Source organism: Cohaesibacter celericrescens (assembly GCF_002866925.1).
Taxonomy (GTDB): domain Bacteria; phylum Pseudomonadota; class Alphaproteobacteria; order Rhizobiales; family Cohaesibacteraceae; genus Cohaesibacter; species Cohaesibacter celericrescens.
On sequence record NZ_PKUQ01000022.1, the window covers coordinates 1 to 115,343 of the forward strand.

A 115,343-nucleotide genomic window follows, 5' to 3' on the forward strand; every position below is an offset into this window, starting at 1 on the left:
CGATAACCGAAATCTTCATACGTCTATTTTCCAAACCAAAAAAATATTAAATATACATCAACAACAACTTCTAAGTTACCGCAAGCATTGCCACTTTTTCATCAGGCTCATTTTGACCAAGCAATTGATCAAAATAAGAAATGGTTTTTGCCAGCCCTTCTTTTAATTCAACCTTTGGCTCCCAATTCAGATGTTTTTTGGCCAAATCAATAATTGGCTGACGCTGCATCGGATCGTCCTGAGGCAATGTTTCAAACACGATTTTGGAACTTGAACCTGTCAATTCGATTACATATTCTGCCAATTGTAATATTGTGAACTCATTTGGGTTCCCAATATTAATTGGCATGGTTGTTTCATCAGGAGCATTCATCAAGCGGATCATGCCTTCCACGAGATCATCTCTAAAACAGAAAGAGCGGGTTTGTCCCCCATCGCCATAGACTGTAATGTCTTGCCCTTGCAAAGCTTGCATAATGAAATTTGATACAACTCGACCATCATTGGGATGCATCCGTGGGCCATAGGTGTTGAATATGCGCATAACGCGTATATTGACATTGTTTTGACGCTGGTAATCATAAAACAACGTCTCAGCACACCGCTTGCCTTCGTCATAACATGAACGAATGCCTGTGGTGTTTACATTGCCCCAATAACTTTCTGGCTGCGGGTGTATCTCCGGATCGCCATACACTTCGGACGTTGAAGCCTGAAGGATTTTGGCCCCGACGCGCTTTGCGAGGCCCAACATGTTGATCGCTCCAATAACACTTGTTTTGGTCGTTTGCACCGGATCTTTTTGATAGTGAACGGGAGAAGCTGGGCAAGCTAGATTGTATATCTCATCCACTTCCACATACAGCGGGAAGCAAATGTCATGGCGCTTCAATTCAAACCGCGGATGACCAAGAAGATGCTCAATATTAGCCTTCTGACCGGTGTAAAAATTATCCAGACAAAGCACTTCATGCCCTTGATCCAAAAGACGTTCGCATAAATAAGAACCAAGGAAACCGGCACCGCCAGTTACCAGTATACTTTTTCTCTCAATCATGACTCACTCCGGAATACATCGCGTGAAAAAAATGAGGATGCTCGCAAATTGGAGCAAATAACTTGATATGCAAAAAAATCGCAAAGAACAGCTAATTAAAACCCGTTGCCGCCACGAAGTTCGACAGCAACCGTTTTGAAGACGAGGCCAATATCCATCCAAACACTGAAGTTACGAATATATTCAATGTCGTGATCAATTCGTCCAAAAGCTTGCTCGAATGTAGTGGTGGGACCGCGATAACCATTCACCTGAGCGAGACCTGTGATGCCTGGCTTCATGAGATGGCGGGTATGATAGTAGGGCACAAAATCTTCGTACCGCTCACCGTGCGCTAGCATTCCAATTGGATGGCATCGAGGACCAACCAGCGACATGTCACCTTTGAGTACGTTAAGAAGCTGAGGCAACTCGTCGATATTGGTTTTACGCAGGATCGCGCCGACTTTGGTTATGCGACTGTCATTTTCTTTGGTTTGAGCAACACCAGATTTGTCACACTTGCCTGCATACATACTGCGAAACTTGAAGACTTTAATCCGGCTTTTATCTTTACCCCAGCGTTCCTGAACAAAGAACACACTGCCCGGTGTCTCCCACCGAATAGCAATTATTACAAACAACAAAAATGGAGACAAAACCAACAACGCAAAAGCTGAACCCAAAACATCCAACATGCGCTTTAAAAACAAATGCACTTTACGCTTCAGACTGATTGTCCGAGCAACCTGTCTTGCTTGTTTGGCTCTTTCCTCGAGCCGCTCTTTGAGCACCTCTTCCGACGAAGAGCCACCAAATGAAATAGAGATATCTTCAACGTACGGGTTATATGCATTGCCTAAAAACATAGCAATTTTCCTAGTACTGAACTAATATACATCAATTCCTGAAATCAGGATAAACGGCAAACATGAAATTTAAAAACGAGTTTATTCAATATATTCTACTACTTATTACAACTTTTACTACTTTAAAATCAACGTTTGGTTAACTCTCCCTGTGGAAATTAGGAGCTACACTTTACAAAAATGTGACAAATTCTCAGCAAAAATCACAACTTGCATTGAAACCACTGTTTGAAATCTATTCAAACATTCCAACCTGAAATGCATGCTGATCTTAGATATAGACAGCACTTGTCAAAACTCTCTTTTCTCTTAACGCCCAAAAGGTCAGAAGTTCGAATTATTTCTCTTTAGCTATTGTATTTATTATCTTTTTACCTGCCTACTGCAAAAAATCGGACATAGAGTGTTGAAAAAAGGGGGGCCAATCACGCCTCCCAATCTGACGAGCGCCATTGCAAAACTGAACCAACACACCTAATTTTTAAGTCAAGATCGGTTGAGAATTTATCAATCTAGCTTTTCAAAAAAATAAATATTTGATTAACTGCTTTTCAAATCTGGAAAATTGCAAACACACCCCAAACTTGCAACCTATTGGTTTATTTTTCAATCCACTACCCTTCTAGAAATACCTCATTTAAGCGGCTCAAGAATTGAAAATCCTTCAACACGGACAAATGATTAATAAGACAAATCTAAATACCGCCAAATTTACGCCTAATATTTGGGCGATTTTTATTTGCTAAAAATTTTGATGGTTTGCGAGAAAAATAGGTCAACTTACACTGCCAACTAGCCGCTCCAGACACATCTTTTCATAGCCCCCCCCTATTCTGAGCGCTCTGAAGATCATTCATGCTAGGATAAGTCCTGCCCCCTCCAAAAAAAACCTTCTTCACCCGGTCATTGGCGAAGAAGGAACGATTTAGGAGCTGAAGAAAGTCGCCACTGTTGGCACATCAAACACTATATTACAGGTCCTTGGGAAAAGACGGTTTGATCAAGTCGTCAGGCTTTACTCTAGCAAACTGATTTCTTTGGCGACATACCGCCCAAGATCCAGATAGCCCTGTGGCGTAAAATGGACTTTGTCTTGCGCTCGCAGCATCTTCTTCTTTCCATCCGCGCCTTTGCCACTCATTTGGAAAGTCCCGCTTTCAGACGCGAACCAATCCCAGCTGCTGATGTAGGTTATGCCATTAGCATTTGCGCGTTTTTTGAAAATATCATTGAGATACTTGTAGCCAGTAGCAAAATTGCTTTTTCCAACAATCGGCAACCCGACCCAGTAGATTTTACGGTCAGGTTTCTTGACCGCTTTTATAATACCATCAAGGCGTTCATTGTAACGCTTGACCCAACCTTCTGATTGAAAATGGTGACGTTTGGATTTTTCCCGAATAGACTGCAGATCATTGGCCCCAAACATCATAATATATATATTTGAATTGTCTTTCTTCGAGATTTTTTGCGCAGCAGCAGTCCAGTTGTAACGGTCATATCTTACCAGACCAGTATTGACGCGCGAATACTTTTTTACCTTGATATTTTCAGTATCTCTCGCCACCTGAACAATGCCCGAATGCAAGCCAACGGCGAGAGAGTCCCCCAAGATAGCAACTGTTACGGGTTGATGAGGTTTCGTCTCTTCTTTAACATCTCCATTTTGCAACGTTTTTTCTGCCCAAACGGGCGTTGAAATCAATAAAAAAGAAACAACACAAACAGCAACATTTATGACACTGCGCGACTTCAAAGTGTGTGAGTTAAACATCATAAAATATCTCGGTGTGAAAACATGAAATAACTGTTCGAATACTATTCGACGAGGTTGCATTCCTCAAGATACACAATTTAATTTTTATTGTAACGGTTAATTAGGCAACACTAACGATTGCAGCAGCAAATAGACCTGGTTAGATTATAACATTATTTGGATCAGCTAAAATGATAGCTCCTGAAGCCATTGCATCCAATCAGCTATTGTTTCGGATATCGCCAGAAGACCAGTCTCCTCCATCCAACCCGCCCACTTTTCAATAATGATGACCAATGCTTCGGTTAAGCGGTTGATCGGCAAGTCATATGACCAACTGACAAGGTCAGACGCGTCAAACAGAGCAAGCAGGAAAGCGGCAAAGAGGAATGCTGCCAAGGTAGCAGCAACCCTATCCATGGTCTTGTCTTTCATCATAGTCATGTCCGACATGATCACTCCTAAAACTGAAAATAGATAAAGGGAGCGGTGCCCGATGGTGAAATCCATTGTATGAGCACAAGCCCGAACGAAAAGATCAGTGCCATGCCCAAATGGCCTGAACGAGACATAAAGTGACTGATACGTTCATAACTAGCTCTTGGCATAAACTGCCCGATTGCACAGATTATGACAAGCGCTGCGACAAAGGGGGTAAGCGTGGTAATGGTCGTTGTCGCTTCCCCGATTGCACGCAAATAGTCAAGCGCCAGTGTCAGAGAAGAAGCGCGGAAGAAAATCCACGCGAGACAAACAATGTGAAATGTTACCATGATACCTACGAAGCGCCCTAGCCCATCCTTTGTCCAACGGGCGAAACCGCTCATACGCTCTAGGATCAGAGCAAGGCCATGGATCCCCCCCCAAAGAACAAATGTCATAGCGGCTCCATGCCATATGCCACCTAAAAACATTGTAAGGAACAGGTTGCGATAGGTCATTTTGGTGCCATTGCGGCTGCCGCCCAACGGAATATAGAGATAATCCCGCAACCATTGAGACAGCGATATGTGCCATCTCTGCCAAAATTCTTGTAAGGATGCGGCTCGATAGGGCTGATTGAAATTGCGCTTAAAGTGATATCCCATCAGTGCGGCCAAGCCGATCGCAATGTCGCTGTAACCGGAAAAATCACAGTAGATCTGGCCCGCATAGGCATAGACAGCCACCACCAATTCCAGACTTGATGCAAATTCGGGGGCCATAAAAATTTCGTCAACATAAAGTGTGGCGAGATAGTTGGCCAAAACCATCTTTTTAAAGAGGCCGATCAAAATGAGAAACAGGCCTTTTGCCATGAAACGACGGGTTAAAACTGGGCGTTTGTCTAGTTGAGGCATGAAGTGCGCCGCACGCACGATGGGTCCTGCCACCAATTGCGGAAAGAAGGAAATGTACAACGCGAGATCAACAAAAGAGCGGCTCGCTGGAATCTCTTTGCGATACACATCCACGACATAGGAAATGCTCTGGAATGTGAAAAAGGAAATCCCGACAGGAAGAATGACCTCCATTAGCGGCAGCTCGCGCTCCAAACCAAGTCGCTCGAGAAGCGCTCGCAAACTGTCGACAAAAAAGCCAGCGTATTTAAAATAACCCAGCAGGGCCAAATCGATTGCAACAACAAGGGTGAGTATCTGCTTTTTCTTGCGCTGCCTGTCGCTACCATCTATCAGCACACCACCGATATAGCTCACGATGGCATTAAAAAGAAGCAAGGAACAGAATTTCCAGTCCCAATAGCCATAGAAAAAATAACTAGCAACCAGCAAAAGCTGTTTACGGCTAGAGCTGAATCGCCTTAGTGACCACGACGCAAAAAAAACGACGAGAAAAAACAGTCCAAAATCGATAGTTGGAAACAGCATTGTTATCAACCACTAACCAGTAAAAGAGCGACTAAACGTATACTCCCGTTGCGATAGTGATGATCAATTTGACACAACTTTCAAGCTATTTTTGACTTGACCATCCAAAAAGGCAACAAAGGCTGCTGCACTTTTGTCATAGCCCTTTGGGGTCAGATGAACCCGATCCTTAGCAACCAGTCTTGGGCTTTGTGTCGACCATTTGGCAGCACCACAGCGCCCACCCATAGCAGATGCCCAATCCCAAAACAGTCCAGCATTTTCGTTAGCCATCGATTGGAGTGTACTACGTACTGCGCCCAGTTTTTTAGGTGTGTACCAGCCACCCCCGCAAGAAATAGTGCTAGAACGGCGACGTGCTCCGTCTGCTGGGCCGATGAACATAACGGCAGCAGCTGGGGCTGCTGCACGCAGCTTACCGACAAAACCACTTGCCAACTTGCGATAGGAAGCCATATTCAAATTGTCGTTATAGCCCTCATTGGTACCATAACCATAAATGATCAAATCCGGATCTAGTCGTTTGATATCATTGGCCAACAACGTATCAGACCAGCGCTTTGTGACCGACGCCGTTGCGCCAGACAAACCGAAGTTGACATATTGAATGCCAGGCTTGTTTCTTCCAGAAGCCCAATTAAGGACGGTGGTCGCACCGCCGCCGCCATGGGTTACAGTCAAGGTTTTTGAACGTCCTTCTATGCGAACAGTTTTAGAACCAACTTTGGTTGCCCGAGCGGATATTTTTTTGCTGCCACCTTGCGTGGCGATGGTTACATTGCCCTGTTTGGGGCCGACATAGAGTGTTACTTCAGCCCAATCAAACATTCCGCTTTTTGAGGTCAATGTCATTTTTGCACCGGTTGATGACGTACTGACCCGAACACCAGAGAGCCCATAGGGACCGCTTTTCACGCGCAATGAATTAGCCGAAGACCAGCCGCGACTGGCCGTTAAAGACACACCGTCTGCATGTGCATATTTATAAGCATTGGCGGGAATAACGGCGCCTCGGCCTGCATCTCCATAAAGCGATTGCAGACGACGACGAATCCCTCGTGTAAATGAATCAGAAGCAATATGGCTATCACCAATGTGCAAAATAGTGATGGTCTCATTGAGCTGACCGGATTTCAGCGCCTTCATTTTGGCCAAGAACCGAGCAGTGTTACCGGTCAAAGGGCCTGTTGGTTGTTGCGGCGCTTGATCTGGTTCAAAACCAGCAAGCGGAGAAATAGAAGCCAGTTTCATCGGCTGCTGAGCTTGCAGATTTTCCAGTACGGCAGGCTTTGAAAGCGGCAAGCGCAGAATATCACCTTCTGTCGCGTCCGATCCTAAGCCCATGGGAACAGCAACAGTCGCAACATTTACTTCCTGCCCAGCAGTCTCGGGAGCCAAGTTTGCAACGGCTCCTTGAATACTATTGCCTGTAGGTGCCGCAACCTCTGGCAAATTGGTTAGCTTGGCCAGAACCATGTCGCTTGATTTATTGACTATAGATTGATCGCGTTCTTTGAACGACAACGCATTCTCAACCCCACCTGCCAAAATCGAGAGCTGAATTTCTGATAGCACTTCTTCTTCGGACAGCAAAGGGAAATCGGAATATAGTATGGGATCAAAGGGCTTCTGCGTATCTTGCATTGGCATTGCACTGGCGAGGTCCTTTTTGACCAGCACCCAACTGTTGTCGATACGCAGAGCAGAATAGAGCGTCTTGATTTCGGACAATGCGGATGTCATGTCAGCATTTTTCTTGCGCAACATCATCAATTCAAGTTGCATGCGTCGATTTTGTTCTTCCAGGGCAATGATTTTTTGCACGCTGCGGCGGGTCGCAGTTTGGTCTTGCGACGTGAGTGCCGACGTCAACCCATTGTCGGATAAATGTAAAGCCTGATCCGGTCGCGAAAGCCCCTTGTTGGTTTCGTTATTGAGCAAGAACAACCCCATGATCGAGACTACCACCAACAGACCAAGAACAACGAAACCAATCAAAAGAGCTCCGGTCAGAACAGTTTCTTGACGATGTTTGTTTGAGGTAGCGGTTGTGGAGGCTGCGGATGCCCGATTAGGTATCTGCCCTTGTACCGGTGGCGACGCATGATGAACATGAGGCGCATGAGCCCTCTGTGGGGGTGCAGACTGTGGGATAGGAGAGTCTTGCCCAGAACTATATACGGGAGCAGTTTGCGCTGGTATCGCCTGGGTATTGTGCAGCAAATGAATATTCGTGTTTTGCGCCGATGGTTGTATTTTCTGACTGGCTGCGGATGACGGCTCGGGTCGAGTGCTTTGGCGCATCGCCTGTGCACGTATGTATCGAGTGTCCATGAGTTCAAGTTCTTCCGCCTCAGAATATGGCGTAATTTTCATCTGATTTGAAGACATAGGACTGGCTCTCTACTCATGCAGTGCGGCCAAATCGGCGCCGTTGCAGATTTTCCTTACTCAAGAACAACGACAAAGAAACTATTGGCGATGCCCGTCTAAATTTAGAATGCCTTTTTATGCTTAATATTCCCTAAAGACCCAAACAAACCAGCGACAAATCCATGTAATCCAAGCAATTTAATGCAGATGCATTGTCTAACCAACAAATGATTTCACACCAGCTTACTGCTTTACTGGGACGATATTTGGGCGACTATTCAATGATCCAGCGCGAACACCCCGCTCAAACGCTAGGCTGAACAGCAAAAAACTTTGCAGCCAGACGCAAACCAGCTCAAATAAAATTGTGATCGAAACAGAAAACCCAATCATTCAATACTGCGCGATATTGAATATAAACCGTCCATATTTACCATTATTCAACAAACCACTGCTATACAATTCATTTTGTAGTATTTTGAATTCGTATTATTTTACATAACAAACCTGACCATAATATTGCGGGGTTTTATGAGTATATCTTGTCATTGGGATAGAAATTCGTTTCTAGTTAAGCACGTACTTTCAGCAATTTTTGCGTCATCAGTTGGTGTTTCGGTCTCCTCCGCATCTGAGACTATCAGACCCGCGAGTATCCGTTTGGATATGCACGCAGGAAAACCGCACACATACCTTGCGATGACCACAAAAATAGACAAATCCGTCGATTTTTCGGCAAAAACAGAAGGATCCGAGCATTTTACCTTAGTGATGGTTGGGGATACGGGATTTGCGCCCAGCAGAGCAAAACCTTTGCCAGACAAGGTTTATAAATACGGTAGAGCGCTGACATTTGAACAGACCTTGAAGTCTATTAAGTCAGAGATCAATGGTGACATAAATTTTGCCAATATAGAAACCGTGATTTCGGCGTCATCAAAGCTGAAGCCTGTTTCCAAGAAATACAATTTTATGACACACCCAAACGGCGTGCGTCATCTGGTGGATGCAGGGTTCAACCTGTTTTCCATGGCCAACAATCACGCCTTTGATTATGGGCAAGACGGTGTTCGGGACTCTGTGCGCCATGCAAATGCTTTGTTATCCAAAGGGCTGCTCGCGCACGCAGGCATCGGCAATAATCATAAACAGGCCGCCCGCACACCGGTCTTTCAAAGAGACACGCTCCGAGTAGCCTTTGGTGCGGTTGGGATTGGCGCTGGTGGAGGCGGGATTCAACGCGCAACAGACAAACGCCCAGGTCAACTCAATTTGTTCAGTCCTAAAGATCGTCAACTTCTAGCAAATAACCTAAGCCAAGCACCTGCAGATTTGCGGTTATTATCGGTACATCACGGCCCAGAGCGTCATATTCGCCCCTCTGGGCGTGAAGTGCAAATGATACGACAGTTTGTGCGGAATGCCGACGCCAACGTCATGATCGGTCACCACGCGCATGTTTCCAGAGGTATCGAAATAATGAATGGCCGTCTGATCATTTATGGTCTTGGCAACTTCAATCATCAAGGCACGGCTAATATGAACGGCAAAAATGGTTGCCATAACTACAGCCTTCTTGTGCGGGTTCACTTTACGCAAAAAACAGGAGCACGCCCTCAAATTGCAGCTATTGAAGCCGTTCCTATCAATTCAACCCACATGCAGCCTACGCGAATAAAGGGCAGACATGGTGCGCGCCGCATTGCTATTCTCAATGGTTTGGCCAATCAGTTTGATAACAAAAAGTCTGGATCCAGCGGCGTTCGTTTTATGGCTCAAACGGATGGCTCGGGCCTATATTGCACCAAAGCTGCGGCGGAGCATCTTTACACCCGACAGCTTTGTGGAAATTTTCGCCAAGAACACCTAGCAAGCAAGAAAAAATACCAAAGGGCAGCTGCGACTTGTGGCGGCTCAGCGCCCCTTTCTATGATCGCAAAGGCCATAATAGCGCCCGATGCTAAGCGCGTTGCAAAAGCGCGTTTTACGCCGGCAACAGTTTCCAGTTCTTCGGATCAGACAGCAGGCAGCGCTTTAGCCTCTAACGCCAAACAGGCTCTAGATATTGCGGCGATCGGCCAGTTGCCTTTGGTGCACACTCCAGAAGCTTTTAACTCCAAAGCAAAACGCGGCACACTCATAAGCCATAAACTGGACCGCAATCCTGACCATTGGCCTGCGGGGATTCCTCTGGCTTGGGCCGTACCCACAGATGAAAATGCCAAAGACAGACTAAGACGATGGCAACTAAAGCGTTATTCGGTTGCTGAGGTAGAAAAGCTCCTCAAGAAACGCGGGTTGATCAACTAAGCAATGCCCTAGGCAATAGGCTGTCCGCGGTTTTATAGACTGTTGTCGGCGTTTGCCTATTGGCTGTCTTCACCAACGTGCACGGATAAATGGTTCAACACGCTGCGGGATGTCAGCTGCCCAATAATCTCGCCTGATCTCACAACCCCTATTGCCGCCTCTGAAGCAGAAATCACCTCGAGAATATCTGCCAACAGCTTACCTGATTCAACAGTCTCACTGTAGGTATCAGATTGTGTTTCATCCATTACATCGCACGCTCTCAGAACGCCGAGTGGATTCATGTTTGAGACAAAATCAGTCACATAGTCATTGGATGGATGAGCAAAAATCTCCTGGGGTTTCCCGCATTGAACAATGCGCCCTCCTTCCATAATGGCAATACGATTGCCAAGTTTGAACGCTTCATCCAAGTCATGGCTGACAAAAATAATCGTGCGTTTGAGTTTGTCTTGCAGCTCTAAAAGCTCGTCTTGCAATTTGTTTCTGATTAGGGGATCCAGCGCCGAGAATGGCTCATCCATCAATAGAATGGGAGCATTTGTTGCAAAGGCCCGAGCAAGCCCGACGCGTTGCTGCATTCCACCGGACAACTCACTAATTTTGCTATCAGCCCAGTCTTCCAGACCAACAAGAGACAGTTGTTCCATGACAGCTTCGCGCCGCCGTTGTTTGGATATACCTCCCAATTCCAATCCCAGCCCGACATTTTCGATGACCGTGCGCCAGGGCAAAAGACCGAATTGCTGGAAGACCATCGCCACCCGCTCACGGCGCATGCGGCGCAATTCCGTTGAGCTGGCTTGAGTAACGTTGACCAGAGCACCGCCATCATTGACCAACACATCGCCCCGAACGACAGAATTGAGACCATTCACTGCGCGCAAAAGGGTCGACTTGCCAGATCCGGACAGACCCATAAGGACAAAAATTTCGCCTTCTTCTACTTCGACCGAGCAATCATGCACCCCGAGGATTTGATTGGTTTGATCCTGAATTTCGTTGCGATCCAAACCCTGATCCATCAATGGCAAAGCCGTTTCTGGCGCCTCGCCAAAAACGATCGAAACATTGTCTATTTTCACAGCCACGGTCATTGTTCAGTTCCTCGATTAAGCATCCGGTCAAGAACGATAGCGACTACAACGATGACAAAGCCACTTTCAAACCCAAGGCTGGTATTGACTTGATTGAGCGCCCGAACGACAGGCACGCCAAGCCCATCGGCTCCGACCAAAGCCGCAATCACCACCATAGACAGGGCCAGCATGATCGTCTGATTAAGCCCGGCCATAATTTGCGACATGGCATATGGCAATTCAACTTTATACAAAACATCGCGCTCTGACCCGCCAAAGGCGCGCACGGCCTCAATTAAGCTTTCTGGCGTCGAAGACACGCCCAGTTGTGTCAGCCGTATGGGGGCGGGAAGAACAAAAACAACCGTCGCAATGAGCCCAGGCACCATGCCGATACCAAAAAAGACGATGGCTGGTATCAAATAGACGAAGGTCGGCAGGGTCTGCATCAAATCAAGCACAGGGCGCAACGCAGCATAAAGTTTGGGGCGATGCGCCGCAGCAATGCCGATCGGCACACCGATGGCCATACAAACGGCACAAGAAGATAAAACAAGTGTCAAACTCTCGGTTGTTTCTTGCCAGTATCCCTGATTGATGATGAACAGCAAACCCAACGCGACAAGCAAGCATGTTTTCCAACTACGCTGAAGCAACCAGGTCACACCGATAAAAACCGCAATGATAATTAGTGGATGTGGGGTTTGCAGCACCCACAAAATGCCGTCGATCATCCCCTCCAAGGCCCAACTCAGCCCATCAAGACCCCTTTCCGCATGGGTTCGTATCCACTCGAAGATGATGCTTGCCAAGTCACCAATCGGGATCTTGTTCGTCTGGAGCCAATCCAAAATATCATTCCTTTAGTCTTGCAGTCTCGGACAAAAAGCACAAAGCCCCGCACTTGGCGGGGCCCTGTTAATGAGTAGCAGCTCTAAAGTCCGAGCGCTTGTTTGACAGCTGGCATTGCTTCGCCACCGTCAAGCGTTTTAACACCATCAAGCCATCCATCTAGAACCGAAGGGTTGGCTTTGAGCCAGGCCTGCGCAGCGCTTGGGGCTTTTTCGCCATCATTAAGGATAGCGCCCATGATTTCGTTTTCCATCGCCAACGAAAATTCAAGGTTGGTCAGAAGCTTGCCGACATTGGTGCAATCTTTGGTGTAGCCTGCGCGGGTGTTGGTGTGCACAGTCGCCCCGCCAAAATTAGGACCAAAGACATCATCGCCACCGGCAAGATAGGTCAGTTTAAAATTGGCATTCATTGGGTGTGGTTCCCAACCCAAAAAGACAATCGGCTTGTCTCTTTTGCTTAACCGGTCAACTTGACTCAGCATGCCCTGCTCCGAGCTTTCACGAACAGAAAATTCTTTTAGACCAAAAGCGTCTTTTTCGATCATTTCGAGGATCAAACGGTTGCCATCGTTGCCCGGTTCGATGCCATAAATCTTGCCATCCAATGCGTCAGCATGTTTGGCAATAGATGCGAAATCAGTGATGCCGAGTGCGGCGCCCGCAGCATTGGTCGCCAAGGTGTATTTTGCGCCCTCAAGATTGGTACGAACGGTTTCGACAGTGCCTTTTTCACGATAAGGCGCAATGTCCGCCTCCATGGTTGGCATCCAGTTCCCCAGAAAAACATCCACGTCGCCTTCTGCAAGCGAAATATAAGTGACGGGTACGGACAGAATTTTGGTTTCGGTTTTATATCCGAGCGCTTCCAATACAACAGAAGTCGCGGCCGTGGTTGCGGTGATATCGGTCCACCCAACGTCAGAGAATGTCACTTTTGAGCAGTCAGCAGCAAGCGCTGCGCTCGTGGACAGGGCAAGGATGGAAGCGGCAATAGCCAGTTTCATGATGTCTCTCTCTGTATGATTTTTTAGAAATGTTATATTTATAGGAAAGTTATTGATTGACTAGTCAATAAATAACAAGATAAATGCAATTTGCAACCTATTTTAGAAAAGACCAGAATTTGTCCAGAAAATCTGAACATGAACGGCGCTCAGAACTCATTGCTGCAACGATCCGCGAGATCGCGGCCAATGGCTCTTTGAATGTAACCACAAGCCAGATTGCAAAAAGCGCTGGCGTGTCTTCAGGCCTTGCCTTCCACTATTTTAAAGACAAGGACAGTTTGTTTTTAGCGGCAATGCGGGAAATTCTTTCCAATTATGGCCGTGATGTACGCCTTGCATTGGCGAAATCCTCTGGTTCTCGCAACCGGTTGGAAGCCATTGCCAACGCCAGCTTTGATCATAGCAGTTTTCGGCGAGGGTCTATTTCTGCTTGGTTGAATTTTTACACTCTAGCCTTGAAGTCGCCCCAAGCGAAACGGTTGCTCTATATCTATCAACGCCGTTTGCACAGTAATTTGGTCTATGACTTGCGCACATTGGTGGGGGAGCGCGCACCAGACGTAGCCCGACGCATATCTGGTCTGATTGATGGACTTTATCTTCGCTATGCCCTTGATGACACTTCGACTGAAGGACTGGAGGGCGCGCAGCATATCATGCGCGCCATCGAAGCGGAGTGTACAGAAATTCACGAAAATGACGACATTTCTATCGACGAGGCTTGTCCTAGCCCGATGGACCCCATTGCCAAACCTCAGGAGTAGCCTTGCATGAGCACCGCTTATCAGCCCGCCGCCAGTCACTACGTGAATGGGACCTATATTGACGACCTTGACGGCCGCGAAATACCGGTGATTTATCCAGCCACAGGCCAAGAAATAGCCAAGGTGTATGGTGCAACAGCGTCCATTATTGAGCAAGCAATCCAATCCGCGCAAATAGCACAAAAGCAATGGGCGTTTTTGTCTGGTTCCGAGCGCGGTCGCATAATGGTGCGCGCGGCTCATATTATGCGAGAGCGCAATCGCAGTTTGTCTGAGTTGGAAACCCACGACACTGGCAAACCCATGTCTGAAACGCTAATCGCCGACGCTTTGTCTGGCGCCGATGCCCTTGAATATTTTGGTGGCTTGGCTGGCACATTAACCGGCGAGCACATACCTCTGGCCGGTGGTGACTTTGTTTATACCCGCCGCGAAGCACTTGGTGTTTGCGTTGGCATTGGCGCTTGGAATTATCCCATCCAGATTGCCTCTTGGAAAGCCGCCCCGGCTCTGGCATGTGGCAATGCAATGATTTTCAAACCGTCTGAAATGACACCATTATCAGCCCTTAAACTTGCTGAGATTCTTGTTGAAGCCGGTGCGCCGGCTGGCCTGTTCAACGTGGTTCAGGGGCATGGGGATGTTGGCGCGGCTTTGGTAACCGACCCACGCATTGACAAAGTTTCACTCACTGGCTCGGTGCCAACAGGCCAAAAGGTTTATGCCGCAGCAGCACAAGGCCTCAAGCATGCAACGATGGAGCTGGGTGGCAAATCCCCTATCGTAATCTTTGATGATGCAAATCTGGAAAATGCGGTGTCTGCTGCTATCAATGGTAATTTCTACTCTACCGGTCAGATCTGTTCAAATGGTACACGCGTGTTTGTGCAAGACGAGATTAAGGACGCTTTTATAGCGCGCCTGACTGAACGCATGAAACGCGCAATCATAGGAGATCCTATGGGTGAAACCACGACCATCGGGCCAATGGTTTCAGAGCGTCAACGAGCCATTGTATTAGGGTATATCGAAAAAGGCATCCAAGAAGGCGCAACCCTTGTTGCCGGCGGCAAGTCGATTGACGGAGCAGGATTTTATATTGAACCGACCGTTTTTGCCGATGTAACCGATGACATGACCATCGCGCGCGAAGAAATTTTCGGGCCCGTCATGTCGGTGCTTTCGTTTGCAACAGAAGAAGAAGCGATCCGCCGGGCCAATGATACGGAGTTCGGTCTAGCTGCGGGTGTGTTCACCCAAGATCTGACCCGCGCTCATCGTGTTGCAGCGGCCTTTGAGGCAGGGACTTGCTACATAAACGCCTATAATTTAACGCCAGTCGAAGCACCTTTTGGCGGTGTCAAAATGTCTGGTGTCGGCAGAGAAAATTCAAAAGCAGCTATAGATCACTATAGCCAACTTAAATCCGTCTATGTGTGTTTGGGCGATACGGAGGCAGCATTCTGATGCGTGCAGATTATGTAATTATTGGGTCCGGTTCTGCCGGTGCGGCAATCGCTTATCGTTTGGTCGAAGCCGGCAAATCGGTGATTGTCATCGAACAAGGTGGCACCGACATGGGGCCGTTTATTCAAATGCCGGCCGCCCTGTCCTATCCGATGAATATGCCGATTTATGACTGGGGTTTTAAAAGTGAACCAGAACCCCATTTGGGCGGACGCAGTCTCGTCACCCCGCGCGGCAAAGTGATCGGCGGCACCTCTTCCATCAACGGCATGGTCTATGTGCGCGGTCACGCCTGCGACTTTGATCACTGGCATGATAATGGTGCGACCGGCTGGTCCTATTCCGATGTGCTCCCCTATTTCAAGCGCATGGAAAACTGGCATTCTGGCGGACATGGGGGCGACGCCAGCTGGCGCGGCACCGATGGTCCGCTCTATGTGACACGTGGTCCACGTAAAAACCCATTGATCAAAGCCTTTGAAGAGGCCGGTCGCCAGGCTGGCTACCAAATGACGGACGACTATAATGGGGAGCAGCAAGAAGGGTTTGGCCCACTTGAAGCGACCATTTGGAAAGGCGATCGCTGGTCCACCGTAAAGGCCTATCTCAAGCCTATTCAGGACAAAGAAAACTATACAATGGTGCGCGGTCTGGCGCAAAAAATCGTCATCAAGGACAAACGTGCCTGTGGTGTCGAGATCAAACGCAAAGGTCACATCGAAACAATCCACGCCGATAAGGAAGTGATTGTGGCGGCATCTTCGATCAATTCGCCAAAACTGCTTATGCTGTCAGGTGTTGGTCCTGCCGCGCATCTGGCTGAGCATGGCATCGAAATTGTTGCGGACCGGCCCGGCGTGGGCCAAAACCTGCAAGATCATCTAGAGCTTTATATTCAGCAGGCCTGTATCCAGCCGATCACCCTGTTCAAATACTGGAATCTGATCGGCAAAGGACTGATCGGGGCCCAGTGGTTGTTCACCCGCAAAGGGCTGGGTGCTTCTAACCAGTTTGAAAGCGGAGCCTTTGTGCGCTCGGCAGCAGGCATTGAATATCCAGATATTCAGTTCCACTTTCTTCCCATAGCTGTGCGTTACGACGGGCAAGTGGCAGCAGAAGGGCATGGCTACCAAGCGCATGTTGGACCCATGCGATCTAAATCTCGCGGCGCGGTGACTCTAAACTCATCCAACCCGAATGATGATCCTAGAATCCTCTTCAACTATATGTCACATGAGGATGACTGGCGCGATTTCCGCACCTGCATCGCACTCACGCGTGAGTTGTTCGGTCAAGAAGCTTTTGCCCCCTATCGAGGCAAAGAAATCCAACCTGGCGATAACGTCACCAGCGAGGCAGCGCTAAACGACTTCATCCGAGAGGACGTCGAAAGTGCTTTCCATCCTTGCGGCACATGCAAGATGGGCGCGATTGATGACCCTATGGCTGTGGTAGATCCCGACTGCCGTGTAATCGGTGTTGAGGGCCTGCGTGTCGCGGATAGTTCGATCTTTCCGCGCATTCCAAACGGCAATCTGAATGGCCCTTCCATCATGGTAGGTGAAAAGGCCGCAGATCATATATTGGGGACTTCATTACCAAAGGACAACAGCACGCCCTGGATGAACCCTAACTGGGCCACTAGCCAGCGCTGATATGGAACATACAGGTACGAACGAGCATCAGAGCGTACAATAGTATATCTGGCGTATTGCAACGCTTGTTCGTACCAATCATCAGACTCATTCAACCTTAAACGGCAGTTTACATTTAGTATTATGTCGTTGTTTTTGGTTCTACTCGCCTAATATCTTATAGTTTTCGTTCCTATTTCCTCCTATTAATGATATTCAGTAAAAGTACATATTTCACTGAAGGGTACGGTAACTTTGATGGTGCCGTATAATTATTATTATTTGGGGGCATGTCGTTGTATAATTTGAGGCTCATTCTTTCTTTTATCTTGGCAACTCTATCGTGCCTATTGCTTTCATCCGGCGCTATGGCTCAAAGCTACGGCACCAAAGATGCGCAGTATGTTACCAATTCCCGCAACAGTGCTGTTTTGCGCTATATTGTTTGCCTCGAGCTGGTCGCGGGGACGCTCCCCTCTAGCATGAGCCTTCCGAACCGCATCAAACGTGGTGAAGACGAATGTCGCTCGGCTGCGGCACGATTACCGAATTCATCACGTGAACCTGATGCATCAGACATTCGCGCGATGATCATGGAATGCGGCTTTCGCCCAGGAGAAGAAAGCCCTGGGTTTGACTGTGGTGATGCTCCCGCAGCTTCTGGCAATGGTCAATTCAATCAAATTCCCAATCGTCCCGTTGTTACCAGACCGGCTCCCAATATACCAAGGATCAATAACCCCTTAGGCGCACCGTTCGTGGGCGATGAAGTCGTATTGGCTCCACGCATTATTGAACTGGGAAAATGGGTTGGCAGCTTTGCGCTTGATGGCAATGATTTGTGGGTCCCTGAGAGTGGTCAAAGAACACTTGCAAAGGTGAACTACAGAACGGGGCGCATTGATAACCGCTTTAAAGTCGGAAGGCTTCCTATCAATTCTCTTGTCATTGGTCGTAATGCCTACACTCTGGTTGCAACCGACAAAGTGCTGCTAAAGCACAACAGAAACGGTCGCAAAACAGCGCTGGCCAGGCTGACCGATTGTCCCGAAACAATGACTGCATCGGGCAGAAATATATTTGTACTGGGTATGCCAAATTGCAGTTCGGAAAGCAGCCGCGTTATTAGGATAGACAGCCGCACCGGAAAAATGAAGACATCCCAAAACTTGGGAGAATGGGCACAGTCGATTGCAACTGTCGGATCAGAAATTTGGGTGGGTCATGCACGTCATGAAACTATCTCTATTGTCGACAAGTCGCGCCTGACATTCGAAAAAATGGATTTGGGCGGGATTGAAGCTTGGGCAATGGCCGCAAACAGCCGTTCTGTCTTCGCTGGTGGCCGCTATGAATCAACAGATAGTGACGGAAGCATCGTTATGATCGATGCACGCAGCCGCCAAGAGATCTCCCGCTATAGCGTAACCGAGCTCGTAGCGAAAATGACTGCAAATGAAGACTATGTCGTCGCAGTTGGCCAAAAGGGCACCATTTGGGTGTTTTCCGCCCATGATTTGACATTTATTCGGCAGATTCGTTCGACGACTGGCGACATCGATCCACGTAATGTGGTTATAGACGGCAATGACCTGTTGGTTTCATCTTCTCAACATCGTGGACAAGATGGCGCGATCTTGGTGTTTTCCGACTTCCTGCCAAATGGTGTCGGCAACATAACAACGGGTCAACAGAGTCCGACGGTTCGCCCGACGAGACCAACCACCAATGTGCGTCCAACTCGCCCCACGACACAGACCAGACCCACTAGACAGATCCGACCCACTATTCAAACAAAACCAACTAGACCATCTCGACCAACGGTTGCTTCGCAATCAGGTCTTCCTGTTTTGGCAAGCTCGTATGGTGGCCGCGTGCGTAGCGAACCAAACTTGAACGGCACTCAAGTGGCATCCACGCTGGAAGGCGATGACGTTACATTGTTTAGGCGAACCAACTCCATCTATAGAGGGTATCCTTGGTTTTCTATCGAGCTAGCGAACGGTCAGAGCGGGTACCAATGGGGTGGGATCATATGTTCCTACGATACTTTTGTTTCCGGCACCAAGGAATTGTGTGTTCAAACGCAGCCTAGCCCAGCCAATAACCTACGCAATACGAGACCCAGCAGACCATCAAGGCCCAATCGCCCGTCAAATCCGGCCAACAATAGCAACACCAATCCAACAGGTGCCGATGTATTGGTTGGAGTGCTGGATCTCTTTGGAAAAATTATTGAGAACGAAAACAAACCAAAAAACAATGGTGGCTATCAGGCATCCAACAATGCAGGTGCTTCGAACAGTCAGTTGGTCGTTGGCACATACTCAAGCAACAGCGCGACATCGGGCAACATTCAATTTAATCAGCATTCCAATTCTCTAACCTGGACCGAATTTTGTGGTCCGACCATCACCTTAACACCGAATTGGAACCGTTCGGTTTTGCGCCCGTCGGGTGGCAACTTGCAGCCATTCCGCCTCAAAGTACAAAATGGCGCGGTTGTCGGCTTTAAATCTGGCCGCGACACCTACTCAAAGCAAAATGGTGTCATGATGCCAGGATGCGTGCAACCAACACAGAAGCCGACCAATAATACCAATCCGCAACCCAGTGATCCAAGGGCCAGCAACGACTATTCATTGGTGCTTCCGGCACTCAAAAACAAATGTGACCGGTTCATGCGCAATAAAAAACGCATTACTCGCTATTACGACTGCATGGATCAGGCTTTGATGGATAGCCTTGAAGAGCTTGAAGACGGCGCCTCCAGCCCCGTAAACACTCCTCAAGCCGCACAAGATCCACGGATCAATAATCCAGCATATGGCAACCTCCCAATGGGCTATCTATCTTCTTGTGCCCAGACCCATGGCGAAAACAGTTCTCCATACTTTGACTGTCTCGATGAGGCAATTGTGAGCGAGAGCATTAATCGCCGCGTGGAAAATAAATTTTCCGATTTGACAGAACAAGAAATTCTCGGTTGCTCAAGTTACGGATATGGTTCAAAGGACTTTTTCAATTGCCTTTTGGCTGTTCGCGCCAATAAAGCACAACAAAACAGCACGCCATCCGCAGTTGCCCCACAAACGAACGCTGACAAACAGGTTCTGATTGAACAACTCGGAACAATATGTGTTGCAAATTATGGGCCTGCGGACGTGGAACAATGCAAGGTCGTCATGTCCCAATGCATTAACAACTATTTTGCGGCTGGTGACGCCGCCATGGAGCAATGCATTAAGGGATCTGGCTGGTAAAGCTAATACAGCCAAGAGGGTTCTTTCAACATCGAAGGATTTACACATCAAGTGGTAAATTTTCATCGGCACGGGAATCAATCCAGACAAACTATGGCCAGATCCTTTTCTTGGGTCTGGCCATGATGTGTTTTACCGATGCACATTGGGTTTCTAACGCACAAAACGAACCGTCGACAGAAACGTAAAAACCCAGAAAAACAATCAGAGTGCCAACATTATAGAGGTAAAGTTTTTACGCCATTTATTACTTCTTCTGCGTGTTTCTACTCCGTTTTCAGTCAATGCAGGTAAACAGTTTCCCACAACCAATTTTATTCGACTATTCACGATGAAAACTTCACCGCGGACAGGTGGTTGAATGTCAAACATCAACCAATAGTAAGTTCGGCTTAATGATTTTGTTGCAAACTCACAATGACGAAGCAGAGCTGAAACCGCGCCCTGCATTCTCTGGATAAAATACCGTATAATGATTGATCTGTGGGGGGATTGAGGAAATATGGATCAAAATTTTTACGAAAAAATCCTCGATTCTCTGAGTGATGGCGTCTATTTCGTCAACAGAAAGCGTCAGGTCCTCTATTGGAACAAGGCGGCAGAAAATCTTAGCGGCTACACTTCGGAAGAAGTTATCGGCAAACGATGTGCAGACAACACGCTCAATCATGTTGATGAGTATGGCAATAAACTGTGTTTGAAGGGGTGCCCTTTGGGGGCCTGCATGAGAGACGGGCAATCGCGTGAAATGAATGTCTACATGCACCATAAATCTGGGCACAGAATTCCTGTTCGAGTGCGGTCCTTTCCGATGCGTGATGAGGCAGGAAAGATCATGGGATCCGTTGAGATATTTTCGGACAACAGCCAGCGCCTTGCCATAAGAACGGAAGTCGAGGCGCTTCGCCATGAAGTCCTCACCGACCCGCTATCGGGCATAGGTAATCGCCGGTATGCCGATATCTCATTAGAAAATATGTATGAGTCTTTAAAACGCGACAATGTACCCTTTGGCGTGTTGTTTGTGGATGTCGATAATTTCAAATCAATAAATGACAAATGGGGACATGACATTGGGGATCGGGTGATTGCAACAGTCGCAAAAACGTTGTCCGTCGTATTGCGTCCATTGGATGTCGCCTGCCGTTGGGGCGGCGATGAGTATGTCATACTAATTTCTAACGCCTCGTTAGAAGGACTTGCAGCCATTGGTAAGAGAATAATCCATCTTATAGAAGAATCTTGGTTTGCTCTGGACGATGACGTTGTTTCATTTTCCGCGTCAATTGGCGGGGCTCTGTCAAAGAAGAGCGACACGGCGAAGTCTATATTGGAACGAGCGGACAAACAGCTTTATCTAAGCAAGGAAAATGGACGCAATTGTTTCCACTTGGATGACATCGCAATAGTGACAACCAGCTCGGAAAATTCCTTGGCAGAAGACACCAAATTGACGCCCCCCAGTCCTCAACATAGATCGACATCTTATACCATTTAATCCCGTCTTGATTAGCCCTCTTCCATCCAGCGATGCCTTTGTCTCAAAAGTACCTCTTCACCCTCAATCACCCTTTTTCTGCCTATTCTGTATCAATGCGTTTGGAGCGTTCTCACACCATTTAGAGCTGCTGGCTGAAAAGAGATGTCTGCAGGGCGGGTCGATATTGGGATGCTTTATTTATGAAAAAACTCCAATCAAGCGAATGGCTCGACTGGAGTTTTCATTTTCTAACCATTGCCTTGACCGTTTAGACAGGCCAAATTTTCTGCAATTTTTCACCCGCAAGGATTCGGTCCCTTGCCGTTGCTTCTTCTTTGCCCAACGCATCGGCTTGCTTGGCTACTGCCGCAACATGTTCTTTTGGGATGACGACCAAACCGTCAATATCTCCAAAAATCACATCGCCGGGCTTCACCGTGGCTTTGCCAATTTGCAAAGGAACCTGGCTCTTTACCGGTTCTTTTTTGCCCGTCACCCCGATGGGGCTTGGGGCCGTTCCAAAGAGCGGATAGCCGAGCGTGCGTACTTGAGCCAAATCGCGGACCGTGCCATTGACGACTGTAGCCGCTGCACCGCTGGACTTTGCACCGGTACTCATCAGTTCACCGGAACAAGACCCCGGAGCGCAGGAAGCGTCACAAACCAAAACGCCGCCTTGGGGCACGTTATCGATGGCATTGTGATAAACGTCCTGAGGTTCACCTTTGCGATCGGATGGAGCAAAGAGAACAGTAACGGCAGGGCCACAGATGACAGCTCCCGGCTCAAGAGATCCCAGTAAAGAAATCCCCTCTAAACACCCCCAAAGACCAAGCGCTTCCATGCTGTCATGAATGTCGCCAGAGTACCATTTTTTCAAGCTTTCTATTGCCTGCCAATCGGTATCAGAATAATCGAATTCAGCCATTTTCATCCTCTTTGTTGGCCTGTTTCATATTTGACTTTTCGATGGCCTGACGAAGATAATCAGCGCTGTTGTCAATCTGAGTTCTAATGCGATCCACAGCGCCCGTCATATCACGGTTGCAGATCAACTCATAAATCTCGGCGTGTTCCTGATAGGCATCAGCAAGAGATTTGATTGGTATACGGCTGGTCACATGGATCACATCGTTAATCAGGCCGGAAAAATTATCATAGATCCGCATCAGGATCTGATTGTCTGTGGCATGCACCAGCGCCAAGTGGAATGACGCATCAGCGTTGACAAAACCGGGGAAGTCGCCATCATCCCGTGCTTTTTTCATGCCCTTAACTGCATCATCAACCTTGGACATCTGGACATCTTTTTTGTTTGTCAGAATCTCCAGCGCCTCTGACTCAATCATGCGGCGAACAGCCATCAATTGCAGAAGATAGTCAGAGTTTGAATGAAACTGTTGGCGAACGGTGACGGCCAACGCATCCAAATAACTGTTGATGTCATCCCGGACGACTTCGGTGCGCTCTCCATGACGCCGTTGTACAAGCCCCTTCACTTCAAGCTCTTGTATGGCTTCACGGACAGCACGGGTCGAAACACCAAACTCACGCGCGATGGCGCTTTCTGATTCAAGCCTCTCACCGACCTTCAACTCGCCATTGAGTATTCTGTTTTCCAATACAGAAGAAACAACAGAATGAAGCCTGCCACGAGGACGCAGTGGAATCTGAAGGTTGTTTTTCATTTCAGCCGACTTAGCCATGTAGGATCCTAAGGTTTCTAATTCCATATTGACAATACTTATGTCATGAGTCATAAGTCAAGTGTTATCTGATCGTGCCATAACGGGGTTATCGCCCGTAAGACACGAAACCCTTGGGAGGTTAAAATTATGAAATCACACGTCAAGAAAATCTTTTGTTCTTCGGTTGCCGCTGTTGCCCTTATGTCTGCGGTAGGGGTCGCACAAGCAGCATGGCCAGAACGCGCTGTTACCATTATTGTGCCGTGGTCTGCTGGTGGCGGCACCGATGCAACGGCCCGCATGGTCGCTTCAGGTCTTCAAGAGCGTCTTGGACAGCCATTCAATGTTGTTAACCGCACCGGCGGTGGTGGACTTGTGGGGCACGCTGCGATCGCCAATGCAAAAGCCGATGGGTATACCCTTGGTGTCATAACCATTGAAAGCACAATGTATGAAAGTCAGGGGCTGCCCGGCGTTACACCTGATGATTATGATTATATCGGCCGCTACAATGCTGACGCTATTGCTATTAACGTATCCGCTAAAGCGGAGTTTGATACTGCCGAAAAGCTGATTGAAGCTGTAAAGGCACATCCGGGCAAAATTACCGCTTCAGGCGCGAACCGTGGTGGACTCTCACATCTTGCGTGGGCAGGTCTTTTGAACACGATGGGCATCAGCCCTGAAGCCAGCAACTGGGTTGCCTCTGCCGGTTCTTCTCCAGCTATGCAACAGCTGGCAGCCGGTGCAATTGATGTTGTTTCCACTTCCCCTGCCGAAGCCCGTTCTTTGGTTGAAGCTGGAGAAGTAAAAACCTTGGCTTTGATTTCGGGGGAACGCAATGAACTGTTCCCTGACTTGCCAACAACAGACGAGCTTTTTGATATTAAGTGGTCACCTTTGCCCTTCCGTGGCCTTGCTGCTCCCGACGGGATGCCACAAGAAGCAATCGATGCTCTTTCGGCGGCTCTTAAAGACATCACCGAAAATGAAGAGTTCCGTGGCTTCATGAAATCTCGTGGCTTCTCCGTCGCCTATCAGGATGCTGCAAGCTTTGAAAAAACAGTGATGGCCTCTCGCGACGGTCTGGCAGAAACAATGAAAGCTGTTGGTCTGGCCAAATAAGCCAGTCACGGAGTTTACCTTATGAGAATAAGCGACCGGATTACCGGACCCGCAATCTTACTCTTCGGAGTGGTGGTACTTTGGGGGGCTTCAGGGCTCCCCTCCGTCCCCGGAGTGCGGTTTGGAGCAGATCTTATGCCAACGCTGATTGGCGTAGGTCTTTTGGGCTTAGGACTTTCAATCCTGATTGGCAGTTTTACGTCCAATCTGAAAGAGCCGCTCATTGATATATCAGAATGGAGCGTTCCCAATCTAGATAAATTGGCTGCAATCTGGAGCCTTGGTGGCCTCGTTATTGGCGGCCTGCTGTTTGAGGTGATCGGGTTTCCGATACTCGGCGTGGTCTATATGGCCGTTTTAATGACGCTAATGAAAACCAGTGTCAAAATAACAGCTATTGTTTCGATCAGTGTTGTTGCTGCGCTCTATGTCGGCTTTTCTAAAGCGCTTTTGGTGCCACTTCCTCTTGGCTTGTTGGAAGGTTTGTTTCCATGAGTTTTGAAATCCTCACCCAAAGTTTGGGCCTTCTGCTTGTCCCCTCAGTTCTAATGGCCATCTTATTTGGTTCAATTTATGGGCTGTTCATTGGTGCTTTGCCTGGTTTGACCGCCACAATGTCTACAGCGCTGCTCGTACCAATCACCTTTTATATGGAGCCATTGCCCGCAATTGCCCTGATTGTCTCTAGTACGGCGATGGCCATATCTGCTGGCGACATCCCCGGCACCTTGTTGCGCATTCCTGGCACCCCAGCCTCTGCCGCCTATACCGATGAGTCCTATCAGATGACATTGCATGGTCAGGCTAGCAAGGCCTTGTCCCTTGGCTTTTTCTTCTCTGCTCTGGGCGGATTGTTCGGCGCGACGGTTTTGTTGGTGACGGGCCCTCTCTTGGCACGGGTTTCACTGAATTTTTCGAGTTTTGAATTCTTCTGGCTCGCCTTATTGGGGCTTTTGACCTGCGCTTTGGTTAGCGGCAGCAATGTTGTCCGCGGGTTTGTCTCGTTATTATTAGGCCTGCTCATCGCCACTGTGGGGTTGGATATTACCACCGGCTCACCACGCTTCACCTTCGGTGAGATCGAACTTATGGGAGGCGTATCTTTCATTCCCGTCATGATCGGTATGTTTGCTTTTTCCGAGATTTTGCGCGGGTTCACGACCAACAGACTCGGCCAAGGAGAGATGCCCAAGATCGGCAAGATTGTTCCCTTTCAGGGGGTCTTTGGATTGTTGCGTAAATATCCATTTTCAATGATCCGCGGCGCCTCGCTTGGCACCGCAGTAGGAGCATTGCCCGGTGTTGGCGGAGATTTGGCAGCCTGGATTGCCTATGGCATGAGCCGACGCTTTTCCAAAACACCGGAGAAATATGGCACCGGTCACCCAGAGGGTTTGGTCGAAGCAACATCGTCCAACAATGCAGGCCTGTCGAGCGCATGGATTCCGGCACTGGTTTTCGGCATCCCCGGCGATGCGGTGACGGCCATCGCAGTTGGTGTTCTGTTCATGAAGGGCGTAGCCCCCGGCCCTCGGTTGTTTGTTGAAAACCCAACGATGCCGACGGCTATCATTCTGACCTTCTTTGTTTCGAACCTCTTGCTGTTTCCATTAGGGTATGTGGCAATCAAAGTTGCTCGTCATGTTCTTTCCATCCCTCGCTCTGTGATTGTTCCCATCATCCTGATTTGCTGTTTCCTTGGGTCTTATGCGGTCAACAACACTTTGTTTGGCGTTTGGATCATGCTGATCGCGGGGATTGTCGGGTATTTAATGGAACGCAATGGCTTTCCCATCGCGCCCGTCATTTTGGGGCTGGTTCTGGGGCCTGTGTTGGAACGCAATTTCATTATGTCGATGCAAATCGCCAATGGAAATTTAATGGGCTTTTTCGAGCGTCCCATTGCTTGTGGCTTTGGCATTGTGGTTTGCAGCATCCTGTTGTTTGTCTTCACAAAATCCATCAGGGGCTGGCTAACCGGAGACTCTGCGCGAAGACGAGAGAAACTTCTGGCGCTCGCCAAAGAAAGTGCAAAAGACCGAGCAATCGATGTTTAGAAATAGATCGTCAGCTCGGCATGACCAAACGATTGCAATTTAGAAACGAATGTCCTGACCACGAGACTAGGTTTCTGGTATGGGCCACGCATTAATTGAAAGGATCAAGTCATATGAATAATCTGTTTACTGTGGAAGGACGCGTAGCAGTTGTTACAGGTGGACTGGGACAGTTAGGCACGCAATTTTCCAAGTCTCTCGCCGAGGCCGGTGCAAAAGTTGCTATCTTTTCTCGCCGCCCCTTCAGCGCTGCACAAGTGGCTGAGAAATTCCCTGGCTTGGAAAACAACATCAGAGTTTATGAGGCCAGCGTTACCGATAAAGACGCGTTGGAAGCAGCAACGGCTCAGTTAACCGCCGACTGGGGTGTGCCAGACATTTTGGTCAACAACGCCGGTATTGACTCCAAGCCGGATGGAGACGCTGACCAAAACGCGCCTTTTGAGGAATATCCAAAGAAATATTGGGATGAGATTATCGAAACCAACCTGACCGGCGTCATGCTGACAACTCAGGTGGTCGGTAGCAAAATGGCCGAACAGAAACGCGGCTCGATCATCAATGTCGGGTCTATGTATGGCAGTGTGTCGCCCAATCAGGCGCTTTATGCCTACCGCCTTGAGCGCGATGGCGTGCCTTTTGTTAAAGCAATTTCCTATGCTGCGTCCAAATCCGGTTTGGTCAACATGACCCGGTATTTGGCAACCTACTGGGCCAAACAAGGCGTGCGCGTCAATCTAGTTTCTTTTGGTGGTGTGAAAACCGGATCCTATGACAAAGAATTTATTGATGCTTTTCTTGAACGCGTACCGATGGGGCGTCAGGCCGAAGTCGACGAGTATAACGGGATTATCCAGTTCCTCGCTTCTGATGCATCATCTTACATGACCGGTGCCAATCTTGCCATGGATGGTGGTTTCACCTGCTGGTAAGACGCAGACACATCACCGAGACTAACAACACTCCCAAGACGAAAAGACTATTGGCAGATGCTCTGCCAATAGTCTTTTTAATTGATGGGGGCGTAGAATCTACATCATGCGGCGAGGCAATTCACTTGCCAATCACTTGAGGTAGCCTATTTGGAGCATGCACAAAAAAAGAGGCCCACCCAAACGGAAGGACCTCATTGACAACAAACTTAAATGGCAGGCTCCCCACATACTGCGCCCTAGATTGCTGCCTTAAAACACTCAAGTAATTAAATACCCAACATTAGGAATGATGCCCCAGATTTAAGAAAATCACAATAGATACACCTGTAGCAAAGACCAATTCAGGGAGCCAACCTTTCAATCATTGGTGCAAATTCACGGGCTCCTTTTCCTCCCCTCGGAATGCCTCCGCATTTCAAAAACAGGTCCTGTTAAAAATCTAACGGGGCATTTTCGACAACTTCTTTCAAAACAAAAAAGCTTCTAAGCTGCCGGACATTGGGTAAAGTCAATAGCTGTTGTCTGTGCAACCGATTGAAATCTGCCGTATCTCGAACACGTACCTTAAGCAGGTAATCAAAGTCGCCAGCTACACAGTAGCATTCCAATACAAATGGAAATTTGCAAATGGCCTGTTCGAATGCTTCAAAGCTTTCAGGGGTAGAGCTTTCCAATATAGCGCCGACCGTCACCAATGCACTGCACCCCACGGCTTGCGGGTTCACTTGAGCGCGGACATGCGTGATAATGCCCTCGTCGAAAAGCCGCTGCGTGCGCCTATGGCAGGTGGCGGGACTAACATTTATTTTCTCAGCAAGCTCGGCATTTGACATGCGCCCGTCGCATTGCATGAGTTTCAAAAGTTTTCGGTCAATCTTATCAATTTCAAAATTCATGAAAGAATCTTCCATAATTACACGACATATCTTGCCAATTACCATCTAGACCCTCTCCCATAAAGATAAAATCGGAAAATATTAAAGAAATCAGAAAGCACCTTCCATCAGTGACGTTGTATCCTTTGGTCGGCACACATTTGAGAAGGAAACTCCATGAACCTCAAAAAATTTGAACGTTATCCACTTACCTTTGGCCCGACGGCGATAGAGAAACTGCCTCGACTGAGTAAGGCAATTGACGCCGGCGTAGAATTTTACGCCAAGCGCGACGACTGCAACTCAGGCCTTGCTATGGGTGGCAACAAACTCCGCAAACTCGAATATATTGTCCCCGATGCCATCGCTTCTGGCGCAGACACACTCGTATCGATTGGCGGCGTCCAATCAAACCACACGCGTATGGTTGCTGCGACAGCGGCAAAAATCGGTATGGAATGTGTGGTCATTCAGGAAAGCTGGGTGCCGCATGATGACGCTGTCTACGATCGCGTTGGCAACATTCTCATGACCCGCCTTATGGGTGCCGATTGCCGCTTGGTGGATGAGGGATTTGATATTGGTATTCGCGAAAGCTGGGAAACGGCGCTTCAATCCGTAAGAGACAAAGGCGGCGTCCCTTACGCTATACCCGCTGGCGCATCCGTTCACAAATATGGAGGCCTTGGTTATGTTGGTTTTGCGGAAGAAGTCCGCGCCCAAGAAGCTGAATTGGGTTTCAAGTTTGACTATATCGTGGTCTGTTGTGTCACGGGCTCCACACAAGCAGGTATGATTGTTGGTTTTGCGGCAGATGATCGGGCCGATAAAGTGATTGGCATCGATGGCTCTGGCACGCCTGTTCAATTGCGTCAACAGATGCGAGATATTGTTGACAATACCGCTGAACTGGTCGAGCTTGGACGAGCAGTTCGTGACGATGAAATTGTCATTAATCCCGATTATGCGTATCCGGCTTATGGCGTTCCTAGTCATGAAACCAATGAAGCAATACGTTTGGCTGCACGCACCGAAGCAATGATTACGGATCCTGTTTATGAGGGCAAATCCATGCAAGGCATGATTGATTTGGCGAAGAAGGGCTTTTTCCCAGAAGGCTCCAAAGTGCTTTATGCCCATTTGGGCGGGGCTCCGGCACTTAACGGCTACAGCTACACTTATCGCAACGGCTAGAGGTTTAACATCGTGGATCATCTGAAAATCATTGAACAAAGACTATTGTGGCTTTCCCACTGGATGATCCACAATGCCAACCACATCCGCCCCAAAGAGGACGGCATCAAAGTTGGAGGTCATCAAGCGTCATCTGCCTCGATGGTCTCCATCATGACGGCACTCTATTTTTCTGCCCTCAGACCCCAAGACCGGGTGGCCGTGAAACCCCACGCATCTCCAATTTTCCATGCCATGCAGTATCTTATGGGCAATCAAACCCGTGAAAAGATGGAAAATTTTCGTGGTTACGGCGGTGTTCAATCCTATCCGTCCCGCACCAAGGATATTGATGATGTAGACTTCTCAACCGGTTCGGTTGGTCTTGGTGTTGCAATAACATCTTTTGCGTCTCTCATACAGGATTACATTCTAGCCAAATCTTGGGGACGAGACATCCCATCTGGCCGTATGGTGGCCCTAGTAGGGGATGCCGAGTTAGACGAAGGCAATATATATGAGTGTTTACAAGAAGGCTGGAAACATGACCTTCGGAACACTTGGTGGATTATCGACTACAATCGGCAGTCTCTGGATGGTATCGTTCGCGAAGGGCTGTTTCAGCGCCTGGAAAGCATTTTTGCTGCTTTTGGCTGGGATGTTGTCCGCGTCAAATACGGACAATTGCAACGCTCCGCTTTTGAAGAAGACGGCGGCGATAAGCTCAAAGACTGGATCGACAACTGCCCAAACCAGCTCTACTCTGCCCTCACATTTATGGGGGGAGCCGTCTGGCGCAAACGTCTATTAGATGATCTAGGGGATCAGGGCGATGTTTCAAAGCTGATAGAAAAGCGCAGTGATGATGAACTCTCGGCTCTGATGGAAAACCTTGGCGGCAACTGCGTGTCCACCATGGCCGACGTGTTTGCATCAATCGATCATAACAGGCCGGTATGTTTCCTTGCCTACACGATCAAAGGTTGGGGCACCCCCATTGCGGGGCACAAAGACAACCATGGCGGCCTGATGAACAAATCCCAAATGGCGGCTTGGCAAGACCATATGGGTGTCGCGCAAGGTCAAGAATGGGATAAATTTGCTACGGTAGAAGACACCCCTTCCCTTCAGGCATTTCTAGATCAAACCCCATTTTTTGCCAAAGGTGCGCGGCGATACTCGGATAAAAAAATTCCCGTCAATGCCATTGAGCTTTCTTCCACGCGAGAGATGTCCACTCAAAATGGTTTTGGCAAGATCCTTGATGATATTTCAAAAACAGATAGCGCGCTTGCTGATCGCATTGTTACCACTTCTCCTGATGTTACGGGCACAACCAGCCTTGGACCTTGGGTCAACCGCCGCAAACTATTTGCACGCACAGAACAATCAGACACCTTCATCGATGAGAAAATTCCTTCGACTGCTAAATGGGAGTTCAAACCGGAGGGCCAGCATATCGAACTAGGCATTGCGGAGATGAACTTATTTCTTTTGCTTGGTGCTGCAGGGCTTTCCCATTCCTTGTTCGGGAAACGTTTATTACCCATAGGGACCGTCTACGATCCGTTTGTGGCGCGCGGTCTCGATGCGTTGAATTATGCCTGCTATCAGGATTCGCGCTTTATGATTGTCGGTACTCCCTCCGGTATTACATTGGCACCCGAGGGGGGCGCGCATCAATCCATTGGCTCCCCACTCATTGGTTTGTCTCAAGACGGATTGGCAGCATTTGAGCCAGCATTCGTTGATGAACTTGCGGTCATTGTTCATTGGGCTTTTGAATATATGCAGAAGGATGGGGAGGGCGATCCCAACGAGCGCACTTGGCTGCGAGATGAAACGGGTGGTTCAGTCTATTTAAGACTGTCTACCAATCCTATTGAACAGCCAATTGCCCGTAACGATCAAAAATTCAAACAAGATGTGGTGGATGGGGCTTATTGGATGCGCCAACCAGGCCCCAACTGCGAGCTGGTGATTGCCTATCAGGGCGTTATCGCGAACGAAGCAATTGGTGCTGCAGGTGAACTGGCAGAGATGCATCGCGATATCGGCGTTATGGCGGTGACGTCGGCAGATCGACTGAATGCCGGCTGGACCGCTGCACAACGAGATCGCGCTAGAGGGAATCGAAAGGCAACCTGCCATATTGAACGGTTACTCAGCCAACTGCCAAACCATTGTGTTCTATTGACCGTGATTGATGGCCACCCCGCTACATTGTCATGGTTGGGCGCCGTTAGCGGGCATAAAACCATCCCTCTGGGTGTTGAGCACTTTGGTCAAACCGGATCGATTCAAAGTCTTTATCATCATTTTGGCATCGACAAAGCATCAATAGCCCAGCAAGCCCAAGGAGCTCTTCCTACCATCCAAGAAATCGCGACTTCCGTGAAAGCTGTGACTTGATGACCATATTTTATTTAATGATAGGAGTGGAGATGCGTGCCTCATAGTGCCACTGGCGACTGGAAAAACGTAACGTAACATCATCAATGAGATACACAGACTAAGAAGCAAACTATCCTGAAAAATTTTCATCATCAGGCCCAAGGGCTGTGAGGAATGGTAAATAAGAATTGTTTTATTTCTTATTTTCGTATATTTGTATTTTCTAATATTGTCACTCACCCTTCCGGTGTTTTCAGAACAGGTTGGATGGATGAGGAAAATAATGGAGAAGACAAATGATCCTCAATTGGAAATTGGGTGGACTGCTGCTCGGTGGCGTGTTTTTTCTCGCCGTGTTGTTGGTCAAGCCTATTGGTGTATCGACCCAGTTCGTCATCCTTGATGGTATGCTTTGGGACGCTGTAAGTTCTGACATTGTAACCGTTGATGAAACAGCCAAAAGCGGTTTTTCAAGTCCTAATGCATATCTCAACAAGAGCGGTGGCAAATATGCCGAGAGCGTTGCAAACCCGCTTAATTACAGTTTCGTCTTTGTGCTTGCCATGCTCGGTGGTGCAGCAATTTCAGGATACTTGCGTGGTGGCGTGACCAAAGAAGAAAGCCAAATGCCCGAAGTTTGGCGTGAGAAATTCGGCTCCAGTACAACAAAGCGCTATTTCTGGTCCTTCGTTGGCGGTTTCATCGTTTTGTATGGAGCCCGCATGGCAGGTGGCTGCACGTCTGGGCATATGATGAGCGGTATGATGCAGACTGCTGTATCAGGCTACATTTTTACTCTCGGCGCCTTCGCTGCAGCTTTCCCGCTGGCTTTGGCACTCTATAAAAAGAAGGGCTAAAATCATGACTATCATTTTGGCAATTTTGATTGGTGGCCTGTTTGGCTTTGCTCTTGACCGTGTTGGTGCAACCAATCCCGGCTACATCATTCGAATGCTCAATTTAACAAACCTGCATTTACTTAAGACCATTATGCTAGCCATCGGCGCTGCTTCGTTGCTGATGTTCCTTGGTATCCTCACCGGCCTAGTCGATGTCGGGCATCTCTCGGTGAAAGCCGCCTACGGTGGAGTATTTGTCGGCGGGCTTCTTTTAGGTACTGGCTTTGCTCTTGCTGGCTACTGCCCGGGAACCAGCCTTACCGCAGCCGCCACGGGACGCAAGGATGCGCTGTTTTTCATTCTCGGTGGCCTTATTGGTGCAGCCGCTTACATGGTGACCTATTCCGGCGTCAAAGCGACAGGCTTGTTAAACGATATTGCCGGCGGGAAAAGCACGCTTGGTAGCATCGAGGGAAGCGGCTACCCTGCCCTATTTGACGACCTATCAGGTGAGATGATCGGCATTGTAATTGGTATTCTTTTCATTGCCATCGCAGCGGTCGCTCCATCCAAGTTGCGTTAATCTCATTTACTAGGAACAACAATGCCTGTTGGCCATGAGCCAATCATCAAAAAGTGACCTGATTGTTTCGGGCCACTTTTTTATTGAGCACCTCTCCCTGAGACCCTTGAACAATCAACGACGACGACCAACATTACCTATCAGCCCATAGGCCAGACGAGTTCAATGACCCGCCACTGGAGCGGTTTGCGTGCTCCAATGGCGGATTGTCTGCTTTTCCCATGGCTTTGAAGCCGATTATAGAGCGGCTTCTAGAATGCGACGGGCATCATTGGGTGTGATCGCGCGATGTTCACCAAGGGCGGTCATGCCGTGCTCTTCCAAAGCGGTGACGATGTGATTAATGCCCGCAGCATCGACATTGTAATCACGAAGACGGGTCTTAATGCCCAAATCTTCAAAGAACCCACGTGTCGCTGCGATCGTTTTATCAATCCGCTCGTCATCGGTTCCCTCGTCAATGTTCCAAACGTTTTTCCCATATTGAAGCAATTTTTCACGCTTAGGACCACGCTGATCGTTTAGCAATGATGGCAAGACAACGGCAAGCGTACGCGCATGGTCTGTATCATTCAGCGCTGTAATTTCGTGCCCAATCATATGGCTGGCCCAGTCTTGTGGAACACCAGCCCCTATGAGCCCATTGAGAGCGAGCGTTGCAGTCCACATTAGATTGGCACGAATGTCGTAATCTTCCGGTTTCTCAAGTGCCTCAGGCCCCAGTTCGATCAACGTACGCAGGAGGGTTTCAGCAAAACCATCCTGAACACGAGCACCGGTCGGATAAGTCAGATATTGCTCGATCACATGTACAAAGGCATCGGCCACACCATTCGCAATTTGGCGTTTAGGGAGTGTATATGTAACTTCTGGATCAAGCACGGAAAATACAGGATATGTATACGGGCTCATAAATGGAAGTTTAGCACCCTTTTCAGCATGGGTGATCACAGATCCGGAATTCATTTCAGATGCAGTCGCAGGTAAAGTCAGCACGGATCCAAAAGGCATTGCTTGTGTAACAACTGAACCATGAGACTTTAAAATATCCCATGCATCACCGTCAAATTTGGCGGCCGCGGCGACAAACTTGGTTGCATCGATGACCGATCCTCCGCCAACGGCCAGCAAGAAAGTTATGCCCTTTTCAGCCACGAGATCAACAGCCTTGAGTGCTGTGGCAAAACGCGGATTGGGCTCAATTCCACCAAACTCCACTACCGTACGCCCAGCAAGTGCGTCACGCACTTGCCCCAGCACACCGGTTCGTTCAGCGCTGCCGCCGCCGTAAAGGATCATCACCTTTGCGTCAGCAGGAATCTGATCACCCAGATCAGCGATGCGCCCCTTGCCGAAAAGGATTTTTGTTGGATTCTGAAAAGTAAAGCGGTTCATGACATGAGATCCTTATATAAAGTAGACCAGTCGTCTATTAACCAGTCAAAGCTTAAACATCGGTTCTGAGGGGTATCACCCTCATAGGGCTTCAAAGTAGACTTCAATGAAGCATCGTTATTCGAAGGGTGATTATCCCTACCCCTTCCAAAGGCAATAGATGACAGAAGCTAGCACTGCCTGCCTGATATCGTCTAAGGGAATTCCGCGCCTTTTCTCTTCTCCGCCACTGAAGGCCGGGAACAAGCGGTTGGTGTCTCAAACGATGAGCGTCACAGCACGATTCCAAGCCGCGGCTAACTCTCCTCCAAGACATATTCAAACAAAGAGAAAGCGAGTATATTTTCAGAAGAGATAGCAGTGTAGAAAGACCATTTGGGACGACAACAACACTGATCTACGCATTTAGATCGGCATTAACAACCCCATTGAGTCATCTGTCGCCTCCAGTGTCCGGTATTTGATATTTTGATATTTTGATATTGTTCGTTCATTCATAGATAGTCAAATAAGGACGATCAGACCAGTTGTCTAGGGACATTGAAATTTTTCTTTTGATTAGAAATCGACACTTATCGGCTTTAGCCAAAGCTGCTGCAACGCATCCCAATAATTTTGTAAGCGATGGAAGCATATGCAGCGACTCAGCTAAAAACTAATGACCGTTCACTTGCAAGAATAGGATTAGACAACTGCCTCACCTGTACAGGCTTTGGGCTCATGGAGTTGCTGAAAAGTGTAATTTTGCTTTAGAGGGCTACTTGGGAACGTGACCGAGATGATCTTGTCCCTATCTCAAAACCAAGCCCTATATCCCTGTCGTAGGGTTGTTCATCAATACCGAGCTTTGCAACGAATCGGGAAATAAATTTTCCCGTTTCGGAAAACTTCCTATTTTCAACGATATACGAGGATTGATGGCGGAGAGGAAGGGACAATCGCCACATCCCGATAAAACCAATAATTTCAATACACTAGCATTGTCTGTGTATCACTTTGTATCACACATATGTATCTCAGTGTCAAGATTCCCAATGTCTAGGCCTTGCAGTATCCGGTATCGAACTGGCAGCGGATGCTGAACTCCAGACTCACTCATTGGCACCAATCATGCTCGGATATTGAATCTCAGAGTGGCCTGAGGAGCGCCCCTGAGAGTCGCTAAACGCCATTTCTACACTGTCTAGATAGAAGATCCAAAGGGTAACAGAAGGCACTGAGAGAGCTTCTGAAGGCTTCTGGTGACTATATTCAGCCTTGATCTAATGCTTTGATGTCACTCACACTACACTGTCGAGATTAAAAAGGGACTAGTAATGAGAGGAAGGATAGAGAGGAAGGATAGATAGGGGTTCTAGCTCTAGATATGATACGTTATTATGTAATGAATACCATTGATCATTACTACTCCTCCATACCTTTACCGAGGTACATCTGTAAATAAAATCAGTGGGAGTAAAAGCGTTCCATCCGTTTAATATAGCCATTGGATTTATGTTGGTTGACGGCATTCTCAAGGGAAAGCTTATAATCTAGATAAGCAGTTGGATCAGCCTTGGAATCGAGAAGTTGATGGAAGCCAATGCCAATCCGCTTCAAATGGACATTCTTGACACCGGTCACTTCTTCAAAACCCTTTTGCATGGCATCTCTCAACCTGGCATCATCCCCGAAGCAAACAATATAGCTGTCATGAATGGAAAGGATCGGTCTGCCTGCTTCAACAAAATCATTGATGATTGAGGCAGTAATTTGAGAATCCTTGTACATAAGATCAATCCCACACCCAGCTCCAAGATATTCTGCAATTGGCTGATGTTTGTTTCTCAATGCCTCGAGCAATTCGCCTAATTGCACATTAGAAAAGTGTTGTGCGTCATCGTCTCCCTGCTGAGCATACGAAGAACGAAATGCTGAGAATGCCTTACTGTCGTTATCGGCATTGATTGCCATGAGCATTAATGCTTTAGCGTAGGAGCGGACTAAGCTTGAGCTTTGAATGAAGGATATATTCTCGACTGCATAGGGATCATCATTCGGACCGTCAGATGACCAGTAATCGATCCCTTTCCATGCATACAACATAACAATATGAAGGCCGGAATAGTCATCTTCGATGGTAGGCTGATCGTTCAGATGAATTTTCGAACGCCACTCCTTGGGACAATTTTGCCACCAGCCGCCATAGAATCTCCCACCCTTATCCCAACGCGAACGGTTGAAGATCCTACGGACGAAAGTGTCCGATTGGCTGATGGAAAGTATAGCGTTGTTGCCAAGTGTGATCTGAGGCTTATCCAGCTCAGGAATGTCGATAAAAGTACGGGCCAACAGCCAATTGTATGCCCGCAAGTTGTCTCTCATACGCTGAGTATCAGGTGTATCCTCATATTCGATGTCTTTCTCTTTTTCACTTCGAAGGACAACCGGCTCACTAAATGAGGAATAAGCAACCTTTACAAATGCCTCCGAGAGCTGTTTTAGGTCATTAGACAATATCTCTGTGGGCCAAATACGGGTCGTTCTACCAATCTTGGTGCTGTGATCATAAAAACCAGTCGCCAGTTCTAGCATTCCTGCTTTTTTAAGCGTGTGTACCACTTCGATCATGCCCTTGGTAACACCGGAGGGATTATAACGGCTGCGCTTGCTGTAGGAACTTGGAGACATTGGCACTGCGAGACATAACTCGGGATCGTCGCTCCAACAGGCATAAAGATTCGAAAGCAGGACATTGAGATTCCTTGTTATCGGATCTTTTCTTTTTCCTGGGAAATGCTGCATCCGAAGCTCGGATATTAATTCTGACATGACCCAATGGTCAGACCAGAGAGTGATATCCAATTTACGAGAGTAGCCAGGGTCTTTATCTAAAAAGTATGTCGTCATAGCGAAGGAAAAGGCGTTGATATCAGTTTGCGGACATCTGAATTAATAAGCCAAAAATCGATAAATTGCTAGTATCGTAGGGTACTTAAGCCAACTATGCTTTGGAATTATCTGCGGCTTCAGCAATGAGATGTGAATGGCGAAAGCCTCACGGCAACCGTCCGGTTTTCAATAGACCAACTTTGCAACGCAAAATAGCAGATAGCCAATTCATATCGCCTTGCGGATTGCCTTCGGTGGCGATACCTTCTCTGCAACTCCACTTATTGTATTTGTCTACTGAATCGAAGAAAAATGAATCAAGTCTCCCATAACAATCTGGTTTCCTTCATCTGGCGCATTGCCGACGACTGCTTGCGCGATGTCTATGTGCGCGGCAAATATCGCGACGTCATCCTGCCCATGGTCGTATTGCGCCGTCTTGACTCACTGCTGGAGCCAACCAAGGATGCGGTACTTGAGGAGGTGAAATATCAGAAGGAAGACATGGGAGAGACCGAGCTGGACGATGAGCCGCTGAAGGCTGCATCCGGCTATGTCTTCTTCAATACCAGTAAATGGACGATGAAGAAAATCCACGGTACCGCAACAAACAATCAGCAGATCCTTCTGGCTAACATCGAGGATTATCTCTGCGGCTTTAGTGACAATGTGAAAGAAATCATAGCCCGCTTCAAACTGCTCGACCAAATGCGGCACATGGCGGAAAAGCAGGTTCTGCTTGATGTCATCGAGAAATTTGTCTCGCCAAACATCAACTTGACCCCGCACAACATCGAAGACCCTGATGGCAACATCCTGCCAGGCCTTTCCAACCTCGGCATGGGTTATGTCTTTGAAGAGTTGATCCGAAAGTTCAACGAAGAAAACAACGAGGAAGCGGGGGAGCATTTCACGCCGCGTGAGGTGATCCACCTCATGACCCATCTTGTCTTCGACCCGGTCAAGGACAAGCTACCAGGCGTCATCTCAATTTACGATCCCGCTTGCGGCTCGGGCGGCATGTTGACCGAAGCACAAAATTACATCACCGACCCCGACGGCCAGATTTGTGCAGACGGGGACGTCTATCTCTTTGGCAAGGAGATCAACGACGAAACCTATGCTATTTGCAAGTCGGACATGATGATCAAGGGCAACAACCCTGAGAATATTCGTGTCGGTTCGACCCTTTCCACAGACGAGTTTTCCCACACCCGTTTTGACTTCATGCTGTCTAACCCACCCTATGGCAAAAGCTGGAACAGTGAGGTCAAATATATCAAAGACGGCAAGGAGGTGATTGACTCGCGCTTCCGTGTGACGCTTAAGGATTATTGGGGCAAAGAAGAAGAACTCGACGCCACGCCGCGCACATCAGACGGCCAGTTGCTGTTCCTTATGGAAATGGTCAACAAGATGAAATCGACCGGCACCAGCCCCCTTGGCTCGCGCATTGCCTCGGTTCACAATGGCTCAAGCCTCTTTACCGGCGATGCGGGCAGCGGAGAGAGTAACATCCGCCGCCATATCATCGAGAATGACATGCTGGACACCATTATCCAGTTGCCCAATAACCTGTTCTATAACACCGGCATTACCACCTATATCTGGCTCTTGACCAATGCCAAACCGGAAGGACGACGCGGCAAGGTTCAGTTGATTGACGCCAATCTGCTTTATAAGAAGCTGCGCAAGAATCTTGGCGACAAGAATTGTGAATTCACTGATGAACATATCGAGGAAATCACCAAGGCCTGCTTTGCCTTTAATCCGATTGAACGCGAAATTGATGCGAACAATGATCCGGTCGGCATGGCAGCGCAACTCTTCGACAATAAAGATTTTGGTTATCACAAGGTGTCTATCGAGCGGCCAGATCGACGAAGCGCAGGCTTTTCTATTGAGCATCTTGCTCCCCTGCGGTTTGATAAGAGCCTGCGCGAGCCTATGGAATGGATCTGGGCTGAACATGGCGACAAGGTCTATGAGACCGGCTTCCTTAAAGAGATGACCAAGACGATCATCGCTTGGTGCGAGGAACAGGGCATCAACCTCAACGCCAAGCAGCGGGGCAAATTGCTCGATACCAAATATTGGCTCAAGCTGCGGGATTTGCTAGAAACCGCCACCTTATTAATGGGTGATATCGGCAAGAACGAAACTGCCGACTTCAACATATTCCGCGAAGCTGTGAACAAGGCGATCAAGACTCGCAAACTCAAACTTTCTGCGACTGAGAAGAATGCCATACTCAATGCAGTCAGTTGGTATGACGAGAAGGCCAAGAAGGTCATTGCCAAGAAACACAAATTCTCACGCAGTGATATCGACGCGCTGACCGAACGCCTCGGTTGTGAAGCGAGCGATCTTTCAGATTTCGGCTATTACCGACAGGGCGATGGCAGCTATCTGACCTATGAATCCTCAAGCGATCTACGTGATGCAGAGTCGGTGCCACTCAAAGACAGCATCCACCACTATTTCCTGGCCGAGGTAAAGCCACATGTCGAGGAAGCCTGGATCAATCTCGACAGCGTCAAAATCGGTTATGAGATCAGCTTCAACAAATATTTCTACCGCCACAAGCCCCTGCGCAGTCTTGATGAGGTGACCGAGGATATTCTGGCTCTGGAAGAAAAAGCCGACGGTCTGATCGCCGACATTCTCGGCGTGGAAGTGGCAACGAAGTTGGAGCCGGTGGAATGACTATATCGGCCGGCTCCAAACACGATAGCTATAAAGACAGCGGCTTCGACTGGGTCGGCGATGTTCCGTCCCACTGGGATGTCGAAAGACTCGGCTCGACGCTGTCGGCGGTCTCCGAAAAGAACCATCCGAATTTGCCGCTTCTGTCGATAACCCGCGAGCAAGGCGTTATCGAACGCGACATTGAGGATCAGGACAGCAATCACAACTACATCCCCGACGACCTCAGTGGCTATAAGTTGCTGCGCAAAGGCCAGTTTGGCATGAACAAGATGAAAGCCTGGCAGGGTTCTTACGGTGTCTCGGCACATACGGGGATCGTCAGTCCTGCCTACTTCATCTTCGATTTCACCCGCGAGGTTTATCCGCGATTCTTCAATATCGCGATCCGCAGCATGCTTTATGTGTCCTACTTCGGGTCTGCGTCGGACGGCGTTCGCATCGGTCAATGGGACCTAAACCAATCGCGCATGAAGCAAATCCCCATTCTTTTGCCCCCACTCTCCGAACAACGCGCCATTGCGTCCTTCCTCGACACAAAATGCGGCAAGATTGATGAGGCGGTGCGGATCAAGGAGGAGCAGATCGCGCTTTTAAAGGAGCGCAGGCAGATCCTGATCCAGCAGGCCGTGACAAGAGGCCTCAACCCCGACGCCCCCATGAAAGACAGTGGCATCGACTGGATCGGCGAGATCCCGGTGCATTGGGAAGTTAAGCGACTAAAGCACTTGGGGAAAGCAATCATTGGGCTAACATATGACCCCAAAGATCTTTGCGATGATGGGGAAGGCACTCTCGTGTTGCGCTCTTCAAATCTTAAGGATGGAAAGTTCTCATATGGCGAAGAACTTAATCAATACATAAATATGCGCATACCGAGTCGTTTAATCATTCAAGGCGGAGATATTCTTATCTGTTCTAGAAACGGGAGCCGAGATTTGATTGGCAAATGCGCATTTGCCTCAGCGAAGGATGAAGGCTCAAGTTTCGGTGCATTCACAACTGTATTTAGATCTGAAATAAATAGGTATATTTTTCAAATATTAAATAGCGAAATATTTAAAATTCTCGCCGGATCATTTCTAACCGCAACTATAAACCAGCTAACAACTTCAAATCTCAACTCAATTTACGTTCCAATTCCGCCAGAAGCTGAGCGCGTCGAAATCACAACTTATCTTGAGACCGAACGCAGCAAAATCGACACCGCCATCTCACTAAAGGTATCCCAGATCGCAGCACTGAAAGAATATAAAACAAGCCTGATCAACGCTGCGGTGACGGGCAAGATCAAGGTCAGTTAAGGGGGGCATTATGGTCAGCAATACAAAGGAAATCGCACTGGAACAGGCCATCGAGCGGCACCTGACTGGTGTCACCACCGAAGAGCTTGCCAATGGCGGAACGCCGACCGGCCCTTGGCGAATTGGGCGTTCGGCGGATTTCGACGCCACTCTCGCGCTTGATAAGGCCTTGTTCTGGGAGTTTATTGACAGCAGTCAAGGCCAAGCTCTCGACAAGCTCAAAACCCGCAACCCCGCCGATTGGCAAGCCAAGATACTTGGCCAGTTTGACAAACTGATCAAACGCAAGGGTCTTTTGCATCTGCTGAAAAAGGGCCTCCGGGTTGATGATGCCCATTTCAACCTGATGTACCCTGCCCCGCTAGCAAGCTCGGCTAAGGCTGTGCATGACAATTTCGCCGCCAATATCTGGAGCGTCACCCGGCAGGTGCATCACAATTTAGCCAATCCGCATGAATCCGTCGATATGGTCTTGTTCCTCAACGGCCTGCCGCTGGTTACCCTTGAGCTGAAAAACCACTGGACGCACCAGACTGCCCGCTACCACGGCCAGAAGCAATATAAAGAGCGCGATGCTTCGCAGACCTTGATGCAATTTGGCCGAACATTGGTGCATATGACCGCTGACACTGACGAAGTTTGGATGACCACCAAGCTCGCTGGAGACAAGACCTTCTTTTTGCCCTTCAACAAAGGCCATAACGAAGGTGCAGGCAATCCGCCAAATCCGGACGGCCACAAGACTGCCTATCTCTGGGAAGAGGTGTTCCAGCCTGATAGCCTAGCTGGCATCATCCAGCATTTCGTTCTGCTGGAGGGCAAAACCACCGATCCCCTTAAAAAGAAAACCCTCATCTTTCCACGTTTTCAGCAGCTCGATGTTGTTCGAAAGCTGCTTGCCGATGCTGCTACCCATGGGCTGGGGCAAAGCTATCTCATTCAACATTCGGCAGGGTCTGGTAAATCCAACAGCATCACCTGGACCGCGTATCAGTTGATCGAGGCCTATCCCGAAAGCTTGGACCTGCCCGGAGCGAGAGCGCTGGACACGCCTCTGTTTGACAGTGTGATTGTGGTGACAGATCGCCGCCTGCTTGACAAACAACTGCGAGACAACATCAAGGATTTCTCCGAAGTCAAGAACATCGTCGCCCCCGCGATGCGCTCAGCAGATCTCAAAGCGGCATTGGAGAATGGCAAGAAGATCATCATCACCACAATCCAGAAGTTTCCTTTCATCATAGATGGCATTGCGGACCTCAGCGACAAGCGTTTTGCAGTGATCATAGATGAGGCTCACAGCGGCCAGAGCGGCATTGCCCATGACAAGATGAACGAAGCCATGGGTGGCAGCTCCGATCAAGATGACGAGGACAATCAGGACAAGATCCTCGCAGCCATGCAGGGGCGCAAGATGCGCGGCAATGCCTCCTATTTTGCCTTCACCGCAACACCCAAGAACTCGACCTTGGAGAAATTTGGCACCAAGCAACCTGATGGTAGCTTCAAACCCTTCCATCTCTACAGCATGAAGCAAGCCATACAGGAAGGCTTCATCCTGGACGTGCTGGCCAACTATACGACCTACAAGGGCTATTACGAGATCCAGAAGTCCATTAAGGACAATCCGCTTTTTGACACAGCAAAAGCGCAAAAGATCCTCAAGGCCTATGTCGAGCGGAGCCAGCAAACGATCAATACGAAAGCTGAGATCATGGTCGAGCATTTCATCGACAATGTGGTCAATGGCAAAAAGCTGCATGGCAAAGGCAAGGGGATGATCGTCACCCAGAATATCGAAATGGCGATCCGATATCACAAGGCCGTCAATGCGGAGCTTGAGCGTCGCGGTAATCCGTTCAAGGCTCTTGTTGCCTTCTCGGGCGAGAAAGAGGTCGATGGTTCTCCATATTCCGAAGCCGATATCAATGGCTTCTCGGAAGACAAGACCCGCTTCTATTTCGACGGTCATGATCAGCATGGGCAACCCATGAAGCAAGACGGTAAAAGCGTAGAAAACACATTTCGCTTGCTCGTGGTCGCAAACAAATACCTCACCGGCTTCGATCAGCCCAAGCTCTGCGCCATGTATGTCGACAAGAAGCTTCAGTCGGTCTTGGCTGTTCAGGCACTTTCTCGCCTCAATCGCTCCGCCCCGAAACTTGGCAAACGCACCGAAGATCTGTTCATTCTCGACTTCTTCAACTCGACCGATGACATCAAGGTGGCGTTCGATCCCTTCTATACCATCACAAGCCTGTCCGGCCCCACGGACGTCAATGTCTTGCATGAACTCAAAGACTCGCTCGATGATGCCAGCGTCTATGAATGGGCGGAGGTCGAGGATTTCTGCAAGCGATATTTCGATGGCGAGGACGCCCAGACCCTTAGTCCTTTGATCGATGTCGCAGCAGCGCGTTTTGACCATGAGCTGCAACTTGATGACAAGGACAAGATTGACTTCAAAATCAAGGCCAAACAGTTCGTGAAGATCTATAGCCAGATGGCTTCCATTATGCCGTTTGAGGTGATCGAATGGGAGAAGCTGTTCTGGTTCCTCAAATTCCTTGTTCCGAAGCTGAAGATTGCCGATCCCAATCAGGACGCCCTGGATGAGTTGCTAGAGGCTGTCGACCTGTCTTCTTATGGGTTGGAGCGCACAAAGTTGAACAAAGCTATCGACCTTGATCCTGAAGAATCCGAACTTGAACCGCAAAACCCCAATCCACGAGGTCATCGTGGTGAAGAAGAGCAGAAAGATCCCCTGGAGGACATCATCCGTAGCTTTAATGAGCGGTGGTTCGATGGGTGGGAAGCGACGCCGGAAGAGCAGCGCATCAAGTTTCTCAATATTCTGAAAAGTGTCAGAGCGCATCCCGATCTGGACAAAAAATACTTAGGTAGTCCTGATCCCTATGCGCAGAAGCTCGCTTTTGAGAAAATCATGAAAGACGTCATGCTTCGGCGCAGGAAGGACGAGCTTGAGCTATACAAGCTCTGGGCGCAAGATCCCGCTTTCAAGGCGGCATTCTATGACAATATCAAAGAAGGCTTGAGGCGAGACTCTCCATAGTCTTAGATTTGGGCCTTGGCAACAGATACTTATCTGATGTGTACCTAGGTGAAGGAATAGAGGAGTACTCATGGTCAATGGTACTCATACCCTAATACTGTATTATATCTTTAGTTAGAACCACCACCTCCCCCCTTCTCTCATTACTAGTCCCTTTTGATCAAGGCAGCTTCTAATTCTTTAAATTCAACAGGTTATCGCTATATGTACAGGACGCCTAGAACGACTACAGGGACTCATAGAAAGCAATTCTCCTGCCCTGGTCATTCTCCTTCAGCCATCATACGAATACCCTGTACTGGCCTTTAAATCCCGCCTAGAGCCACTCAAATGGTTTGACATCCATGTCTCAAAACACCTTCGACAAGATCAATTACCAGCAGTGTAATGCAAGAGACTGCTGGAAGGTTGGCCGGGGACGCTTCTGTCCTCACCATAGATCTCTCTATCGTTTTTATGGTGCACCCATCAAAGGACCACAAAAGCCCCTCCTGAAGCTCCATGAGCGATATCTGAAGAAGACCCTTGGTCCAATCTGCAATACAGATCCCACACTCAGCCAAGTTCTCGGTGAGATCAGTTGTATAGCTTTTGATCCCCGTCCGATCCACTTCCAGGATCACAGAGGGAATACCCGTTGGGCTGTCTATCAGTCGGTGTCTGAGCAGGTCTTCAGGATTAAGCAGGGGTATCCTAAAGACAGCCAGGAAGAACTGGCAGAGCGTCTCTGGTGGGCATTCCTAACGGTAATGTATGTTGAGCAGTCGGAGGTCTTTGTCCATCAAGACAGACACCACTTCTGGACTTCCGTCCTACGTCTGCTTCTCAAAGACAGCCACCGTCAGAAGCCCTCTGCACGGTATGTCGACCATTTGCACCAACAGTTAAACAAACGCCTATCCAACATTGCTACCCATTGGTTAGCCCAGGTCGATTAATGCTAGCTCAGTCTAAGCGGGGACAGAAGATGCACTCAGTGCGCTGACTAAGCCCTACAAAGACAGACAGAGAGAACCATAAATACAATCCCCACCTGCTAAAGGGCTAATGCTCGATAAACTGAGGCCTTAGACAGATCTTTTTCCTTCATGATCTGTGGAACAGTCATTCCTGCTTCTCTCTTCTGCTTGATGTCAATGACAACATCCTCAGTAAGCAGCGCCTTACGACCAAACTTAGTCCCCTTGCTTTTCGCTTTGGCTATGCCATCTAATTGTCTCTCACGCCTAATACTGTTCTCAAACTCAGCAAAGACTCCAAGCATCCCCAGGAATGCCTTTCCTGTGGCTTCCTTGGTATCTATGGGCTGATCGATAACCTTTAGCGTTACCCCCTTGTCTTCAAGCCCTCTGACTATCCTGAGCAGATCCTCTGCGCTACGGGCGAGCCTATCAATACGGGAAATAACGAACTGATCTCCCTCTCTCACATAGTCCAACGCTTGCTTGAGGGCAGGCCTTGAACTGTCGATACCGGATCGCTTTTCTTGAAAGGTCTTGTCTACATTGTTTGCCCCTAGTTTCTCTAGCTGGACATCCAAGGATTGTCCTAGGGATGATACCCTAGCATACCCGACGATAGCCATTCTCATAACTCCTCAGAGGTTTGGACAATTCATTTATGAGACATAAAAAGAGACGCGTCAAGAGTCCGTCTCATAAACTATACTTTTTGAGAACTCATGGATCAGGAAATATGTGGTGATCGATCCTGCCCCCGATCTTCTTGTTGGGGCGAGCAGAGACCCATACGGGGGGAAACTGTGAAGGCAACATACAACGATACCTTCTCAGATTTTTTTCCAAAAAACAAAACGATGACATATGGAAAGTGGGAAAACGATCTTATCGAATAGTCATCTTTTGTGACAATTGGGGTTTTCATTTGAATAGAACCGACAAGCCCCCTCATCTTATTTTTCACGTCACCTTTCACATACATTCCATCCTTACGGATATCAGGTATTACATCGCGCTTAACCCAATCTTGGAGTGCTTCGACTTTACTTCTCAGAACAGGTAAATCAAAATGGGAATTTTTTCAGTTGAAAATGATGAAGGAAAACCCAAGCAACTTGCATACACCTTTTTAATGATAGATAATAATTATCACTTTATAAGGAAGAGGAAAGATGAACTATTCAATGAAATTTCTCCTTGCAAGCATTGGATTTTTTCTATCATTATCAATCACTTTTACGTTTTCAAATGCGAAGAGTATTTACGAAGCAACACAAGGTATTAAGATCTGGGAAGGAATCGTGGAAATCAACTATGAGAAGCGTAAAGACAGGTTTTCTTTGGTCGCAGAGGACTTTTTTGAAGGCTGTCAATTAAGCGTTATTGAAATCGCCAAAGGATTTGACAAAGTAACCACCCATCTTTCTACAAAGTATCGTTTTCGACGCTTGAAGGTTTCAGGTTCCTGTGTGTTAAAGGAGATCAAAAACGGCAAATTTGTTACCTTAAGATCTCGCAAAGTGTATTAGCTTAAATTCGGTAACACCAAACCCTCAAATCCGATCTTCTCAATCTGCTCCTTCAGAAACTTAGCGCTCAATTCGGATCCGTAGTTATCCTCGGTGTCGCCGGAAGACCATCCACCTAATGCACGGATGACATCCCGACTTAGCCCGGCATAGGTCATCGCGTCCCTGTAAGTGTGCCTAAAGCTATGAAACACTTTTTCGTGCTTCTTCCAGACGCCAACTTTTCCTAGAAACTTGTTTTCACCATTGAACCATTTTGAGAAATTATCCGACAAGTATCCCTCGGCTGAAGCAGTTAATTCAGAGAACAGCCTAACGTCCTTGGTCTTCTGTCTCTCTAGTACAAAATCAACAAATCCGAGCTTGATCAATTCAGAATGAATAGGGACATAACGCTCACCCGCCGCTGTCTTGATCCGCTTTTTATCAGCCTCATCCATGCCCCCTCCATCTGTGGTTTCACTGATGACAATGCACCAAACTCCATCGATTTCCTTGACGTCGGAACAATGCAGCTGACAGCATTCTCCTAACCGCATCCCAGTCCAAAGGGCAATCAAAGGAACCCAATAGCGCCCCCTCTTAATAATGTTAGGACCGGGAACTGCATATCCCGCCTGATCATTCCGACAGCCAGTGTAAAGCGGTGCAGAAAAGATCCTGTTTAAATCATCGATAGTGAATGCTTTGCGGCGATCTTTGGCTTTCTTGCCTTCGGATACCTTCAGACCCTTGGCCAAATTCTGAACCACATAACCTTCCTGCTCAGCAAACTTAAACAGAGCAGACATAAGTTCCAACCTGACATTCACAGTGGCTGGATCGAGGGTATTCAGTCCCCGCTCTTTAGCCAACTCCACCACTTCCGTGGCAGATTTTCCGGGAAACCTTTGAGCCGCATTTGTGGGTGTTTTTAATAGGATATCGCGTACTCGCCTAAAGTCTTCTCTGGTAATTTCGTCGACATATTTTTCGTTGCCAATCACATCATCCATAATCCTAAACAAGACTTCATAGCTTTTGTTAGTACGCTCGCTTGCTCTTCTGCCGGGATTGCTTTTGTATGCATCGACAAGTTCCCTCAAGGTCATTCCTGAGCGAGTTTTGCCATAAGCGTCGGGTTCACCAGTCTGATGCAAAAAGTCCCGCTCTGGAGTGGATATAGGGGGCATAGAGGAGATGAACTCGTCCAGTTCACCAGCATTCCGTCTTTGCATGATCTCGCAGTATTGGACGGTCGCTTTTAGCAACTCTCTTGCAAGAGCCTTCCACCCGTCCGATCCTCTGGGCAGCTCTAGGTGATGGACTTCAGATAGTTCATCAACCTCGTTTGATACTGCTCCTAAATCCTGCTTAGCTAGCGCTTCCTTATAATAAGGGCGGATACACTCGACATCTTCTCTTAATCGAGAGACATCCCTGTCAGATAATCCAAATTCAGCAACAATTTCTTGCTCAGAATAGCCGACTTTATGAGGAATTTGAGCTTGCTTCAGTTGATCCTTAACCTGATCAAAGACCGAAACAGATTCTAGATCTCCGTCCTGCCGGACTTCCATATCTTCGATAAGCAGATCTCGCAAATAGCTCTGGGCTATTTCGTTAGCTTCCGTTGTAGAGAGAGTTTTTCTCAACTTGACATGATTTGCAGCGAACTCTGCATCGAGTTTAACCTGCTCAGCATGAAGGCGCTTAATCGCCTCTCTTTTATTCTTGGTACGGAGGGATCTTCGAATATGACTTTTCCCCGAATAAGCATCCTCAAGACCTTTTGGGATTCGCTTACACAGGTAATAGGTGCCACTTCTACAATAGAGATCGGGGTATCCAGACACAACTTTCATGCTCTCTCTGTATCACACAATTGTATCACAGCCAATTGCGATAGAGCATTGAAGTAAAAGGATTTACCGGATTTCTGCCGAAAATTGAATGAATGGCGGAGAGGAAGGGATTCGAACCCTCGAGACAGTTACCCGCCTACGCCCTTAGCAGGGGCGCGCCTTCAGCCACTCGGCCACCTCTCCGAGGTCGTGTGTAAAGATCATGCGGAGTTGAATCAACGTCTATTTTGTCATGACAATGACATTTCCACATATGCATTGACGAAAGTGCGATGAAGGCCAGTTATCAATGGCTCTGAAATAGAAATTATATCAATCCGTTACCATTTGTAATGAAGCGCACGCCTAGACCAATCTTATTATTCACGCAGGATGCCATCCAAATGACTTTTAAAAATTTCCTGGCCATCCCATTTCAAATTGAAGTCTCCAAATGGCAATAATGCTCTGTTGATCATGCCCAGTAGCAAACAGCTGCACCCCGATGCCGCCTGTTCAGCACTAATTCCGGGTTTGAGTTGGCCTGCGGCATGGATTCTAATAAAGGCCTCTGACATTGATCCGTGAAACCTTATGTGCTGTTCGCCGAGAAACTCGATTAAGTCATTGTTTTTTTCCGACACTTCCATGTTGTGCAAGATGATGAACATCGCCCGCGCCACACTTTGGTTATCTGAAATAACATCAATCATTTCTCTTACATGGTTGCGATATGCACCAGCCGGATTTTCAAGCGGCAATTTGGCGATTGCCTCGCGGATTGGATTGAAACTGGCATAGGCGTGGTTCTCCCAGATGGCCCGAATCACGTCTGACTTTTTTTCGAAATGCCAATAGAAAGCCCCCCTTGTCATGCCTGCTTTTTTTGCGATCTCATTTAGTGTTGTCCTTGAATAGCCCTGGATTCTGAACAACTCTGCCGCTGCCTCCAATAACGCATGGTAGGTTTTTTCCGTTTCTTCTTTGGTCTTGCGCGCCACGCTCACCTCCCCGCACTCGCATTTAAAACGACAACACTTTCTTCACATTAATCACATTGCGTTTAAACAGCCTAAAAAATAACTAGACAAACATACATACATGAATGTATTTAAAAGGCAATATGTAAACTATACTTACCAGCGAGTGCTCTCGCAGCAACCTCTTCGGATCCCTTCTATGATAAAAAAACTTATGCTGATTGGCTTTTCAGCTCTTTTACTCGCCGGTTGCAACAGCGATATTTTTTCTGCTGTTGCTGAGGAAGCAGTAGTTGAAGACCCCTCTGCCCGGCCAGCAAAAATAGCGACCGCTCGGAAAATTGCTTTCAACGACAATAAAATTTTCCCAGGCGTTACAGAAGCCTCTCGCAACTCGGTTCTCGCTTTTCGCGTTGCCGGACAAATCACCGAATTGAAGGTGCATGCGGGGCAAACTCTCAAAGAAGGCGATGTAATCGCGGAGCTGGATGAGACACCTTATCTCAACGTCGTCGCCGCAAAACAGGCCACATACGATCTTGCCAACACACAATTGGTGCGGACGCAGGCCCTGTTCGATAAAAAGCATGTAGCAAAAGCGGCATTGGATACAGCAAAGTCGACATTTTCAGCGGCTGAAGTCGCTTTGAAAATGGCCAAGGAGGATCTTGGTTATACGAAACTTTACGCGCCATATGACGGTGTCGTCGCCCAAACCAACGTTGAACGCTATCAGAATGTGGCCGCGGGCACGCAGATTGTACAATATCAAGGCCTTGAGAATATCGATGTCGTTTTCAATGTGCCCGAGAAGATCTTCTTGATGTTCAACCCTCAGAAATTTCTGAGTATGCCAAGCTTTGGAGTTCGGTTTGATGCGCTTCCAGGCAAACGTTTCACCGCCTTATACAAAGAGCATGATGAGTTGCCAGACACAGTCACCCGCTCCTTCAAGATAACGGCAACGATGCCCCGGCCAGAACAATATACAATCCTACCCGGGATGAGCATCAGCGTGGTCCTCGACTTGTCCGCCATCGCCGAATACAGCGCGACAAAAGGTGTGTTGGTGCCTCTTGAATCTGTCTTTGACGAAGGAGGAAAACGATGGGTCTGGAAAGTTGATTCCGAAAATCTGGCACGGAAAACAGAAGTCGGCATCTATGGAATCGAAGACGATGGCGTACGCATTCAGTCCGGATTGGACGATGGGGACAAGGTTATTGCTGTTGGCGTCGCTCACGTGACTGAGGGCATGAAAGTCCGGCCATACAAAAAAGAACGTGGCCTTTAAGGACGACTGAAATGAACATCACAAATTACGCCATTGAAAATAAAACTGTCAGCTGGATGGTAACTATCCTTTTGCTGGCAGGTGGTCTTATGGCTTTCCTCGGTCTGGGAAGGTTGGAAAACCCTGAATTTACCATCAAACAAGCCGTGATCGTTACGGCGTACCCCGGAGCATCGGCGCAAGAAGTTGAAGAAGAAATTACGCTCCCAATTGAAACTACGTTGCAGCAATTAGCCTATGTCGACAATGTCACATCGATCTCTTCCTCGGGTTTAAGCCAGGTAACGGTTGAGATGCTCGCGACATATCGCAAAGCAGATCTGGCGCAGATTTGGGATGAAATGCGGCGCAAAATACGCGATATGCAGGCAACGTTGCCTGCTGGTGCCCAGACTCCGATTATCAACGACGATTTTGGTGATGTGTATGGTATCTTTATGGCCATTACCGGCGAGGGATATAGCCATCAAGAGCTTAATGATTATGCAGACTACCTGCGAAGAGAATTGGTATTGATCAAAGGCGTTGGCAAAGTTTCTATTGGCGGAGAGTTGCAAAAGCAGATCATACTTGAAATCAATCGCGCCAAATTCTCCTCACACAATCTGTCCGTCAGCGCCCTTCAAGGCCTGTTGCAAGGACAGAATCTTGTATCCAATGCTGGCAATATCAAGGTTGATAGCGAGTATATTCGCATCAGTTCAACCGGAAATTACGGTAATATCGATAAAATACGCGACATCTTACTCGGGCAAACTGGCGACGAGCTGATCTATCTATCCGATGTCGCCGATGTGCAAGTGGACTATAAACAACCACCAGATCATGTTTATCTGTTCAATGGCAAGCAGGCACTAACACTTGGGATCTCCTTCTCTTCCGGCGTCAATGTAGTGGAAGTGGGCGCTGAGGTGCAAGCGCGCCTGAACCAACTCGAATATTCTCGCCCCGTAGGTGTCGAACTCTCGACCGTTTATGATCAGCCGGCGCTTGTTGATACTTCCATCAACGACTTTCTTATCAGTCTGGCTCAGGCAGTTGGTATCGTTATCATAGTGCTTTTGATCACGATGGGAGCACGGTCCGGTATTTTAATGAGCCTTGTATTGTTGCTAACAATCTGCGGCACATTCATTGTTATGCTATTTGCTGGCCTTGAATTGCACCGCGTTTCTCTAGGGGCTTTGATCATTGCTCTAGGCATGCTGGTAGACAATGCCATCGTGGTGACAGACGGCATCTTGATTGGACTCAAGCGCGGGTTAACGCGGGTCGAGGCCGCCCAACGGATTGTTTCCCAGACTGTTTGGCCGTTGTTTGGAGCAACAGTAATAGCGGTTGTAGCATTCGCACCAATTGGCCTTTCCCCCGATGCTACAGGTGAATTCACAGGTTCCTTGTTCTGGATCTTGCTAATTTCACTGATGATTTCATGGGTTTTTGCCATCACACTGACACCATTTCTTGCATCAATGATGTTCAAGGAAACGCCGAACAGCGAGTCTGAAAAAGCATCAGAACCAGACATTACCGACCCCTACAAAGGCCTGTTGTATCAAGTCTACAAATGGGTATTGCTGCTAACGCTACGTTGGCGTTGGATATCTGTCGCCGTGCTTATTGGTTGTATGTATGCAGCGGTTTACGGCTTCGGATTTGTTAGTCAGGCTTTCTTCCCGCCATCCAATCTGCCTGTCTTCACAGTTGATTACTGGTTGCCTCAAGGGTCTGATATTCGCGCGACCATTAGCGACATGTCCAAGCTAGAAGCGGTCCTGCAAGACAATGATAAAATCAAACAAGTGACATCAACTATCGGCAGTGGAGCAGAACGCTTCATGCTCACTTATAACGCCGAGCGATCTTACCCCAACTATGGTCAATTCATTATTGAAGTGAATCAATATGACGAGCTGCCCGAAGTCAGGAAGTGGGTCGACGCAACTTTTAAGGAACTAGCACCTCAGGCCTTTACAAAATCCAATCGCTTCTCACTCGGCCCTTCAACCAAAGCAAAGATTGAAGCGCGTATTTCCGGTCCGGATGCGGCGGAGCTTCGTCGACTTGCACGCAAAGTGTTGGAAATTTATAGGTCTAACCCTGCAGCAGTCAACATCAGACATGATTGGCGCGAACGCAGCAAAGTGTTGCAGCCCCAATTTGCTGAAGCAGAAGCACGCAGACTCGGCATATCCAAATCGGACATCGACAAAGCTATTTTGATGAATGTCAGCGGCTTGACTATTGCCTCCTTACGGGATGGATCTTCAACCCTGCCAATCATCCTTCGTCCACCTTTAAGTGAGCGATCCAGCGTTGAGCAGCTTGGTAATATCCAAGTTTATAGCCCAGTTCTGAGCCGGTATATCGGCATCGATCAGGTGGTGCATTCAATAGACCTTGCGTGGGAAGATCCGTTGGTTATGCGGCGAGATAGGAAGCGTACCATTCAGGTTTGGGCAGATGCAGATGACAATTCCGATGTTGACAGCTTTGAACTGTTTCAAGAGCTGAGACCTCAAGTTGAAGCGATCGAACTGCCGACAGGGTATGAACTGAGTTGGGGGGGGGAATATGAAAGCCAAAACAAGGCAAACACCGCAGTCTTTGCCTTCGTGCCCCTTGGTGTCTTGGTCATGTTTGCCATAACGGTAATGCTGTTCAACTCAGTTCGGCAAACGCTGGTGGTTTGGCTGACTTTACCGCTGGCTATTATCGGCGTCACGAGCGGGCTTTTGTTGTTCAACCAACCGTTCAGCTTTACAGCAATGCTTGGGTTCCTCTCTCTGTCTGGCATGTTGTTGAAAAACGGTATTGTCCTGATCGAGGAAATCAAACGTCTGAACGAAGAGGAAGGCGTTAAAATGCACGACGCCATCACGCATGCTGCGGTGTCACGCTTGCGTCCTGTATCCATGGCCGCAATCACGACAATCTTGGGGCTGATACCTTTGTTGACCGATGTCTTTTTTGCCCCATTGGCTGTGACCATCATGTTTGGTCTCGCTGCGGCGACGATTTTAACACTGATCGTCGTCCCCGTGCTGTTTGCCCTCTTCTATCGGGTATCATACAGGAGCGGCGAGCATATTTAACCGTCGTGTTTCACATTTCACCTATTGGGCCGGAGGCGTTTATTCACCTCCGGCCCTTTTTGTTTCAAGTTCTTATCTGACTACCCCAAACCTCATCAATATCCTTTGCGCCGTGTTTGGTCCAAAAATTCCGGTAGTCCATCTATTTAGCCAGCATTTTATTCCATTCACAGTTGCGCGCCCGCCCCCTCCACGCTTTCGTTTTTAATTCAATGTGAAAATAAATGAACTTTTCTGTTGAACAAACGAATATTTTGGCGCAAACTCTCTTTGAAACAGGAGAGATCAGTGGAAGCGCTCATTCCTCGACACCAGGACATTTTGGACATTGCAAAACGGGAAGGTCGCGTTGACGTAGACGGTTTGGCGGATACATTTGATGTAACGCCGCAGACAATCCGCAAGGACCTGAACTATCTATGTGACAAAGATCGACTGGAGCGCGTGCACGGCGGCGCGATCTATCCGTCCGGCGTTACCAACTATGCGTACGAATCCCGCCGCATGCATGCCGCCTTGGAAAAAGAAGTCATTGGCAAGGCCGCTGCACAGTTGATCCCGGATAATGCCTCTCTCATCCTGAACATCGGCACCACCACAGAACAGGTCGCACGCGCTTTAGTGCGTCACGACGGCCTGATGGTCATCACCAATAACATAAACGTTGCCAATATATTGCATGAACTCTCTAATGCAGATGTTGTGGTCGCAGGTGGGATGTTGCGCAAGTCTGATGGTGGCCTGGTGGGTGAAGCAACCATCGATTTTATTGAGCAGTTCAAAGTAGATTTTGCTGTCATTGGCGTATCCGCGATCGATGCAGATGGCTCCTTGCTCGACTATGATTATCGCGAAGTGCGCATTTCGCAAACAATCTTACAACACGCACGCAAGACCATCCTTGTGAGTGACTCAATGAAATTTGAACGCAACGCACCGGTGCGAATAGGGCACCTTTCTGACATAGACATTTTTGTCGTTGATAAAACGCCGAGCGAAGAGATCCAGCAGATATGCCGCGATGCAGAAACACAAATTGTCGTCGCCTCTCCCTCTAACAGTGAGCATGCATGATGAAACCAGAAATCAAAGACATCTTTATCATTGGCGGCGGTATCAATGGCTGCGGCATCGCCCGTGATGCCATAGGGCGCGGCTATTCGGTTACGCTGGCTGAAATGAATGATTTGGGCAGCGCTACATCGTCGTCATCCACCAAACTCATTCACGGTGGTCTGCGCTATTTGGAATATTATGAATTTCGACTGGTTCACGAAGCCCTTAAAGAACGTGAAGTGATCTGGGGTAACGCGCCTCACATCGTCTGGCCTCTTCGATTTGTTTTGCCGCATCACAAAGGGTTGCGCCCTGCCTGGTTCCTGCGCCTTGGCTTGTTCATGTATGACTATATGGGCGGCCGCAAAAAGCTGCCCGCCACCACAGATGTCAACATGACCACCAACATTGTTGGCAAGCCTCTCAAGCCGCTATTCACAAAAGGGTTTGAATATTCGGACTGCTGGGTAAACGATGCACGTTTTGTCATTCTCAATGCGATGGATGCAGCAGAAAAAGGGGCCGATATTTTGGTGCGGTCCAAAGTTACATCTGCGACTTATGATAGCGGTGTATGGACAGTTGAGGTTACAAATCAACTCACAGGTGACGTAAAAGAACATCGCGCCAAAATGGTGATCAATGCTTCGGGCCCTTGGGTCGATCATGTCATTGACGATGCGCTGCATGATCCCGATGATAAGAATGTTCGTCTGGTGCAAGGTAGCCACATCATTGTCAAAAAAATGTTTGACCATGATCGGTGTTATATTTTCCAGAACACGGATGGCCGGATCATTTTTGCCATTCCTTATGAAGAAGATTTCACCTTGATCGGCACCACGGATCATGATTTTGAAGGCGACCTCAGAACAGATGCCGTGGAAGCAACGGAAGAAGAGATTGTCTATCTTTGCAAAGCCGCCAGTGAATATTTCACCGAGCCGGTAGCCCGCGACAATGTAGTCTGGAGTTATTCTGGCGTGCGACCTCTTTATGACGATGGAGCATCAGCGGCACAAGAAGCAACACGAGACTATGTGCTGCGCCAAAAACCGGAAGACCACGACTCCTCTATCATTCATATTTTTGGTGGTAAGATTACGACATCACGTAAGTTGGCTGAAGCCGTTGTTGACAAGATCGCGACCAAAATAGGCAAACGCGGCGAAAAATGGACGAAAAAAGCGGCCCTCCCCGGCGGTGATTTCGCCATGGACGGCTTTGATGCCCTCTTGGCCAAACTCAAAAGTGAGCACAGCTACCTGTCTGACCGTCACGCAAACCGCCTGCTTCGTCTCTATGGCACACGCGCCTGGACCCTACTGAACGATGTGGCAAACACGGATGAACTGGGACAGAATTTTGGTTCTGACCTTTATGAAGCTGAAATTCAGTATTTAATCGAGAATGAATGGGCCATAAACGCCGATGACATTCTTTATCGTCGCACCAAGCGCGGCTTACATTTGGGCCAAGATGAAGCGTCCAAATTACAGGCCTACATCGAGAAATATCGCGCAGAATTGGCGGGATAGGTAGTTCCATTTCGAGGTCTGCACATCGGTGAATTCTCACGGTGGGCAATCATTGTGACGCCATTAACAAGCCAGTGGCGTCATCCATCAAGACACTGCATAGCATTCGAGGGAAGAGGCGGATCGCTTATGAAAAATTCATATGTAATGGCTATTGATCAAGGAACAACTTCATCAAGAGCCATATTATTTGACGCAAACTATCGCATATGCTCGGTTGCCCAGCAAGAATTTACGCAGCATTTTCCGCAATCAGGCTGGGTCGAACATGACCCTGAGGAAATCTGGGAAAGCGTGTTATCAACTTGCCGCGATGCCATTGAGAACGCTGGAGCGCACGCTTCAGAAATCGCCGCAATAGGGATAACGAACCAACGTGAAACCACGCTGGTCTGGGATAAACGCACCGGCGAATGTATTTATAATGCGATTGTCTGGCAGGACCGCCGCACATCCGACTATTGCAAGCAATTGAAAGAAGCCGGCAAAGAGCAAGTGGTTATTGAGAAGACCGGTTTGCTGCTAGACCCCTATTTTTCAGGCACTAAAGTTGCTTGGATTATCGACAATGTCGAAGGTGCACGACAAATGGCTGAAGATGGCCACCTCGCCTTTGGCACTATCGACAGCTTTCTGCTCTGGCGACTGACTGGTGGAAAGGTGCATGCAACCGATGCCTCCAACGCCAGTCGTACTATGCTTTACGATATCCATAACAGCCGATGGAGCAGCACTTTACGACAAGTTTTGAATCTTCCGCAAAATCTCAGCCGACCGGAAGTGATGGATTGCGCTGCCGATTTTGGAACCTGTTTGCCAGAGCTATTTGGCGGACCAATTCCAATCACTGGTATTGCAGGTGATCAGCAGGCAGCAACGATTGGGCAAGCTGGTTTTAGACCCGGCACGCTCAAATCAACTTACGGCACAGGTTGCTTTGCATTGCTCAACACGGGTGACAAACCGGTTAAATCAAACAATCGCCTTCTCACCACAATCGCATATCAATTCAACGGCAAACCTACCTATGCATTGGAGGGCTCTATCTTCATTGCCGGAGCCGCTGTGCAATGGCTGCGTGATGGTCTTGGCATCATCGAAAAAGCCAACCAAGCAGGCCCCCTCGCCCGTAAAGCCGACGAAACCCAGCAAGTTTACTTGGTGCCTGCTTTTGTTGGCATGGGTGCCCCATACTGGGATGCCGACTGCCGCGGCGCGATGTTTGGCCTGACACGAGGCACTGGCCCTGAAGAGATTTGTCGCGCTGCCCTCGAAGCGGTGTGCTATCAAACCCGCGATCTGCTTACAGCGATGAACAAAGACTGGGGTACAACAAGCAAGGCCATATTGCGCGTCGATGGCGGCATGGTAGCCTCAAACTGGACAATGCAATTTCTCTCCGACATTCTAGATACAGTTGTGGAGCGTCCTAAAAACTTGGAAACAACGGCCCTTGGCGCAGCTTATCTGGCCGGATACCAAGTCGGTTTTTATCCGGAACCTGAAGAATTTTCCAAGAGTTGGGAGCTGGAAGCCAGATTTAAACCCCATATGGACGCAGCTCAAAGAGAGAAGAAATATGCAGGCTGGCTGGACGCAGTCGCTCGGACGCTCTCCAAACCTTAAGCATACACTCGTAAAAAAAGGGCCGCTCAATGCGGCCCTTTTCAGTTCAAGAATTTTATTGATTAAGCTGCGCGAATTGATTTTACAAAGTTTTGGACCGTTTCACTTAACGAACCTGACTTACTTGAAAGGTCCAGCGCAGCATTCAGCACCTTGCTGGCACTCAGCTCAGTCTCTCTGGCCCCTTCAGTAACCAGAACTGTGCTTTCAGAAACCTCTTGCGTGCCTTTAGCTGCCTCACTTACGTTATGCGCAATCTCTTGTGTCGCACTACCTTGTTGATCGACGGAGGCTGCTATTTCTGCAGAAATTTCGTTGATCTCGATGATCACATCACCTATACCTCGAATTGCATTGGCCGCTTCATGAGAGACCGATTGCATTGCATTGATCTGTGTCGCAATCTCGTCGGTTGCTTTTGAAGTCTGATCTGCGAGTGATTTTACTTCAGAGGCAACAACAGCAAAACCTTTTCCCATTTCCCCAGCACGAGCAGCCTCGATGGTGGCGTTGAGAGCCAACAGATTGGTTTGAGCCGCAATGTCGTTGATCAAGCTAACGATCTGACTGATGCGCTCGGTTGTAACAACAAGACTTTGAACCGTTTGATCCGTCTGCTTGGCCGCGCCACTCGCTCGTTCGGCTATGTCTCGAGATTGGTTGACGCGGCGAGAAATCTCGGTAATCGAGGCAGCCAACTCTTCTGAGGCCGCAGCAACGGACCTTACATTGGTGGAAGCTTCTTCCGAAGCAGCAGCAACCGTGGTTGCGCCCATTGCACTTGATTCTGCGGTGGCGTTGAGGTCCTTGGCTGTCAACTCCAGATCACTGGAGGAATGCGTGATAGTTTCAAGCACGTCCCCTACCATAGCATCGAATTGCTCGATTAGTTGGTCAACACGTTCGACACGACGCTGCTTGGCCTGTTCTTCTTCTTGCTGTTGCGCTCTCATTTTTTCTTGTTCAATTGCATTTTGCTTAAAGACCAGAACAGCTTCAGCCATGGCTCCGACTTCGTCTTTGCGCTCAAGGCCCCGGATTTCAGCAGTGTTGTCACCTTTGGCCAGACGCCCCATAACTATCGTCATGGCTTGAATTGGCCGAGCAATGAGGCGGGTTAGGAAGAAGCCTAGAACAATAATCATCAATATAGCAGCAAGCACACTGGCGATAGCAACAGAAGTGCGGAATTCAGCAAGGCTGGCATAAGCCATATCTTTGTTCATAGACAATGCAACATACCAATCCACTGGCAACCCTGTGATTGGGACAAACGTAATGAGAGACGTACCATTTAATTCTTCGATTTCAGCGATGCCTCCCTTGATTTCCGGGGCACCATTTGGATAAGCGTCACTCAAAGGTTTATCGACCAATTCCAAGTTTTTATGAACAAGGATTTTTCCGTCTTTGGAAACCAGATAGGCATAACCTTTCCCATCGAAATCGGTATCAGCAAGCATTTCAACCAAAGTGTTGATTGAAAAATCTGCACCTGCAACGCCAATCAGGCCCTTTGTTGATTGAGCAGGAGCTGCAACAGATATTATGAGCTCCTTTGACGAGGCGTCAACATAGGGGGCCGTTAGGATTGCTTTTCCATTGCTTGCGGCGCCTTTATACCATGGGCGTCCTCGCGGGTCGAAATCATCAGGCAAATCTATTTTTGGCCATATATGGAAAGTTCCAGCTTCTGTTCCGAGATATGCGTTCTTAAAATTCTCTTCCAGCACTTTGTTTTTAAAGATTTGAACAGGATCTTCAGTGGGCAACAACTTAGTTGCGGATTCTGCCGAAGATGAAATCATCATCAAACGCGCTTCAAGCCAGTTATGGATGCTGTTCGCGGTTGATTCCCCGACGCTTTCCAAGAAGACAGCAGTGCTATTTTCTGTTTCTTTTGTCAGGAGCCTATCATTGTAGATTGCAAATACTGCAAATACAACCAAAATAGTAACGGTCGCTACAAGAAGAACTTTTGCCATTATTCCTTTAGTCAACGATACGTATAAACTCTTTACACTCTTTTTATTGTTAGGCATTTTCTCACCACGCTATGGAATAACAAAACATTCACCTACAACTTGGACCTATAATCTAACCAAATTATTTACACTTCCATAGATCTTACTCAGCAAGACCATTATGCACGGTATTTTTGACAATACCTCTAAATCATAAATCAACGTAAGCTATGAATATGTATTTGTGCGTACAGTTCTTCTGCTTGAATTCTTCTTCATAACAACCAGACAAAGTATTCCCCCAAGACGGACAGACTTGCATCACTCTACTTTTAGTGCAGAAAATGAAATTGTTGAGTATTAGTATCTTGGCTTGAATAGATCGCAAAAGCCGGTTGACCTCTCTTACTTCATTTGATCTCCGATATTACGCCTAACGATCTCCTTTTGCGCGAGTTGAACCCACATACGAAAAAAGGCGACCCGAGGGCCGCCTTTTTGAAACTTGGAAACGTCTGACAGATTAACGTTTGGAGAACTGGAAAGAACGACGGGCTTTTGCGCGACCGTATTTCTTACGTTCAACAACACGAGCATCGCGGGTCAGGAAGCCGCCCTTTTTCAGAACAGCACGAAGACCTGGCTCATAGTAGGTCAGAGCTTTGGAGATGCCGTGACGAATGGCACCAGCCTGTCCGGACAGACCACCACCAGCAACTGTACAGATGATATCGAACTGACCAACGCGGTCAGCTGCAACGAGAGGCTGCTGAACAACCATCCGCAGAACGGGGCGACCAAAATATTCAGTGAACTCTTTTTTGTTCACGATGATTTTGCCTGTACCCGGCTTGATCCATACACGAGCAACAGCGTCTTTACGCTTGCCGGTTGCGTAGGCACGGCCAAGTGAATCGAGCTTCTGCACATAAACAGGAGCGGCATCTTCGAGCTCTACACCAACTGCGGAGCCGAGATCTTCAAGAGACTGGATCTGATCGCTCATGATTTAGGCCCTCTAGCATTCTTAGAGTTCATGGATTTAACGTCCAGCGCCTCAGGGGACTGGGCAACATGAGGATGCTCTGCACCAGCATACACACGCATGTTGGACAGCTGAGCACGGGTCAACGGACCGCCGGGCATCATACGCTGTACAGCTTTCTGGACCACACGCTCTGGGAATTTTCCCTCGATGATCTGACGAGCGGTACGCTCTTTGATGCCGCCGGGATGACCGGTGTGCCAGTAGTATTTTTTGTTTTCGTATTTGCGGCCGGTCAGTTTAATTTTCTCGGCGTTAATTACAATAACGTTGTCACCACAATCCATATGTGGAGTGAAGGTCGCTTTATGCTTGCCACGCAGACGCATCGCGATGAGCGAAGCAAGGCGGCCTAGCACGAGACCTTCAGCATCGATAAGAATCCATTTCTTTTCGATGTTAGAAGGGTTGGCTGAAAAAGTTTTCATTGCACTTCCGTAATCGGTGTCACGAGATGAACGTGAAACGGCGACCCTCATTTGTGCGAACCTTATCCTAACAACCGAATAGCTATAAAGAGGTACGCAACAGAGCCACCGCAATGTCTGGAGCTGGTTTTATAGAAGTCGATACTTTTGTCAAGCGATTTCATATAAAATAACGCAGTGATTTCAACGCTGTATTTTTACGGTATTATTTTACCACAAAATAATATGAAGATTCACAGCTGCAACGACTTCATTCTTTGATCAGCTTCTGACTGATTGATTGATTTTTGCTTGATAGAGAGAATTCATGCCCAACGCAGCTGCTTTTAGGACATCCATGCAATTGCGCCTACATATTAGAGGCTTTTCGTTGTGGTGGTTCATCAGACTAGGGATTTAACAGGGGGAATCGAATAGGTCGCGGTAGCGTGAGCAACAAGATTGTCATTGCCGTTACTGGTTATATCGACCTCTACCACCACGAGTCGCCTCCCCGATTTTAGTATTTTAACATGGGCCAATATATCCCCCGGCGCAGGCTTGCTCAGAAAATTGATGTTGAGACTGGTCGTCACAGCCAATGCAACAGGGCCCAACTCGGCTAATATCAAGACATAAGCGGCATAGTCAGACAGGCTCATCATCGCCGGTCCAGATACGGTGCCACCTGGCCGTAGATGTCGCTCATCAGCCTTGAGGCGGAGCATCGCCTCTCCTTTTTTGATCCAGTCGATAAAAAAGCACCGACCACCGATGTTTAACTGAGGGAATTGTTCGTCCAGCAGCTCTTGTACTTGTTGCTCGCCCATTTTTAGCATCACAGCACCCTCCCCTATATATAATGGCTCTTGGTCTTTTTATTACTTTAACGTCTTCGTCAAATAGATCATAGTTTACTCCATATGCGCAAGTATTTCTCCTTATTCAGAAATACTGCCATGCGGGACAACGCCTTGACATATCCTTGATGTCGCGGGCATTGTCCGCCACAAAGCGCGAAATGTGCACAATTGTCCCAAGGAGACTGATATGACGGCGACCAATTCTGAGCAGGAATCTGCGGTCCTTGTTGAGCAAGTCGGCCCAATCCGCCGTTTGATCATGAACCGCCCTAAAAGTCGTAATGCCCTATCTGAAGAAATGATGGAAGCGTTGGCAAAAGAGCTGGATAATGCCAACAACGACGATGCCACACGGGTGGTGGTCATTGCGGCCAACGGCCCCGTTTTCTGCGCTGGCCATAACCTTAAAGAACTGACCGCTCGCCGCTCGGACCCAGATCATGGACGACACTATTTCGCCTTGATTATGCGCACCTGCTCTACACTGATGCAGGCAATCGTCAATATGCCCAAAATCGTCATCGCCGAAGTCCAGGGCACCGCCACAGCTGCAGGTCTTCAACTGGTCGCGACGTGTGATCTGGCTATTTGCGTTAATGAGTCCAACTTCTGCACACCTGGGGTTAACATTGGTTTGTTTTGTTCCACACCGATGGTAGCATTGACCCGTGCCGTTCCGCGCAAACAAGCCATGGAAATGCTTGTCACCGGCGAAGAGATTGACGCCCATACAGCCAAGGCCTACGGCATCGTCAACAGAGTGGTTCCACTGGAGTATTTGCGCCTTGTGGTCGATAAATATGCGACAGAAATCGCCCAGAAGTCTGCTCACGCGCTCAAGTTTGGCAAAGAGACCTTCTATCGCCAAGCAGACATGAATCTTGCCGATGCTTATGATTTGACATCGCTGGTAATGACCGAAAACATGCTCGCTGCTGATTCAGAAGAAGGAATCAGTGCATTTCTTGCCAAGCGTTCGGCTGACTGGCCGAGCTTGAAATAGGAGGCGATTTTGGATCATTCAAACTACTCCGACGCTTACATCAAAGACATTCTTGAAAGCGTCAAGACGATTGCCCTTGTTGGTGCCAGCGACAAAGAAGAGCGAGCCAGTTTTCGCGTCATGCGGTTTTTGCTGGAAAAGGGGTATAACGTAATCCCCGTTAATCCTGGTAAAGCGGGTGGCAAAATTCAGGGTCAGACCGTCGCAGCTTCCTTGGCTGATATCAACGAACCGATCGATATGGTCGATGTGTTCCGCAACTCGGAAGCAGCAGGCAAAGTCATCGATGAAGCCATCGCAATAGGGGCAAAAACGGTCTGGATGCAGTTGGGCGTGATCAATGAAGAGGCCGCCCAGCGTGCAGAAGATGCTGGACTGAAAGTCGTCATGGACCTTTGTCCTAAAATTGAGTATCCACGCCTGATGAATGCCTGATAGCTCCCCCCTACTCATTCAATGCATAAGGGCCGTTCATATAAGTGATCGGCTTTTTTTTCGTGCCTGACATTTCAGATAATAGAGTTAGAAATTGCAGAAGTGCGACAGATTGGAACGCATCTGAGCAAATTTGTTCCAAGATCCCTTCAAATTTGCAATTATATTCGCAATGAACAAATAGCGCCATCTCTAAGTCTGGTCTAAAGTCATCAGCACATCTTGAGTTCAACAATGCTCTGCTGCTTAGATACTTTATGTGCCGACGTTGCAGACACCTTTATTAAGGGGATTTTTATGAGCGAAGAACAGGCTCTCGGCTTTTCGACACAAGCCGTTCACGCGGGCGCACAAGCTGATCCAACTACAGGTGCACTGGCAACGCCTATTTATCAGACAACGGCTTATCAGTTCCGCGATGCAGATCATGCCGCAGCCCTTTTCGGACTGCAAGAATTTGGCAATATCTACACCCGGATCATGAACCCCACGCAGGCTGTTCTGGAAGAGCGCATTGCTGCCCTTGAAGGCGGCACAGCTGCTTTGGCCGTTGCATCAGGGCATGCAGCTCAGATGTTGACATTTCATACCATCATGCGCCCCGGCGACAATTTCATCGCCGCAGATAAGCTCTATGGCGGTTCCATCAATCAGTTCAACCACTCTTTCAAGAGCTTTGACTGGCATGTCAAATGGTCCGACGCGATGGACCCTGAAGCGGCGCGTGCCCTGATCGATGACAAAACCAAAGCCATCTATATCGAGAGCCTTGCCAACCCTGGTGGTGTCATCTGCGACATCGAAGGCTTTGCAAAAGTTGCTCACGAGGCTGGTATACCGCTAATCGTCGACAACACCATGGCAACCCCTTACCTATGTCGGCCGATTGAATATGGTGCTGATGTCGTGCTTCATTCGGCGACAAAATTCATTGGCGGTCACGGCAACTCAATGGGCGGCATCATCGTGGATGGCGGCAATTTTGATTGGTCCGCATCCGGCAAATATCCAATGCTCAGTGAGCCGCGCCCTGAGTATAATGGCATCGTATTGCATGCTGCACTGGGCGGCATCGCCTTTGCCATTGCTTGTCGCGTTCTTGGACTGCGCGATCTAGGACCAGCTATTTCACCGTTCAACGCATTCCAGCTAATTACCGGTTGTGAAACGTTGCCTTTGCGCATGGAGCGCCATTGCGAAAATGCGATGGCTGTTGCCGAGTTTCTTGAAGGACACGAAGCGGTCAGTTGGGTTTCCTATGCTGGGCTCGAATCTAGCCCACACCATGCAGCACAGCAAAAATATCTGCCCAAAGGGGCTGGCTCGGTGTTTACCTTCGGCCTTAAAGGCGGTCACGAAGCTGGCGTCAAATTCATTTCAAGTCTGAAGCTACTGAGCCATGTTGCTAATCTTGGCGACACCCGCTCACTAGCGATCCATCCGGCTTCCACGACCCACAGCCAATTAACCGATGAGCAGAAAACAGCCGCGGGCGCTTCACCAGAAACCGTTCGCTTGTCCATCGGCATTGAAGATGTGAAAGACATCATTGCCGATCTGGAACAGGCAATGGCCTGATCAAGCAGTATCAGCATTAAAAGAAAAGCCGGGTTTAACCCGGCTTTTTAATATCTACGTAATGGAATAAAGCATCACTATCGCAATCTGGCAGCGTTATCCTTTAGATCTCGCACCATAATCGTCGTGGTAATCAGGATCAGGATCGCACCGGCTTGATGCATCAAAGCCAATGTCAGCGGCATTACCAAAACCAGCGTTACAATCCCCAAAATGACTTGCAACAGGAGCAGAACACCAAGAATGGTCGTTGCGATGGTCATTTTTGCGGCATAGGGATCACGCCAAATCCGCATCCAGAGGAACAATGTATAAAGCGCAATCAAATAGGCCATGATGCGATGATTGAACTGGATTGTCATGAGATCCTCAAACGCTGCCAACCAAAACGGGTCCATCTCATAAAGGCGGGAGGGAAGCAAGCTGCCATCCATTAAAGGCCATGTGTTGTAGGTCATGCCCGCGTCCGTGCCCGCCACGAGCCCACCAAGAAAAACTTGCATCAGCACCAACAATAGCATGAAGGCGACCGGCCAGACATGGCGATCCGCACTGACACATTCGGGCATTTTATCGCCTCGTCGATAGCCGCGCGCAACCCAAACAAGCGCAACAAGAATTAGCGATGCGAGGGTTAAGTGGGTTGCCAGTCTGTATTGACTAACGTCGACACGATTGACGAGGCCTGACGCAACCATCCACCAGCCAATAGCTCCCTGTGCGCCCCCCAGCACCAAAAGCAGCAATAATCTAGGCTTGATTGAATCACTCAGCCGCCCCATCAGCCAGAAAGCAATCATGGGAAGAAAGAACACAAGACCAATCACACGCCCCAACTGCCGATGTCCCCACTCCCACCAGAAAATCATTTTGAACTCATCAAGAGACATACCCTTGTTGACTTGCGTATATTCGGGGATTTGCTTGTATTTTTCGAACTCTTCTGTCCATTCGGTAACATTTAGCGGAGGAATAGCGCCATGGATCGGTTTCCATTCTGTGATTGAAAGGCCCGAATCCGTCAGCCGTGTCGCCCCACCGACAATGACCATTACAAACACCAAAAAGGCGACAAAATAGAGCCATGACCGCACCATGGGCCGTGCACGGCTTACGTGGTCCGTGTCTGTTTCAACATATCGACTGGCGCGCTCTGCCGGACTTATGTGGCTATCCATGCCTTAGGTCTCCTTGAAGGCCAAAGTATCTGACTCAAATCTGTTGCTGAATTTATACCCGATGGAATAGGTGTTTGCCCACGAGAAACTTGAAAGATAGTGCGATGCCAACAACTGTGTTGATACAGGCTCCTATATAGGCAAACTATACAGTGCATCAGTGTTTTTCCTTTTCAGATCAACTAAGCTAGTTTAAGAGCCTGTGTGAAGCCCTTTCAACCGCGCAAATGGAAACACCATGACCAAACGCACCCGCAAATTCATTGGTATGATCATTCTTGTCGCGTGGATCATTCTTTATGCGGCCGTTGGCATGACCATTGGCGCAGCTGTTGTTGCGACTGCCGCCCCTTGGATACAAATTGTGTTCTTTGTCATTACCGGTGCATTGTGGGTTTTTCCAGCAGGGCTAATTATTCGCTGGATGGAAAAATAGCGTTAGACGCTGCCTATTCTGCGGCTTGCATCCCGAGCACCTGTTTATTTGGATAAAGCTTGGCTGACATATCTAGCGGCAAAATCATGCTGCTTATGTAGCCGAAATGCCGCATGACGTCATGTACCTGGTGGGACAGCTCGCGATCCGTGTCTGGTGCATAGATACAAGCCTGTACATCACGGGCAAGCCCAAGACTCTTTAGAGCAAACTCATCATCAAAATGCGGACCAATGTCGATCAACAGCAAATCGTAGGTGGATTCCAACGCCAACAAAAAGGCATGGAAGTCATGCGAAAAAAAGTCTTCCGAAACCATACGTCTCGTCCCAACCTCAACGGTATGAACGCCGGTCTCTTCATCAACCCACACAACATCGGCACAAGCCGCTTTGCCGTCGACAAGGTCGCTCATCCCAAGGACTCTGTGTTCGTCTGCATTTGCGTTCAAACTTGATGGCGCTGCGCCCAAGCAAATGGAAACCAAAGATGTACCGCTTGTTGCAAGTCGCTTTACCAAGGGGGTGTAATTGCCCCCCCAATCTTCTTCGTCTGACATAAAAACAACCCGCTTGTGGGAGCTTTTGTAAATAACGCCAGCAACATGATCAATGAGGCAGTCGTCATGACACCACACTTCAACCTCAGTAGACAGAGCGTCAGGCCACTGTTGCGACGGGTCATAGGTAGGATTGGCAACTGGGCAGGACAGCTTCTCGTGTGTGCCCTCCTGCTCTGGTTGTTGCGCTATAGACCACAAAACCGGCTGCGGCATCATAGTACCGACAGCTCCTCTCTTTTGACTTCGTTTCGCGCGCAATGAAATAATGCCAATCAAGAGAATCAAAACAGAAAAGACTAGCATCCCGCTTAATCCAGCCTGAACCAACGCACTTGAAGCGACGGGTTGCACCGGAGTAGTCGCTCGCGCAATCAAACGCGCTTGAGGTGGTAACAAATCGAGTGAGCGTTTGGTTTGCGCTTCGTGATACCGCGACAACATATGGTTTAGCATGCCATATTCTGCCGTCGCCTTTTGTTTTAATTGCGCAATGCGTTGGTTTTCTAATTTGGTCCATTCTGATATTTGATCTTTGGACAATCCAATTGCAGGATCCTGCGCAACCATTTCATCATTAGTCTTTTGCAGGCGAACGCGCAGGGCATGAACGTCAGCATTCAGTTTTTCTACAGCCACATCAAAAGCCCGTGTTTGATCCAGTTTCACCTTATGCAGATAAAAGCGAGCTAAACTGTTGGCGATGGCGGTGGCTTGCGCGGGATCAGGCGCTCGAAATGCGATGCTCAATAAGCGCCTTTCGGCCCGATAGTCTATTTGGGTCGAATCTTGAATGCGCTTGGCAACCAAACTTGATCCATTTGTCTGAAATCCACCCAATCCAAAGGCCTCGAGCCCTCGTTGCCAGAGATTTTTTTCGCTGAAGTGAGGATCTTGGTACAATTGATGTTGCGTAATAATTCCCGACATTACGTCAGGATCTGTCATAAAGGACCGAATAGACGTATTTTGATCGGCTATACTATCGAGCAAAGAGCCGGTTTGCGCGGCATCAATGGATGGCAAATATTGGTCTTGCGGTGCGAGCAAGAGAATTTTGGCTTGCGCCTCAAACAGGTCTGTTTCGGCACTCTTATATAAATAGACTAAAAAAGCGAGCATACAGCATAGCAGTGCGGCCACGGCCCATTGTCTTGCAAGAGTAGCACGGCCTAGTGCTCTTTGATGATTGCAAAATCGGACTGTGCCTACCGGTGCCATCGTGCTGCCACTCAAGGAGTTGGTTTGCGTAGGCATGGTCCATTGAGCCAGCCCTTCTACACAATCTATTGCTGACAGATTATGGTAACCGAGACCTTAACAGACACCTTCTTGATGCCACTTCGTTGCAAATTGCAGCAATTTGTCTGATTTAATTGCGAAATCAAACAGGATTTACGCTCCATTAACCACAAATGCCGTTATCTAAAGTTGGTTTTTCAATGGATGAGTCGTCATCATGTTTGCACGCGTATTGTTATTATTAATTGTCGTTTTAGGGCTGCATGGCTGTTCAAGCTATCGACCAGCAGGGGATGCTTTTCACAAGTCTCTTGTCGGACCCTATACACTGGATTCTGGCGACCGTGTTCGTTTGATTGTTTTCAATCAAACCGACTTAAACAATGAATATACCGTGGATCAGTCTGGATATGTTTCCATTCCTCTCATCGGCAACGTGGTTGCTCGAGGAAAACAAACTAGCGAACTTGCCAAAAACATCGCTTCCCGGTTGGATAATGGCTTCATTCGCAATCCGGATGTTTCCGTTGAAATCGCGCAGTATCGCCCCTTCTTTGTTATGGGCGAAGTGAAAGTTGCCGGCCAATATGCCTATGTGACTGGCATGACAGTGCAAACCGCAATTGCCATTTCAGGCGGTTTTTCAACGCGAGCACAACAACGCTATGTGGACATCACCCGCCAGCTCAACGGCAAGATCCTGACGGGTCGAGTTGCTCTCACCGCCCCCATACGACCAGGTGATACCATTTATGTTCGCGAGCGCTTCTTTTAGACATTTATAGTTGAAAAAGAAATCACGCCCATCTTGTCTATTTTTGAAAGCCCTCTTTGTCAGGGCTTTTTTAACGATAAGGTCCAAAAGTTCCTGTAATCATCCCTAAATATCATTTGCTTAAAACTTATTCAAAATTTACCGGCTAATTGTCTTAGGCGTGATAAGAATTAACAATATGGTGTTGAACAATGCAGGCTCTGGACCCACAAACAGCTTATTCGTCAAGTGCTGTTCTTGCGGCTTCCTCCGAAGACAACGCAAAGGCCAGCCAACAGATCTCTGATCTGGCTCGTGAAGTTGCGTCGGAATTTTCGACAACGACCTATGCGCCCATGATGGTACGCGGCCTCATTCAACTTGGCGACTTCGCAGTCCTTACAACGATAGGGCTGATCTCGAGCTCATTCATGGGTGGATCAGTTTTGGCAGGAATTCATTTGCCGCTGGCCTTTTCTGCAGCTGGTGCTTTGTTGTTTTTGCTTTTCATGCTTTCTACGGATGGCTACGCAGTGCACGAAATGCACAGTTTGGCACCGCAAGTTGGCAAGATTATTGGCGCCTGGACTTTGGTGACCGTTCTATTCCTGCTTGTTACCTATCTATCCGGCACTCCAATCGACGAAAACCGGTCTTGGCTTGGCTTATGGTTTTTTGCAGGCATCAGCTCAATTGCCGCAGTCCGAGCGATTCAGGCCTATTTCATTCACCATTGGCAGGCAGATGGCCGCCTGGAGCGCCGCGCAGTTATTGTGGGTGGCGGGCAACCAGCTGCTGATATCATCCAATCTTTGGAAAATCAGGTCAATAATGACATTCGTATCTGTGGTATTTTTGATGACCGTGATGACGATCGATCCCCTGCCATCGTTGCGGGCTATCCAAAACTAGGTAACGTTGACGATCTGGTTGAGTTTTCTCGCCTTTGTAACATCGACATGTTGATTGTTACCATCCCTGTGACCGCCGAGAATCGCGTATTGCAAATGCTGCATAAGCTTTGGGTACTGCCTTTGGATATTCATCTCAGCGCCCATATGAACAAAATGCAATTCCGTCGCCGCAGCTACTCCTATGTCGGCAATCTACCTACAGTCCCCGTTTTTGCCAAACCAATCGCTAACTGGGGATCATTGCTGAAACGTGTGTTCGATATCGTTATCTCCTGCGTCACAATTGTTGTTTTGTCCCCTGTGCTTATCGGAACAGCTATCGCCATCAAACGTGACAGTGAAGGACCGGTCATCTTCAAACAAAAGCGCCTCGGCTTTAACAACGAAGAAGTCCTAATTTACAAATTCCGCTCGCTTTATCACAATCAGAGTGACGAAAAAGCAGCCAAGTCCGTTACCAAAGGCGATAGTCGTGTAACCAAAGTGGGGCGCTTTATTCGCAAGACATCAATTGATGAATTGCCACAATTGTTCAATGTGCTGTTAGGAACTTTGTCTCTCGTTGGGCCTCGCCCGCATGTGCCCCACCAATTGACCGATAATCGCCTGTTCGAAGAAGTGGCAGACGGATATATGGCTCGTCATAAAGTAAAACCGGGCATCACAGGATGGGCGCAAATTCACGGTTGGCGCGGTGAAATTGACGATGACAACAAGCTCAAACAGCGCGTTCAACACGATATCTATTATATCGAAAACTGGTCGCTGGCCCTTGATCTCTACATTTTGGCTGTGACTCCGCTGAAACTATTCAATCAAGATGGTGCCTATTAGGAGACAGCTGATCAAATCAATCAATAGCCCGCACATGCGCGGGCTTTTTTCTTGCAGAACCCTGTTTGCCTCAATCGAGACTAAATTCATGTAAAATGTTGAATGACTGAGGATAATTGTTATCTTGCCACTTTGCTTTATTGCATGACACGGACATTCCCCCTATAAAACCACGAGTCGGAGCGTAGCGCAGCCTGGTAGCGCACTTCGCTGGGGGTGAAGGGGTCGTAGGTTCGAATCCTATCGCTCCGACCAATTTTCTTCTCCCCGCTTCATCCAAACAATTGTTGTTTTGGTGACTGCTCAGCGCAAACTCCTCTATTAGAGCTTGTCGGGAATTAGGCTGTTTGGCCTGCATTTTCGTGCGCGACACAACTTACACAGCATCCAATGATATTAGCATCAGCTTGGCGAATGACGGATCACCAGGATCAATTCACCCTACTTTAAAACACTCGGACGCCACAGATTTTATTGACTTTAAATTTAGCAGAAACGCCGCTGTTGAATGGCGCCAACCTTTTTTTTCGCTCGCACTGGGAAGGCTTCTTTTCGATGTCATTAAAATTGTAAGGATATACGTAGTTGTTTGTTAAAAAATGCGAACTATGCTCACAACATGATTACTTCATTGAACATAGCAACAGCTGGAATGTCATCGGCGGCGAACCGCTTTGAAGATATAGCGATCGGCATCGCGAACCCTGTACCAGACAATGCGCCTCAGCCTGCTGTAAAAGCCGAACAAGACGTAAAACCAGCTGAGCCTATAGCGCCCGTTTCGCCCACTTCAAACATTGACCAAGCACAACAGTGGATTGACCTCAAGCAGACAGAGCTTGCCTTCAAAGCCAGCGCTATGGCCACCAAGTCCGTAGCCTCTGCTGCTCAAGAATTGATGGACGTCCTGCGCTAATGCGATAGTCTTTTCTATTTACATTCAATAAAATCAATCAGACCGCGCTTGATCAAGAATGCGTTTGCATTCCAACAACTCGAAAAGAGTTGATTGTAAACGGCGCACATCGTCGCGCGCCATCCCCTTGGCGGCCCTATTTCCGTCCTGATCGGTGGGCTCCACACGATGACGAAGGCGTGTAAAAAAGCCAGATTTCTGCTCTTCTTCCAACATTTGCGCTCGGCCATCTGCAACAGAAATCGACGCGCTTTCTCCGTGCAGAAACTTTGGATCGCCTCGCACAAGATCACTTGGAATTTTCTGCCCTAACTCATGTTCTTCAGGAACCATGGCTGGAGCAATATTTGATGCTGGAAATTGCTCAGGCGCGTGTACCACGTGACTAGGTTGAGGGGCAGCGACAAAATGCGCTGGCAAGGCGGCTGGCGCTACGACGGCCTCGGGTGCAATCCCCGCATTCAAAGCGACAGCTTCCTGATTCACCGGATGCATAAAGGTTTGCATGTTGGCCATCGGCGGGCTTTGAGGGTTGGTCGCAGGTTGATGTGCAACAGCATCAGGGTGTATCGGCACCGCGACTGGTGCGGGGGTTGCGACATAGGCCGCAGTAGGGTGCACAGGTTGGTTCGGCAGGCCCTGCTGCACAGTTGGCGTAGTATCCACACGATTTACGCTTTGTGGCGTTTGCGCATGAGGGGCTTGGTTTACCACAGGGACATCTTGAGCGATATCTTGCCGGGGGGACGTTTGCAAAGCCACTGGTTGACGAACAGGGGCTGGAAGCGTTGATTCTATAGGCCGCGCAGGTTGGGCGGGCTGCATCTGAGGAGTAACAAGTGGAGGTAGATCCACTTCCAGTTCATTTGGTTCTCGTGGCACCGAAGCCGAGGGAGTATTGGCGCCCGCTGAACCATCCATAGTACCAGCTGAAACGAAGGGACCATCGGGCGTTACATCGTCACCCAAGGTATCAATCACGTGGCGGATGCCTTGTTCCTTAAGAATACGCTGAACGCCTTTGATGGTATAACCTTCATCATAAAGCAGGTGGCGTATACCGCGCAAAAGTTCCACGTCGTCGGGTCGGTAATAGCGCCGCCCGCCACCACGTTTCATTGGTTTGATCTGCGTGAACCGCGTTTCCCAAAAACGCAAGACATGTTGCGGCAGATCCAAGTCCTGCGCGACTTCGCTGATTGTCCGAAATGCATCCGCACTCTTGCGCAAGATTCCCACCTAACTCGCGTAAACGCTTTTCCTCTACCGGAAAATATTCAACAAAAACTCTACGCCAGATCCATCCCTAGTCGGCGAAATAAGTATCCATTGGTTTTGATCCGACCATCCTGCCATTGTGTGTTCCCCAAAACAACAGAATGCCAGATGCCCCTATCAAGTTTCTTTTGGAGCCAAAGAGTCGTTGATTTTCTTTTTCAACACATTTGACGGCTTGAAAACCATCACCCGGCGCGGTGAAATAGGCACTTCTTCGCCGGTCTTAGGATTGCGACCGATACGCTCATTCTTATCACGCACAAAGAATGTTCCAAATGAAGACAATTTGACCTGTTTACCATCGACAAGACAATTGCTCATTTCATCAAGGACCATCTCGACAAGCTCAGCGGATTCAGTCCTAGACAAACCAACTTTTTGGTAGACTGCTTCGCACAAATCCGCGCGCGTAACCGTTTTACCCCCCATGCGACAATCCTCATCTAAAAGCACAATTATCTAATGACTCATTTGGTGTTGGAAGGGTATTGCCGGAATCATGTTCCGTCAACAGTTCCCTTGCCCAATTATTGAACCCAACACCTATAAAGCAATGGAAATTTTCATCAATTTTTCTGGAAAGTGCCAGAAAGTGGCGGGAACCCGCTAAAATCCAAATATTTATTGATCCGAGGTAATATTTGAATGAAAATCCCAAAATTTCAAATCGACACAAAATAGGCGTATAAGTTTTTAAATACCGTAACATTATGATTGCCAAGGCATTCTTACTGTAAAGGTATATCGTATCAATGCACTTTACCAGCGCAGCAGAACAGAACCCCAGGTAAAACCGCCACCCATAGCCTCAAGCAGCACCACATCGCCTTTTTTGATGCGTCCATCATTGACGGCCACATTCAGAGCCAGAGGAATGGAAGCGGCAGACGTGTTGCCATGCAAGTTTACCGTCGTCACAACCTTTTCAGGGGCGATATGAAGCTTCTTGGCACTTGAATCAATAATCCGTTTGTTAGCCTGATGAGGCACGAACCAATCCAGATCTTCAGCGGTCATTCCGGTTGCATCGAAGGCATCGGTAATAACGTCTGTGATCATACCGACAGCGTGTTTGAAGACTTCTTTGCCTTGCATCCGGAGATAGCCGGTTGTTTGGGTTGTAGAAGGCCCTCCATCAACAAAAAGTTTTTCTTTGTGGCGGCCGTCTGAGCGGATATGGCTGGTTAAGATACCGCGATCCGAGACGTCGCCGGTCCCCTCTTCCGCTGTCAAGACAACAGCACCGGCACCATCGCCGAACAAAACACATGTTGTACGATCATTTAAGTCGAGCAGACGAGAAAATGTTTCGGCACCAATGACCAGTACATTTTTGGCCTTACCACATCGAATATAAAGATCAGCGGTCGTCAAAGCAAAAACGAAACCCGAACAAACGGCTTGCAAATCAAACGCCACACCGTGATGAATGCCGAGCATATTCTGAATTGCCACAGAAGTTGCTGGGAAGGTGTTATCAGGTGTTGTGGTGGCACAAATAATCAGGTCAATGTCCTGAGCGTCCATACCTGCATTTTCTAGAGCGTCCAGAGCAGCATTATACCCAAGATGAGATGTATACTCCCCCTCTTCAGCATTGTATCGCTGCTCGATACCTGTGCGTTGCCGAATCCACTCGTCAGACGTGTCCACAACTTTGGTGAGATCGTCATTAGTGACGACTTTTTTTGGTAGATAGGATCCTGATCCTACCACGACAGACCGTAACACGCTCACTCTGCGCTCTCCTCATCAGCCGCAAATCGACTTTTTTGATAAACAGTAAGATCCTGTTCAATTTTTGCAGTCAGGCCATTTTTGACCATATCATACCCGAGTCCGATTGCCGCGGCGAAACCTTCACCATCAGTGCCACCGTGGCTTTTGATGACAATACCGTTCAAGCCCAAGAATACGCCACCATTGACCTTGTTCGGATCCATTTTTTCGCGCAACTTAACAAAGGCAGAGCGCGCAAAGAGATAGCCAATTCGGGCCATCCAAGTCCTGGTCATCGCCGACCGCAAATACTCGGCCAATTGCTTGGCGGTGCCTTCCGCGGTTTTCAAAGCGATATTGCCAACGAACCCCTCAGTCACCACCACGTCAACCGCGCCGGTTCCCAAATCGTCGCCTTCGACAAATCCCTTGTAATCCAAATGTGGCAAATGAAACTCGCGCAACATCCGGCCGGCTTCCTTGACTTCATCAAGGCCTTTGACATCTTCTTCGCCAATATTGAGCAATCCAACTGTTGGCCGTTCGATGCCAAACAAGGATCGCGCCATAGCCCCGCCCATTAAAGCAAAATCAAGCAGCTGCTGTGCGTCGGCTCCGATTGTAGCTCCGACATCCAAAACAACACTTTCGCCACGTAAAGTAGGCCAGATAGCCGCAATGGCTGGCCGTTCTATGTTGGCCATCGTACGCAAACAGAATTTAGACATAGCCATCAACGCGCCGGTGTTACCAGCTGAGACACATACATCGGACGCGCCTGTTTTAGTGGCTTCAATGGCATTCCACATGCTCGATTTGCCACGCCCACGACGCAAGGCTTGACTGGGACGCTCATCCATTTGGATCATTACGTCACAATGTTCGAACGTACTGGCCTGTTTGACACGCGGGAAGTTCTCAAGCATCGGCTCGATCGTATCTTTGTCACCAAAGAGCACGTAGCGAATGTCAGGACGGCGAATAAGCGCGATGTCGGCGCCTTCAAGGACAACCGCAGGCCCATTGTCACCGCCCATTACATCCAGTGAAATTTTTACTTGTTCAGACATACCAGATTTTCTCAACGCTGCTTTCAATCATTGCTCCCGTCGAAGGCAAGACAGGCAGATATTTTATTGGGTCTGTTCCCGCATTCTCCGCAGCGCTTATCTATAAGCTGAGAGTTTTTAGGACAATATCCATTTCCAGCCAAGAAACAACCGGATTGTTGAAATGTTGACCCAAAGGCCCTTATTTCTCTTGATCTTTTGTCAGGTGCTGTTTGAGCCCTGCTAATGCAGAAAAGGGATTATCAGCAGAATCAGGGCCACCTTGATCTTCGATGTGACCGGTGAAATGAGCATCTTTTGCGCGTGGATAATCATCAAGTGCCAAGGCAAAAAACTCTTCAGCGTAATAACCTACGTCAATTTCTTCGCCTTCAAATTCTTCCGGTGGATCTTCTGCATCGGGATTGATTATCATTTCTCCACCAGCGACATTATCATCCGTTTTACGAGCATAAGGATGGCCAACGGGGAGCAATGTGACGGTGAAAGCTTCATCAATATGTTCGATAATCGGCACCAGAGTAACCACACAAGATTGTTCTACAGTGCCACGAATTTGCCCTTCGATGCGTACACCGCTCTTTTTCCAAGGCAAGACCCGCGCTTCAACTGAAAATGCACTGACCTTTAAAATATTCAATCTCTGACGCAACTCTTCGCGCATACCTTCATCCGCTTCGCCTTTGACAATCTCGCCAAGACTTTTGAGACGAGCAACACCAACAGGCAAAGACATAACGGGTGGTCGTTGAACGATGTCGTCGGTCGGTTCTTTTTGGGTCACGATGATCAGCCTTAATCTGGAACTATCTGGCGCCAAGACCTGTCGCCGAATTGAATTTGATACACATGTATCGCAAGTTTGGCAATTTCATAGGCATTGCGTCAATTCTTGAGCATTTGAATCATGCCGTACACAACTAATTTGCGATTTGTTCGACCTTTTGTTCGACATGAGGAATCTCAGCGAAGGTGATCGTCCCTTTCAAAAAGGATTCGATGGCCTGTGCTTTGAGAGCTTCTTCGTTGTCTAAAACATACTGCGCCAATATATTTGCTTCCGGACGACTTTGCGGCTCATCCGGATAAATATTGCGCGACAAGGCGCTTGCCAAGGCCTCCAAACTCTCTTCCCGTGCAATATCATAGGCCTCGACCCGTCCATAAAATGACTGAGCCATTTTTTTGATTTTCTTGGGAACAGAAAGGTCCCCGACCCCTATTTCACGCAGAGAATCATCCATATCGCGGAAAAACCGATTGAAGACCGCCTGCCCGACGTCTTTAGCGTTGCCGTCCTCATTGCGCAGAAAATGAAACACGACATAGGCATGCAGCACAATCATCTCGAACCGCCCGTTGATAGAATCCTCAACTTTATAATCGAGATAGAACACAGGCTGCCTCGACCGCGCCACGATTGCGTCATACAAAAGAGCGGCAATTTGCTCTTTCTTGGTATCTTTGCGGAATAGTTTGAAGATCATAGAAATGTCCGTTCGGCTCTTAATGACAAGATTCAGGTTTTGTCTGTCACGGATTACGAACAGACGACGGCTTAATCATAGTGCTAACCGATATAGGGTCTAGTTTGCCAGAAATCATCACCTTGTTTGCGACAAAGATTGCTTTTCTGGGCTAAAAAGGATACCGACTAGGACCTCTTACAGACAATCGGGCGCAGAAATGCCCTTTTGTTATTGAATACAATCAGTGTTTATATCCGATTGTGCTTTTGCCTAAGGCAAAGTTGATCGTAAGAAAACATGTGGATCAGTTATCATCAGGAGTACCACACTCACATGTGCAGCCAACATATAGACCTTCGAGGTCAAACCTCTAAAGAACGCATTTTTTCATCGCTTAAGACCGCCTCCTTGGCCGTTTGCCTGGGGACAGTTTTTCTATCCGGCTGTATCACAGAAGAAACGTCGATCCACGGTTTCGTACCGACGGAATATACTCTCGATCAAATCACCGAAGGGTCTAGCCGCGAACAGGTTATGCTAACGCTGGGCTCTCCATCTACAATCGCCCATTTTGGCAATGAAGTGTTTTACTACATTTCCCAAACGCGCAAGAAACCAGTGGCGTTCATGAATTCCCGTCCAGTTTCCCAAACCGTTGTGGCTGTTTATTTTGACGAAGAACAACGCGTTTCTCGTACGGTTCGCTATGGCTTAAAAGACGGACAGTTGTTTGACTTCACCAATCAGGTTACGCCAACTGGTGGTGCAGAAAGCAACTTTCTCAGTCGTTTGATGAGCAACGCCGGCCCGCAACCGGACTTCACCAAATGATAATTTCCTGATTTAGGCTAAAAGACTTTTGATACAATTCAGGGTGCAATCTTTTCAGATTGTGCCCTTTTTATTTAGACGATTGCCGTGCGCTTTTTGTAGGCCTGTAGCATCAAAAGCAGGAGGCAGAGCACAACCGGCGGGAACATCACCCAGTTCAATTTTTCCCATCCGAAGGCATTGAGTATCCCTCCTGATGAGAAGGATGCGATGGTAACAGTGCCAAAGACCAAAAAGTCATTTGTCGCCTGCGTTTTGGCCCGTTCAGAAGGGTGGTAACAATCGGTCAACATGGTCGTTGCTCCGATGAAAGCAAAATTCCATCCCACTCCGAGCAAAATCAAAGCAATCCAGAAGTTTGCCACTTCAATACCCATAAGGGCGACAGTGGAACAGCCAGCCAGCATAAAAAGGCCGAGTACAACGATCTTCTCTTTTCCAAATTTCTGAATCAGCGATCCCGTAAAGAAGCTGGGGCCGAACATGCCCAGAACGTGCCATTGAATTGCAAGAGTTGCGTCTTCCTGGCTGTGGTTGCACGCGATCATGGCAAGCGGTGTTGCTGTCATGACAAAACTCATCAAAGCATATGTGACTGCTGCACAGGATGCCGCCACAATAAAGCGGAACTGCGAAACAATCTCGACTAAAGGCCGACCACCCTGCTGTTGGATCTCTTTGGTTTGATCGGGGACTTGCAAGAATAGCAAGAACAGCACACCGACCAGACCAAGCACGGCCTGCCCCAAAAAAGCGCCTGCAAATAGCACCGGCTCAAACAGATCCTTTGTCAAGATAGAGGTTTGTGGCCCAATGATGCCGGCCAAAATCCCACCGACCATAACCCAACTGATTGCCTTGGGCCGGAATGCTTCGCTGGCCGTATCGGCGGCGGCGAATCTATACTGCGCAACAAAGGCCTGACCTGCTCCGGACAAAAATGTTCCAAAGCAAAAGAGCCAGAAGGAACCTTGTAAAATGGCAAAACAGCTCAACAACCCCGCCAATGAGCTGCCAAAGGCCCCAATCAAGAAGCCTAATTTTCTCCCCAAACGCTTCATCAAAAAAGCCGCAGGATAGATCATTGCCGCGGTGCCGAACACGTATGAAGAGACCGGCACAGTCGCTAGAGATTTGTCAGCCCCCAACAAAAAATAGCCAACCAGCCCACCCATAGCGACAACGATGGTTGGCATCGCGCCAGCAAAGGACTGAGCGCCTGCCAAAATAATGCTGTTTCGGCGCGCAAGGCGATCGTCAATGGCATAATTGGTCATTTGATATCCTGAGAGATTCGCTTCGCGACAATGCGGGGACTTGAAGATTGACTCAGAACATCTTTAAGGGCAAGTGACTACATCCTGTAATATACGACTATCGCCAACAACAGGCCCAGCACGGGATAGACATACCGGACCATTTGCAAAAGCGCAGGTCGCGCATTCATGGTTTCACATAGGCGCGGGCGAAAACGGGGCCGTGCTTGCCTTGTTGTATTGCATGCGCGGTTACCAGTAGGTTCCATACCGAGCACCATGTTCTAGAAATGCTCGTATGCACCGTTTTGACCGGCAACCAAACAATTGTTTTCTCTATCAAACAAATTGACGCCCTTCCCAACCTCAACCGCCCCTACACAAGTAATGGGAGTCTTGAATGTCTGAGCGGTCTGCATGATCGCTTCGCGATGCATTCTTGGAGCGCAGAATAAAAGCTCGTAATCATCGCCCCCGCTGAGAGCCGTATGCATGAGATTCGGTTGTCTTTGAACCAACATATTACCAGCGTCAGAGAGCGGTATATCCTCTAGCATCAGCGTAATTGAAACGCCGGCTGCCATGGCCATTTTGGCGGCGTCGCCCAGAAGCCCATCAGATATATCCATAGACGCTGACGCAAAATGGCAAATAAGGGGGGAAAGATCGATGCGCGGACGCGGAAGCAAAAACCGATCAACAAGATAATCAGATTGCTTTGATGTCGTTAGTTTGCTCAACGTCCCTCTTCGCGCAAGAAGCCCCAAGGCACCGTCCCCAATTGTGCCCGAGACATAGACATCGTCGCCCGGCTGGGCATTGCGCCGCAGGATTGGCTTGCCAGCTTTAACTGTCCCAAGGGCCGTGATCGAGAGCGTGAGACGCTCTGCCGTTTTGACTGTATCACCGCCGATAAGGGGGAAAGAAAACTCACCCTGATCCTGTTTCAGTCCCTCACAAAAAGCAGATAGCCAGTCCTCATTCCAATCAGCTGGCAAACCAAGGCCCAGCATATATCCAAGGGGGGAAGCACCTTTCGCGGCAAGATCAGACAGATTGACTCGCAATGCTTTGCGGGCAATCAGCTCTGGCCTGTCATTTGCAAAAAAATGCACATCTGCGACCAGCATATCTTTGGTCAGAACCAACTGTTGCCCATCGGGAACCGTCAAAAACGCGGCATCATCCGTCAGCCCGAATGAAGCATCCGGGTCGCAGAGAGGGGCAAAGTAATGCGCAATAAGGGCGCTTTCACCACGACGGCTGTTGCTTTTTGCCATGCGCCCTTTTTAACTTTCTTAGCTGTCAGAAGCGTCTTTTTGCTTCATTTCGTCGGCTCGCATACCACGCGCAAGAGAATCCAGCACTCCATTGACCACGCGCGGCTCATCTCCTTCAAAGAAGGCTTTTGCAACATCAACATATTCGGTCAGGATGACCGGAACAGGTACTTCCTTGTGCCTCATCAATTCATACAGACCGCAGCGCATGATCGCGCGCATGGTTTGGTCGATCCGCGCCAACGGCCAGCCTTTTTGCAATGCACTGTGTATCATAGGGTCAAGCGTACGTTGTTGCTTGACCACACCGGATACCAAGTCTTTGAAATAGGTGAAATCTGCCGGTAAATACAGGACTTCATCGACTTCCTTGCCAAGACGATAGAGCTCAAACTCCTGCAAAACCTCGGTCAAAGGCGTACCGCCTACATCCATTTGATAGAGCGCCTGAACCGCCCCCAAACGCGCCGAGCCACGTTGATTGGCCGTGCGGACAGGTTTGTCTTTCTCGCTCATGAATCCATTCCGAACTTTTTGCGCATTTCCATCATTGCCAATGCGGCCAGCGCAGCGCCACCGCCTTTGTTTTTATCATCAACCCGCGCACGAGCCCAAGCCTGATCACCATTTTCGACGGTCTGAATGCCGTTTCCGACAGCGACACAGCCTTCAACGGCGAGTTCCATAATTGCTCGTGCCGATTCATTGGCAACAATGTCATAATGAGTGGTCTCGCCCCGAATAACGACGCCCAATGCAATATACCCATCATAATCGGCAGTGCCGTCTTCTACCGCCGCCATTGCCATAGACATAGCAGCCGGGATTTCCAACACACCGGGAACCCCAATCCGCTCATAGCTTGCACCGGCGTCTTCCAGTGTAGCAACGGCTCCACGAGCCAACTCTTCAACAAGGTCATCGTAAAAACGAGCCTCAATTATCAGAAAATGGGGTTGATTATCGCTCATTGTATCGGTCCAATCGTCCTGCTTCTGCGTCGAAACTGTGAGGCCGTGTCAAATCATGTCCGGACAAATTTGTCCAGTGCTAATGCGCCCATTGGAGGGCCTTGAGCAGTATATCCCTTTAAGAGGGCGTATATTCGCTTAACCGCGCGACATATCGCGCCATCATATCAACTTCTAAATTGATGTTGTCCCCCACATGTTTGTCCCCCCATGTGGTATTGGACAAGGTATGCGGAATCAGAAAAATCGTAAAATCATCCCCATCGACATCATTGACCGTCAATGAAGTCCCATCCAGCGCAACAGAGCCCTTTTGGGGGATAAAACGCGCTAGCTGATCTGGTGCTCGCAGTTTAAAAAACACGCTATCGGGATGATCCGTTCGCTCGATCACTTGCGCCATGCCATCCACATGACCAAGTACCAAATGGCCACCCAGTTCATCTCCCATTTGCAGAGAACGCTCGAGATTTAGGCGCCTACCAACATCCCATTCGGCTGCATTGGTCAAGTCGAGGGTTTCTTTACCGGACTCGATATCAAAGTAATTTTGTCCATCGTCAAGCTGCCCTGTTTCAACAACCGTGTGGCAGACTCCACTGCAAGCGATTGATGCGCCCAGCTCGATGGATTTGCTGTTAAACTGTGTCGCAACACGAATGCGTTGGCCAGCGGGAATAACATCCCGGTTTACGATTTCGCCCACATCGGTGACAATTCCAGTAAACATCGCTACTTCCCTTTATAAAGCTCAGACAGGCTATTAGCCCGTATATAAACCTGCATTGTGTCTTTGCCCAGAGTCTCTTTACGGTCCGCAGTGAATCCAAAATGCTCTAGCGTTTTATCCGGATCTCCGTTCAACGCAACAAGGCCGTTTTCTCCAACCAATTTTGTGCTGCGATAGAGGAAGAACTCATCGACCAAGCTCTGATTGAGCAATGCCCGGGAGAGCACAGCACCACATTCAGCCAAGATTTTATTGATGCCTTTTTCACCGAGTAAATCGAGTGTCTGGGTCAAGTCAGTGTGACCGTTGGCGTCTTGATCGACCAGCAGGACTTGGCAACCTTGACTCTCCAACGCAAGGGCTTTATCGGCGGCAATAGCCCCAGTGGTCACAATCCAGACCGGCACGTCATTGGCGGATTGTACCAGTTGGCTATCCAAGGGCGTGCGCCCTTTGCTATCGAGCACGATGCGGATCGGCGAGTGTTCATTCAGACCAGAAAGACGCACCGTAAGGCTGGGGTCATCGACCAACACCGTTTCCACGCCGACCAAGATGGCATCGGCACGGGCGCGCAAACCATAGGTGCGCGCCTTGGCCTCAGGCCCGGTTATGGGAAAATTGCCGACATTCTTTTCGCCGATCATACCGTCAAGCGACAACGCCATTTTAACCTGCAACCAAGGGCGACCGCGCACTGTGCGCGAAAGAAAACCACATAGATCACGATGGGCTTGTTTTTCCAAAAGGCCTGTCGTCGTTTTGATTGCGTGTTGGGTTAGCAGGGCAAAGCCGCGACCGGCGACCCGAGGATCGGGGTCAGGATGGGCGCAAACGAGATTGGCGATACCCGCTTCGATCAGCGCTTCAGCACAGGGCGAACTTTTGCCATGATGCGAACATGGTTCAAGAGTAACATAAGCAGTTGCACCTTGCGCACGGTTGCCGGCTTCGGCCAGTGCGACGCGCTCCGCATGGGGACGACCACCCTGCTGGGTCCACCCTCGCCCAACGATTACAGCACCGTCCTTCCCATGACGCACGATGACGCAACCCACTGCAGGATTTTCAGCGGTCAGTCCCGCCCCTCGCCGCCCCAAACGTAAGGCAAGCCCCATCAATTGTTCGTCGCTGATATAGTTGGGAAACTGGTGCATAAAGTTTTCCTGAGCTATGCCCATAAGTCGGCATGGTCAGATCAGTCAGCGTCCTGGATATCTGTATCGATTTCATCATCTGCCGACATTTCACTAAGCATGTCCGAGAAATCTTTGGCTTCGCGGAAATTCTTGTAAACAGAAGCAAAACGAATATAGGCGATTTCGTCCAGCCCCATAAGGCCTTCCATGACCAACGTGCCGATTTGTTCAGCCGCTACTTCCGAATCACCAGCGCTTTCCAGTTGCCGCACAATACCAGAGACCATGCGTTCAACTTTTTCGTCTTCGACGGGGCGTTTGCGTAAGGAGACCTGAACCGAGCGCATCAATTTGTCCCTGTCGAAGGGAACACGGCGTCCGGTACGCTTGATCACCGACAATTCACGCAGCTGGACACGCTCGAATGTGGTGAAACGTCCGCCACAGCCAGTGCACACGCGACGACGGCGAATCGCCGTGTTGTCCTCTGTGGGCCGAGAATCCTTGACCTGGGTATCATCGCAACCGCAATAGGGACATCTCATAACTCGACCTCATTTTTGGCGCGGGGCAGCCGATACGACTGCCCACACAATAGCGTTCTAGAGATCCGTGTAAATCGGGAACCGATTGGTCAAAGCGATGACCTTATCTTTCACAGCTGATTCCACGGCACTGTTGTTTTCTTCGCCGTTTGCGACCAAGCCGTCAAGCACTTCGATGATCATTTGACCAATCTGCTTAAATTCCTCTGTGCCAAAACCACGTGATGTTCCCGCTGGAGTACCAAGGCGGATACCCGAAGTGATCATTGGTTTTTCGGGGTCAAACGGTACGCCGTTCTTGTTGCAAGTGATGTAGGCACGGCCAAGCGCGGATTCCGCTACTTTACCAGTCAAACCTTTGGGGCGTAGGTCTACCAGCAGCAAATGATTATCGGTGCCACCGGACGCCATTTCCAGCCCGCCCGCATAAAGGGTATCGGCAAGAGCTGTAGCGTTGTCTTTAACAGCCTGAGCATAGACTTTGAATTCATCCGTCAAAGCTTCGCCAAAGGCAACCGCTTTACCAGCGATCACATGCATCAACGGGCCACCTTGAAGACCGGGGAAGACGGCAGAGTTTACTTTTTTGGCGATATCAGCGTCATTGGTCAGAATCAGACCACCCCGTGGACCACGAAGGGTTTTGTGGGTGGTGGATGTCACGATGTGGGCATGAGGGAACGGGTTTTCATGCAAACCTGCAGCGACAAGACCTGCAAAATGCGCCATATCCACCATCAAGAACGCACCAATTGAATCAGCAATTTCTCGGAATCGTTTAAAATCAAACTCGCGGCTGTAGGCAGAACCACCAGCAACAATCAGTTTTGGCTGGTGCGTTTTGGCCAATTCTTCGATCTGTTCAAAATCAATGCGGCCGTCTTGTTTGCGCACACCATACTGGACTGCATTGAACCATTTTCCGGACTGATTTGGCTTGGCACCGTGGGTCAGGTGACCACCGGCATCAAGGCTCATGCCCAAAATGGTATCGCCCGGCTTGATCAGCGCCATGAAGGCAGCTTGGTTGGCCTGAGACCCAGAATTTGGCTGAACATTGGCAAATTCACAGCCAAACAATTTGGTGACGCGTTCAATAGCAAGGGACTCGGCAACGTCGACATGCTGGCAACCACCATAATAGCGACGGCCCGGATAGCCCTCGGCATATTTGTTGGTCATGATCGAGCCTTGCGCTTGCAAAACAGCTTTAGAAACGATGTTTTCTGAAGCGATCAACTCAATTTCGTGTTGCTGGCGACCCAATTCATCGGCAATGGCTGCTGCAATGGCTGGATCTGCTTTGGCTAGATCTCGGGTGAAAAATTCCGGGAAAATCACTCCCGTTTTACCTTCATTGGCGGACATGGACCACTATCCCTCTTCCTTGTGCGAGCGCTTTGATCGAACCCCGTTCGTCAACAACACTCCATCTCGATAACATTTGCATTTCCATTCCAACGGCAGAGCAACTGCTGTCGGGTGGAAAAGGCTTTGATGGGCGATGCGATAGACAAAAACGTAAGGCTCTTTGCTAACACAAAAACCCCATCAGAGTCTGCCGCCTATATCTGACAGAACGCCGAATACATGATCGCATAAAGGCATCACCATGTACACCATCTGAGGCTACATGAACTGATAAATCGGCTTAGCACACTCGGTGCTCAAACCCAAGACTGATTTAATGGAGGAGAGGAAGACTGAGATTAAATCTCATTAAGAATGGCCCAATTTACCCAACCGATATTTCAATTTCTGTACCGCGAGATTTTGCAGCTCTTTTTGGGACACGGTGGTGGGACCAAAAACCGTTACTTCTACACCCGTGGCAGCATCAACTGCCACGGCTTTCATTTGTTTTCCAATAGTGAAAAACTCGATATAAACTTCCCCAGCCTTGGGAGCGGACATAGCAAATTATCCTTGCTGCGCGACAATCGGGCTCATGGCAGACAGGCCATCGCGATTGTAGATATCATCGCGGAAATGGATCATTCCGCCGTTGCTCGCCCATGCTGTAATATAAGTCATGTAAATTGGAACACGATCTCTTACAGAAACATCGTTTCTTTCTCCGGAACGGATGGCAGCATCGACAGCCATGCGATCCCAACCCGGAGTGCCATTAAGCACCCACGTTACAAATTCACGCACATTCTGTACCCGAACACAGCCCGATGAATGGAACCGGTAGCTGCTACCAAACAGGGTTTTGGAAGGCGTATCGTGGAGATACACAGCGTGTTTGTTATGGAAATTGATTTTTATAGACCCCATGGAGTTCTTGGCGCCCGGTTCCTGACGGAATTGGTAGTTCAGCGCCTCTTCAGAATTCCAATTAACCTGAGACGCATCCAATTCAATATTATTGCGCAAATCGCGAATATGAATTCGGTTATCCTGTAGGTAACTTGGATCCTTCTGCATTTTAGGAATTAGATCCTTGAGGATAATGCTTTTAGGAACATGCCAATAAGGGTTGAAGTTGATCTGATGGATTTTCGACGTCAACACCGGGGTCTGGCGATCAATCTTCCCGACAACTCCGGTATGACGCGAATGAACATATCCGTTTTCAACCGTTTCAATTTCGGCTGCTGGAATATTGACCATGACATAACGGTCACCCAAATAGCCGGACATTGAGCGCAAACGGACAAGGTTTGTTTCCAACTGGCGCAAGCGAACTTCAGCAGGCACATTAATTGCAGCAAAAGTCTCTTTGCCCGCGAGCCCGTCGGGATCAATGCCATGACGAGATTGGAAGCGCCGAACCGCAGCATCCACGTAAGAATCAAACACCTCGGAAACGCCAACATCTTGCACCAAATCACCAGACATAATGAGGCGCTGACGAAGAATTGTAACCGTGTGGGCGCGGTTGCCTATACGCAAAGTTTGATCATCAGGAACCAAAGGCCAGCCACCGCGCTGCACAACACTATAATAAAACTGCATTGCGCTTTCGATGTTTGCAGCAGTGGATGCTGAAAGCGTCGGTTCTGCGGTACGCACCGCTGCAACAGTCTGTCCGGGGGTGTCGAAACGATCTCCCCACTCGACCTGCCCCTGATTAAGCACTTCGTCAATCGGGTTGATTGCCTGAGCCCAGACTGGAGTTGAAACCGTAGCAAGGCTGGCAAGAAGGCTGCCACCAGTGGTCAGAAAAGTCCGGCGACTCGGTTCTGCGAACGTAGCGCGGTTCCGATTGCTTTGCTTGTTATTCTGAATGGTTTTTCTTACCACTTGTTTCTCCATCGCCCAAATTTCTTGCACTCGCCAGGCAGCATTGGGGGCCATGCTTGCCTTCCTTGCCCTATCACGAAGGGTTTGCCGTTACAATCGAGCTGCATCAGTTTGCTTCAATAGCCGCCAAATGAATTTCTCAGATCGACCTTACGACGAGTCGCACGGTCTAAAGTCATATTACATAAGCACTATTTAGTAGATTTTTTACCGATCCAAACAGTTGACAACAGATTGTGGCAAATTCTGGATGAATGCGACCTGAATTCAACACTTCCTGTAACAGCGTGGTGATGATGCAACACTTTAAGGTGCAGAATAATAAAATTCACACAAAAAAATCCCCTGCAGGGCAACCCTTGCAGGGGAAATCGCATGTTGGTCAGAAACTGAACATTGACGGTGCCGGTCCTGATTGTCGCGTTCAAGGCCGGATGTCTTAGTTCATCATGCCAGAAAGGCGATCTGCCTTTCTGTATTCCACCGATATATCCGGTGTATTTAAAGTCTATAAAGAATTTGATCTGTCCAGAAGCGTTCGAGGCGCTGTAGCGACCTGTTTAGCACTGCGAAATCTTCTGTAGCGATGCCACCTACTTGTTCAATGGTGTTGACGTGGCGATCATAAAGCTCACTGACAATTCTGCTGATCTCGAGCCCCTTATCCGAAAGAGAAATCCGAACCGATCGACGATCCACTCGGGACCGCTCATGATTCACATATCCCATATCGACCAGTTTCTTGAGATTGTAAGAAACATTTGATCCCTGATAGTATCCACGGGAACGAAGTTCGCCTGCAGTTACCTCTGATTCGCCGATGTTGAATAGCAACAACGCCTGTACACTATTCACATCAGATCGACCACGGCGTTCAAATTCATCCTTGATAACATCAAGAAGTCTGCGATGAAGGCGTTCCACAAGTCGAAGGGCGTCCATGTAGAGTGGTTTTAATTCTACTTCGCCTTCGGCTTGACCGGCTGCATCCACTGCCTGTTGTGCTGTAATCATCCGTTTGAGCCTCGTGTTCTTTTTTTAATTTTGGGTTGGCGGTTTTCCCGCTTCTGTAGTGACACTAACCCGCTCGACATAAAAACTGCTTAAGCAACGCACTTAACAAAGGTTTAAACGGCAAAAAGTCGACCTTTTTAGGGGCCGACTTAATTTAGTGGTAAATAACAAGTTAGGAAGCTGTCTAAAATTCTATCTGATATAGTCTTATTACTTATCAGCGCAGCTTATTGATAATGCCCGAGAAATCAACGCCTTCATTTCCTTCATCACAAAAAGCATTGTAAAGCGCGGTGGCTTGCTTACCCAGTGGGGTTTGGGCTCCAACGGCTTTAGAGGCATCCTGCGATAGGTTGAGATCTTTGAGCATCATGGCGGCGGCAAAGCCGGGTTGATAATCTCGGTTGGCAGGAGATGCCTCAACAGGTCCGGGGACCGGACAGTAAGACGTTAGTGACCAGCATTGCCCCGACGCGGTAGAGGAAATGTCATAGAGTTTTTGATGATCGAGGCCGAGTTTTTCTGCCAAAGCAAATGCCTCGCAGACAGAAATCATCTGAATACCGAGCATCATATTGTTGCAAATCTTGGCAGCCTGACCATTTCCTGCGCCACCAGCGTGAATGATAGCTTTGCCCATTATGTCAAGATAAGGCTTGGCAGCAGCAAAAGCTTCATCAGCACCTCCCACCATGAAGGTCAGTGTTCCTGCCGTCGCTCCACCCACTCCACCTGACACGGGAGCATCAACCATATGCATGCCAGCATCTGAGGCAGCAGCAGCAACATCACGCGCGGATTGAACATCAATGGTTGAGCTGTCGATAAGAAGTGTCCCCTTGCTCACATTAGCAAGAATACCGTCGTCACCCATATAGACTTTACGCACATGCGTGCCAGCAGGCAGCATGGATACAACCACGTCGGCTCCTGAGACCACAGTGGCTATTGACGACGCAGGAACACCTCCCGCTTGTTTCAACTCAAGTAGAGCATCCTCGCTCAAATCATATCCACGCACTTGATGGCCAGCTTTGAGCAGATTGGCGGCCATTGGACCACCCATATTTCCCAAACCGATAAAACCGATCGTTGTCATTGTATCCTCCCCAGGCACATTTAGACTTATTCTTCTTGTTTAGACGCGTTCATATATATCCAGCCACTCGTCCCAACCAGCGCAATCAAACCCAACAAATGGACGGCCGATATTAGAACTTGTTGGGACGCAAAATTCTCGAACGCCATAATTGCGCCGGTCTGGGTTATGACACTGAGTACCCACATGACCACCCCCCAAAAAGTCAATTGCCAGACCCCAACAGCGGCGATGAGAAAAGAACTTGCAAGGATGACGCGCAACGCGGCCTCTTGCCAAACCTCGGTCTCCAAGCCGCTCTCGCCCAAAACGCCCAATATCCCCACCCAATAGTAGAGACCACTTAGCATCAGAAACAGGCTTCCGATGCGTGCAAGCACGATGTACCAGTAGGGGAGATTTTCCCCCCAAATATTCGGGGCATTGTCTGTTAGTTTTAAAGTCATGATGATTTAAATGTTAGCTCACTGTCCTGGAGAGGCGCAAAATGGGCTTCGACTCGATCCGCGTTGACCAAGGCAAAGTCTTTTGGATTCCAGTTCGGTGCACCGTCTTTGTCAACCAAAGTTGCGCGGACCCCCTCATAAAAGTCATCATCTTGCAGAATTCGGCTTACAATCCGAAATTCCATCCGCATACAGTCTTCAAAGTCCAAGGAAGCCCCGCGCCGCACTTCGGCCAAAGCGATGTAGACTGAAGTGGGTGATTTTGTTTCAATCTGCGCCAATGCTTTTGCCGCAAAAGGATGGGTGCTCTCACGCAACGCTGAAAGGATGTCTGCAACGGTTGCGCCACCGAAGATAGAATCAATAAGCAGAGATTCTTCATCTGTTACTGTAGGTTCGGGAATAAGCGCCAATTCATTCAACACATCGTCGACAGGTTCCCCATCAGATAGTCTGGATAGGATCGCGTCAAAATTCTCTGCGTTAATGGCATGGGTGGCCAAACCAAACTTAAGGCAATCCCCTTGCTTTAGCCTTGCTCCGGACATCGCACAATAGGTGCCTGATTGCCCCTTCATACGCGGCAAAAGATAAGATCCACCAACATCGGGGAAAAAACCGATTCCCACTTCCGGCATGGCAAACGTTGTGTTTTCGCTCACCACGACATAGCGACCATGCATGGAGATGCCGACACCCCCGCCCATCACGATGCCGTTGATGAGTGAAATATAGGGTTTGGAGTAATGATGAATGGCGTTGTTGAGGCGATACTCGTGCCAGAAGAAATCCAGCGGAGGATTGGCGCGCCCTTCCCACACTTTGCGGATATCCCCGCCTGCACAAAAAGCTTTTTCACTGGCGGAGACCAAAACCACACAAGAGATAGTGTCGTCGTCGCGCCAGAGATCCAGCTGGGTATCAAGGGCGTGAACCATATCGAGCGTCAAGGCGTTGAGTGCCTTGACCCGATTAAGGGTCACCAGCCCAACGCAGCCGCGCTGCTCAAACAAAATATCACTCATGTCTCTATCTCCTCATACGTCTCGTCGCATTCAAACGAGCCAGTCACCGGTCACATGCTGTGTCGACTTAGCAAGCAGCTAGTCTTTGAGCAAGTCGCGAGAAATGATTAGGCGCATGACTTCATTGGTGCCTTCCAATATCTGATGGACACGAACATCGCGGAAAAAGCGTTCCATCGGATAATCGCGCAAGTAGCCATAGCCTCCATGCAGTTGAAGAGCCTCATTGACAACATTGAATCCAATATCAGTAGCCAGTCTCTTGGCCATCGCTGCTTGGCGAGTTGCTTGAGGAGCTTTGGCATCGACAGAAACAGCGGCGCGATGCAACATCAGACGGGCGCTGTCCAGCTCTGTTGCCATATCAGCGACTTTAAACTGCAAGGCCTGAAATTGAGCAAGGGGACGGCCAAACTGTTTTCTTTCTTTTATATAGGAAATCGCACGATCCAAACAGTATTGCGCAGCGCCAACAGAGCAAGCACCAATATTGAGACGACCACCATCAAGGCCCGCCATGGCGATTTTGAAACCCTGCCCTTCGTCCCCTAGCCTATTAGCGATTGGGACACGACAATTTTCAAAGATCACTTCCGCCGTCGGCTGGCTCTTCCAGCCCATCTTGCGTTCTTGCGCACCATAGGAAAGACCGGGTGTACCTTTTTCGACCACCAAGCAACTAATACCCTGCGGGCCTTCTTCACCTGTCCGTACCATGACAACATAAACATCCGCCGTACCGCCACCAGATATGAAGGCCTTGGAGCCATTCAATACGTAATGATCGCCGTCCCGCACCGCCTTGGTGCGCAAAGCTGCAGCATCAGAACCTGAATTGGCTTCGGTCAGGCAATATGCACCAAATATGTCCATACTGCACATATCTGGCAACCATCTCTGGCGCTGTTCTTGCGAGCCATAGGTGTCGATCATCCAAGCGGCCATATTGTGTATGGAGATATAGGCAGCAGTTGACGTGCAGCCCTTTGACAATTCTTCAAAGATGATAGCGGCATCCAGGCGGCTCAACGCAGACCCGCCCACGTCATCTCGCACGTAAATACCGCCAAAGCCCAAGCTAGCAGCGGTCTTCAGTGTCTCTATAGGGAAAATCGACTGTTCATCCCATTCAGCCGCATTTGGCTCTAGTTCACCGCTGGCGAAATCAGCAGCCATTTGTTGAAACGCGCGCTGCTCTTCCGAGAGTGCAAAATCCATCTTTTTCCTCCCCTGCCCCATTTAGGGTCCGTTTTCCAGCTCAGACTAGCCACATCCACCGATTCAGGTCAACGCCACAAAAGGAGAATGCCAAATTTTCACTTCACATTACTTCATGAAATATATGTATTATTTTTATTTGACTTACGTTAACGCAAACGTATTTTTGTCACATTACCAAATACTCAGTTTTCTTGACCGCGAAATATGTTAAGCAATAACAATAACAAAGATTGCGCGCAGGCAAGAGTATCTCACTCCCCCTTGATGCCCCCTGCGCTTGCAGACCATCAAGACAGGATTGCCTTTTTAAAATGACCAATTCTCCCAAATCTACCGCGGAAACACAGCACAGCACCAAAATTGACGTCAGCGCCATTACAGGCGGCCGTCGTATGCGTCGCAATCGGCGCAGCGATTGGTCCCGGCGGCTGATCCGGGAGAATGCAATCACTGCAAATGACTTGATCTGGCCCATTTTTGTATTGGACGGTGAAAATAAAATACAGCCAGTTAGTTCCATGCCTGGCGTCGATCGTCTCTCCATCGACAATGCTGTACGCGCGGCCGAAAAGGCCGCTAAACTGGGCATTCCTGTATTGGCACTGTTTCCCTATACCGATCCAGCCTTGCGCGACGATACTGGTACAGAGGCGTTGAATGAAAACAATCTGACATGTCGTGCCCTGCGTGCGATAAAAAAAGAAGTACCCGAGATCGGTTTGATGACGGATGTGGCTCTTGACCCCTACACCAGTCACGGCCATGACGGCTTGATGCGTGATGGCGTCATCCTCAATGACGAAACCGTCGAGCAATTGACACGGCAAGCCTTGGTGCAGGCTGAGGCCGGATCAGATATCATAGGGCCATCGGACATGATGGATGGCCGCATTGGCGCTATCCGCCAAGCGCTTGACTGCGGAGACTATTTGGATGTGCAGATTATGGCCTATACCGCCAAATACGCATCTGCCTTTTATGGTCCGTTCCGCGATGCGGTTGGGGCCAACGCCACCCTGAAAGGCGACAAACAGACTTACCAGATGGACCCTTGCAACAGTGATGAAGCTTTAATCGAAGCAGAACTGGATATCAGTGAAGGCGCCGATATGCTGATGGTCAAGCCGGGCATGCCTTATTTGGATGTTTTACGCCGCCTCAAAGACAGTTTTGCCATGCCTACCTTTGCCTATCAGGTATCAGGTGAATATGCGATGCTTTGCGCTGCGGGCCAGAATGGCTGGCTTGATCAGGATCGTGCCATGTGGGAAAGCCTGATCGCTTTCAAACGCGCAGGCGCAGACGGCATCCTGACTTACTTCGCCCCTAAAATTGCAGAAGCGCTGGCCAACAAATAGCTGGTAGTTCTAAGACGCTTTAATCCAGTATCTTATACATATAGGTGGTGGAATCGAGGCGGTCACTATCTGACGCCCGCGCGAAATTTGGTATGCGTCCTGCGATCTTATAGTCGAGCAAGATATACAAGGGCTCGGCTTGATCGCCAGAGCGCGTATCGAGCGTTATCAAACTCTTGTCCAACATTCTTGCTTGCTCTTCCAGCATTTCCATCAAAGCGGTGGCAACACCTCGCTTGCGAAAATTGGGATGTACCAGCAATTTGGCCACTTCGCAGCGGTGCGCTTGGTTTGGTGGAAGATCACACAGCATTTGGACCGTTCCGACAATCTTTTCGTCAGTCTTTGCCACCAGTAGCGTGGTGCTGCCATCCTGAACCTTAGGGAAGACTTTCTCCGACCAAAAGGATTTTGCATCCCTCAGCGTGAAGGGTTGAATGAAACTGATGCTTGCTCCTATCGAAACACAAGCATGCAAAATCTCCGCAAGCTCCGGCAGCGCGGCTTCAAAATTAGCGGGGTCCAGTTTTACATAGTCAATTTTGGTCACTTGGACCTCCTAGGAGATTAGCACGAGCAAATAGTTGGCACCAGTTACAGAATCCGCACAAAAACGGCTTGGACCGCGCAGAACATATCGCAGACAGTCCCCTTGGGACAGGTCGTACTGTGTATCGTCAACGGTTATTGCTAAAGAACCAGACAGGATAAGCAACTGATGTTCTAATCCATGGACAGGCGCTGCATCATATTGGATCTCGGCTCCCGCAGAGAGAGTGCACTCCAATATTTCACCAGACAGCTGAGAACTGGGAGGCGACACCAAACGACGGCTGAAACCTTGGGTTTGATCGCTCCAAACCAGTTGATCCTTCATGCTAATCTTGGGTTTAAAAGCCTCTTCAGTCATCATAATCAGTCGAGACAGAGGCATCTCATATGCGGAGCAGATCTTGCCCAGCATTTCGGCGGTGGCAGCAACTTCTGCATTTTCCAATCGGGACAGGCTGGCCCGGCTCACTCCGCTTTTTGCGCTCAATTGTTCTAATGACCATTGCCGGTCACGTCGCAATTCAGTCAATCGCATTGCAATTCTAAGCGATATGTTATCCAACGCCACTCACACTATCCCATATTTGAATAAAATTCTCACATACGGGATACACCCTTTTCCATCTCGTGCATAGTCGGTCGTTCTCAGTTGTGCACGGAATACGCTTTGCGCCGATTGAATTTGAAAGTGGAAACCTCTTCAGGCATTGTTTTAATATCCACCCCGCTCATTAAAGGTCTTGATGATGTCCGACACCCCCCTGTTGTCCCCAGCCCGCCCGACACTTTCCGATATCTTACAGGCTGCTGAGAAAATCAAAACGTCTGTTCTTCGCACCCCGACGTTACCCGCCGACAGGTTGTCACAGGAACTTGGTGCGGAGATCTTTGTCAAATATGACAACATGCAGATCACAAATGCCTTCAAAGAGCGGGGAGCGCTTAACAAGCTTTTATCACTCAGCAAGACACAAAAATCCAAAGGTGTCATCGCAATGTCGGCAGGCAATCATGCTCAGGCGGTGGCTCTACATGCCACCCGCCTTGGCATTCCATCGACCATCGTGATGCCGGAATTCACCCCGTTCGTGAAAGTGGCAGCAACCAAAGCCTTTGGCGCAACCGTGATTTTGGAGGGGGAATCCGTTGCCGAAGCTGGCGAAGCTGCTCATGCTTTGGCAATTGAAAAAGATCTGACATTTGTACATCCCTATGACGACTTTCATGTCATTGCGGGGCAAGGCACCGTCGCTCTTGAAATGCTGGCAGATGAACCCGACTTGGATGTCTTGATCATCCCTATTGGCGGCGGAGGCTTGATCTCTGGCGTATCCATCGCAGCCAAAGCACTCAAACCGCAGATTGAAATCATCGGCGTAGAAACCGAGCTTTATCCAACCATGTATAATGAGCTGAAAAAGACCAATCTGGTCTGTGGAGGACAATCTCTTGCCGAAGGAATCGCGGTTAAAAAAGCAGGCAAGCTCCCTGCCTTGATTGCTTCCGATCTGGTGTCGGATATCATCTTGGTTTCGGAACGTCAGATCGAACAAGCCATCAACGCCTATGCGACATATTTAAAAACCATGGCAGAGGGAGCCGGTGCAGCAGGCCTCGCGGCCATGATCGCCGAACCGGAGCGCTTCAAAGGCAAGAAGGTTGGTTTGGTCTTGTGCGGGGGCAATATCGATCCGCGTCTTCTATCGTCAATTATCGTGCGCCAATTGGGCCGCAAACAACAGATTGTCGGTCTGCGGATCACGATCCCGGACCGACCTGGTGTATTGGGTGAAATATCGACAGTCATAGGCGATCTGGGAGGCAATGTGTTGGAGGTCGATCATCACCGAACCTTCCTCAACGTGCCTGTTCGCGGAGCATCAATCGACATTACGATTGAAACGCGTGACGCAGCCCATGCGCAAGAGATCATCCAAGGAATCGAAGCCAAGGGACATCAGGTTGAACATCTCAATGCACCGGAGAACACCCTAAAACGATAAATCGCCACAATAACAGCAAGAGAGCCGATATAGAGCTATAGTATTATAAATGTATTTTCCTAATTCAAGACGCATTTATATTTTTTAATAGGCGATTGCAGACTCACATAATCTGTATTTGTTGGCTTCCCATCTTGAAAACGGCCTTTGCCGACATAATCTTTAGTACGTCGGTTCGCCTAATACACTTCTGGTTTATCCTCGCCGCCGACTTATTGATGGACCTGAAAGGATCCTTTTGAAAATGAACAATGCCGATATGGCACAAAAGAGCATCGACCAACGAGAGCATGCTTATATACCCCAACAGCATCCAGCGCTGTTCGATGGCGTTTTATCCCGGCGAGTTCTGGCCTTTTTGTTTGATGCAATCATGATTGTTGGCGTGATGGTTGCTCTATCGATTGTTATTGCTGTTCTTGGTGTTGTGACTTTTGGCTTGGGCTTTTTTCTATATGCCATTCTGTTTCCACTTGCAGCACTTGGATATGCCGCCGCTACTTTGGGTGGTTACAAGGCGGCCACGCCGGGCATGCGCTTGATGGGGCTGGAAATGCGGCTTTGGTACGGAGCCAAACCTTATGCCCTGCTAGCTGTGATGCATAGTTTGCTGTTTTGGTTCGCCGGCACGTTACTGACGCCCTTCATCATTCTGGTTGGGCTCTTCACCCGCCGTAGTCAATTGTTGCACGATCTTGTATTGGGCACAGTTGTCGTTGACCGCGAAGCGCTCTGGGAATTGGAAAACAAACAGAGCTATTAGACTGTCGTAATCTGCAACAGTTGCGTAAATTTGAAACAAAGTGCCCGCCGCGTGCGGGCATTTGTATTTCTTTCCCCCGATTATTTGCGTGGGCGAACCGTTATTAAGCCCACACTTTTATGCACTGTACGAAAAAGTGGGTGCATAAGCTTTGCAAACTGTCCCATTTTCTGATTTCCTTTGCGTTACAAGTATGGCGTATTTGCGCAAAGGAGGTCATTCGATTCACCGCGGCGTTCGGTGCTATCCTATGGTTTCTAATCGCGCAGCAATGTTCTACCAGAGCAGAGAGTGTGCAATTGATACACCTGACCGCCGAAATGCAAATGTGGCTGACATTTGCGGTGATTGCGATCACCATCATTTCCTACAGCCTTGAATATCTGGCCATTGAAATCACTGCGCTGGGTTCATTGCTGGTTTTGATGCTAATTTTTGTCGGCCTGCCAATTGCGGACGAAGCCGCAGGTTTGGTCACTATTGATCAACTGCTATCTGGCTTTGCCAACCCTGCTTTATTGACTGTGCTGGCTCTATTGATTATTGGGCAAGCCCTGTTCCAGACTGACGCTCTGGATGCCCCCGCACAATTTGTGACGAGGTTGGCAAAGAGGCATCGGTACATGGCGTTTATCGCGGTGTATTTGGCCGCAGCTTTCATCAGCGCGTTCATCAACAACACACCGGTTGTCGTGATGTTTCTGCCCATCATGACTGTGGTGGCTAGCAACCTGCGCTTTTCCACGTCGAAGGTTTTGATGCCACTCTCGTTTATTTCCATTCTGGGCGGGATGACAACAATCATCGGTTCCTCGACCAACCTTCTGGTCGCCGAAGCTGCGCGTAAAAATGGCGTGCTTGATTTGAAATTCTTTGATTTCACTGAAATTGGCCTGATGGTGACGAGCTTTGGCGCGATTTATGCAATGTTTATTATGCCACGCATTCTTAAAAACCGAGAAAGCATGACAGATGAACTCAGCCAAACCACTGGCAAACAATTTATCGCACAGATTCCGCTCACCCATGGTGACGCCCTCGTCGGGCAAAAGGCTATTGCCGGGATGTTCCCCAGCCTTAAAAACATGACCGTCCGCCTCGTTCAGCGGGGAGAAACCCCTCACCTGCCACCCTTTGACAATGTAACCCTTCAGGCCGGAGACACGGTGGTCGTTGCAGCGACACGTCAGGCGATCACGCTGGCACTTAAAGGCGGGCACAATGTCATTAGGGACGATGCTGAAGAAGAGGTTTCTGCCCATCAACCAAAATCAGATTTTACACTGGCTGAAGTGATTGTGCCGCCTGCTTCCCGCATGACAGGCCAAACCATTGAGCAATCGGGCCTCAGATCCAAGACCAACTGCATGGCTTTAGGGGTTCAAAGACGGTCCCGTATGCCCCGCATGGCGATGAGCGATATACGGCTTGAGGCTGGTGATGTATTATTGGTTGGTGGGGCTCGGGACGACGTGGAATCTTTGCGTACCAACAAAGATTTGCTACTCATTGAGCTTTCCACCACCGATGTTCCTCAGCGACGGTATGCGCCGCGTGCGCTGGTCATCTTTCTGACGACCGCTCTGGTGGCGGCTACGGGTGTCTTGCCCATTGCAACGGCTGCTCTTGGCGGTGCCTTTTTGATGATCGTTGGCAAATGTCTCAATCTACGCCAAGCCATTCGCGCATTGGATAGTCGTATCTATATGCTCGTGGGAGCGTCTTTGGCCAGCGCGGTGGCTTTGCAAAAAACGGGCGGTGCGGATTTTGTCGCAGGTGCCGTGGTGGATGCGATGGAAGGTCAACCGGCTCCGGTGCTTTTGTCGGGCCTGTTTTTGTTAGTGGCTATTTTGACCAACATCCTGTCCAACAATGCCACTGCTGTGCTGTTCGCTCCCATTGCCATATCAATCGCCAACCAAACCGGTTTTCCTGTTGAACCTTTTGTTGTCTGTATCATTCTCGCAGCAAACTGCTCATTTGCCACCCCCATCGGCTATCAGACCAACTTGCTTGTTATGGGTCCCGGTCACTATAAGTTTGCAGATTTTCTCTACGCGGGCATTCCCTTAATGCTGATTATCTGGCTGAGTTTCTCCCTAATCGCACCTTGGTATTATGGTTTGTAGCACTTATGTGCTCAACATCGACGTGTGTCGGCCTTTTCATCACTCCGCAAACATTATAAGATGAGAAGACACAGAGAGACAAAAAAATCCATGACAAGTCATACACTGGATCAACCCCAATTTTATCTTACCGCATCGCAGACCTGCCCCTATCTTGAAGGTAAAATGGAGCGCAAAATCTTCACCTATCTAGTTGGAGATAATGCGCCTCACCTCAACGACCTGTTGTCGGCAGGAGGCTTTCGCCGCAGTCAGACAATCGCTTATCGTCCCGCGTGTGATGGATGTCAGGCATGTCTTTCGGTGCGCGTTTTAGTATCACAATTCACCTATTCCCGCAGTTTCACGCGCGTCTTAAACCGCAACAAAGACCTCATAGCGAGCATTAAGCCTGCGGTGCCTACGTCTGAGCAATATTCCCTTTTTCAACAATATCTTCAGTCGCGTCACGGCGACGGCGGTATGGTTGAAATGAGCATGAATGATTATGCAGCGATGGTCGAAGAGAGCCACATCGATACCATGCTCGTCGAGTACCGGCTTAGGGACGTCGACAGTGGCATTACGGGGCAATCCAGCGGCGAGCTTATTGCGGTGGCTCTGACAGACCATCTCGGGGATGCAACATCCATGGTCTACAGTTTTTTCCGCCCCGATATGGACAAACGTAGCCTTGGCACTTTCATCATACTGGATCATATCCAACGCGCAGTAAAAGAGGGCCTGGATTATGTCTATTTGGGCTATTGGGTGAAGCATTCGCCTAAAATGGCTTACAAGGCTAGGTTTCAGCCGCTGGAGTTTTTGGGGAACCATGGCTGGGAGCCACTTGAATAGATCTAATCGTTGCTAATATTACGCGGGGGCCTTTTGGTGATCATATCTTGGCCATATAAATGTCGGATCACACGGCGGCCCCATTCCCAGTTGTGAAAGCCATAATCCTTTTATGCTCCAGTCCTTCCGCGCCCTGCTCGACATAGCGATACTCATCGGTGTCTCAATCGGTTCTTTGCTTTCTTTTGCAGGATTGTTAGGCGCATTTGTGCCTGCGTTTGATTTGCTCAATCATTTTCAGCTGCTGTTCTTTTGGATCGCCTGTGTGGCCTATTTTGCCACATTCTTTTGGCCCTTCTATTATCCATCTTTTAAACGCTTTGGCCGATTGGTCCTGATCATTCCTTTGGTGAGTTCATCGTTTTTGTTAGGGCCAGAGGTATTTAAAAAAGTCACGACGCGGGGCGTTGCCGATGCGACGGTTAAAGCTCAACAATTACAACCTGTGAGACTGATGAGCTTCAATATTTATCTGGGGACTTGGGATGCAGGCGCCTTAACCAACACAATTTTAAAACACCACCCTGCCATCGTCTCTCTGCAAGAATATGCACCAAAGCGTTTTAAGCGCCTTCCAGATCTAAAAAAGGCCTACCCCTATCAAGCCCATTGCCAGACTTGGCGTCGATGTACACTGGCCATTCTTTCAGAGCACCCACTGATGAATATCAAGCGCTACCAACTGGGCCCAGAAGGTGGTTCGAACCCCATGCATGGCAAGATGTTGGCGGCAACAGTTCAGATAAAAGGCAGCCTGCCCATTCGGCTCTACAATGTGCATCTTGGTTGGCCAATGCCGATTGCAACCAAACGGGCACAGTTGGCGCAACTGGCGCAGATTGTGCGCACGGAGGCGGCAGAATTTCCCAATCAGGTGGTAACGGGGGATTTCAATTCATCGGGTTGGGCGTTTGCCATTGACCAGACATCAGATCTGGCTGGATTGGAAAGGCGCAGTTATTTCCTGACGACTTTTCCTTCGCCACACTCTCGCATTAAAGGCATGCTATTGCCCGCCTTCTTGTCTTTGGATCACATGTTGTTTAGTCCGACCCTAAAAACGGATCCAGTCGTGCGCGCATCAGCAACCTTTGGTGATCACTATCCAATCATCACCAATCTTTTCTTGCCACCACAGTAAGAGGCTACCGACCAAATGGATCGAAATCTGATATCTTGATCCACTCGTACATGTCGCCCAAAACATGCAATGCGCTTGCACTAGTTGCTGAACTTATTGCTGCGTGGGAAGCCGTTTGGAGGCATACGCCCAGCTTGTGCCCGCTCTCCTAACCACTCACCGAGTTCTTCCAACGACCGCGTGTAGTTACGGCCAGAACTGTCGTTCCAGCTAAGGCCTTCGGCACCCGTGAAGACTTTGACGTCGGAGATGCCTCCATCTTTGTAGCGTTGCAGCATGACACCGCGCCCTCGTGTCATCTCGGGTAATTGTTCTAACGGGAAGACAATCATCTTACGATTTTCACCTATGACGGCAATATGGTCGCCGACTGCTTCAACGCACAGCCTGGCTTCATTGGGAGCTGAAACATTGAGCACTTGTTTGCCCTTGCGAGTATTGGCTATCAAACCATCCTCACTTGTCACAAACCCACGACCGTCTGTGGATGCGAGCAGCAATTTGCGACCAGATTTGTGAACGAACAGATCAACAACATCAATGCCGGGCTCCATATCCACCATAACGCGGATCGGCTCGCCGTGCCCACGTCCACCGGGCAGTTTGTCAGCCTGAAGCGTATAGAAGCGACCACAGGTTGCCATGATCAGCAATTTATCCGTTGTTTCCGCATGGACGGCAAATTTAAGCTTATCGCCATCCTTGAAATTGAGCGTACTGTAGTCAGTGATATGGCCACGCATGGCGCGGATCCAGCCCTTTTCAGACAAGACAAGCGTCACCGGTTCGCGCTCGACCATCGCCATATTGATGTCATCAATATCACGTTCCGTGGCGACACCGAAATCTGTGCGGCGGCGGCCCAAATCTGTGTCTGGGCCAAATATCTTATAAATCTCACGCAGCTGCTTTGAAACGCTTTTCCATTGCAATTCATCAGAGCCGAGCAATTCCAGAAGGCCTTCGCGCTCTTTGCTCAACGCGTCATGTTCGCTTTGAATTTCAAATTCTTCAAGCTTGCGCAACGACCGCAGACGCATATTGAGGATCGCTTCGGCCTGAACATCGGTGAGCTTGAATGTCTTGATCAATTCGCCCTTAGGCTCATCCTCATACCGAATGATGCGGATCACTTCATCCAGATTGAGATAAGCGATCAAATAACCTTCGAGCACTTCAAGACGATGCTCAATCTTACTCAACCGGAACCGCGAACGGCGCTGCAAAACATCACGGCGATGGTTGAGCCACTGTTGCAGGACTTGCCGTATGCTGAGCACACGCGGGACGCCAATATGGTCCAGCACATTCATATTGAGCGAGAAACGGCTCTCCAGATCGGTGAGCTTGAACAGGGCTTCCATCAAGAGGTCCGGATCAACGGACCGGTTCTTCGGCTCCAGAACGAGTCGGATGTCCTCGGCGGACTCGTCACGCACATCGATCAGCAAAGGCAATCTGCGGTTCTGGACCAGATCTGCGATGCGCTCTATCAAACGGGATTTCTGGACCTGATAGGGAATCTCAGTGACTACAATCTGATAGGCACCACGTGCCAAAGGTTCTTGAACCCATTTGGCCCGCACGCGAAAACCGCCCCGTCCTGTGCGATAGGCTTCGTGAATTTGTTCTTTGCTTTCAACCAATATACCTCCAGTTGGGAAATCTGGTCCGGGCAATAGGTCAAACAGCTTTTCATCGGTGCAATTGGGGGATTTGATCAGATGCAGTGAAGCTTCACACAGCTCGGCGACATTATGCGGCGGAATCGATGTTGCCATGCCAACGGCAATGCCGCTGGACCCGTTTGCCAAGAGATTGGGGAAGTTAGCAGGAAGAACAACCGGTTCTTTGTCTTCTCCATCATAGGTCTCGCGAAAGTCCACAGCATCTTCGTCGATGCCTTCCATCATCAGGCGCGCGACTTCGGTCATGCGTGCTTCTGTGTAACGCATCGCTGCGGCACTGTCGCCATCGATGTTACCGAAGTTACCCTGACCATCGACCAGAGGGTAACGGGAGGCAAAATCTTGCGCCAAGCGCACCATTGCGTCATAGACGGCGGTATCGCCGTGCGGATGGTATTTACCGATCACATCGCCGACAACACGGGCAGATTTTTTAAACCCGCCGCTTGGGTCCATCTTCAACAGACGCATCGCATAAAGAATGCGACGATGAACCGGCTTCATGCCATCACGGACATCAGGCAGAGCGCGTTGGGTGATGGTTGACAATGCATAGGCCAGATAGCGCTCTTCCAGAGCCTCTTTCAGGTTAATGCTTTCAAACTCACCGGATTTTACAATATCGTTTCCCATGATGTGATGGTTATCGAAATTGGCTGATTCGTGCAATCAGGCTCTTGTTGAATGTTTCTAATCGTCCAGAGAAAGATCACGTTTCACCGCGTCGATGAAGCTTTGGCGCATGTCGGGAGGTGTCAGACCGGCCGGTTGGTAAATATTCCGCTCCAGAAAAAACCCCGATAGCGCAAATCCCTGTGCCAGTTCGGCGTAGTTCAATCGGTTGGAACTTACCTCACCGCGCAAGAAGGACGGCAAGGCCAGCATACGGTCGTGATAGGGTTTGCCTGCTGTCCGGCAAACCGCCCTGCCCGATTTTGGCGAGACATAAATCAGATCATCGTAGGTGCCTGTCGCCACACATTGGTCCAATTCAAGCCGAAAACCCAACTCGGCAAGCAAGGCCAATTCGAAGCGTACCATCAGCTCACCGGCGACGTCTCCCTCTTCAAACTCATCAACAATGACGCTGAGGGCTTGAAATATATAGGGTTGCGGGTCACGCTCTGGCAGAAGGCGCGTCAGCTCGGCAATGAACTGCATGCCATAGGTGCCCAAAGGCCGTTCCATCAATTTGGCGGCGCGAGAATGGATCAATTCGGTGGTGAATTGGCCCATCTGACTTTCCAAGCGAGCCCGCCATGTCACACTGATACTGTTTCCCGGCTGCAAGACAGGTTGGAGCCGGCGCGACCGACCACCACGAACCAGTCCCATATGTCGCCCACGCCCGCGCGTCATCACTTCTAGCAAAACAGATGTTTCACCATGCTTGCGCGTGCCCAATATGATTGCGTCATCGGTCCATTCCATGGCCAGATTCTGCCGTGATTTGTGACAAAAAGAAAGGCCAGAAATCTCACATCTCTGGCCTTTTTAGAATGATATCAAGCCGCGAAGACTAGACCGGAAATTCTAGTCCCATTTCACGATAACGCTCAGGGTCGTCCACCCAGCGAGCCCGCACTTTGATGAACAAAAAGAGATGAACCTTGGTGCCCAACAGCTCGCCCAGTTCCTCACGCGCTGCCATGGAGATCGCCTTGATGGATTTACCACCCTTGCCCAGAAAGATCATTTTCTGATTGTCGCGTTCGACATAGATCACTTGCTCGATACGAACGGACCCGTCTTCCTTCTGCTCCCATTTTTCGGTTTCAACCGTGGAGGCATATGGCAGTTCTTGATGCAAACGCAGGAAGACTTTTTCGCGGGTGATTTCCGAGGCCAGTTGGCGCATAGGCAGATCGGAAATCATATCTTCGGGATATAGCCAAGGGCCCCTTGGCATATGCGCAGCGAAATAATCCAACAAATCGTCAGTGCGGTCACCATTTAGCGCCGAAACCATGAAGGTTTCGTCAAATTTGACACGCTCATTGATTTGTTGAGCCAGTGCCAAGAGGGTATCGCGCTGAACCAAGTCGATCTTGTTGAGAATCAAAACTTTGGGCAGCTTGATATCGGCAAGTCGATCCAGAAGATCTTCGATCTGATCATTTACACCTTTACGGGCATCAACGATGAGGCCAATGCAGTCGGCGTCTTTGGCACCACCCCAAGCGGTGTTGACCATAGCCCGATCAAGCCTGCGCTTTGGTGCAAAAATGCCCGGCGTATCAACAAAGATCACCTGATTTTTGTCTTTTATCGCAATACCGCGAATAAGCGAACGGGTTGTTTGCACCTTGTGAGTGACGATAGAAACCTTGGACCCAACAATCTTGTTGACCAGTGTCGATTTACCAGCGTTCGGTGCGCCGATCAGCGCGACATAGCCGCAATTTGTGTCTGTGCCTGATGGCATCATTAGAGAGGATGTGTCTGACATTTTCGTCCTTGTTTGAGGTAATCGGAGCAAATCAATCTTGATCTTCGCTCCACTGTCCTTCTCGTTTGAGTACGGCCAATGCCGCATCTTGTTCTGCAATACGTTTGGAAGGGCCGGTGCCCAACGCGGGCTCGAGAGTGGGCACTTCAACGCGCAGGGTGAATTGAGGTTCATGGTCGGGACCGGTGCGCTCCACCAATCGATAAACAGGCGGCGGCAGCTTGTTGCCCTGAACCCACTCCTGCAAGGTGGTTTTGGCATCACGCAATGGACCGGTCCAGTCCAGCATGCGCTTTTCCCAATAGCGGGTCACCAGTTTACGGGCCTCATCGAAACCACTGTCCATAAAGACGGCGCCAATGATCGATTCACAAACATCACCCAGAATGGCTTCCTTTTTACGGCCGCCAGCTTGCGCTTCTCCCTCGCCAAGGCGGATGAAGGGACCCACACCAATTTCTCTGGCCACATCAGCGCACGTTTCATTACGCACAAGACCATTGAATCGGCGGGCTAATTCTCCTTCATCAGCCTTGGGAAAGGCTTTAAGCAACAATTCGGCTACAGTTAATGCCAAGACACGATCCCCCAAGAATTCATGCCTTTGATAGGTCTCATCAACCTGCATGCGCGGGGTCATCACCGTACTGGGATGGCTCAAGGCGCGTTCCAGATGGCTTTTGTCGCGGAACCTGTAACCGAGATGCTCTTCCAGTTTTGCAACATCTCTGCGTTTCATCGAAATCCTTTCTCATGGTCTTTGGTCAAATAGTCTCTTTGTTCACAAACCAGACTATATCACAGACCGTAACGGAAACGGAGAATGCCGCGCAGACAATTACCTGCGCGGCATTCTTATCAATATGATAATGGTGGCTCTTCTAACATCTTTTCAACAAGCGTCAAACAAAAGCCTCTCATCTGCTGTGACAGGCCTGTTTCAAGCCCAATTATCACTCATAGAGCAGAGAACCAACGCTCCCAGCGAGCTGAGCTTGGCCAAGTCCAAACTTGCCAAGGGGCTTTTCCTTCGCCAATAGAGAAGAAAATTACCTGAGCTTTGCCAACCAAGTTTTCATATGGCACATAACCAACCGAGCTTAGAACACGGCTATCGGATGAGTTATCTCGGTTGTCACCCATCATGAAATAGTGCCCTTCAGGCACTTCATACACTGGGGTGTTGTCCAAATAATTGTTCGGTCGTAGATCCAGAGTATCATAGCTGACCCCATTGGGGAGCGTTTCGCGATAGCGTTCGACGCGGACTTTTCTGCCCTGCTCATCTGTCTCGATAAAATCTTCGACCTTTTCGCGCGGAACGACAGTGCCATTGATATAAAGCAGGCCGTCGATCATCTGGATTTTATCGCCAGGCAAACCAATCACACGCTTGATATAATCAGTGGAATTGTCACGCGGCAGTTTGAACACCACCACATCGCCACGAGTTGGCTCGCTTCCCATGATACGGCCAGAGAAAAGCGGAGGCCCAAAAGGAATGGAATAGCGGGAGTAGCCATAGCTGTATTTGGAGACAAAGAGGTAATCGCCAATCAACAAGGTAGATTTCATCGAACCCGATGGAATTGAAAATGGTTGGAATAGAAGCGTCCGGACCACAAGCGCCAACAAAAGGGCCTGAATAATCACCTTGATCGTATCGCCCATGCCGCCCTCGGCTTCTTTCATGCTATCGTCTGACACACTCATTCTCTTTTCCGGTTTCGGCTATTTTATGATTGACTGGAAAGCTCCCGCGAGAAACCCTCTGTTTGGTCTTGGTAATAGCGGGACTGTCGGTTTGTTACAATGAATAATCGAACATGCCGCTAAAGTCGGGCATTGTTGTGTACATAGTGTCGGAAATTTGGCTCACAAGCAGCTTTTTACACCACTCCAACCACTATTTTATATCCGGCCAATCTTTTGGCCGAGCGGAAATGATGACATAGGCCTGCGCCAGCGGATACTCGTCGGTAATGGTTAGGTCTATTTGCGCGACAAAACCAGAAGGAATCATAGCCTGAAGCCTGTCAAACGCTCCGCCGGTCAAAACCATGGTCGGTTTGCCAGATGCCAAATTACTTACGCCCATGTCACGCCAAAAGACGCCATTGGATAGTCCTGTGCCGAGCGCCTTAGAGCAAGCCTCTTTGGCTGCAAAACGTTTAGCATAAGATGCCGCTCTCTGGTTTTTTCGCTCGGACCTAGTGATTTCTTTGTGTGTAAAAATACGATTGATAAATCTTTCGCCAAAACGATCCAATGATTTTTCAATGCGTCTGATGTCCATCAGATCATTACCGGTTCCGATAATCATATGCGCCTCGTATAGCCAACACCGGACCAAAGCGTCCTTGAACTAAGATGTTTTGTGATCAGGTGAGCCCAGATCATGTTCTGCGATAGCTTTGCGCCAGCGACCAGCTTGAAAGGCTTTGCGAGCAAGGGATGCTTTGCGCCTGTGTTGATAGGCGACGGCAGCACGCCGCGTGAAAAAGTAGAATAAAAGAGCAAATGCCAACCCCACGGGTATAGCGCCTACCGCCATAATTTCGATCGTTGGAAGAATTGTAGAGAATGACTCAGTCAACAATTGGTGCTTGAGATGGTGCAATTGACCATGAACCACCTCTTTGCCCAAAATGAAACACCCGGTCCAATAGGTTGCTCCCCAAATGAAAGGAAATGTTATTGGGTTACCGACACCGGTTCCAATTGCGGCGGCAAGAAGATTACCACCAATCAGAAAAGCGATGGCCCAGCTTATGATAAAATGCAGCCCCAAGAACGGCGTAAAAGAGGTAAAGACACCAGCAGCAACGCCTGCTGCGATCATATAGGGTGAACCAGATAGGCGCAGGATACGTTTGATAAAATATTTTCCGGATCGCAACCAATTTCGGCGCGGCCAAAGAAGTACGCGCACGCGCTCCAATATCTTTGGCTTGTTTCTGCGTCCAAATAGCACCGCTTATCCACCCCTACTCAATCCAATGACACAGATCATTCTTCTGCGCCATGATCAAAACCTCTGTAAATCCATTTAGGATTTTAGGCAACCATACTCAAGAATAGTCCAGCATTTAAACACTTTGTTCCAAGTCACATAAGAGCGATTGAAAACGGATCGTCGACATTTTTTAATTCACAAGCCTTGCTGTTTGTGCCGTAAAGGCAACCAAGCCACTCCGAAATAAATGGCTTCCCTCTCATACAGTGAAACGGATACTGCGTACCGTTCCGAACCAAACCCACCTAATCCGGCGCTCTAAATGAGGGACCAGACCTTTGGATAGTCAAGCCGCGGATTCGTAGCCAAAACCTATCTAATGTATCGACCGGTTTAAGTATCGGCACAATATTCCAAATCAATGCTCCACTGCACGGGCTCTATTTTATATCCAATAAACACAAATAAATTACTGACAAGATGACAGAAGGCATCATTTTTTGCATTGCATCCGGTTTGTCACATCTAAAAATGCCCCACCCGGTCCCGCTCATAACATAGTGTCTGCTTACCGAATAATCTAGTTAACCCGCCACGCTTTTGAAACAGACCTTTTGCTACGAATTTGCTCGATGATGCGATTGAGATGATTAATATTCCAAACGGACAGATCAATCACCATCTCAGAAAAATCACTAACCTGTTGTTCCATCCTTATATTTTCAACATTCCCATCATTTTCTGCAATGACAGCTGCTATTTCGGCCAATCCGCCCGGCTCATTAATCACGCTCACTTCAATGCGCGCAGGAAAGCGTTCGGTATTTTCTTCGTCAATATCCCAACGCACATCCAACCAGCTATCCGGGCTGTCGTCGAATTGACTGAGCGCAGGTGAATGGATCGGATAGATCGTAACCCCTTTGCCCGGCGTCATAATGCCGACAATGCGGTCGCCCGGAACAGCCCCGCCTTCTGGCGCAAAACTGACGGGCAGATTGCCTGCCAAACCGCGGATAGGAATGGAACTCTTACCGTTCTTGTCGGCCTTCTTTTCAGCACGTTTTCTGGCACCAGAACCAGGAACGCGGAATTTCATTGCAGTGGCGTGTTTTAATCCAAACCAACCTTCACCGCGCTCCCCCTCGCTTTGAGCAACCCTCTGATCCTGATAGTCAGGGAACACCGCTTCAATGACCGCACGAGAGGGCAGTTCTCCGCGCCCAACTGCGGCAAAAGCATCATCAATTGTCGGGTGGCTCAGGCGCGGCAATGCCAGCTTCAAGCGCTCTTCAGAATATTCCTGTTGGGCACGTTTAAATGCGTTTCTGACAATCTGCTCACCCAAACCAGCATATTGCGCACGGACAGCATCGCGAGTCGCCCTGCGAATTGCTGCGCGGGCTTTGCCCGTTGCCACAATGCTTTCCCAAGCTGCAGGCGGAGTTTGGGCCTTGGAACAAATGATCTCAACCTCATCGCCATTTGCCAGTTCCGTAACCAGAGGCATGATCGCGCCGTTGATTTTGCACCCAACACAGGTATTGCCGATCCCTGTGTGCACAGCATAGGCAAAATCGATAGGAATCGCGCTGCGCGGCAGGGCGATGAGTCTGCCTTTTGGTGTGAAGCAAAAGACCTGATCCTGAAACAGTTCCAATTTGGTATGTTCGAGAAACTCTTCCGCGTTATCCCCTGATGACAAAAGCTCTACGGTTTGGCGCAGCCACGCATAGGCATTGCTGTCTTTGGCAAGGCGCCCAAGAGAGCGACCACCTTTCGTCTTGCCTGAGACATCTTTATAGAGCGCATGAGCGGCAACACCATATTCAGCAAACTGATGCATTTGACGGGTGCGGATCTGCAACTCGACCCTTTGGCGCCCAGGACCAATCACTGTGGTGTGGATCGAGCGATAATCGTTTGGCTTTGGGGTGGAGATATAGTCTTTAAACTTACCCGGAACACTTGGCCAAATCGTATGAACAACCCCTAACGCCTGATAGCAGGTTTCAATATCATCGACGAGCACGCGAAACCCAAAGATATCCGACAACTGCTCAAAACCGATCGATTGACGCTGCATTTTACGAAAGATCGAATAGGCTCTTTTCTCACGACCTGTAACAACCGCATTGAGGCCTTTCTCGGCGAAAGTTTTTTGCAGCTCGCCTTCAATTTCCTCAATCAGAGTTTTGTTTCTCTTGCGCACCTCATCAAGTCGCTCGGTAATCGCGTCGTAGGCTTCGGGATTGACATATTTGAAGGAAAGACCTTCCAATTCTTCTCGAATGTCTTGCATTCCCATGCGCTCGGCAAGCGGCGCGTAAATATCGATGGTTTCCTGTGCGATCCGCGCCCGTTTGTGTTCGGGTACAAAATGCAACGTACGCATATTATGCAAACGATCGGCCAACTTGACGATCAACACGCGAACATCATCAGAAATCGCCAACAGCAGTTTTCTTAGATTTTCGGCCTGCTTGGTGCGTTTGGAAATAAGGTCGAGCTGGGAGATCTTAGTAAGTCCCTCAACCAGCTTGCCAATTTCAGCCCCGAACAGCTTGTCGATTTCATCACGGGTGGCATCCGTATCTTCAATCGTGTCGTGCAACAAGCCAACAGCGATGGTGCCGTCATCAAGCCGAAGATCGGTCAAAATCCCCGCGACTTCAAGAGGATGTAGGAAATAGGGATCACCCGATGCACGCTTCTGCGACCCATGCTTTTGCATAGAATAAACATAGGCCTTGTTCAACAAGGCCTCATCGGCATTGGGATTGTAACTTGAGACTCTTTCTACAAGCTCATACTGACGCATCATGGCAGTTGAGAATCCTCGGAAATTTTGAGATCCGCTAAACCGGATAACTGGGTGTAGATATGCGCACAAACAATCAGTTGCCGGCGTGTGTTAAAGATATGTGATCTTCAGACACAATAGCAAGGCAATTAACCGCATCAACCAATTGAAAACGGGCGTTGCACCTCAGTTTCTATCGGTGATAGGTGATTTATCTCTAAACAAAGAAACGAAAGAAGACACAAAAAAAGCGGGCATTGCGCCCGCTTTTTTTGGTATTCCAACTGATATCAATCGTCGCTGCGGTCTGGTGGCACCAAGCCTTCCAACCCACGCAACAACTCATCTTCAGACATTTGGTCGAACACAACATCTGTTTTGGGTTCGTTGACCATGTCTTCATATTCGGTGGTTGCAGCATCGTCCGCTGTGATCAAAGCAAGATCTTCTGTATCTGGCTCATCCACTTCAACATATTTTTGCAACGAGTGAATGAGATCTTCTTTCAGATCACCCGGCGATACCGTCTCATCAGCGATCTCGCGCAAAGCAACAACAGGGTTTTTGTCGTTGTCGCGGTCGACCGTGATTGCGGAACCGCTTGAAATCATGCGTGCACGATGGCCCGACAACAATACAAGCTCAAACCGGTTATCAACCTTATCAACGCAATCCTCAACGGTCACGCGTGCCATAGACTATCTCCTGATTGGGGGATTCTGTTTCCTGCATATAGCCATACATGCAACTTGACAAGGAGCTTTGGCCACATTCGAACGTTTATATGCACAATTTGCTAAGAGAAATCCGAGAAACATCATTTTCTTAAGCAAAAATCGGGCTTTTCGTTTAATATGTGCGTTTCTCGATAGTTATTGTGCGCTGTTCCTTATAGTGTAAGATTCGATTTAATTTTAGGTGATTGCAGATCGTTGAAAGACTAGTCCAGACGATCGTTTAGCGTATTTTTATAAAATTTTTGGCAATTTTAGCCACGCTTTTGAGCTTTTGTCTCAAGCTATCACTGAGGGTTGGGTCCAATTATAACCAGCTTAAGAAGGAAAACCCGTGTTTGATCCTCGTGAAAAGGTCGCTCTCTTCATCGACGGAGCCAACTTGTATGCAACAACAAAAACACTTGGCTTTGATATCGATTATAAAAGACTGCTCGTTGAGTTTCGCGGTAAAGGCTACCTACTTCGGACCTATTACTATACCGCACTTGCAGAAGACCAAGAATACTCTTCCATCCGGCCGTTAATCGACTGGCTAGATTATAACGGCTATCATGTCGTTACAAAACCGACCAAAGAATTCACTGATTCTGCCGGCCGACGCAAAGTCAAAGGCAATATGGACATCGAGTTGGCAATCGACGCCATGGAACTCGTTGATCATGTGGATCATTTCGTTATTTTCTCAGGTGATGGTGATTTCAGAAAACTGGTCGAAGCATTGCAGCGTCGTGGCCGCAAGGTGAGTGTTGTCTCTACAATGTCAACACAGCCCCCCATGATTGCTGATGAATTGCGTCGTCAAGCAGATCATTTCATTGATCTTGCCCACATTGCCGATCGCATCGGCCGCGATGCCAACGCGCGCCCCCAGCGTGTACCGCTTCAAGATGATATCGAAGACGACGAAGATGATGAAGACTTTGAAGATTGATAGCTTGAAATGCCGTTGATTTTGATAAGGCCCCGTTCCATTTGAACGGGGCCTTTTTGTATCATATGCATCAAAATCCAGCACGACGCTGGTTTTCTGCTTTGGAATAGGGATTAGATGCCTGTCTTTTCCAGCATCCCTATCCAATTTTTATAGGCAATTTTTTCGATCAAAGACTCACCAAAACCTCGCGTTCGCATGTGCTCCATCAGAGCCTGATTGCCTGCCACACTACCGATGGCTGCAGGAACAGTGGCGCCATCAAAATCAGATCCAAGAGCGACGCCATCCTCACCCAGTTTTTCAAGCAAATAAGCGATGTGATCAACCATCAGATCCAGAGCAACATCATTGTTGTGCTTGTCTCCATCGGATCGCAGAAAACCAACGGCATAATTAAGCCCAACCAAACCATCACTTTCCGAGATTGCATCGAGCTGCTGATCCGTCAAATTGCGACGGGTTTGGCACAAGGTATGCACATTGGAATGGCTGGCAACAAGCGGGCGATTGGAAATTTCATGGACGTCCCAAAACCCCTGCTCGTTCATGTGAGAAAGGTCAATCAATATCCCTAAACTGTTGCATTGACGCACAAGCTCCTTGCCCAGATCTGTTAAGCCGGGGCCTGAATCTGGAGACCCGGGAAAATCGAAGGGAACGCCGTGGCCAAAGATATTGCTACGACTCCAGACCGGGCCTAGTGACCTTAACCCAGCTGCATAGAGGACCTCCAGTGCATTGAAATCCGCATCAATCGCTTCAGCTCCCTCAATATGCAGCATCAAAGCAACAGCGCCATCTTCCATCGCCATTTTGACTTCTATACTCGAGCGGCAGATCTGAACACGAGATTTGGATGCCCGCGCCAAACGAAAGGCTTGAGCCATCATCGCAACCGTCATATCGAGGGCGTAGCCTTGTTCCAAAGGCTGTGTCATGTCGGCAAAATTCATTGCCTCACCCGGTTTTTGATTTGGTGGAACGAACATGGCAAACAAGCCACCGGCAAAATGCCCCTGTTCTGCTTTTGGCAGATCAATATGCAAACTACTATCGCCTCGCAAAAATGAAATGGGTTTGTTGGCACGCGAGGCCATTTCAAGGCGGAGCAATGTATCATTGTGACCGTCGAAGATCGGGACCATTTTCTCGGACATAGGGCGCTCCTTGGTGCAACTGATTATTTCTATTTTGTTTGTTATATAGTCATTCACAGGCCGCTATGGTTGATTTAATTTGAAGAAATCCACCATCCAACGGCCGGCCAAAGGGCTATCCACGGGAAGATCCACTTTTTCCAGAACCAGATCCGTTTCTTCCTCACTCATCACGTCGCCACGGCGGGTTTCAAAAACATCCCGAATAAAGTCACTTGAAAGCTCTGGATGCAACTGCATGGAAAAGCCGGTGTTTCCATATGAGAGGATACCATTTGGGCAGAAATCATTGCCTCCAAGTAGCTTGGCGTTTGTCGGCAGTATTGTGACCTGATCCTGATGACTGGCTTGCAAGGAAATTTGGGTGCTGTCGCTGCTCATCCACGATGGAAATTCGCCTGCTCCACCGTCAAGCTTATAGGTATTGACGGCCGCACCCCATTTGCCTGAAGCTTCTCGCTCCACGCGCCCTCCCAGGGCCTGTGCCATGATCTGATGGCCAAAACAGATTCCAATCATGGGGATATTGGCATCGAGTGTTTCGCGAATAAACGCTTGCAATCGCAGCATCCATGGCAAATCTTCATAAGCGCTGTGATAGGAGCCGGTGATCAACCAACCGTCACACTCTTGTGGATCTGTGGGAAAGACATCCTTAAAGACATCATAGTCTTGATAGATCAGTTCG

At 48.8% G+C, this 115,343-nt stretch carries 94 protein-coding genes, 2 tRNA genes and 1 pseudogene (1 of these 97 running past the window's edge); 39 read left to right on the forward strand and 58 right to left on the reverse strand.

Annotated features, from left to right (window positions below; all coding sequences use genetic code 11):
• Positions 1-70 precede the first annotated feature (70 nt).
• The 6 genes from C0081_RS11275 to C0081_RS11300 all read right to left on the reverse strand — a co-directional run bounded on the left by C0081_RS11275 (position 71) and on the right by C0081_RS11300 (position 7,527).
• Positions 71-1,057 carry a UDP-glucuronic acid decarboxylase family protein gene (locus tag C0081_RS11275; RefSeq protein ID WP_101533940.1) on the reverse strand — a complete coding sequence of 329 codons (987 nt, stop codon included), beginning with the start codon at positions 1,055-1,057 and terminating at the stop codon, positions 71-73.
• Between the two features lie 95 nt (positions 1,058-1,152).
• Positions 1,153-1,905: a sugar transferase gene (locus C0081_RS11280; protein WP_245417929.1), complete on the reverse strand. Its 753-nt coding sequence runs from the start codon at positions 1,903-1,905 to the stop codon at positions 1,153-1,155.
• 1,015 nt (positions 1,906-2,920) lie between these two features.
• A complete protein-coding gene (locus C0081_RS11285; RefSeq protein WP_180966852.1) occupies positions 2,921-3,682 on the reverse strand; it encodes an SGNH/GDSL hydrolase family protein in 762 nt (253 codons plus the stop codon).
• A gap of 165 nt (positions 3,683-3,847) precedes the next feature.
• Positions 3,848-4,114 carry a hypothetical protein gene (locus C0081_RS11290; protein ID WP_101533942.1) on the reverse strand — a complete coding sequence of 89 codons (267 nt, stop codon included), beginning with the start codon at positions 4,112-4,114 and terminating at the stop codon, positions 3,848-3,850.
• 8 nt (positions 4,115-4,122) lie between these two features.
• Positions 4,123-5,379 (reverse strand): MBOAT family O-acyltransferase, encoded by a 1,257-nt coding sequence (locus tag C0081_RS11295; RefSeq protein WP_245417930.1) that lies wholly within the window; start codon positions 5,377-5,379, stop codon positions 4,123-4,125.
• A 213-nt stretch (positions 5,380-5,592) separates the two neighbouring features.
• Positions 5,593-7,527: a GDSL-type esterase/lipase family protein gene (locus C0081_RS11300; protein ID WP_180966853.1), complete on the reverse strand. Its 1,935-nt coding sequence runs from the start codon at positions 7,525-7,527 to the stop codon at positions 5,593-5,595.
• A gap of 1,074 nt (positions 7,528-8,601) precedes the next feature.
• Here C0081_RS11300 and C0081_RS11305 point away from each other — a divergent pair.
• Positions 8,602-10,212, forward strand: a complete 1,611-nt coding sequence (locus C0081_RS11305) for a CapA family protein (protein WP_180966854.1) — start codon at positions 8,602-8,604, stop codon at positions 10,210-10,212.
• Between the two features lie 56 nt (positions 10,213-10,268).
• On the opposite strand, the gene choV is transcribed toward C0081_RS11305, so the two are convergent.
• From choV to C0081_RS11320, 3 genes are all read right to left on the reverse strand, one after another.
• Positions 10,269-11,309 (reverse strand): choline ABC transporter ATP-binding protein, encoded by a 1,041-nt coding sequence (gene choV / locus C0081_RS11310; protein WP_101533946.1) that lies wholly within the window; start codon positions 11,307-11,309, stop codon positions 10,269-10,271.
• Entirely contained in the window at positions 11,306-12,142 is an 837-nt protein-coding gene (choW, locus tag C0081_RS11315) for a choline ABC transporter permease subunit (RefSeq protein WP_101533947.1), read from the reverse strand. Before choW ends, choV begins: the two co-directional genes overlap by 4 nt.
• Positions 12,143-12,225: 83 nt before the next feature.
• Entirely contained in the window at positions 12,226-13,149 is a 924-nt protein-coding gene (locus tag C0081_RS11320) for a choline ABC transporter substrate-binding protein (protein WP_101533948.1), read from the reverse strand.
• 119 nt (positions 13,150-13,268) lie between these two features.
• Between C0081_RS11320 and betI the strand changes: the two genes are divergently transcribed.
• From betI to C0081_RS11345, 5 genes are all read left to right on the forward strand, one after another.
• Positions 13,269-13,916 (forward strand): transcriptional regulator BetI, encoded by a 648-nt coding sequence (gene betI, locus C0081_RS11325; RefSeq protein ID WP_210200478.1) that lies wholly within the window; start codon positions 13,269-13,271, stop codon positions 13,914-13,916.
• Positions 13,917-13,922: 6 nt separating this feature from the next.
• Positions 13,923-15,383, forward strand: coding sequence for a betaine-aldehyde dehydrogenase (gene betB / locus C0081_RS11330; protein WP_101533950.1), 1,461 nt, complete (start codon positions 13,923-13,925; stop codon positions 15,381-15,383).
• Positions 15,383-17,038 (forward strand): choline dehydrogenase, encoded by a 1,656-nt coding sequence (gene betA / locus C0081_RS11335; RefSeq protein WP_101533951.1) that lies wholly within the window; start codon positions 15,383-15,385, stop codon positions 17,036-17,038. Before betB ends, betA begins: the two co-directional genes overlap by 1 nt.
• 275 nt (positions 17,039-17,313) lie before the next feature.
• Positions 17,314-20,280 (forward strand): SH3 domain-containing protein, encoded by a 2,967-nt coding sequence (locus tag C0081_RS11340; protein ID WP_146006447.1) that lies wholly within the window; start codon positions 17,314-17,316, stop codon positions 20,278-20,280.
• A 502-nt stretch (positions 20,281-20,782) separates the two neighbouring features.
• Positions 20,783-21,778: a sensor domain-containing diguanylate cyclase gene (locus C0081_RS11345; protein WP_101533953.1), complete on the forward strand. Its 996-nt coding sequence runs from the start codon at positions 20,783-20,785 to the stop codon at positions 21,776-21,778.
• A 250-nt stretch (positions 21,779-22,028) separates the two neighbouring features.
• Here the strand turns inward: C0081_RS11345 and C0081_RS11350 are convergent, their stop codons facing one another.
• Both C0081_RS11350 and C0081_RS11355 read right to left on the reverse strand, forming a co-directional pair.
• On the reverse strand, positions 22,029-22,688 hold the full coding sequence (locus tag C0081_RS11350; protein ID WP_180966855.1) for an RraA family protein: 660 nt from the start codon (positions 22,686-22,688) through the stop codon (positions 22,029-22,031).
• A complete protein-coding gene (locus C0081_RS11355; protein WP_180966856.1) occupies positions 22,681-23,466 on the reverse strand; it encodes a FadR/GntR family transcriptional regulator in 786 nt (261 codons plus the stop codon). The genes C0081_RS11350 and C0081_RS11355 overlap by 8 nt, the downstream gene beginning before the upstream one ends.
• A 129-nt stretch (positions 23,467-23,595) precedes the next feature.
• On the opposite strand from C0081_RS11355, the gene C0081_RS11360 reads away from it, so the two are divergent.
• From C0081_RS11360 to C0081_RS11375, 4 genes are all read left to right on the forward strand, one after another.
• Entirely contained in the window at positions 23,596-24,573 is a 978-nt protein-coding gene (locus C0081_RS11360) for a Bug family tripartite tricarboxylate transporter substrate binding protein (protein ID WP_101533956.1), read from the forward strand.
• A 21-nt stretch (positions 24,574-24,594) separates the two neighbouring features.
• On the forward strand, positions 24,595-25,068 hold the full coding sequence (locus tag C0081_RS11365) for a tripartite tricarboxylate transporter TctB family protein (protein ID WP_101533957.1): 474 nt from the start codon (positions 24,595-24,597) through the stop codon (positions 25,066-25,068).
• Positions 25,065-26,630 carry a tripartite tricarboxylate transporter permease gene (locus tag C0081_RS11370; RefSeq protein ID WP_101533958.1) on the forward strand — a complete coding sequence of 522 codons (1,566 nt, stop codon included), beginning with the start codon at positions 25,065-25,067 and terminating at the stop codon, positions 26,628-26,630. Before C0081_RS11365 ends, C0081_RS11370 begins: the two co-directional genes overlap by 4 nt.
• A gap of 113 nt (positions 26,631-26,743) precedes the next feature.
• Positions 26,744-27,562 carry an SDR family oxidoreductase gene (locus C0081_RS11375; protein WP_101533959.1) on the forward strand — a complete coding sequence of 273 codons (819 nt, stop codon included), beginning with the start codon at positions 26,744-26,746 and terminating at the stop codon, positions 27,560-27,562.
• A gap of 434 nt (positions 27,563-27,996) precedes the next feature.
• Here C0081_RS11375 and C0081_RS11380 read toward each other — a convergent pair whose 3' ends face one another.
• Positions 27,997-28,506 (reverse strand): Lrp/AsnC family transcriptional regulator, encoded by a 510-nt coding sequence (locus C0081_RS11380; protein WP_245417931.1) that lies wholly within the window; start codon positions 28,504-28,506, stop codon positions 27,997-27,999.
• 111 nt (positions 28,507-28,617) lie between these two features.
• Between C0081_RS11380 and C0081_RS11385 the strand changes: the two genes are divergently transcribed.
• The 4 genes from C0081_RS11385 (at position 28,618) to C0081_RS11400 (ending at position 33,429) form a co-directional block, all read left to right on the forward strand.
• Entirely contained in the window at positions 28,618-29,634 is a 1,017-nt protein-coding gene (locus tag C0081_RS11385) for a 1-aminocyclopropane-1-carboxylate deaminase (protein WP_101533960.1), read from the forward strand.
• Between the two features lie 63 nt (positions 29,635-29,697).
• The gene (locus tag C0081_RS11390) at positions 29,698-32,025 is read left to right on the forward strand and encodes a 1-deoxy-D-xylulose-5-phosphate synthase N-terminal domain-containing protein (RefSeq protein WP_101533961.1); all 2,328 of its coding nucleotides are present in this window, start codon (positions 29,698-29,700) and stop codon (positions 32,023-32,025) included.
• A gap of 278 nt (positions 32,026-32,303) precedes the next feature.
• Positions 32,304-32,864: a YeeE/YedE thiosulfate transporter family protein gene (locus tag C0081_RS11395; RefSeq protein ID WP_101533962.1), complete on the forward strand. Its 561-nt coding sequence runs from the start codon at positions 32,304-32,306 to the stop codon at positions 32,862-32,864.
• A 4-nt stretch (positions 32,865-32,868) separates the two neighbouring features.
• Positions 32,869-33,429, forward strand: coding sequence for a DUF6691 family protein (locus C0081_RS11400; RefSeq protein WP_180966857.1), 561 nt, complete (start codon positions 32,869-32,871; stop codon positions 33,427-33,429).
• A 237-nt stretch (positions 33,430-33,666) separates the two neighbouring features.
• Here C0081_RS11400 and C0081_RS11405 read toward each other — a convergent pair whose 3' ends face one another.
• Together C0081_RS11405 and C0081_RS11410 are read right to left on the reverse strand one after the other, a co-directional pair.
• Positions 33,667-34,824 (reverse strand): iron-containing alcohol dehydrogenase, encoded by a 1,158-nt coding sequence (locus C0081_RS11405; protein ID WP_101533964.1) that lies wholly within the window; start codon positions 34,822-34,824, stop codon positions 33,667-33,669.
• Positions 34,825-36,270: 1,446 nt separating this feature from the next.
• A complete protein-coding gene (locus tag C0081_RS11410) occupies positions 36,271-37,635 on the reverse strand; it encodes a hypothetical protein (RefSeq protein WP_146006448.1) in 1,365 nt (454 codons plus the stop codon).
• 372 nt (positions 37,636-38,007) lie between these two features.
• Here C0081_RS11410 and C0081_RS11415 point away from each other — a divergent pair, with 372 nt between their 5' ends.
• The 3 genes from C0081_RS11415 to C0081_RS11425 are packed head-to-tail and all read left to right on the forward strand — an operon-like array spanning position 38,008 to position 44,778.
• Positions 38,008-40,401 (forward strand): type I restriction-modification system subunit M, encoded by a 2,394-nt coding sequence (locus tag C0081_RS11415; protein WP_101533966.1) that lies wholly within the window; start codon positions 38,008-38,010, stop codon positions 40,399-40,401.
• Complete coding sequence (locus C0081_RS11420; protein ID WP_101533967.1) at positions 40,398-41,705, forward strand: restriction endonuclease subunit S; 1,308 nt, start codon at positions 40,398-40,400, stop codon at positions 41,703-41,705. Before C0081_RS11415 ends, C0081_RS11420 begins: the two co-directional genes overlap by 4 nt.
• A 10-nt stretch (positions 41,706-41,715) precedes the next feature.
• Positions 41,716-44,778 (forward strand): type I restriction endonuclease subunit R, encoded by a 3,063-nt coding sequence (locus tag C0081_RS11425; protein ID WP_101533968.1) that lies wholly within the window; start codon positions 41,716-41,718, stop codon positions 44,776-44,778.
• 1,036 nt (positions 44,779-45,814) lie between these two features.
• Here the strand turns inward: C0081_RS11425 and C0081_RS11435 are convergent.
• Complete coding sequence (locus C0081_RS11435) at positions 45,815-46,363, reverse strand: recombinase family protein (protein ID WP_101533970.1); 549 nt, start codon at positions 46,361-46,363, stop codon at positions 45,815-45,817.
• A 546-nt stretch (positions 46,364-46,909) separates the two neighbouring features.
• On the opposite strand from C0081_RS11435, the gene C0081_RS11445 reads away from it, so the two are divergent.
• Entirely contained in the window at positions 46,910-47,266 is a 357-nt protein-coding gene (locus tag C0081_RS11445; RefSeq protein ID WP_101533972.1) for a hypothetical protein, read from the forward strand.
• On the opposite strand, the gene C0081_RS11450 is transcribed toward C0081_RS11445, so the two are convergent.
• From C0081_RS11450 to C0081_RS11460, 3 genes are all read right to left on the reverse strand, one after another.
• Positions 47,263-49,110 (reverse strand): DUF6538 domain-containing protein, encoded by a 1,848-nt coding sequence (locus tag C0081_RS11450; RefSeq protein WP_101533973.1) that lies wholly within the window; start codon positions 49,108-49,110, stop codon positions 47,263-47,265. The genes C0081_RS11445 and C0081_RS11450 overlap by 4 nt on opposite strands.
• 93 nt (positions 49,111-49,203) lie before the next feature.
• Positions 49,204-49,293 (reverse strand) — tRNA-Ser (locus C0081_RS11455).
• Positions 49,294-49,469: 176 nt separating this feature from the next.
• Entirely contained in the window at positions 49,470-50,090 is a 621-nt protein-coding gene (locus C0081_RS11460; RefSeq protein ID WP_180966858.1) for a TetR family transcriptional regulator, read from the reverse strand.
• A gap of 178 nt (positions 50,091-50,268) precedes the next feature.
• Here C0081_RS11460 and C0081_RS11465 point away from each other — a divergent pair, with 178 nt between their 5' ends.
• The 5 genes from C0081_RS11465 (at position 50,269) to glpK (ending at position 58,678) form a co-directional block, all read left to right on the forward strand.
• Entirely contained in the window at positions 50,269-51,363 is a 1,095-nt protein-coding gene (locus C0081_RS11465; protein WP_180966859.1) for an efflux RND transporter periplasmic adaptor subunit, read from the forward strand.
• An 11-nt stretch (positions 51,364-51,374) separates the two neighbouring features.
• On the forward strand, positions 51,375-54,458 hold the full coding sequence (locus tag C0081_RS11470; RefSeq protein ID WP_101533976.1) for an efflux RND transporter permease subunit: 3,084 nt from the start codon (positions 51,375-51,377) through the stop codon (positions 54,456-54,458).
• Positions 54,459-54,746: 288 nt separating this feature from the next.
• Positions 54,747-55,532 carry a DeoR/GlpR family DNA-binding transcription regulator gene (locus C0081_RS11475; RefSeq protein ID WP_101533977.1) on the forward strand — a complete coding sequence of 262 codons (786 nt, stop codon included), beginning with the start codon at positions 54,747-54,749 and terminating at the stop codon, positions 55,530-55,532.
• On the forward strand, positions 55,529-57,052 hold the full coding sequence (gene glpD / locus C0081_RS11480) for a glycerol-3-phosphate dehydrogenase (RefSeq protein ID WP_373236444.1): 1,524 nt from the start codon (positions 55,529-55,531) through the stop codon (positions 57,050-57,052). The genes C0081_RS11475 and glpD overlap by 4 nt, the downstream gene beginning before the upstream one ends.
• Positions 57,053-57,181: 129 nt before the next feature.
• The gene (gene glpK, locus C0081_RS11485) at positions 57,182-58,678 is read left to right on the forward strand and encodes a glycerol kinase GlpK (RefSeq protein ID WP_101533979.1); all 1,497 of its coding nucleotides are present in this window, start codon (positions 57,182-57,184) and stop codon (positions 58,676-58,678) included.
• A 62-nt stretch (positions 58,679-58,740) separates the two neighbouring features.
• Here glpK and C0081_RS11490 read toward each other — a convergent pair whose 3' ends face one another.
• The 4 genes from C0081_RS11490 to C0081_RS11505 all read right to left on the reverse strand — a co-directional run bounded on the left by C0081_RS11490 (position 58,741) and on the right by C0081_RS11505 (position 62,933).
• Entirely contained in the window at positions 58,741-60,663 is a 1,923-nt protein-coding gene (locus C0081_RS11490) for a methyl-accepting chemotaxis protein (protein WP_180966860.1), read from the reverse strand.
• Between the two features lie 502 nt (positions 60,664-61,165).
• Positions 61,166-61,648, reverse strand: a complete 483-nt coding sequence (gene rpsI, locus C0081_RS11495) for a 30S ribosomal protein S9 (RefSeq protein ID WP_101533981.1) — start codon at positions 61,646-61,648, stop codon at positions 61,166-61,168.
• Positions 61,645-62,115: a 50S ribosomal protein L13 gene (gene rplM / locus C0081_RS11500; protein WP_101533982.1), complete on the reverse strand. Its 471-nt coding sequence runs from the start codon at positions 62,113-62,115 to the stop codon at positions 61,645-61,647. The genes rpsI and rplM overlap by 4 nt, the downstream gene beginning before the upstream one ends.
• Before the next feature lie 383 nt (positions 62,116-62,498).
• Positions 62,499-62,933, reverse strand: a complete 435-nt coding sequence (locus C0081_RS11505) for a PaaI family thioesterase (RefSeq protein WP_101533983.1) — start codon at positions 62,931-62,933, stop codon at positions 62,499-62,501.
• A gap of 211 nt (positions 62,934-63,144) precedes the next feature.
• Here C0081_RS11505 and C0081_RS11510 point away from each other — a divergent pair, with 211 nt between their 5' ends.
• The 3 genes from C0081_RS11510 to C0081_RS11525 all read left to right on the forward strand — a co-directional run bounded on the left by C0081_RS11510 (position 63,145) and on the right by C0081_RS11525 (position 65,973).
• Positions 63,145-63,960: an enoyl-CoA hydratase gene (locus tag C0081_RS11510; RefSeq protein ID WP_101533984.1), complete on the forward strand. Its 816-nt coding sequence runs from the start codon at positions 63,145-63,147 to the stop codon at positions 63,958-63,960.
• Between the two features lie 9 nt (positions 63,961-63,969).
• A complete protein-coding gene (locus C0081_RS11515; protein WP_101533985.1) occupies positions 63,970-64,395 on the forward strand; it encodes a CoA-binding protein in 426 nt (141 codons plus the stop codon).
• A gap of 297 nt (positions 64,396-64,692) precedes the next feature.
• Positions 64,693-65,973, forward strand: coding sequence for an O-acetylhomoserine aminocarboxypropyltransferase (locus tag C0081_RS11525; protein ID WP_101533987.1), 1,281 nt, complete (start codon positions 64,693-64,695; stop codon positions 65,971-65,973).
• Positions 65,974-66,050: 77 nt separating this feature from the next.
• On the opposite strand, the gene C0081_RS11530 is transcribed toward C0081_RS11525, so the two are convergent.
• Positions 66,051-67,151, reverse strand: a complete 1,101-nt coding sequence (locus C0081_RS11530) for a COX15/CtaA family protein (protein ID WP_101533988.1) — start codon at positions 67,149-67,151, stop codon at positions 66,051-66,053.
• A 238-nt stretch (positions 67,152-67,389) separates the two neighbouring features.
• On the opposite strand from C0081_RS11530, the gene C0081_RS11535 reads away from it, so the two are divergent.
• Positions 67,390-67,587, forward strand: coding sequence for a DUF2842 domain-containing protein (locus tag C0081_RS11535; protein WP_101533989.1), 198 nt, complete (start codon positions 67,390-67,392; stop codon positions 67,585-67,587).
• 13 nt (positions 67,588-67,600) lie between these two features.
• On the opposite strand, the gene C0081_RS11540 is transcribed toward C0081_RS11535, so the two are convergent.
• On the reverse strand, positions 67,601-69,289 hold the full coding sequence (locus C0081_RS11540) for a GumC domain-containing protein (protein ID WP_180966861.1): 1,689 nt from the start codon (positions 69,287-69,289) through the stop codon (positions 67,601-67,603).
• A gap of 316 nt (positions 69,290-69,605) precedes the next feature.
• Between C0081_RS11540 and C0081_RS11545 the strand changes: the two genes are divergently transcribed.
• The 4 genes from C0081_RS11545 to C0081_RS11560 all read left to right on the forward strand — a co-directional run bounded on the left by C0081_RS11545 (position 69,606) and on the right by C0081_RS11560 (position 72,806).
• Complete coding sequence (locus C0081_RS11545) at positions 69,606-70,163, forward strand: polysaccharide biosynthesis/export family protein (RefSeq protein ID WP_101533991.1); 558 nt, start codon at positions 69,606-69,608, stop codon at positions 70,161-70,163.
• A gap of 191 nt (positions 70,164-70,354) precedes the next feature.
• Complete coding sequence (locus tag C0081_RS11550; RefSeq protein ID WP_101533992.1) at positions 70,355-71,890, forward strand: undecaprenyl-phosphate glucose phosphotransferase; 1,536 nt, start codon at positions 70,355-70,357, stop codon at positions 71,888-71,890.
• A gap of 178 nt (positions 71,891-72,068) precedes the next feature.
• Positions 72,069-72,145, forward strand: a tRNA-Pro gene (locus C0081_RS11555).
• Positions 72,146-72,509: 364 nt separating this feature from the next.
• Positions 72,510-72,806: a hypothetical protein gene (locus tag C0081_RS11560; RefSeq protein WP_180966862.1), complete on the forward strand. Its 297-nt coding sequence runs from the start codon at positions 72,510-72,512 to the stop codon at positions 72,804-72,806.
• Positions 72,807-73,801: 995 nt separating this feature from the next.
• Here C0081_RS11560 and C0081_RS11570 read toward each other — a convergent pair.
• From C0081_RS11570 to C0081_RS11595, 6 genes and pseudogenes are all read right to left on the reverse strand, one after another.
• Positions 73,802-74,039: pseudogene (locus C0081_RS11570) on the reverse strand (MerR family transcriptional regulator); the annotation flags it as partial.
• A 162-nt stretch (positions 74,040-74,201) separates the two neighbouring features.
• Positions 74,202-74,513 (reverse strand): integration host factor subunit alpha, encoded by a 312-nt coding sequence (locus C0081_RS11575; RefSeq protein ID WP_101533994.1) that lies wholly within the window; start codon positions 74,511-74,513, stop codon positions 74,202-74,204.
• A gap of 330 nt (positions 74,514-74,843) precedes the next feature.
• Positions 74,844-75,821, reverse strand: coding sequence for a beta-ketoacyl-ACP synthase III (locus C0081_RS11580; protein ID WP_101533995.1), 978 nt, complete (start codon positions 75,819-75,821; stop codon positions 74,844-74,846).
• A complete protein-coding gene (gene plsX, locus C0081_RS11585) occupies positions 75,818-76,873 on the reverse strand; it encodes a phosphate acyltransferase PlsX (RefSeq protein ID WP_101533996.1) in 1,056 nt (351 codons plus the stop codon). The genes C0081_RS11580 and plsX overlap by 4 nt, the downstream gene beginning before the upstream one ends.
• A 181-nt stretch (positions 76,874-77,054) precedes the next feature.
• Positions 77,055-77,657, reverse strand: a complete 603-nt coding sequence (locus C0081_RS11590) for a DUF177 domain-containing protein (RefSeq protein ID WP_101533997.1) — start codon at positions 77,655-77,657, stop codon at positions 77,055-77,057.
• Between the two features lie 136 nt (positions 77,658-77,793).
• Complete coding sequence (locus C0081_RS11595; protein WP_101533998.1) at positions 77,794-78,360, reverse strand: ubiquinol-cytochrome C chaperone family protein; 567 nt, start codon at positions 78,358-78,360, stop codon at positions 77,794-77,796.
• Positions 78,361-78,675: 315 nt separating this feature from the next.
• Between C0081_RS11595 and C0081_RS11600 the strand changes: the two genes are divergently transcribed.
• Complete coding sequence (locus C0081_RS11600; RefSeq protein ID WP_101533999.1) at positions 78,676-79,173, forward strand: outer membrane protein assembly factor BamE; 498 nt, start codon at positions 78,676-78,678, stop codon at positions 79,171-79,173.
• 74 nt (positions 79,174-79,247) lie between these two features.
• Here the strand turns inward: C0081_RS11600 and C0081_RS11605 are convergent, their stop codons facing one another.
• The 15 genes from C0081_RS11605 to C0081_RS11680 form a co-directional block, all read right to left on the reverse strand.
• Positions 79,248-80,450: an MFS transporter gene (locus C0081_RS11605; protein ID WP_101534000.1), complete on the reverse strand. Its 1,203-nt coding sequence runs from the start codon at positions 80,448-80,450 to the stop codon at positions 79,248-79,250.
• A gap of 263 nt (positions 80,451-80,713) precedes the next feature.
• Positions 80,714-81,709, reverse strand: a complete 996-nt coding sequence (gene thiL / locus C0081_RS11610; RefSeq protein WP_101534001.1) for a thiamine-phosphate kinase — start codon at positions 81,707-81,709, stop codon at positions 80,714-80,716.
• A gap of 18 nt (positions 81,710-81,727) precedes the next feature.
• The gene (nusB, locus tag C0081_RS11615) at positions 81,728-82,225 is read right to left on the reverse strand and encodes a transcription antitermination factor NusB (RefSeq protein ID WP_101534002.1); all 498 of its coding nucleotides are present in this window, start codon (positions 82,223-82,225) and stop codon (positions 81,728-81,730) included.
• The gene (ribH, locus tag C0081_RS11620) at positions 82,222-82,680 is read right to left on the reverse strand and encodes a 6,7-dimethyl-8-ribityllumazine synthase (protein ID WP_101534003.1); all 459 of its coding nucleotides are present in this window, start codon (positions 82,678-82,680) and stop codon (positions 82,222-82,224) included. Before ribH ends, nusB begins: the two co-directional genes overlap by 4 nt.
• Before the next feature lie 118 nt (positions 82,681-82,798).
• Positions 82,799-83,410: a riboflavin synthase gene (locus C0081_RS11625; protein ID WP_101534004.1), complete on the reverse strand. Its 612-nt coding sequence runs from the start codon at positions 83,408-83,410 to the stop codon at positions 82,799-82,801.
• A gap of 2 nt (positions 83,411-83,412) precedes the next feature.
• The gene (ribD, locus tag C0081_RS11630) at positions 83,413-84,567 is read right to left on the reverse strand and encodes a bifunctional diaminohydroxyphosphoribosylaminopyrimidine deaminase/5-amino-6-(5-phosphoribosylamino)uracil reductase RibD (RefSeq protein ID WP_180966863.1); all 1,155 of its coding nucleotides are present in this window, start codon (positions 84,565-84,567) and stop codon (positions 83,413-83,415) included.
• Between the two features lie 41 nt (positions 84,568-84,608).
• The gene (gene nrdR, locus C0081_RS11635; RefSeq protein ID WP_101534006.1) at positions 84,609-85,094 is read right to left on the reverse strand and encodes a transcriptional regulator NrdR; all 486 of its coding nucleotides are present in this window, start codon (positions 85,092-85,094) and stop codon (positions 84,609-84,611) included.
• 57 nt (positions 85,095-85,151) lie between these two features.
• Complete coding sequence (gene glyA / locus C0081_RS11640; RefSeq protein WP_101534007.1) at positions 85,152-86,462, reverse strand: serine hydroxymethyltransferase; 1,311 nt, start codon at positions 86,460-86,462, stop codon at positions 85,152-85,154.
• Between the two features lie 351 nt (positions 86,463-86,813).
• Positions 86,814-87,008, reverse strand: a complete 195-nt coding sequence (locus C0081_RS11645; RefSeq protein WP_101534008.1) for a DUF6898 family protein — start codon at positions 87,006-87,008, stop codon at positions 86,814-86,816.
• Between the two features lie 6 nt (positions 87,009-87,014).
• On the reverse strand, positions 87,015-88,397 hold the full coding sequence (locus tag C0081_RS11650) for a L,D-transpeptidase family protein (RefSeq protein WP_245417932.1): 1,383 nt from the start codon (positions 88,395-88,397) through the stop codon (positions 87,015-87,017).
• A gap of 447 nt (positions 88,398-88,844) precedes the next feature.
• A complete protein-coding gene (gene ldtR, locus C0081_RS11660; protein ID WP_101534010.1) occupies positions 88,845-89,357 on the reverse strand; it encodes a transcriptional regulator LdtR in 513 nt (170 codons plus the stop codon).
• A 217-nt stretch (positions 89,358-89,574) separates the two neighbouring features.
• A complete protein-coding gene (mmsB, locus tag C0081_RS11665; protein WP_101534011.1) occupies positions 89,575-90,456 on the reverse strand; it encodes a 3-hydroxyisobutyrate dehydrogenase in 882 nt (293 codons plus the stop codon).
• Between the two features lie 26 nt (positions 90,457-90,482).
• A complete protein-coding gene (locus C0081_RS11670; RefSeq protein WP_101534012.1) occupies positions 90,483-90,902 on the reverse strand; it encodes a DUF6163 family protein in 420 nt (139 codons plus the stop codon).
• Positions 90,899-91,927: an enoyl-CoA hydratase/isomerase family protein gene (locus tag C0081_RS11675; RefSeq protein WP_101534013.1), complete on the reverse strand. Its 1,029-nt coding sequence runs from the start codon at positions 91,925-91,927 to the stop codon at positions 90,899-90,901. The genes C0081_RS11670 and C0081_RS11675 overlap by 4 nt, the downstream gene beginning before the upstream one ends.
• Positions 91,928-92,005: 78 nt before the next feature.
• The gene (locus C0081_RS11680; RefSeq protein WP_101534014.1) at positions 92,006-93,145 is read right to left on the reverse strand and encodes an isobutyryl-CoA dehydrogenase; all 1,140 of its coding nucleotides are present in this window, start codon (positions 93,143-93,145) and stop codon (positions 92,006-92,008) included.
• A gap of 395 nt (positions 93,146-93,540) precedes the next feature.
• On the opposite strand from C0081_RS11680, the gene hemB reads away from it, so the two are divergent.
• On the forward strand, positions 93,541-94,506 hold the full coding sequence (gene hemB, locus C0081_RS11685) for a porphobilinogen synthase (RefSeq protein ID WP_245417945.1): 966 nt from the start codon (positions 93,541-93,543) through the stop codon (positions 94,504-94,506).
• Positions 94,507-94,525: 19 nt separating this feature from the next.
• Here the strand turns inward: hemB and C0081_RS11690 are convergent, their stop codons facing one another.
• Positions 94,526-95,056, reverse strand: coding sequence for a GNAT family N-acetyltransferase (locus C0081_RS11690; RefSeq protein ID WP_210200479.1), 531 nt, complete (start codon positions 95,054-95,056; stop codon positions 94,526-94,528).
• 9 nt (positions 95,057-95,065) lie between these two features.
• Entirely contained in the window at positions 95,066-95,593 is a 528-nt protein-coding gene (locus C0081_RS11695) for a helix-turn-helix domain-containing protein (RefSeq protein ID WP_101534016.1), read from the reverse strand.
• 211 nt (positions 95,594-95,804) lie between these two features.
• On the opposite strand from C0081_RS11695, the gene C0081_RS11700 reads away from it, so the two are divergent.
• The 5 genes from C0081_RS11700 (at position 95,805) to C0081_RS11720 (ending at position 101,931) form a co-directional block, all read left to right on the forward strand.
• Complete coding sequence (locus C0081_RS11700; RefSeq protein ID WP_101534017.1) at positions 95,805-97,061, forward strand: threonine ammonia-lyase; 1,257 nt, start codon at positions 95,805-95,807, stop codon at positions 97,059-97,061.
• A gap of 244 nt (positions 97,062-97,305) precedes the next feature.
• Positions 97,306-97,824: an RDD family protein gene (locus tag C0081_RS11705; RefSeq protein WP_210200480.1), complete on the forward strand. Its 519-nt coding sequence runs from the start codon at positions 97,306-97,308 to the stop codon at positions 97,822-97,824.
• 299 nt (positions 97,825-98,123) lie between these two features.
• On the forward strand, positions 98,124-99,953 hold the full coding sequence (locus C0081_RS11710; protein WP_342587673.1) for an SLC13 family permease: 1,830 nt from the start codon (positions 98,124-98,126) through the stop codon (positions 99,951-99,953).
• 90 nt (positions 99,954-100,043) lie between these two features.
• Positions 100,044-100,790: an arginyltransferase gene (locus C0081_RS11715; RefSeq protein ID WP_101534018.1), complete on the forward strand. Its 747-nt coding sequence runs from the start codon at positions 100,044-100,046 to the stop codon at positions 100,788-100,790.
• A 112-nt stretch (positions 100,791-100,902) separates the two neighbouring features.
• On the forward strand, positions 100,903-101,931 hold the full coding sequence (locus C0081_RS11720) for an endonuclease/exonuclease/phosphatase family protein (RefSeq protein WP_101534019.1): 1,029 nt from the start codon (positions 100,903-100,905) through the stop codon (positions 101,929-101,931).
• Positions 101,932-102,011: 80 nt separating this feature from the next.
• On the opposite strand, the gene parC is transcribed toward C0081_RS11720, so the two are convergent.
• The 9 genes from parC to rpoZ all read right to left on the reverse strand — a co-directional run bounded on the left by parC (position 102,012) and on the right by rpoZ (position 112,522).
• Complete coding sequence (gene parC, locus C0081_RS11725) at positions 102,012-104,252, reverse strand: DNA topoisomerase IV subunit A (protein ID WP_101534020.1); 2,241 nt, start codon at positions 104,250-104,252, stop codon at positions 102,012-102,014.
• A gap of 57 nt (positions 104,253-104,309) precedes the next feature.
• Complete coding sequence (gene recO, locus C0081_RS11730; RefSeq protein WP_101534021.1) at positions 104,310-105,050, reverse strand: DNA repair protein RecO; 741 nt, start codon at positions 105,048-105,050, stop codon at positions 104,310-104,312.
• A gap of 88 nt (positions 105,051-105,138) precedes the next feature.
• On the reverse strand, positions 105,139-106,068 hold the full coding sequence (gene era / locus C0081_RS11735; protein WP_101534022.1) for a GTPase Era: 930 nt from the start codon (positions 106,066-106,068) through the stop codon (positions 105,139-105,141).
• A gap of 31 nt (positions 106,069-106,099) precedes the next feature.
• Entirely contained in the window at positions 106,100-106,807 is a 708-nt protein-coding gene (rnc, locus tag C0081_RS11740) for a ribonuclease III (RefSeq protein ID WP_180966864.1), read from the reverse strand.
• 218 nt (positions 106,808-107,025) lie between these two features.
• Positions 107,026-107,781: a signal peptidase I gene (lepB, locus tag C0081_RS11745; RefSeq protein WP_101534024.1), complete on the reverse strand. Its 756-nt coding sequence runs from the start codon at positions 107,779-107,781 to the stop codon at positions 107,026-107,028.
• Between the two features lie 193 nt (positions 107,782-107,974).
• Entirely contained in the window at positions 107,975-108,391 is a 417-nt protein-coding gene (gene acpS, locus C0081_RS11750) for a holo-ACP synthase (protein ID WP_101534025.1), read from the reverse strand.
• A 42-nt stretch (positions 108,392-108,433) separates the two neighbouring features.
• Positions 108,434-109,000 (reverse strand): DUF2062 domain-containing protein, encoded by a 567-nt coding sequence (locus C0081_RS11755; protein WP_101534361.1) that lies wholly within the window; start codon positions 108,998-109,000, stop codon positions 108,434-108,436.
• A 604-nt stretch (positions 109,001-109,604) separates the two neighbouring features.
• Positions 109,605-111,848, reverse strand: a complete 2,244-nt coding sequence (locus C0081_RS11760) for a RelA/SpoT family protein (RefSeq protein WP_101534026.1) — start codon at positions 111,846-111,848, stop codon at positions 109,605-109,607.
• Positions 111,849-112,117: 269 nt separating this feature from the next.
• Positions 112,118-112,522, reverse strand: coding sequence for a DNA-directed RNA polymerase subunit omega (rpoZ, locus tag C0081_RS11765; protein ID WP_101534027.1), 405 nt, complete (start codon positions 112,520-112,522; stop codon positions 112,118-112,120).
• A gap of 373 nt (positions 112,523-112,895) precedes the next feature.
• Between rpoZ and C0081_RS11770 the strand changes: the two genes are divergently transcribed.
• The gene (locus tag C0081_RS11770; protein ID WP_101534028.1) at positions 112,896-113,495 is read left to right on the forward strand and encodes a LabA-like NYN domain-containing protein; all 600 of its coding nucleotides are present in this window, start codon (positions 112,896-112,898) and stop codon (positions 113,493-113,495) included.
• A gap of 113 nt (positions 113,496-113,608) precedes the next feature.
• Here the strand turns inward: C0081_RS11770 and C0081_RS11775 are convergent, their stop codons facing one another.
• Both C0081_RS11775 and C0081_RS11780 read right to left on the reverse strand, forming a co-directional pair.
• Entirely contained in the window at positions 113,609-114,655 is a 1,047-nt protein-coding gene (locus C0081_RS11775; RefSeq protein ID WP_101534029.1) for a dipeptidase, read from the reverse strand.
• A gap of 63 nt (positions 114,656-114,718) precedes the next feature.
• On the reverse strand, positions 114,719-115,343 hold the 3' portion of the coding sequence (locus tag C0081_RS11780) for a type 1 glutamine amidotransferase (RefSeq protein ID WP_180966866.1). 104 nt of this gene lie beyond the right edge of the window; 625 of the gene's 729 nt are visible here — the last part of the coding sequence; its start codon lies beyond the right edge, outside the window; the stop codon is at positions 114,719-114,721.

Excerpts from the sequence above, each read along its gene's own strand:
- C0081_RS11275 (WP_101533940.1), bottom strand. The coding sequence starts at position 1,057 with ATGATTGAGAGAAAAAGTATACTGGTAACTGGCGGTGCCGGTTTCCTT.
- C0081_RS11280 (WP_245417929.1), bottom strand. The coding sequence starts at position 1,905 with ATGTTTTTAGGCAATGCATATAACCCGTACGTTGAAGATATCTCTATT.
- C0081_RS11285 (WP_180966852.1), bottom strand. The coding sequence starts at position 3,682 with ATGATGTTTAACTCACACACTTTGAAGTCGCGCAGTGTCATAAATGTT.
- C0081_RS11290 (WP_101533942.1), bottom strand. The coding sequence starts at position 4,114 with ATGTCGGACATGACTATGATGAAAGACAAGACCATGGATAGGGTTGCT.
- C0081_RS11305 (WP_180966854.1), top strand. The coding sequence starts at position 8,602 with ATGACCACAAAAATAGACAAATCCGTCGATTTTTCGGCAAAAACAGAA.
- choV (WP_101533946.1), bottom strand. The coding sequence starts at position 11,309 with ATGACCGTGGCTGTGAAAATAGACAATGTTTCGATCGTTTTTGGCGAG.
- C0081_RS11320 (WP_101533948.1), bottom strand. The coding sequence starts at position 13,149 with ATGAAACTGGCTATTGCCGCTTCCATCCTTGCCCTGTCCACGAGCGCA.
- betB (WP_101533950.1), top strand. The coding sequence starts at position 13,923 with ATGAGCACCGCTTATCAGCCCGCCGCCAGTCACTACGTGAATGGGACC.
- betA (WP_101533951.1), top strand. The coding sequence starts at position 15,383 with ATGCGTGCAGATTATGTAATTATTGGGTCCGGTTCTGCCGGTGCGGCA.
- C0081_RS11345 (WP_101533953.1), top strand. The coding sequence starts at position 20,783 with ATGGATCAAAATTTTTACGAAAAAATCCTCGATTCTCTGAGTGATGGC.
- C0081_RS11350 (WP_180966855.1), bottom strand. The coding sequence starts at position 22,688 with ATGGCTGAATTCGATTATTCTGATACCGATTGGCAGGCAATAGAAAGC.
- C0081_RS11355 (WP_180966856.1), bottom strand. The coding sequence starts at position 23,466 with ATGGCTAAGTCGGCTGAAATGAAAAACAACCTTCAGATTCCACTGCGT.
- C0081_RS11360 (WP_101533956.1), top strand. The coding sequence starts at position 23,596 with ATGAAATCACACGTCAAGAAAATCTTTTGTTCTTCGGTTGCCGCTGTT.
- C0081_RS11365 (WP_101533957.1), top strand. The coding sequence starts at position 24,595 with ATGAGAATAAGCGACCGGATTACCGGACCCGCAATCTTACTCTTCGGA.
- C0081_RS11370 (WP_101533958.1), top strand. The coding sequence starts at position 25,065 with ATGAGTTTTGAAATCCTCACCCAAAGTTTGGGCCTTCTGCTTGTCCCC.
- C0081_RS11375 (WP_101533959.1), top strand. The coding sequence starts at position 26,744 with ATGAATAATCTGTTTACTGTGGAAGGACGCGTAGCAGTTGTTACAGGT.
- C0081_RS11380 (WP_245417931.1), bottom strand. The coding sequence starts at position 28,506 with ATGGTAATTGGCAAGATATGTCGTGTAATTATGGAAGATTCTTTCATG.
- C0081_RS11385 (WP_101533960.1), top strand. The coding sequence starts at position 28,618 with ATGAACCTCAAAAAATTTGAACGTTATCCACTTACCTTTGGCCCGACG.
- C0081_RS11390 (WP_101533961.1), top strand. The coding sequence starts at position 29,698 with ATGATCCACAATGCCAACCACATCCGCCCCAAAGAGGACGGCATCAAA.
- C0081_RS11395 (WP_101533962.1), top strand. The coding sequence starts at position 32,304 with ATGATCCTCAATTGGAAATTGGGTGGACTGCTGCTCGGTGGCGTGTTT.
- C0081_RS11400 (WP_180966857.1), top strand. The coding sequence starts at position 32,869 with ATGACTATCATTTTGGCAATTTTGATTGGTGGCCTGTTTGGCTTTGCT.
- C0081_RS11405 (WP_101533964.1), bottom strand. The coding sequence starts at position 34,824 with ATGAACCGCTTTACTTTTCAGAATCCAACAAAAATCCTTTTCGGCAAG.
- C0081_RS11410 (WP_146006448.1), bottom strand. The coding sequence starts at position 37,635 with ATGTCAGAATTAATATCCGAGCTTCGGATGCAGCATTTCCCAGGAAAA.
- C0081_RS11415 (WP_101533966.1), top strand. The coding sequence starts at position 38,008 with ATGAATCAAGTCTCCCATAACAATCTGGTTTCCTTCATCTGGCGCATT.
- C0081_RS11420 (WP_101533967.1), top strand. The coding sequence starts at position 40,398 with ATGACTATATCGGCCGGCTCCAAACACGATAGCTATAAAGACAGCGGC.
- C0081_RS11425 (WP_101533968.1), top strand. The coding sequence starts at position 41,716 with ATGGTCAGCAATACAAAGGAAATCGCACTGGAACAGGCCATCGAGCGG.
- C0081_RS11435 (WP_101533970.1), bottom strand. The coding sequence starts at position 46,363 with ATGGCTATCGTCGGGTATGCTAGGGTATCATCCCTAGGACAATCCTTG.
- C0081_RS11445 (WP_101533972.1), top strand. The coding sequence starts at position 46,910 with ATGAACTATTCAATGAAATTTCTCCTTGCAAGCATTGGATTTTTTCTA.
- C0081_RS11450 (WP_101533973.1), bottom strand. The coding sequence starts at position 49,110 with ATGAAAGTTGTGTCTGGATACCCCGATCTCTATTGTAGAAGTGGCACC.
- C0081_RS11465 (WP_180966859.1), top strand. The coding sequence starts at position 50,269 with ATGATAAAAAAACTTATGCTGATTGGCTTTTCAGCTCTTTTACTCGCC.
- C0081_RS11470 (WP_101533976.1), top strand. The coding sequence starts at position 51,375 with ATGAACATCACAAATTACGCCATTGAAAATAAAACTGTCAGCTGGATG.
- glpD (WP_373236444.1), top strand. The coding sequence starts at position 55,529 with ATGATGAAACCAGAAATCAAAGACATCTTTATCATTGGCGGCGGTATC.
- glpK (WP_101533979.1), top strand. The coding sequence starts at position 57,182 with ATGAAAAATTCATATGTAATGGCTATTGATCAAGGAACAACTTCATCA.
- C0081_RS11490 (WP_180966860.1), bottom strand. The coding sequence starts at position 60,663 with ATGGCAAAAGTTCTTCTTGTAGCGACCGTTACTATTTTGGTTGTATTT.
- rpsI (WP_101533981.1), bottom strand. The coding sequence starts at position 61,648 with ATGAGCGATCAGATCCAGTCTCTTGAAGATCTCGGCTCCGCAGTTGGT.
- rplM (WP_101533982.1), bottom strand. The coding sequence starts at position 62,115 with ATGAAAACTTTTTCAGCCAACCCTTCTAACATCGAAAAGAAATGGATT.
- C0081_RS11505 (WP_101533983.1), bottom strand. The coding sequence starts at position 62,933 with ATGCTAAAAATGGGCGAGCAACAAGTACAAGAGCTGCTGGACGAACAA.
- C0081_RS11510 (WP_101533984.1), top strand. The coding sequence starts at position 63,145 with ATGACGGCGACCAATTCTGAGCAGGAATCTGCGGTCCTTGTTGAGCAA.
- C0081_RS11525 (WP_101533987.1), top strand. The coding sequence starts at position 64,693 with ATGAGCGAAGAACAGGCTCTCGGCTTTTCGACACAAGCCGTTCACGCG.
- C0081_RS11530 (WP_101533988.1), bottom strand. The coding sequence starts at position 67,151 with ATGGATAGCCACATAAGTCCGGCAGAGCGCGCCAGTCGATATGTTGAA.
- C0081_RS11535 (WP_101533989.1), top strand. The coding sequence starts at position 67,390 with ATGACCAAACGCACCCGCAAATTCATTGGTATGATCATTCTTGTCGCG.
- C0081_RS11545 (WP_101533991.1), top strand. The coding sequence starts at position 69,606 with ATGTTTGCACGCGTATTGTTATTATTAATTGTCGTTTTAGGGCTGCAT.
- C0081_RS11550 (WP_101533992.1), top strand. The coding sequence starts at position 70,355 with ATGCAGGCTCTGGACCCACAAACAGCTTATTCGTCAAGTGCTGTTCTT.
- C0081_RS11560 (WP_180966862.1), top strand. The coding sequence starts at position 72,510 with ATGATTACTTCATTGAACATAGCAACAGCTGGAATGTCATCGGCGGCG.
- C0081_RS11575 (WP_101533994.1), bottom strand. The coding sequence starts at position 74,513 with ATGGGGGGTAAAACGGTTACGCGCGCGGATTTGTGCGAAGCAGTCTAC.
- plsX (WP_101533996.1), bottom strand. The coding sequence starts at position 76,873 with ATGTCTGAACAAGTAAAAATTTCACTGGATGTAATGGGCGGTGACAAT.
- C0081_RS11595 (WP_101533998.1), bottom strand. The coding sequence starts at position 78,360 with ATGATCTTCAAACTATTCCGCAAAGATACCAAGAAAGAGCAAATTGCC.
- C0081_RS11600 (WP_101533999.1), top strand. The coding sequence starts at position 78,676 with ATGTGCAGCCAACATATAGACCTTCGAGGTCAAACCTCTAAAGAACGC.
- C0081_RS11605 (WP_101534000.1), bottom strand. The coding sequence starts at position 80,450 with ATGACCAATTATGCCATTGACGATCGCCTTGCGCGCCGAAACAGCATT.
- thiL (WP_101534001.1), bottom strand. The coding sequence starts at position 81,709 with ATGGCAAAAAGCAACAGCCGTCGTGGTGAAAGCGCCCTTATTGCGCAT.
- nusB (WP_101534002.1), bottom strand. The coding sequence starts at position 82,225 with ATGAGCGAGAAAGACAAACCTGTCCGCACGGCCAATCAACGTGGCTCG.
- ribH (WP_101534003.1), bottom strand. The coding sequence starts at position 82,680 with ATGAGCGATAATCAACCCCATTTTCTGATAATTGAGGCTCGTTTTTAC.
- C0081_RS11625 (WP_101534004.1), bottom strand. The coding sequence starts at position 83,410 with ATGTTTACTGGAATTGTCACCGATGTGGGCGAAATCGTAAACCGGGAT.
- ribD (WP_180966863.1), bottom strand. The coding sequence starts at position 84,567 with ATGCACCAGTTTCCCAACTATATCAGCGACGAACAATTGATGGGGCTT.
- nrdR (WP_101534006.1), bottom strand. The coding sequence starts at position 85,094 with ATGAGATGTCCCTATTGCGGTTGCGATGATACCCAGGTCAAGGATTCT.
- glyA (WP_101534007.1), bottom strand. The coding sequence starts at position 86,462 with ATGTCCGCCAATGAAGGTAAAACGGGAGTGATTTTCCCGGAATTTTTC.
- C0081_RS11645 (WP_101534008.1), bottom strand. The coding sequence starts at position 87,008 with ATGTCCGCTCCCAAGGCTGGGGAAGTTTATATCGAGTTTTTCACTATT.
- C0081_RS11650 (WP_245417932.1), bottom strand. The coding sequence starts at position 88,397 with ATGGCCCCCAATGCTGCCTGGCGAGTGCAAGAAATTTGGGCGATGGAG.
- ldtR (WP_101534010.1), bottom strand. The coding sequence starts at position 89,357 with ATGATTACAGCACAACAGGCAGTGGATGCAGCCGGTCAAGCCGAAGGC.
- mmsB (WP_101534011.1), bottom strand. The coding sequence starts at position 90,456 with ATGACAACGATCGGTTTTATCGGTTTGGGAAATATGGGTGGTCCAATG.
- C0081_RS11670 (WP_101534012.1), bottom strand. The coding sequence starts at position 90,902 with ATGACTTTAAAACTAACAGACAATGCCCCGAATATTTGGGGGGAAAAT.
- C0081_RS11675 (WP_101534013.1), bottom strand. The coding sequence starts at position 91,927 with ATGAGTGATATTTTGTTTGAGCAGCGCGGCTGCGTTGGGCTGGTGACC.
- C0081_RS11680 (WP_101534014.1), bottom strand. The coding sequence starts at position 93,145 with ATGGATTTTGCACTCTCGGAAGAGCAGCGCGCGTTTCAACAAATGGCT.
- hemB (WP_245417945.1), top strand. The coding sequence starts at position 93,541 with ATGCGTCGCAATCGGCGCAGCGATTGGTCCCGGCGGCTGATCCGGGAG.
- C0081_RS11695 (WP_101534016.1), bottom strand. The coding sequence starts at position 95,593 with ATGCGATTGACTGAATTGCGACGTGACCGGCAATGGTCATTAGAACAA.
- C0081_RS11700 (WP_101534017.1), top strand. The coding sequence starts at position 95,805 with ATGTCCGACACCCCCCTGTTGTCCCCAGCCCGCCCGACACTTTCCGAT.
- C0081_RS11705 (WP_210200480.1), top strand. The coding sequence starts at position 97,306 with ATGAACAATGCCGATATGGCACAAAAGAGCATCGACCAACGAGAGCAT.
- C0081_RS11715 (WP_101534018.1), top strand. The coding sequence starts at position 100,044 with ATGACAAGTCATACACTGGATCAACCCCAATTTTATCTTACCGCATCG.
- C0081_RS11720 (WP_101534019.1), top strand. The coding sequence starts at position 100,903 with ATGCTCCAGTCCTTCCGCGCCCTGCTCGACATAGCGATACTCATCGGT.
- parC (WP_101534020.1), bottom strand. The coding sequence starts at position 104,252 with ATGGGAAACGATATTGTAAAATCCGGTGAGTTTGAAAGCATTAACCTG.
- recO (WP_101534021.1), bottom strand. The coding sequence starts at position 105,050 with ATGGAATGGACCGATGACGCAATCATATTGGGCACGCGCAAGCATGGT.
- era (WP_101534022.1), bottom strand. The coding sequence starts at position 106,068 with ATGTCAGACACATCCTCTCTAATGATGCCATCAGGCACAGACACAAAT.
- rnc (WP_180966864.1), bottom strand. The coding sequence starts at position 106,807 with ATGAAACGCAGAGATGTTGCAAAACTGGAAGAGCATCTCGGTTACAGG.
- lepB (WP_101534024.1), bottom strand. The coding sequence starts at position 107,781 with ATGAGTGTGTCAGACGATAGCATGAAAGAAGCCGAGGGCGGCATGGGC.
- acpS (WP_101534025.1), bottom strand. The coding sequence starts at position 108,391 with ATGATTATCGGAACCGGTAATGATCTGATGGACATCAGACGCATTGAA.
- C0081_RS11760 (WP_101534026.1), bottom strand. The coding sequence starts at position 111,848 with ATGATGCGTCAGTATGAGCTTGTAGAAAGAGTCTCAAGTTACAATCCC.
- rpoZ (WP_101534027.1), bottom strand. The coding sequence starts at position 112,522 with ATGGCACGCGTGACCGTTGAGGATTGCGTTGATAAGGTTGATAACCGG.
- C0081_RS11775 (WP_101534029.1), bottom strand. The coding sequence starts at position 114,655 with ATGTCCGAGAAAATGGTCCCGATCTTCGACGGTCACAATGATACATTG.